This window comes from Desulfovibrio sp. (assembly GCA_016208105.1).
Classification (GTDB): Bacteria; Desulfobacterota; Desulfovibrionia; order Desulfovibrionales; family Desulfovibrionaceae; genus Fundidesulfovibrio.
The window spans coordinates 1-115343 of the sequence record JACQYS010000022.1 but is presented as its reverse complement, the minus strand read 5'-3'; the positions used below and the strand labels follow the sequence as shown (position 1 = coordinate 115343).

Annotated in this window: 99 protein-coding genes (1 of these 99 running past the window's edge); 32 read left to right on the top strand and 67 right to left on the bottom strand. The window is 59.5% G+C overall.

Features of this window, described 5'->3' with window-relative positions; all coding sequences use genetic code 11:
- On the bottom strand, positions 1-1342 hold the 5' portion of the coding sequence (locus HY795_13110) for an NAD-dependent malic enzyme (GenBank protein MBI4806168.1). The gene continues 287 nt to the left of window position 1, outside the view; only the first 1342 of its 1629 coding nucleotides appear in the window; its start codon is at positions 1340-1342; its stop codon lies beyond the left edge, outside the window.
- 395 nt (positions 1343-1737) lie between these two features.
- Here HY795_13110 and HY795_13105 point away from each other — a divergent pair, with 395 nt between their 5' ends.
- Complete coding sequence (locus HY795_13105; protein ID MBI4806167.1) at positions 1738-3093, top strand: FAD-dependent oxidoreductase; 1356 nt, start codon at positions 1738-1740, stop codon at positions 3091-3093.
- 117 nt (positions 3094-3210) lie between these two features.
- On the opposite strand, the gene HY795_13100 is transcribed toward HY795_13105, so the two are convergent.
- On the bottom strand, positions 3211-4473 hold the full coding sequence (locus HY795_13100; GenBank protein MBI4806166.1) for a serine hydroxymethyltransferase: 1263 nt from the start codon (positions 4471-4473) through the stop codon (positions 3211-3213).
- A 612-nt stretch (positions 4474-5085) separates the two neighbouring features.
- On the opposite strand from HY795_13100, the gene maf reads away from it, so the two are divergent.
- Genes maf through HY795_13085 form a run of 3 tightly spaced genes read left to right on the top strand, consistent with a single transcriptional unit; the run spans position 5086 to position 7396 of the window.
- A complete protein-coding gene (gene maf / locus HY795_13095; GenBank protein MBI4806165.1) occupies positions 5086-5706 on the top strand; it encodes a septum formation protein Maf in 621 nt (206 codons plus the stop codon).
- A gap of 7 nt (positions 5707-5713) precedes the next feature.
- On the top strand, positions 5714-6922 hold the full coding sequence (locus HY795_13090) for a glycosyltransferase family 92 protein (GenBank protein ID MBI4806164.1): 1209 nt from the start codon (positions 5714-5716) through the stop codon (positions 6920-6922).
- Positions 6923-6931: 9 nt separating this feature from the next.
- On the top strand, positions 6932-7396 hold the full coding sequence (locus tag HY795_13085) for a phosphatidylglycerophosphatase A (GenBank protein ID MBI4806163.1): 465 nt from the start codon (positions 6932-6934) through the stop codon (positions 7394-7396).
- Positions 7397-7514: 118 nt separating this feature from the next.
- Here the strand turns inward: HY795_13085 and HY795_13080 are convergent, their stop codons facing one another.
- The 5 genes from HY795_13080 to HY795_13060 all read right to left on the bottom strand — a co-directional run bounded on the left by HY795_13080 (position 7515) and on the right by HY795_13060 (position 12145).
- On the bottom strand, positions 7515-7664 hold the full coding sequence (locus HY795_13080) for a hypothetical protein (GenBank protein ID MBI4806162.1): 150 nt from the start codon (positions 7662-7664) through the stop codon (positions 7515-7517).
- A gap of 144 nt (positions 7665-7808) precedes the next feature.
- Complete coding sequence (locus tag HY795_13075; protein MBI4806161.1) at positions 7809-8759, bottom strand: tetratricopeptide repeat protein; 951 nt, start codon at positions 8757-8759, stop codon at positions 7809-7811.
- Between the two features lie 130 nt (positions 8760-8889).
- Positions 8890-9705, bottom strand: a complete 816-nt coding sequence (mutM, locus tag HY795_13070) for a bifunctional DNA-formamidopyrimidine glycosylase/DNA-(apurinic or apyrimidinic site) lyase (GenBank protein MBI4806160.1) — start codon at positions 9703-9705, stop codon at positions 8890-8892.
- A complete protein-coding gene (locus HY795_13065; protein MBI4806159.1) occupies positions 9705-10889 on the bottom strand; it encodes a ChaN family lipoprotein in 1185 nt (394 codons plus the stop codon). The genes mutM and HY795_13065 overlap by 1 nt, the downstream gene beginning before the upstream one ends.
- Positions 10880-12145, bottom strand: a complete 1266-nt coding sequence (locus tag HY795_13060; GenBank protein MBI4806158.1) for a phenylacetate--CoA ligase family protein — start codon at positions 12143-12145, stop codon at positions 10880-10882. The genes HY795_13065 and HY795_13060 overlap by 10 nt, the downstream gene beginning before the upstream one ends.
- A gap of 482 nt (positions 12146-12627) precedes the next feature.
- Here HY795_13060 and HY795_13055 point away from each other — a divergent pair, with 482 nt between their 5' ends.
- Both HY795_13055 and HY795_13050 read left to right on the top strand, forming a co-directional pair.
- Complete coding sequence (locus tag HY795_13055; protein MBI4806157.1) at positions 12628-13524, top strand: hypothetical protein; 897 nt, start codon at positions 12628-12630, stop codon at positions 13522-13524.
- Between the two features lie 3 nt (positions 13525-13527).
- Entirely contained in the window at positions 13528-16452 is a 2925-nt protein-coding gene (locus tag HY795_13050) for an EAL domain-containing protein (GenBank protein ID MBI4806156.1), read from the top strand.
- A gap of 83 nt (positions 16453-16535) precedes the next feature.
- On the opposite strand, the gene HY795_13045 is transcribed toward HY795_13050, so the two are convergent.
- The 3 genes from HY795_13045 to HY795_13035 all read right to left on the bottom strand — a co-directional run bounded on the left by HY795_13045 (position 16536) and on the right by HY795_13035 (position 20978).
- Positions 16536-16850 carry a cupin domain-containing protein gene (locus tag HY795_13045; GenBank protein MBI4806155.1) on the bottom strand — a complete coding sequence of 105 codons (315 nt, stop codon included), beginning with the start codon at positions 16848-16850 and terminating at the stop codon, positions 16536-16538.
- An 82-nt stretch (positions 16851-16932) separates the two neighbouring features.
- Positions 16933-18270 (bottom strand): MinD/ParA family protein, encoded by a 1338-nt coding sequence (locus HY795_13040; GenBank protein MBI4806154.1) that lies wholly within the window; start codon positions 18268-18270, stop codon positions 16933-16935.
- Positions 18267-20978 (bottom strand): HDOD domain-containing protein, encoded by a 2712-nt coding sequence (locus HY795_13035; GenBank protein MBI4806153.1) that lies wholly within the window; start codon positions 20976-20978, stop codon positions 18267-18269. The genes HY795_13040 and HY795_13035 overlap by 4 nt, the downstream gene beginning before the upstream one ends.
- A gap of 147 nt (positions 20979-21125) precedes the next feature.
- On the opposite strand from HY795_13035, the gene HY795_13030 reads away from it, so the two are divergent.
- Positions 21126-22586, top strand: a complete 1461-nt coding sequence (locus HY795_13030; protein MBI4806152.1) for a response regulator — start codon at positions 21126-21128, stop codon at positions 22584-22586.
- 69 nt (positions 22587-22655) lie between these two features.
- Here HY795_13030 and HY795_13025 read toward each other — a convergent pair whose 3' ends face one another.
- The 3 genes from HY795_13025 to HY795_13015 form a co-directional block, all read right to left on the bottom strand.
- Positions 22656-22817 carry a rubredoxin gene (locus tag HY795_13025; GenBank protein ID MBI4806151.1) on the bottom strand — a complete coding sequence of 54 codons (162 nt, stop codon included), beginning with the start codon at positions 22815-22817 and terminating at the stop codon, positions 22656-22658.
- An 8-nt stretch (positions 22818-22825) separates the two neighbouring features.
- Entirely contained in the window at positions 22826-23320 is a 495-nt protein-coding gene (locus HY795_13020) for a rubrerythrin family protein (protein ID MBI4806150.1), read from the bottom strand.
- Positions 23321-23412: 92 nt separating this feature from the next.
- A complete protein-coding gene (locus HY795_13015; protein ID MBI4806149.1) occupies positions 23413-23859 on the bottom strand; it encodes a transcriptional repressor in 447 nt (148 codons plus the stop codon).
- Positions 23860-24049: 190 nt separating this feature from the next.
- Between HY795_13015 and purD the strand changes: the two genes are divergently transcribed.
- From purD to HY795_13000, 3 genes are all read left to right on the top strand, one after another.
- Positions 24050-25330 (top strand): phosphoribosylamine--glycine ligase, encoded by a 1281-nt coding sequence (gene purD, locus HY795_13010; GenBank protein ID MBI4806148.1) that lies wholly within the window; start codon positions 24050-24052, stop codon positions 25328-25330.
- The gene (gene purE, locus HY795_13005; protein MBI4806147.1) at positions 25327-25818 is read left to right on the top strand and encodes a 5-(carboxyamino)imidazole ribonucleotide mutase; all 492 of its coding nucleotides are present in this window, start codon (positions 25327-25329) and stop codon (positions 25816-25818) included. The genes purD and purE overlap by 4 nt, the downstream gene beginning before the upstream one ends.
- A gap of 206 nt (positions 25819-26024) precedes the next feature.
- On the top strand, positions 26025-26828 hold the full coding sequence (locus HY795_13000; GenBank protein ID MBI4806146.1) for a transporter substrate-binding domain-containing protein: 804 nt from the start codon (positions 26025-26027) through the stop codon (positions 26826-26828).
- Here HY795_13000 and recJ read toward each other — a convergent pair.
- The 7 genes from recJ to HY795_12965 form a co-directional block, all read right to left on the bottom strand.
- The gene (recJ, locus tag HY795_12995) at positions 26825-28519 is read right to left on the bottom strand and encodes a single-stranded-DNA-specific exonuclease RecJ (GenBank protein ID MBI4806145.1); all 1695 of its coding nucleotides are present in this window, start codon (positions 28517-28519) and stop codon (positions 26825-26827) included. The genes HY795_13000 and recJ overlap by 4 nt on opposite strands.
- A gap of 50 nt (positions 28520-28569) precedes the next feature.
- Positions 28570-29433 carry an HDOD domain-containing protein gene (locus HY795_12990; GenBank protein ID MBI4806144.1) on the bottom strand — a complete coding sequence of 288 codons (864 nt, stop codon included), beginning with the start codon at positions 29431-29433 and terminating at the stop codon, positions 28570-28572.
- A gap of 8 nt (positions 29434-29441) precedes the next feature.
- Positions 29442-30311 carry a hypothetical protein gene (locus HY795_12985; protein MBI4806143.1) on the bottom strand — a complete coding sequence of 290 codons (870 nt, stop codon included), beginning with the start codon at positions 30309-30311 and terminating at the stop codon, positions 29442-29444.
- Positions 30312-30411: 100 nt separating this feature from the next.
- Entirely contained in the window at positions 30412-31038 is a 627-nt protein-coding gene (gmk, locus tag HY795_12980; GenBank protein MBI4806142.1) for a guanylate kinase, read from the bottom strand.
- A complete protein-coding gene (locus HY795_12975) occupies positions 31025-31288 on the bottom strand; it encodes a DUF370 domain-containing protein (protein MBI4806141.1) in 264 nt (87 codons plus the stop codon). The genes gmk and HY795_12975 overlap by 14 nt, the downstream gene beginning before the upstream one ends.
- A gap of 9 nt (positions 31289-31297) precedes the next feature.
- Positions 31298-32179 (bottom strand): YicC family protein, encoded by an 882-nt coding sequence (locus HY795_12970; protein ID MBI4806140.1) that lies wholly within the window; start codon positions 32177-32179, stop codon positions 31298-31300.
- Positions 32180-32288: 109 nt separating this feature from the next.
- Positions 32289-33560: a MiaB/RimO family radical SAM methylthiotransferase gene (locus tag HY795_12965; GenBank protein MBI4806139.1), complete on the bottom strand. Its 1272-nt coding sequence runs from the start codon at positions 33558-33560 to the stop codon at positions 32289-32291.
- 192 nt (positions 33561-33752) lie between these two features.
- On the opposite strand from HY795_12965, the gene HY795_12960 reads away from it, so the two are divergent.
- The 8 genes from HY795_12960 to HY795_12925 all read left to right on the top strand — a co-directional run bounded on the left by HY795_12960 (position 33753) and on the right by HY795_12925 (position 44168).
- Complete coding sequence (locus HY795_12960) at positions 33753-34430, top strand: EAL domain-containing protein (GenBank protein ID MBI4806138.1); 678 nt, start codon at positions 33753-33755, stop codon at positions 34428-34430.
- 162 nt (positions 34431-34592) lie between these two features.
- On the top strand, positions 34593-34997 hold the full coding sequence (locus HY795_12955) for a MucR family transcriptional regulator (GenBank protein ID MBI4806137.1): 405 nt from the start codon (positions 34593-34595) through the stop codon (positions 34995-34997).
- A gap of 206 nt (positions 34998-35203) precedes the next feature.
- A complete protein-coding gene (locus HY795_12950) occupies positions 35204-35443 on the top strand; it encodes a hypothetical protein (GenBank protein MBI4806136.1) in 240 nt (79 codons plus the stop codon).
- 729 nt (positions 35444-36172) lie between these two features.
- Positions 36173-37624, top strand: a complete 1452-nt coding sequence (locus HY795_12945; protein MBI4806135.1) for an outer membrane homotrimeric porin — start codon at positions 36173-36175, stop codon at positions 37622-37624.
- Between the two features lie 301 nt (positions 37625-37925).
- Positions 37926-39377: an outer membrane homotrimeric porin gene (locus HY795_12940; protein ID MBI4806134.1), complete on the top strand. Its 1452-nt coding sequence runs from the start codon at positions 37926-37928 to the stop codon at positions 39375-39377.
- Positions 39378-39565: 188 nt separating this feature from the next.
- A complete protein-coding gene (locus HY795_12935; protein ID MBI4806133.1) occupies positions 39566-40105 on the top strand; it encodes a hypothetical protein in 540 nt (179 codons plus the stop codon).
- A gap of 268 nt (positions 40106-40373) precedes the next feature.
- Positions 40374-42773 (top strand): glycosyltransferase, encoded by a 2400-nt coding sequence (locus tag HY795_12930; protein ID MBI4806132.1) that lies wholly within the window; start codon positions 40374-40376, stop codon positions 42771-42773.
- A gap of 237 nt (positions 42774-43010) precedes the next feature.
- Positions 43011-44168 (top strand): HD-GYP domain-containing protein, encoded by a 1158-nt coding sequence (locus HY795_12925; protein ID MBI4806131.1) that lies wholly within the window; start codon positions 43011-43013, stop codon positions 44166-44168.
- A gap of 108 nt (positions 44169-44276) precedes the next feature.
- Here the strand turns inward: HY795_12925 and HY795_12920 are convergent, their stop codons facing one another.
- A complete protein-coding gene (locus HY795_12920; GenBank protein MBI4806130.1) occupies positions 44277-45716 on the bottom strand; it encodes an SH3 domain-containing protein in 1440 nt (479 codons plus the stop codon).
- Positions 45717-46224: 508 nt separating this feature from the next.
- On the opposite strand from HY795_12920, the gene HY795_12915 reads away from it, so the two are divergent.
- A complete protein-coding gene (locus HY795_12915) occupies positions 46225-48297 on the top strand; it encodes a HAMP domain-containing protein (protein ID MBI4806129.1) in 2073 nt (690 codons plus the stop codon).
- Positions 48298-48695: 398 nt separating this feature from the next.
- Complete coding sequence (locus tag HY795_12910) at positions 48696-50768, top strand: Cache 3/Cache 2 fusion domain-containing protein (GenBank protein MBI4806128.1); 2073 nt, start codon at positions 48696-48698, stop codon at positions 50766-50768.
- Positions 50769-50848: 80 nt separating this feature from the next.
- On the opposite strand, the gene HY795_12905 is transcribed toward HY795_12910, so the two are convergent.
- From HY795_12905 to HY795_12895, 3 genes are all read right to left on the bottom strand, one after another.
- The gene (locus tag HY795_12905; protein ID MBI4806127.1) at positions 50849-53266 is read right to left on the bottom strand and encodes a PAS domain-containing protein; all 2418 of its coding nucleotides are present in this window, start codon (positions 53264-53266) and stop codon (positions 50849-50851) included.
- A 271-nt stretch (positions 53267-53537) separates the two neighbouring features.
- On the bottom strand, positions 53538-53954 hold the full coding sequence (locus HY795_12900) for a cupin domain-containing protein (GenBank protein MBI4806126.1): 417 nt from the start codon (positions 53952-53954) through the stop codon (positions 53538-53540).
- Positions 53947-54300 (bottom strand): hypothetical protein, encoded by a 354-nt coding sequence (locus HY795_12895; GenBank protein ID MBI4806125.1) that lies wholly within the window; start codon positions 54298-54300, stop codon positions 53947-53949. Before HY795_12895 ends, HY795_12900 begins: the two co-directional genes overlap by 8 nt.
- A 231-nt stretch (positions 54301-54531) precedes the next feature.
- On the opposite strand from HY795_12895, the gene HY795_12890 reads away from it, so the two are divergent.
- The 3 genes from HY795_12890 (at position 54532) to HY795_12880 (ending at position 59538) form a co-directional block, all read left to right on the top strand.
- A complete protein-coding gene (locus tag HY795_12890; protein MBI4806124.1) occupies positions 54532-55827 on the top strand; it encodes a diguanylate cyclase in 1296 nt (431 codons plus the stop codon).
- The gene (gene rnr / locus HY795_12885) at positions 55827-58043 is read left to right on the top strand and encodes a ribonuclease R (protein MBI4806123.1); all 2217 of its coding nucleotides are present in this window, start codon (positions 55827-55829) and stop codon (positions 58041-58043) included. Before HY795_12890 ends, rnr begins: the two co-directional genes overlap by 1 nt.
- Before the next feature lie 610 nt (positions 58044-58653).
- Positions 58654-59538, top strand: a complete 885-nt coding sequence (locus HY795_12880) for a HAMP domain-containing histidine kinase (GenBank protein ID MBI4806122.1) — start codon at positions 58654-58656, stop codon at positions 59536-59538.
- A 104-nt stretch (positions 59539-59642) separates the two neighbouring features.
- Here the strand turns inward: HY795_12880 and HY795_12875 are convergent, their stop codons facing one another.
- The 4 genes from HY795_12875 to HY795_12860 form a co-directional block, all read right to left on the bottom strand.
- Positions 59643-61181 (bottom strand): penicillin-binding protein activator, encoded by a 1539-nt coding sequence (locus tag HY795_12875; protein ID MBI4806121.1) that lies wholly within the window; start codon positions 61179-61181, stop codon positions 59643-59645.
- The gene (locus HY795_12870; protein ID MBI4806120.1) at positions 61181-61474 is read right to left on the bottom strand and encodes a hypothetical protein; all 294 of its coding nucleotides are present in this window, start codon (positions 61472-61474) and stop codon (positions 61181-61183) included. Before HY795_12870 ends, HY795_12875 begins: the two co-directional genes overlap by 1 nt.
- A gap of 68 nt (positions 61475-61542) precedes the next feature.
- Positions 61543-63063: a tRNA uridine-5-carboxymethylaminomethyl(34) synthesis GTPase MnmE gene (gene mnmE / locus HY795_12865; protein ID MBI4806119.1), complete on the bottom strand. Its 1521-nt coding sequence runs from the start codon at positions 63061-63063 to the stop codon at positions 61543-61545.
- Positions 63064-64037: 974 nt separating this feature from the next.
- Complete coding sequence (locus HY795_12860; protein ID MBI4806118.1) at positions 64038-66293, bottom strand: adenylate/guanylate cyclase domain-containing protein; 2256 nt, start codon at positions 66291-66293, stop codon at positions 64038-64040.
- A gap of 84 nt (positions 66294-66377) precedes the next feature.
- Here HY795_12860 and HY795_12855 point away from each other — a divergent pair, with 84 nt between their 5' ends.
- Positions 66378-67484, top strand: a complete 1107-nt coding sequence (locus tag HY795_12855) for a hypothetical protein (protein MBI4806117.1) — start codon at positions 66378-66380, stop codon at positions 67482-67484.
- On the opposite strand, the gene HY795_12850 is transcribed toward HY795_12855, so the two are convergent.
- Positions 67469-68233, bottom strand: coding sequence for an ATP-binding cassette domain-containing protein (locus HY795_12850; protein MBI4806116.1), 765 nt, complete (start codon positions 68231-68233; stop codon positions 67469-67471). The two genes, HY795_12855 and HY795_12850, sit on opposite strands and share 16 nt — an antisense overlap.
- 339 nt (positions 68234-68572) lie before the next feature.
- On the opposite strand from HY795_12850, the gene HY795_12845 reads away from it, so the two are divergent.
- Genes HY795_12845 through HY795_12830 form a run of 4 tightly spaced genes read left to right on the top strand, consistent with a single transcriptional unit; the run spans position 68573 to position 72016 of the window.
- A complete protein-coding gene (locus HY795_12845; GenBank protein MBI4806115.1) occupies positions 68573-69190 on the top strand; it encodes a winged helix-turn-helix transcriptional regulator in 618 nt (205 codons plus the stop codon).
- The gene (locus HY795_12840) at positions 69187-70299 is read left to right on the top strand and encodes an N-acetylneuraminate synthase family protein (protein MBI4806114.1); all 1113 of its coding nucleotides are present in this window, start codon (positions 69187-69189) and stop codon (positions 70297-70299) included. Before HY795_12845 ends, HY795_12840 begins: the two co-directional genes overlap by 4 nt.
- A 37-nt stretch (positions 70300-70336) precedes the next feature.
- Positions 70337-71440, top strand: coding sequence for a glycosyltransferase family 1 protein (locus HY795_12835; protein MBI4806113.1), 1104 nt, complete (start codon positions 70337-70339; stop codon positions 71438-71440).
- A gap of 24 nt (positions 71441-71464) precedes the next feature.
- On the top strand, positions 71465-72016 hold the full coding sequence (locus HY795_12830) for a C_GCAxxG_C_C family protein (GenBank protein ID MBI4806112.1): 552 nt from the start codon (positions 71465-71467) through the stop codon (positions 72014-72016).
- A 60-nt stretch (positions 72017-72076) separates the two neighbouring features.
- Here the strand turns inward: HY795_12830 and HY795_12825 are convergent, their stop codons facing one another.
- From HY795_12825 to HY795_12810, 4 genes are all read right to left on the bottom strand, one after another.
- Positions 72077-72730 carry a DedA family protein gene (locus HY795_12825; protein MBI4806111.1) on the bottom strand — a complete coding sequence of 218 codons (654 nt, stop codon included), beginning with the start codon at positions 72728-72730 and terminating at the stop codon, positions 72077-72079.
- 92 nt (positions 72731-72822) lie between these two features.
- Positions 72823-73689 carry an efflux RND transporter periplasmic adaptor subunit gene (locus HY795_12820; protein MBI4806110.1) on the bottom strand — a complete coding sequence of 289 codons (867 nt, stop codon included), beginning with the start codon at positions 73687-73689 and terminating at the stop codon, positions 72823-72825.
- A gap of 146 nt (positions 73690-73835) precedes the next feature.
- Positions 73836-74507: an ABC transporter ATP-binding protein gene (locus HY795_12815; protein ID MBI4806109.1), complete on the bottom strand. Its 672-nt coding sequence runs from the start codon at positions 74505-74507 to the stop codon at positions 73836-73838.
- Between the two features lie 31 nt (positions 74508-74538).
- Entirely contained in the window at positions 74539-75669 is a 1131-nt protein-coding gene (locus tag HY795_12810) for an FtsX-like permease family protein (GenBank protein ID MBI4806108.1), read from the bottom strand.
- 72 nt (positions 75670-75741) lie between these two features.
- Between HY795_12810 and HY795_12805 the strand changes: the two genes are divergently transcribed.
- Positions 75742-75963 carry a rubredoxin gene (locus HY795_12805; protein ID MBI4806107.1) on the top strand — a complete coding sequence of 74 codons (222 nt, stop codon included), beginning with the start codon at positions 75742-75744 and terminating at the stop codon, positions 75961-75963.
- A gap of 398 nt (positions 75964-76361) precedes the next feature.
- Here HY795_12805 and HY795_12800 read toward each other — a convergent pair whose 3' ends face one another.
- The 4 genes from HY795_12800 to tssH all read right to left on the bottom strand — a co-directional run bounded on the left by HY795_12800 (position 76362) and on the right by tssH (position 85726).
- A complete protein-coding gene (locus HY795_12800; protein MBI4806106.1) occupies positions 76362-77225 on the bottom strand; it encodes a hypothetical protein in 864 nt (287 codons plus the stop codon).
- A 203-nt stretch (positions 77226-77428) separates the two neighbouring features.
- Positions 77429-79951 carry a PAS domain-containing protein gene (locus HY795_12795; protein ID MBI4806105.1) on the bottom strand — a complete coding sequence of 841 codons (2523 nt, stop codon included), beginning with the start codon at positions 79949-79951 and terminating at the stop codon, positions 77429-77431.
- 315 nt (positions 79952-80266) lie between these two features.
- Positions 80267-82702, bottom strand: a complete 2436-nt coding sequence (locus HY795_12790; GenBank protein MBI4806104.1) for a PAS domain-containing protein — start codon at positions 82700-82702, stop codon at positions 80267-80269.
- Between the two features lie 399 nt (positions 82703-83101).
- Positions 83102-85726, bottom strand: coding sequence for a type VI secretion system ATPase TssH (tssH, locus tag HY795_12785; GenBank protein ID MBI4806103.1), 2625 nt, complete (start codon positions 85724-85726; stop codon positions 83102-83104).
- Between the two features lie 165 nt (positions 85727-85891).
- Here tssH and HY795_12780 point away from each other — a divergent pair, with 165 nt between their 5' ends.
- Together HY795_12780 and HY795_12775 are read left to right on the top strand one after the other, a co-directional pair.
- The gene (locus tag HY795_12780; GenBank protein ID MBI4806102.1) at positions 85892-86485 is read left to right on the top strand and encodes a CBS domain-containing protein; all 594 of its coding nucleotides are present in this window, start codon (positions 85892-85894) and stop codon (positions 86483-86485) included.
- Positions 86482-87021, top strand: a complete 540-nt coding sequence (locus tag HY795_12775; protein ID MBI4806101.1) for an HPP family protein — start codon at positions 86482-86484, stop codon at positions 87019-87021. The genes HY795_12780 and HY795_12775 overlap by 4 nt, the downstream gene beginning before the upstream one ends.
- A 1-nt stretch (position 87022) precedes the next feature.
- Here the strand turns inward: HY795_12775 and tssG are convergent, their stop codons facing one another.
- The 19 genes from tssG to rsmI form a co-directional block, all read right to left on the bottom strand.
- Entirely contained in the window at positions 87023-88057 is a 1035-nt protein-coding gene (gene tssG / locus HY795_12770) for a type VI secretion system baseplate subunit TssG (GenBank protein ID MBI4806100.1), read from the bottom strand.
- Positions 88021-89757: a type VI secretion system baseplate subunit TssF gene (gene tssF / locus HY795_12765; GenBank protein ID MBI4806099.1), complete on the bottom strand. Its 1737-nt coding sequence runs from the start codon at positions 89755-89757 to the stop codon at positions 88021-88023. Before tssF ends, tssG begins: the two co-directional genes overlap by 37 nt.
- A gap of 3 nt (positions 89758-89760) precedes the next feature.
- Positions 89761-90177: a type VI secretion system baseplate subunit TssE gene (tssE, locus tag HY795_12760; protein MBI4806098.1), complete on the bottom strand. Its 417-nt coding sequence runs from the start codon at positions 90175-90177 to the stop codon at positions 89761-89763.
- A gap of 69 nt (positions 90178-90246) precedes the next feature.
- Complete coding sequence (locus tag HY795_12755) at positions 90247-90465, bottom strand: hypothetical protein (GenBank protein MBI4806097.1); 219 nt, start codon at positions 90463-90465, stop codon at positions 90247-90249.
- 91 nt (positions 90466-90556) lie between these two features.
- Positions 90557-90748: a hypothetical protein gene (locus HY795_12750; GenBank protein ID MBI4806096.1), complete on the bottom strand. Its 192-nt coding sequence runs from the start codon at positions 90746-90748 to the stop codon at positions 90557-90559.
- Positions 90749-90788: 40 nt separating this feature from the next.
- Complete coding sequence (locus HY795_12745; GenBank protein MBI4806095.1) at positions 90789-90944, bottom strand: hypothetical protein; 156 nt, start codon at positions 90942-90944, stop codon at positions 90789-90791.
- 63 nt (positions 90945-91007) lie between these two features.
- Positions 91008-91493 carry a type VI secretion system tube protein Hcp gene (gene hcp, locus HY795_12740; GenBank protein MBI4806094.1) on the bottom strand — a complete coding sequence of 162 codons (486 nt, stop codon included), beginning with the start codon at positions 91491-91493 and terminating at the stop codon, positions 91008-91010.
- A gap of 24 nt (positions 91494-91517) precedes the next feature.
- The gene (gene tssC / locus HY795_12735) at positions 91518-93011 is read right to left on the bottom strand and encodes a type VI secretion system contractile sheath large subunit (protein ID MBI4806093.1); all 1494 of its coding nucleotides are present in this window, start codon (positions 93009-93011) and stop codon (positions 91518-91520) included.
- A 12-nt stretch (positions 93012-93023) separates the two neighbouring features.
- Entirely contained in the window at positions 93024-93509 is a 486-nt protein-coding gene (gene tssB, locus HY795_12730; GenBank protein MBI4806092.1) for a type VI secretion system contractile sheath small subunit, read from the bottom strand.
- 216 nt (positions 93510-93725) lie between these two features.
- On the bottom strand, positions 93726-94010 hold the full coding sequence (locus HY795_12725) for a late competence development ComFB family protein (GenBank protein MBI4806091.1): 285 nt from the start codon (positions 94008-94010) through the stop codon (positions 93726-93728).
- A 417-nt stretch (positions 94011-94427) separates the two neighbouring features.
- Positions 94428-95405 (bottom strand): UDP-glucose 4-epimerase GalE, encoded by a 978-nt coding sequence (galE, locus tag HY795_12720; protein MBI4806090.1) that lies wholly within the window; start codon positions 95403-95405, stop codon positions 94428-94430.
- The gene (locus tag HY795_12715; GenBank protein ID MBI4806089.1) at positions 95402-97201 is read right to left on the bottom strand and encodes a hypothetical protein; all 1800 of its coding nucleotides are present in this window, start codon (positions 97199-97201) and stop codon (positions 95402-95404) included. The genes galE and HY795_12715 overlap by 4 nt, the downstream gene beginning before the upstream one ends.
- 192 nt (positions 97202-97393) lie before the next feature.
- Complete coding sequence (locus HY795_12710) at positions 97394-98575, bottom strand: glycosyltransferase family 1 protein (protein MBI4806088.1); 1182 nt, start codon at positions 98573-98575, stop codon at positions 97394-97396.
- Positions 98576-98580: 5 nt separating this feature from the next.
- The gene (locus tag HY795_12705) at positions 98581-99279 is read right to left on the bottom strand and encodes a hypothetical protein (GenBank protein ID MBI4806087.1); all 699 of its coding nucleotides are present in this window, start codon (positions 99277-99279) and stop codon (positions 98581-98583) included.
- A 137-nt stretch (positions 99280-99416) separates the two neighbouring features.
- The gene (locus HY795_12700; protein MBI4806086.1) at positions 99417-101231 is read right to left on the bottom strand and encodes an ABC transporter ATP-binding protein; all 1815 of its coding nucleotides are present in this window, start codon (positions 101229-101231) and stop codon (positions 99417-99419) included.
- A gap of 100 nt (positions 101232-101331) precedes the next feature.
- Positions 101332-104109, bottom strand: coding sequence for a glycosyltransferase (locus HY795_12695; GenBank protein MBI4806085.1), 2778 nt, complete (start codon positions 104107-104109; stop codon positions 101332-101334).
- A gap of 255 nt (positions 104110-104364) precedes the next feature.
- A complete protein-coding gene (locus tag HY795_12690) occupies positions 104365-104712 on the bottom strand; it encodes an Hpt domain-containing protein (protein MBI4806084.1) in 348 nt (115 codons plus the stop codon).
- Positions 104713-104754: 42 nt separating this feature from the next.
- Entirely contained in the window at positions 104755-106254 is a 1500-nt protein-coding gene (locus HY795_12685) for a PAS domain-containing protein (GenBank protein MBI4806083.1), read from the bottom strand.
- Positions 106247-107095: a 16S rRNA (cytidine(1402)-2'-O)-methyltransferase gene (gene rsmI, locus HY795_12680; GenBank protein ID MBI4806082.1), complete on the bottom strand. Its 849-nt coding sequence runs from the start codon at positions 107093-107095 to the stop codon at positions 106247-106249. The genes HY795_12685 and rsmI overlap by 8 nt, the downstream gene beginning before the upstream one ends.
- A gap of 79 nt (positions 107096-107174) precedes the next feature.
- Between rsmI and HY795_12675 the strand changes: the two genes are divergently transcribed.
- Positions 107175-107378, top strand: coding sequence for a hypothetical protein (locus tag HY795_12675; GenBank protein ID MBI4806081.1), 204 nt, complete (start codon positions 107175-107177; stop codon positions 107376-107378).
- A gap of 9 nt (positions 107379-107387) precedes the next feature.
- Here the strand turns inward: HY795_12675 and HY795_12670 are convergent, their stop codons facing one another.
- The 11 genes from HY795_12670 to HY795_12620 form a co-directional block, all read right to left on the bottom strand.
- Positions 107388-107792, bottom strand: coding sequence for a YraN family protein (locus HY795_12670; GenBank protein ID MBI4806080.1), 405 nt, complete (start codon positions 107790-107792; stop codon positions 107388-107390).
- Between the two features lie 43 nt (positions 107793-107835).
- A complete protein-coding gene (locus HY795_12665; GenBank protein ID MBI4806079.1) occupies positions 107836-108444 on the bottom strand; it encodes a ribonuclease HII in 609 nt (202 codons plus the stop codon).
- A gap of 126 nt (positions 108445-108570) precedes the next feature.
- Positions 108571-108771 carry a hypothetical protein gene (locus HY795_12660; protein MBI4806078.1) on the bottom strand — a complete coding sequence of 67 codons (201 nt, stop codon included), beginning with the start codon at positions 108769-108771 and terminating at the stop codon, positions 108571-108573.
- A gap of 111 nt (positions 108772-108882) precedes the next feature.
- A complete protein-coding gene (gene rplS, locus HY795_12655) occupies positions 108883-109236 on the bottom strand; it encodes a 50S ribosomal protein L19 (protein MBI4806077.1) in 354 nt (117 codons plus the stop codon).
- A gap of 35 nt (positions 109237-109271) precedes the next feature.
- Positions 109272-110549 (bottom strand): tRNA (guanosine(37)-N1)-methyltransferase TrmD, encoded by a 1278-nt coding sequence (gene trmD, locus HY795_12650; protein MBI4806076.1) that lies wholly within the window; start codon positions 110547-110549, stop codon positions 109272-109274.
- A 3-nt stretch (positions 110550-110552) separates the two neighbouring features.
- Entirely contained in the window at positions 110553-111446 is an 894-nt protein-coding gene (locus HY795_12645) for a restriction endonuclease (GenBank protein ID MBI4806075.1), read from the bottom strand.
- A gap of 83 nt (positions 111447-111529) precedes the next feature.
- Complete coding sequence (rimM, locus tag HY795_12640) at positions 111530-112051, bottom strand: ribosome maturation factor RimM (GenBank protein ID MBI4806074.1); 522 nt, start codon at positions 112049-112051, stop codon at positions 111530-111532.
- A gap of 18 nt (positions 112052-112069) precedes the next feature.
- The gene (locus HY795_12635) at positions 112070-112303 is read right to left on the bottom strand and encodes a KH domain-containing protein (protein ID MBI4806073.1); all 234 of its coding nucleotides are present in this window, start codon (positions 112301-112303) and stop codon (positions 112070-112072) included.
- A 58-nt stretch (positions 112304-112361) separates the two neighbouring features.
- Entirely contained in the window at positions 112362-112607 is a 246-nt protein-coding gene (gene rpsP, locus HY795_12630) for a 30S ribosomal protein S16 (protein ID MBI4806072.1), read from the bottom strand.
- Between the two features lie 161 nt (positions 112608-112768).
- Positions 112769-114229 carry a signal recognition particle protein gene (gene ffh / locus HY795_12625; GenBank protein ID MBI4806071.1) on the bottom strand — a complete coding sequence of 487 codons (1461 nt, stop codon included), beginning with the start codon at positions 114227-114229 and terminating at the stop codon, positions 112769-112771.
- Between the two features lie 137 nt (positions 114230-114366).
- Positions 114367-115137 carry a hypothetical protein gene (locus HY795_12620; GenBank protein MBI4806070.1) on the bottom strand — a complete coding sequence of 257 codons (771 nt, stop codon included), beginning with the start codon at positions 115135-115137 and terminating at the stop codon, positions 114367-114369.
- Between the last annotated feature and the right edge of the window lie 206 nt (positions 115138-115343).

The following is a 115343-nucleotide window of genomic DNA, read 5'->3' as shown; positions in this document are numbered from 1 at the left end:
AGTTATTGGCCTGGCCTGGCAGGAAGGTCTTGCCTCCAACGGACACTGGCGCGAACGGCACGCCCGCGGCGTACAGGGCCTTGCCTCCGCTCCAGACATAAGCCTGCTCGGCGCTGCATTCCGCCTTTTCCGTGGGGTTGGACAGGGCCAGGATAACGGGCCGCTCGTTGACCCGGCACATGGCTTCCACCACGCTCCTGTTGAAGGCTCCACCCATGGTGCTTACGCCGATGATGGTGGTGGGTTTGAATTCCTCCACCGCCTTGGCGAATTCGCCCGGCTTCATGGGAGCATGCGGGTGGGCGTAGGGGCGTTGGAAATCTTCCAGGTCCGTACGGGAGGACTCGAGCAGACCGTTCACGTCGAACATATGCACGCGCGACCTGGCCTCTTCAAGGGTAAGCCCCTCCTCTACCAGAGCCGAGCACAGGAGATTGCTCAAGCCGATGCCCGCCGAACCAGCTCCCAGAAACAGATAGGACTCATCCTTCAGATTTGTTCCCTTGACCTTGCAGGCGTTGATCATGCCCGTCAGGGTGATGCCCGCCGTGCCCTGGACGTCGTCGTTGTAGCAGCAGCATGTGTTGCGGTAGCGCTCCAAAAGGCGAACCGCGTCCACACCGGTCCAGTCCTCGAAGTGGATGCAGCAGTCCGGGAACACCTCCTGCACCGCGGCCACGAACTCGTCCACGAAAGAGTAGAGATCATCGGTCTTGGGGCGAGGCCTGCGCAAGCCCAAGTAGAGGGGATCGTTCAGCAGGGACTGGTTGTTGGTCCCGGCGTCCAGGCACATGGGCAGGAGCCCCTGGGGCGGCACCCCGGCGGCAGCGGTGTAGAGCTGCAGCTTGCCGATGGGAATACCCATTCCGTTGGCGCCCAAGTCGCCCAGGCCCAAAATCCGCCCGCCGTCGGTCACGCAGATGACCCGCACATCCTTGACCGGCCAGTTTTTGAGTACCTCCCTGACCTTGCCCCTGCGGTCGATGGACAGGTAAAGGCCGCGCGGTTGGCGATATATATGGCCGAACTTCAAACAGGCCTCGCCGATGGTGGGGTCGTACACGATTGGCAGAAAGCGGGCCGGATCGGACATGATCGTCTTGTAGAAAAGCGTCTCGTTGTGATCGAGGAGATTGACCAGATAGATGTATCTGTCCAGGTCGGTGGCCTTGTGCCCGAGCTGCATGAGCACCCGGGTGAGCTGGCCGTCGATGGTTTCGACCACATCTGGCACTAGGCCGACGAGTCCGAGCGACTCTTTTTCCTCTTCGGTGAATGCAGTGGCTTTGTTCACTGCGGGATCGTAAAAAATGTCCCTTCCGCGCTTTGTTGTGTCCGACATGTACCGCCTCCCATCTTACAGCGTTTTCCTTCAGCCGTTTTAAAGACGCCCAGGCCGGATGAACCCTCTAAAGACCAACTTCAGGTGAGAAGCGCGAATCCACGCGGCGGACGGCACGGGCAAGGGGAATTAGATTATTGAATTACCCCTGCTGAGGCTTCGTCGCAAGAAAAGATTGCTTTTCACACGCCAAGGCGATGCGAACTCGACAGCATTACGACATTGGAGAGTGTGAGTGCACCCATGGCCACCTCCAGCCATTTCAAAAGCTTTGGAGGGCGAAGCCCCAAACCTCTTTCCCATGATTTTCTCTTGCCATCGTACCCGGCTCCAATTTATTAATTTGATCTTGGCAGTCTGCGTACACTCCCTCCAACATCCACCAAGCGAACATCATGGCATCTGACCTTCTCATCATCGGCGGCGGCCCGGCCGGCTACGACGCGGCCATGGCAGCAGCCAAGCGCGGCATCCAGACGACCCTCATCGAAAAGGAGCACCTGGGCGGCTCCTGCCTGAACTGGGGCTGCATCCCCACCAAGTTTTTGCTGGCTGCCGTTGCCTCCAAAGCGGAGCTGGAAGGCCAGGAAAAGATGAAGACCGGCTCGGGCCAGATCTTCGTTGATATGCCTGCCCTGGTGGACCGCAAGAAGCGCCACCTGGAAGCCACGCGCAAGGCCATGGCCGCCGAGCTTCAGAAGGCGAGCGTCACATTCATACACGGCGAACTCAAGATGGTCGGGGCAGTGAAATCCGTCATCGAGGTGGATGGCGAACCCCAGACCGTGCAATACAAGAAGTGCATCCTGGCCACGGGAAGCCGCCCGGCGTTTCATCCGGGGCTCAAGGCCGACCATGATGCAATACTGAACTCCGGCGACATGCTCGGCCTGCGGGAAATCCCCAAACACCTGCTGGTGGTGGGCGCGGGTTTCATAGGCCTGGAGCTGGCCCAGTTCTTTTCACGGGCAGGTTCCAAGATCACCCTTGTGGAGGTAGCCCCGCGTATCGCCCCCTCCGAGGACGAGGAGGTCAGCAAGACCCTGGCCCAGAGCTTCAAGCGCATGGGGTGGGACATCCACACCGGGGTGGCCATTTCCGGGCTGGAAACCGTGGACGGCATGGCCAAGCTTGTCCTGGGCGATGGCCGCGAGTTCACAGCGGACAAGTGCCTGCTGGCTGTTGGCAGGCTCCCCAACTCCCGCAACCTCATGCTCGAGATGCTCGGGGCCGAGATCAAGGGCGCGGGCTGGATCCATACTGACGAAAACCTCATGGCCACCCCCACCATCTACGCGGTGGGCGACGTGAACGGCAGAACGCTTTTGGCACACGCCGCCGCGAGCCAGGGCGAATGGGTGGTCAGTCATTTCGCTGGGGAAACTACCAAGGGGTACGATCCGGGCCCGATTCCCGGCTGCATGTACGGCGCGCCGGAAACCATGCGGGTGGGCATCATGGAAGCCGAGGCCAGAAAAAGAGGCATGGAAATAACCGTGAGCCGGGCCCAGTTGGTGGCCAACCCCATTGCCCAGGCGCACGGTGCCACCGGCGGACTGGTGAAGTGCGTGTGGAGCGAAGGAAAGCTTATCGGCGTAACCGCTGTGGGGCACGGCGTTTCCAGCCTGGCCACGCTGTCCACGGTGATGGTGGGCCAGGGTTGGACCAGAAAACAGTGCGCGGAGCTTATCTTCCCGCACCCGACCCTGGACGAGGCCTTGCGTTCCGCCCTTCTGGCCCCGGCGCAGTAGCCAAACATCAAGGGCGAGGTCCGGCTGGACCCCGCCCTTCTTTATTTCTTAGCTCAACAGAGTGGGGACAACATGTCCCGCACGCTCAGGCGCGATGCCTGCGGAGCCTGTATTCCCCTACTGGCCTATCCCTGGAACCGGGAATCCCATGCACATGGCCTCCACCTCCCGGCGGATGGCCCCCCGTTTGCCCGCATCGTCCGGCTTGGACAGCACGTCGCAAATCCACCCGGACAGGCGCTCCATCTCCTGCTCCTTCATGCCGCGCGTGGTGGCCGCCGGTGTCCCTATCCGGATGCCGCTCGGACGCAAGGGCGGATTGGGATCATCCGGCACGATCTGCTTGTTGGTGGTTATGCCCACCTCGTCCAGAAGCTCCTCCGCCACCTTGCCGTCCAGGCCGAAGCTCTCGCTGGTGTTCATAACCAGCATGTGGTTGTCCGTACCGCCGGTGACCAGGCTGGCCCCCCTGGTAATGAGCGCCGTCGCGAAGGCCTGGGCGTTCACCAGCACCTGCCTGGCGTAGTCCCTGAACTCCTGGGTCAGGGCCTTGCCCATGGTCACGGCGATGCCCGCGATCACGTTCATGTGCGGCCCGCCCTGCAAGCCCGGAAACACCGACTTGTCGATGCGCGCCGCCAGGTCCTTGCGGCACAGGATCATGCCGCCGCGCGGCCCGCGCAGGGACTTGTGCGAGGTGGTGGTCACCACGTCGAACCCGTGGTCGAAGGGATTTTTCATCACTTTGCCGGCCACCAGACCCGCATAGTGCGAGGCGTCGCACATGGTGTAGGCCCCCGCCTCGTCGGCCACGGCCTTGAAGGCCGCATAGTCCAGGTCGCGCGGGTACGACGTGTAGCCGCACAGCACCAGCTTGGGCTTGTGCTCCCGTGCCAGGGCGCGCACCGCGTCGAAATCGATGGCCCCGTCGCCAGGGTTGGTCTTGTAGCGCACGAAGTTGAAAAGCCGCCCCATGTGGGACACGGGCGCGCCGTGTGTCAGGTGTCCGCCGTGGGACAAATCCATGGCCAGGATGGTGTCCCCCGGCTCCAGAAGCCCCAGGTACACGGCCTGGTTCATGGGAGAGCCCGAAAGCGGCTGCACGTTGGCATGTTCGCAGCTAAACACCTTGCAGGCGCGCTCCCGGGCCAGAATCTCCACCCGGTCCGTGAATTCCTGGCCGCCGTAGTAGCGCCTGCCGGGGTAACCTTCGGAATACTTGTTGGTGAACACGCTCCCCAGAACGGCCAGCACCTCGGGATAGGTGTAGTTCTCGCTGGGAATGAGCTCAACGCCCAGGCGCTGGCGGTTCTCCTCGCCAGCTAGGGTGTCGAACACGTCGGGATCGTTTTCTTTGAGAATCTCGCGGCAGGATCGCATGGGCTCCTCCTTAGGTAGGAAGGTTGGCATCGCGCACGATGCAGCCCAGGCGAGCGGCTAAAGCTTGGTTTCGCGCTCCCCCGTGGTTGCCCACGTTTCTCGCCAGTCACGCGAAACGGATGTGGTAAGGCGTTTGGGAGATAGCCCGCCTCTGGGGAGGCGTCAAGATGGAAGCTTGCAGCCTGTTGTAAGAGTCAATCATCGCAGCCTGTTCCAAAGACCAGCTGGCAAGGCGCGGGAGAAAGTCAAGGCTGACCAAAACGCAGGACAGCGTTTTGAGGCAACGCCCAGGCGTTACCCGTAGGGGCAGCCCCCAGGACGGGGGCTGATCAAGCGTATTTGACATACGCGAAGGTTTGACTTTTGAGCGGCAACGCCGCCAGCGGGAGTTTTTGGGCAGGCTGCTAGGAAGTTGACCCCGGGGCGGGGCCGGGCTAGCTTTTTGAGTGGACGCGCCAGACGGCGGTGCCGGGGTGGAAAGGGAAGGCCTCCGGCGGCCAAAGGGACGAAGTCCCTTTGGAATCCCATATATTACGGGCTTAATGATCCTGGATGTGCCATCCGGGGAAATGAGCGCGCATAAGAATAGAGATCCGAGGAGCATTCGTGGGCATTGGAGCATTCAAGGAATCAGCGGACATCATCCTGGCCTCGGCTTCGCCCAGGCGCAGCGAACTGCTTGGCTCCACCGGCATATCGTTTCGCATCATCCCCTCCACAGTGGACGAACCCCCGGCCGACTCGGGCGAAACCCCGGGCGGCTACGCCCTGCGCATGGCCCGGCTGAAGGCCAGGGACGTGGCCTGGGGACACCCGGGATCGTTCGTCCTGGGAGCTGATACCGTAGTGGCTGTTGGCGAATTCATCCTGGGCAAACCCACGGATGTGGAAGACGCCAAACGCATGCTGGCCATGCTCTCCGGGCGCGAGCACACGGTGGTCACGGGCTGCGTGCTCATCGGGCCGGACGGGCAGACGATCTGGGAAGAGGCCGTGGCCTCCAAGGTAAGCTTCGCGAGGCTTTCGGAAGAAGCCATCGCCGCCTACGTGGCCACCGGCGAACCCATGGACAAGGCTGGCGGCTACGCCATCCAGGGGCTGGGAGCCTTCATGATCGCCAGGGTTGATGGGTCATACACGAATGTGGTTGGGCTGCCACTGGCGGAGACGGTTCGCACCTTCCAAACCAGAGCCATGATCAGACACCGGGACGTGGACGCCCCTCCAGCCTGAAGCCGCCATGCCACAACACTACTTTGCCCTCTGCGCCATTGCGAAAGACGAAGACAGGTACCTTCGCGAATGGATCGACTACCACACCATGATAGGGGTGGAACGCTTCATACTCTTCGACAACGAAAGTAGGATCCCCATCGCCGAAACCTTGAAAGACTACGACCTGGAAAGCTTCATCACCATCATCCCCGTGCAGGGGAAAGCGGCGCAAAAACCGGCATACAACCATTGCCTCCAAGAGTTCAGGGACGTCTCCAGATGGATGGGATTCATAGACCTCGATGAATTCATCTGCCTAAACGACGCGAGCGACATCCGCGCCCTTCTCGCCGAGTACGAGGAGTTCGGGGGCCTCGCGGCCAGCTGGGTCACCTTCGGATCATCAGGCCACATCGGCAGGCCCTCCGGGCTCCAGATCGAAAACTACACCCAGGCATTTGAAGATTTCGCGGACGTCAACACCCACGTCAAATCCTTCGTCCAGCCCGCCCGGACGCTCGAAGCGGTCAATCCCCACAAGTTCAAGTACGTGGAGCCCTATCATTGCGTGAACGAGGAGTTCACCCCGGTTCCGCTGTCGTTTAGCTACAACACCAGGAAGCGACTTCAGGTGAACCACTATCCCATCCGTTCCCAGCAGGACTTCGAGGAGAAGCTCGCCAGAGGCCGGGCCGACACGGACGTAAAAGAGTACGGCTACGCCCCCGACGCCTTCTATGCCCACCTGAAGGAGCCGACGCGCCCGGAGCGTAGCATCCTGCGCCTTGCCGACAGGCTTCGCACCCTGCGCCAAAGCCACGCGCCAGGCCGGTTCCACGAGGTCTCCAACAGATACCCGGCCGGAATGTCCCTGCAGGAGTTCGCGGACATCATCGTACGCCTCGTCGGCAAGGGCGAGCATGAGGAAGCCGAAGTGGCGCTCTGCCAGGCAGGGCTAGATCACGGCTCCAACCCGCAATACTTGATTCTGCGGGCCATGGTGGCGCGCCTTGGCGGAAAGCTGGAACTGGCTCTTACGTATCTTCGGCACTCGCTGGTCGAGGTGGCCGCGCCACAGGCCTACCATGAGATGCACCACGTGTTGAAACAGATGGGCAAGAACGCCGAGGCGAAGATGATGCTTCCGTTTACGCAGTTTCTCATCCGCCACCATGGAATTGAGGACAAGAATCTGGAAAACGTTCTCTCTCAAGATATAGATAAACTAGGATAGGAGAATCGGATGACCTTTATCGACCGCATCGCCACCAACTTCGCTTCCATAGGCCCCTTCGGCAAGCTCCCGATATCCGGCACCTGGGGCTCGGCCGTGGCCGCCGTGGCCGCGCCCTTCGTGTTCATGCCCGCCCCCATGCCCGTGCGCGTGCTCATTATCGCCCTGGTGTTCATCGGGGGCGGCCTGGCCTGCGACATCGTGGAAAAGAACCTCTGCCGCAAGGACCCGGGCCTGTGCGTCATCGACGAGGTTCTGGGGCAGTGGATCACCTACATGTTCTTTGGCACCCTCACGCCCTGGCAGCTTTTCTGGGGCTTCGTGCTGTTTCGGGTGTTCGACATCTTAAAGCCCCCGCCGGTGCGGGCCTCCGAGAACTGGATGCCGGGCGGTTTCGGCGTGATGCTCGACGACGCCCTGGCCGGGCTCTATTCGGCCATGGCTCTTGGCCTGCTGATGGCTCTTGGGCTGTAAACAACTTCGCGGATTTCACCGGTCATCCGGTGAAATCCGCGAATATCGAGGGGGTCCGGGGGAAATCATTTCCCCCGGCGGGTCCAGGGCAGAGCCCTGGCCTGGTCGCCCAAAATCGTCACCCTCTGCGCTTCTTCTCTTGGTTCTTGGCGTCCTCGAAGTTCAGGCGCAGCATGTTCTTCTTTTTTTCCCGGATCTGGAACGTCATCCTGGCCCCAAGGTAAAAACACGCCAGGATGATGCCCCCCCAGATGATGTACACATCCACTGATTGTCACTCCATAACCGGTTTAGCCCGGCACCGGCTGTATGTTCCTTTCGCCAAGCCCGGTCAAGCGGGCTTAAGAGCCAAAAAAGAAAAAGGCGCGGTGGAGTGCCCGCGCCCGCTTCATATTGCTCGCAGCCAGCAAGGCTATTCGCATATACCGCTCTTGCGGGCGTTTTCAGACATCTCGCAATCGCCCTTTTCGCATGCCGTCTTGAAATCCGCGCACATCTTCTGCGGCTGATTGATCTTCAAATACGCCGACCCGCGCCCCTTGAAGACCTCGGCATCGGCGTAGCCCATCTGAATGGCCTTGTCGTAGTCCTGGATGGCCTTGGTGTAGCTGCCGAGCTTGTAATAGGTGTGCCCGCGCATCACCACGGCAAGGGAATCCTGCGTATTGAGATTGATGGACTTGTTGTAGTCGTCCAGTGCCTTGTCGAGCTGGTTGAGCATGAAGTTGGCGTGCCCGCGCCCGGCGAAATAGCCCGCGTTCTTGGAGTCGAGCTTTATGGCCTGGTTGAACAGGTCCAGGGCCTGGGCGTAATTGTTCTGGCGCCCCAGGTCCATGCCTTTATCGAAAAGGTCCTGGGCTAGTCCGCCAGACTGCTCGCGCACCGGGGCAGAAGCAGAACCGCTGCCGGTTTGGGGCGGCTTGGGAGCTTCCGTCTTTCGCAGGGCTTCGTCCGCCTTGCGCTCGGCCTCGGCATTGGACTGCACCACGGCCGGATGCTTCGTGCGCTTCTTGGATTCCTTCTTGGACTTGCCGGACTTGCCGGACTTGCCCGTGTCGGCCGCCTTGGCCGAAGCCTTTGGGGCGTCCTTGCTCCCGGAAGCTTTGGGGGCATCCTTGGACGTCCCCGGTTTCGCGGCCCCCTTGGAAGAGGTGTCCTTGGCGGGCTTGGCGTCCTTTGATTTCTGAGTGGTATCTTGTTTCGAGGATTTGGCGTCGGGCTTGGTGGACTTGGTTCCAGGTTTCTCAGCCGGCTTGGCGGACTGCTGTTCTTTCTTGGCGGGTTCCGCCAAGGAGGCAGTGGAGCCGAGGCATAGCGGCAGGGCCGTAACGGCGGCGAAAAGAAGTAAGCATATTCGGCGCATGATAAAAATCCGCTGTGGGTTTACAGGCAGTTGGTCGTTTGACCGCGAGGGGGACAGTAGCCCCTTCAAAGGGGTGGAGCAAGGGGCGCAGCCGCCCCATATCATGAAGAAAAGTTCATGTTGCCCGGATTTAGGACTGGCAACGCACGCAGAAGGTGGAGGTCCTGCCGGCCACTTTTTCCGATGAAAGTTTCCTGCCGCATGCCGGGCAGGGTTGCCCGGCCCGGCCATAGACATTGAAGGTCCATTGGAAGGAACCTTCCACGCCTTCGGCGGTTCGGTAGTCACGGATGGTGCTTCCCCCGGATTCGATGGCCCGGCAGAGAACATCCTTAAGCGCGGCGAACAGGGCGTCCAGCTTCTCGGGAGGAACCAGGCTTGCTCGGGTGTCCGGGCGGATGCGGGCCAGGAACAGGGCTTCGTCGGCGTAGATGTTGCCTATTCCGGCGATGACTTCCTGGTTCAGAAGCAAAGCCTTTATCCGCCCGCTTCTCCCGGACAGGGCCTGGCGGAAGGCCGGCGCATCGATGCACAGGGGTTCCGGGCCGAGGCGGCGGTAGAAATCCCAGGTATGTATCTCGCCGGGAGCGAATCCCCGGCAGGAACCGAACCGGCGCATGTCGGTGAAATGCAGGGCACGGCCGTCGTCCAGACCGACAAGCACGCGAAGATGCGGTTCGGGCCGCTCGCCCGGCCTGGTGACGAAGAGCCGCCCGGTCATCTTGAGATGAAAGGCGATAAGGCCCCCGCCTTCGACCTCCACCAGACAGAGCTTGGCCCTGCGGTGAACCCCGGTGATGATCCGGCCCTCGAAAACACCTTGGAAGGCTTTGACATCCCCCGGAAAGACGCGCCGGTCCAGAACCGTAAGCCCGGTTATCCGCCTGCCCGTCAGAATCGGAGCAAGCCCCCGGGCTATGGTTTCGACTTCTGGCAGCTCGGGCATCAGGAGCCGGATTTGGGAGACGGCAGAGTGATGAAGAGTTCCTCGCTGCGGCCCTGGCGTATAATCTCCAGTCGCAGGGTCCCTTCTTCCTCAAAAGCGCGCATGGTCGCGTCGTGCAGGTCCGATAACTTGTGCAGCTCTATGCCCTGGGCCTTTGCAAGCAGGTCGCCTACCTTGATCCCGGCGGCCTCGGCCTTGGACCCCGGTTCTATCCCCACCACCGTAATGGTTGCGTCCTTGACCTCGAGGGCGATGCCAAGCCTTGGGCGCTTGGTTTCCGGACAGTAGAAGAAGAGGTCCGCCTCGGACTTGTCCGGGAGTTCGCCGCCGCGCCACGGCATGATGAGCAGGCGCTGCCCCTGCGGGTCGAACGTGGCCAGGCGCGAGGCGATGCCCCAGCCGTGCTCCACGTGTCCTCCCCCGGCGACGATAACCACCGGGCGGCGCATGGCCACCCGCGCCTCAACTGCCCGGCGGGCCATGGTGGTGTCCCACAGAGCCTGTACGGTAACGAAGCTCTTCCATGCGGCCTTGGCGTCCTTGGGCTTGCCAAAGGGATGGGCGTCGAACACCTGGCGGAGATATTCTTCCTGCTCAGGGGGCACCGGAATGATCTTCGCCGGGAGTTCAAGCCTGTCTTCCACCGCTAGGCTCTTAAGCCCGGATTTGCCGACCTTCTTGGCCACATCCCGGGGGGCGTTGAGAGCGAAAAGCGGAAGATTGTGCTTCTTGGCGGTTTCAAAGATGGGCCGGTAAATGGCGAACGGGTAGCCCCACGTCTGGCTCCATTTCAAGGAGGACTCCAGCTCGTCAATTCCGATGATGTCGTTGTTGAACATGTCCAGCACCGGCTGCATGTCCAGGCTGACCATCTCAAGGCCGACAACCGGAGGAGAACCCGCGTTGACCATCAGCTCGATGACGCGGGCCTGGGCCAGATGGTCGCAGGCTATGGGGTGCCCTTCGCCAACGAGAACGTACGCGGCCTGAGAGGCCATGGCGCCCACCCAGAGGCCGTCCACGGCCATTCCCTCTCCGTCGAGGAATTGGCCGGGAGCGAGGGGGGAAGCAGGCGCTCGCGCAGCTGCTTCTCCCGAGATGTCGCTATAACGCTTGCAGCCCTGCACCGTGATGAGCAAGGCCGCCCAGAGGGCGGCCAGCACGATGTTTCTTCCTAATCCCACTTGCGCTTGTCCTCGATGGGTCTGATCTGGGCAGGCAGAGTGCCCGGGGCCAGGACCTTGAGTTCAGGACGCAGTTTGATCTTCTCGCGGAACAGATGCAGCAGTTCGTCGTCGCGCTTGAAGTTGCTGGCTTCGATCAGAAGCGTCATCTCGTCGATTCCGCCCGGGTTGGTGACTTCGATCTGCCAGCGCTTGATCTCTTCGAAACGCGAGATGACCTGTTCCACCTGATGGGGGTAGACGAACATGCCCTTGATGCGGGCGGTGGTGTCCACGCGTCCCACTATGTTACCCAGGCGCGGCGAGGTGCGCCCGCAGGAACACGGGGCGCGGTCGATGTAGGAGAGATCGCCGGTGGCCAGTCGGATCAGGGGATAGGTTTTGTTGAAGGCCGTCACCACGATCTCGCCGACCTCGCCATCCTTCAAGGGGATGCCGGTGTCGGGATGGCAAATTTCCACAAACGCGCGGTTGGCTATGTGCAGACCGTTCTTCTGGAAGCACTCGTAACCGATGCACCCAACATCGGCCGTGCCGTAGCCCTGGCGCATGATGAGGTCGAATTTCTTCTCCAGGTTCGAGCGCATCTTCTCGGAGAACTTCTCGCCGGTGACGAAGGCGACCTCAAGAAACAGGTCCTTGCGCAGGTTGAGCCCGGCCTCCTCTCCCTTCTGGGACAGGTGCATCAGGTAGCTCGGCGTCCCCACGAATCCGGTGACCCTGAGCTTCTGCATCACTTCCAGTTGGGTGCCCGTGTTGCCGGGACCGGAAGGCATGACGGCGCAGCCCAGGTTGCGCAGGGGTTCCTCGAACATGAGGCCCGTGGGAGAGAGGTGGTAGTTGAAGGTGTTCTGCACCACGTCCCCGGAACGGAAACCCGTGGCGTAGAAGCCCTCGGTCCATCCCCAGTAGTCGTCCTCGCGGTCCTCGGGATCGAAAATCGGACCGGGTGAAAGGAATACGCGGCGCAGATCGCCAAGATCCTTGGTAAGAAGCCCTCCCAGCCGCGGCCCCATGGACTGCAGGAAGATGAGCTCTTTCTTTTTCAGTATGGGAATATGCTTAAGATCGGAGAGCTGCTTGAACTTGCCAACCTGGAATTGGGCACGGTCGAAGCGCTTTTTCACGTCCTCGGAGTAGCGGTAGGCGTAGGTGAGCAGGTCCTTCAACTGAATCTGATAATACTGGCGGCGTTCGGATTCATCGAGCACCTCACGGCGGGAATAAATGCCTTCGGTGCGGTCCTTGCGGGTCATGTACGGGCTCCTTGGTGACGGGCGGGGATGCCTCAGTCTAGCATAAAAAGAAGGTTTTTCTAATTCCCCTGATGAAGAAAATCAAGCCTTTCAAGTCCTTTTTCCCATCTGACCGGGGTAATTGGATTTTCCTCTACAATATTCAAAACAATCGTATCGTCGCCGTCCGTGAGAGGATCATATGCTTACGACTTCTTCGATATTAACATGTGCGCGCATTCTCCGCTTCAGGCATTGGCTCAGGACAAGAGGGGGGGCTTTGCCTCTGAGTACTTTCGGCCATGTGGCTTACGCGGCAAGAGCTTCTTCATTTTCCCTGTTATTTCAGAATGTAGCGTGCGGGCAGAAAACACCGGGGACTAAAAAAGTAGGGTATCCCCTGAAAGAATGCCCTATTTATAATGAGTGGAACACGAAGTTTTTCGGCGGTTCCGTATGGCCGCAACCACAATGTTATACTTATTGCCCCAACCAGAGGCGCCATGAGCACTTTTTTTGTTCGTTCCTTGTGCGGCGCGGCCGTTTTCGTACTCTTTCTGGGGGTGGTTTCTCCACTTTCACCAGCAGTCCCCAAACACAGGGAACTCCTCGCATCCAGGGCAGCATCCCCACCAGACGTACACAATCCGTCCGATCCGGCCTGGAACCCCATCCGGCCGGTTGCCGTCCTGGATGTGGTTGCCAACACCACGGTCGAGTTCAAGGCGCTCCACACTGGGGACCATGTCTTCATCCAGGCGTCCTTCCCGGATCCGACAGAAAACAGAATGCACCGCATGCTTCGTTGGGACCCGGCCAGCAAGAGCTATGTGGACGGCCCCGAACGAGAAGACGTCATCATTTTGAAATGGAGCATGGTATCCCACGAAACAGGGCTCACTCTCCACGAGGACTCCCCTTACGTTGCGGACGAATGGTTCTGGAAGGCCTACCGTTCCGATCACGCTGGATATGCCGACGACAAAATCCAGATCTATTCTACCAATCCGAGCCCCGAAGCTAAGCCCATGCTCTCAAAGAACGGAAAGGTATTCTACCTGACCCGCAAGGGAGACGAGGGCCAAGAGGCCGCGGACACAATCTTGTATCCTGACTACGCCGGGGACCGCGTACCCAAGTTCAAGCTGGTCCAGCCGAGCGGCTCCCGAGCCGATATCAGGGCCAAGGGCCATTGGCAAAACGGCAAATGGACGGTGACTTTCGCGCGCAAGCTCGTCACGGGACATGCCGACGATGTGGCCTTCTCCCTTGATAAAGCATACCCGTTCGGCATTTCCAGATTCGAAATCGCCGGGAGGGCCCCGGAACCCGGAACAGAGGAACCTCTCTACGGCTGCGGCGACGTCGGAGAAATTCTGGAATTGCGATTCGCGAAGTAATCCATGTCCTTTTCCACTCTCCAGCGCCTGACTCTTATTCTGGTCTTCTGTTTTTTTGCGTGCATGGCCTGGCTTAGCGTTCAGAACTCCCGCCAGTCCGGTGTTCTTCTCGACCACTTCGTCTCCCGCCACATCCAGGCGGGTGGGTTACTGCACGATATCGACAATTCACTCATTCAAGCCAGAAGGGTCTATGAAAACCTCCTTGCCGACCGTTCCGGCTCGGTCAATGACTGCGTATCCCTGGTGGACACCATCTCCAGCAGATTGAAGATGGACCCGGGCGTTTCCCAGGAGCTTGTAAGCGGCATAGCCTTGGACTTGGCCCGCATACGCTCGGGTCTTCTCCAGATAGACGAAATGCGCTCGCGCGGGGACTACTCCGATTCCATGTCCAAGGCCCGTACGGCGGTGGAGAACTATCTGACCGCTGCCCAGGCCAGCGCCGAGCAGTTGGCCTTTGCCCCCAGCCGCTCGGGAGACGCCGTATTTTTTCTCAACAACTCCCTGGAAGCGCTGAACCGGACAGTCACACGCTATCTTCAGGCCAAACCCGATCAGCTTCCAGTCCTCACCGGGCTGCTCGAAAGAACCCTGAAGAATATCGCGGCATTCCATACGCTTGAACACTACGATGGCGACATCGAAAACCTGCGGGAGCTTGAGAAACACATCCTGGTTTTAAAGACCAACGTACCGCGCATTCGCAGAAGTCTCCTCACCGACCCCAACTTCGCCCTGAACACCAACAGGGCTGAGCTCCAGGAGATCAACCGCCATTGGGACGATGTGGAGATATACCTGCAGGTTCTAAAGACCATTGAGGAGAACGATCTCATCGAAGACAGCACCGGCATACGTGACACTTTGGCCGAGTATGACAGAATGTTTTTGGCCGTCACCATGGGGTGTCTTGCTTTTACGGTTCTGGGCATGCTGATGATCCGCAAGCTGCTCGTTACCCGGATGAAGAATCTCAAAAACGGGACGGAGCTGGTTTCGAACGGTCAGTTGGACCACCGCCTCCCGGTTGGCCCCATGGATCACTTTGGCGAGCTGGCCACCGCGTTCAACACCATGGCCCGGCGTCTTCAGGAGGAACAGGCCGTTTCCGCCAAGGCCATGGAGGAACTGCGCAGCTCCCATGAGCTCCTAGACCAACGCGTTAGGGAACGCACCAACGCCTTAAGCGAAGCGCTGGAAAGCTTGCGGCTCAAGGAGTCGGTCTTCAGCCATTCCCTGGAAGGTTTCGTGATCTGCGACGAGTCCCTGCGTATCCTGGACGCAAACCCTGCCATGTCCCGCCTTACCGGATACACTCCAGCCAGCATACTTGGGCTGACCCCGGACTCTTTCTGCAGCCAGAGCGTGGCCGAGTCTTTCAGAACCCGCTTGCACAAGGACATCGAAAGGAGTGGCCGGTTCGACGGTGAAATCGACATCCTGACCCTCGACGGCCGCACCATCCCCCTGCAGATGATTTTCACCCGCTTAAGCGACGACGCTTCCCAGAACACCCACTATATCGGCATTTTGAGGAGCATGGCCGGGCAACGCCAGGCCGAGGAACAACTACAGATCCAGGCCTCGCAGGACCAGCTCACCGGGTTGCCCAACCGGTCCATGATGCTCTCCGAGCTTGCAAAGCGTCTCGACCAAGCCAGGCACGATGGGCACATGCTGGCAGTGTTCCTTCTGGACCTGGACAATTTCAGGAACCTAAACGACTGCTCCGGGCATCCCGAGGGTGACGCCCTGCTGCGGATGGTGGGGCAGAGGATCATGGCCCAGGTGCGCGCGGGAGACCTTGTGGCGCGTCTTGGCGGGGACGAATTCGCGGTGGTTGCCACGGAAATCACTACCGAAGGCCAAGCCTCCGCCCTCGCAAAAAGGGTGTTGGACTGTTTTCAGGAACCATTCGATGTTTCCGGTGGAACCTACAAAGCCAGCGCCAGCCTGGGCCTGACGCTTTTCCCGAGAGACGGTTCCGACCCGGACACCTTGCTTCGCAACGCGGACATGGCCCTGCACAGGGCCAAAGACCTCGGCAAAGGCAAGGTGGACGTCTACACCGAAGAACTGGACTCGCGCATCAGAACCCGGATAGCCATGGAGAAGGACCTCCGCGACGCGGTGGCGGAGCGTCGCTTCGAGGTGCACTACCAACCCATCGTGCGGGTGAACGCTCCAGAGATAGCCGGAGCTGAAGCTCTGCTCCGCTGGAACAGGGATGGAGAACCTGTGTCCCCGGCGATGTTCATCCCCCTTTGCGAAGAGTTCAACCTCATGCCCGAGATAACCGGCATGGTCTTGGAAAAAGTTCTGGAGGACATCGCCCAATGGGATACTCAGGGCGTACATACCTGGGTCAGCATAAATGTTTCCGCGATCAATCTGTCCGAACCGGGTTTCCCGCTCCGTCTTTCCGAAGCCATTGCCTCACGCGGACTGGAAAGCGCCAGAGTGGGCCTTGAGATCACCGAAACCGCCATCATGCGCAATCCCAGTTCGGCAGCGGAGGTTCTTAAGTCCATTCGCGATGCGGGGCATAGAGTCTCCATCGACGATTTCGGCACGGGGTATTCCTCCTTGCGCTACCTCCAGCAGTTTCCTCTCACCTCTCTCAAAATCGACCGGCAGTTCATAAAAGACATCGACACCGTCAAATCACGCGAGATCGTGAAGGCGACGTTGGCCATGGCCAAGAGCCTGGGCATCTCGGTGATCGCCGAAGGCGTGGAGACATCCGCGCAGCTTGATTTTCTGCGCTCCTATGGCTGCGACTACTACCAGGGATATCTGTGCAGCCCTGCTCTTCCCGCCGGGGAATTCGCCGCCTTCATCCGACGCCTCGCGCGTGATTTCGACAAAAACGATCTGGAGGGCGTAAACGGCCTGACAGTCCCCCCTCCTGGTCCCATTCACTAACCGCCGCCCGCCTGGAAAACAAAAAGCCCCCGTGACACGCGGGGGCTTCGTTTTTTCCAGGCTGGACTTAAGCCATGGTTTGTTCAAATCGGAGGCGCAATGGTGACCAGCACCCGCATGTCCGTAATGGCGCGAATCCCGTGGGGCTCGGAGATGTCGGAGATGAGCACATCCCCGGTCTTGGCCGGTATCTCGTCGTCTTCGGAGAGGAACTCCCCCTCGCCCGAAAGAACCACAATGGAAAGCTGGCCTTCGATCTCATGGGAATGGATGGGCATGCTCTGCCCGGCCTTGAAGTTGAAGTTGATGGCCTTGAAATGTTCCGAGTCATGGACAAGGAAACTGTGAAACGTGAGGTCGGTAAATTTGGCCTCGTCGAAAATCGAGACTTTCTTCATCATGGGGGCCTCCTCTCCCTTCACGGGATGGAGTAAGACCATAATACATCAAAGGCTTTTCGTCGAGGCCGCATCCGAAAAATCAGCGGGACCCGCCCGATTTTCCGGCGCATCTCCTGACGGCCACGGCCAGATCCTCCAGCTTGAAAGGCATGTCCATGATTTCCGTAGGGGCAATGCTGAATGTGGGCACGTCCTTGGATGCGACGCTGCGCACGTACACGTAGCCAACGTCGCCCAATTCCGCCAACCTGTGGCTTAACCCCGCCTGGTCCCCCCGCCAGTAGACCACCGCCGCGTCAGCCCGGCCGTCTCCCCGGGGATTCACCGCCAGGCCCGAGGAACCGAGGCTCTCGGACAATATCTCGCCAATGGAGTTGTCGGAGCTTATGACCGCCACCTGAACGGGGGGTGGCTGACTGACGGCGCTCCGGACGGAAGAACCACCCGTCTCCATGCAGCTCCTGACCTTGAGCAGGAGAGATTTGAGCTTTGCCACCGCCTGCGCATGGTCGGCCCCGCTGGCCCTGTCCAGGAAACCCGCCAGCTTGATCGCGGCGTCGAGGGATTGCAGGGCTCGCGCCGGTGGTTCCTTACGCCTGCCAAGCGGAGAAGATTCGCGCATCCGGATGACGGCACCCGCCATGAATGACGCGGGATCGGCCTGACCCGTCCCGTGGGGCAGCTTGGCCTCGTTAAGATTCTTGGCCAGCGTAAGGAGCGCGCGCCCGGCAGCGGATGCGGGATAAAGATCAACCAGAGGACGCTGCCTGGCTGCCGCGGCCGACATGTGTGCGTCCTGGGGAATATGCCCCAGATATCTTGCGTCCATTTTCAGGTATTTGGCCATGGCACCGCGCAATCTGGAGAATATCTCACCAGCGGCTTCCGCCGACTTGACCCGGTTGACCACCAGATAGGGGCTGCGCCGCAGGCCATTTTCAGAAAGTACCTTGAGCAGGGCGTAGGCGTCGGTGATGGAGGCCGGATCGGGGTTCACCACAACAAGAAGCTCGGGACAGGCCAGGCACAGGGATATCACCTGGCTCGATATGCCGGGGGAACCGTCCACAACCAGGAAGTCGTAGCCGGAAAGTTTTGCGAATTCCCCGGCCAAGGTCATGCGGGCGTCTCTGGAGAGATCCGCGAGCTTGGCCACGCCGGAGCCTCCTGGCACCACGTCCAGGCCCGGGGCCACAGGAAAGATGGCCTTTTCCATGGGCACGCCCTCGAACAGCACATGCTCGAGGGTGAGCTGCGGCGATATCCCCAAAAGAACATCCACGTTGGACAGCCCCAGGTCCGCGTCCAGCAGGCAGACCTTGCGCCCCATGCGCCCCAGGGCCAGGGAAAGGTTCACGGACACGCTTGTCTTGCCGGTCCCGCCCTTGCCGCTGGCTACCGACAAAATACGGCTCATGCCGTTGGCTCCGTGACCAGGAGTCTGGCCGCCTCGGCCAGCAGCGTCTCCACCTGGAAGGGCTTTCGCAGGCAGGCGGCAGCGCCCAGAGCCTTTGCCTGCTCTATTTCCTGCTCGCTGGCCAAACCGGTGAGCACGATCACCGGGGTGGCCGGTTCCACGAAACTGCCGGCCTCGCGCAGCAGGGCCAGCCCATCCCGGCTGGGCATGCGGATGTCCAAAATCATGAGCTGGTAGCGGTTCTTGCGTAAAAGGCCCAAGGCCTTCTCGCCATCCTCCGCCATCTCCACGCTGTATCCCTGGGATTCGAGCGATTCATGCAGGATATCCCGGATATGGCGTTCGTCGTCCACCACGAGCACGGCCCTGCGCTCGACCCGCCGGCCTTCCACTGGCGCAGCAGTCGGAGCTGGCCCGGACAGATCTCTCGGGAGAACAACGGTGAACACCGTGCCTTCTCCTGGAGTGCTTTCAACACTGATGCGGCCCTTATGGGCCTGCACGATGCCGTAGGCAGTGGAAAGCCCAAGCCCGGTGCCTTTTCCCTCCCCCTTGGTGGTGAAGAAGGGATCGAATATTTTCTCCAGATTCTCTTCTGGAATACCCTGGCCGGTATCAGCGCACGTGTACACCACGCAGTCGATTTCAGGCTTGTAGGCGAGCCCCACGGTCAGGGTTCCCGGCCTGCCTTCCATGGCGTGCTGGGCGTTGAGCACAAGGTTCAGAAGGACCTGCTCCACTTGCCGGCAATCCGCCCTGATATCCGGGACGGATGGGTCGTAGTGGCGAGCGACCGCAACCCCCTGGTTGCCGAGACTGCCTTCCATGAGCCCAAGCACCCTGTCCGCAATGTCCTTGGGGTTCATGGGCTCCATACGCGGAGCGGCTGGCCTGGCGAAATCCATGAGACTGCCCAGGATGGCGCTGATGCGCTCTATCTGCTCGACCATCTGGCGCAAGCCCTTTTTCTTGGATTCGTCCGTCTCGCGCATTTCCAGAAGCTGGGCGCGTGCGGAGATGATGGCCAGAGGATTGTTGATCTCGTGCGCCGCTCCGGCTGCCAGCTGCCCGACCGCAGCGAGACGCTGGGTTTTCAAGAGCTTGTCGTTCATCTCCTGCATGGAGCGCATCACCTGGGCCAGGCGCTCCGAGCGCAGCTCACAGCGCGCGACCAGCTCCAAACGGCGGAAGGCCTGCACCGCCAAATGGGCGAGCAGGCTCACGGCCGAGCGTTCCTCCGGTGCGACCGTCCGGTCGGCCGGAAGGTAAAAGAGCTCGCCAAAGGATGCGGCGCCTTCGGTAACACTCACCATGGCCAAGCCGTGCTGGAAATGAACGGGAGGTCCTTCCGGCCCTGCCAGCGCCGAAGCGCGTGTGCGGCAGCCGCTCAGGTGTGCGGCTATCTCTCGTGGCAATACCTGAATGAACTCCTTGGCCGGGGCCAGGCTCTCGTCCAGCAGGAGAGAAACGGGCCGCAGGCCCTCTCCAAAGCCCCAGAGAAATCCTTCCCCGTTCAGATGCTCCGGGTCCATGAGCAGAGCGGCGCCTCCGGGGGAGGCGAACCGGTCCTTGAGACAACCGGCCAGGGCAAACAGTATTCCCTGCACGGTATCCGCCTTGGTAATCTCCACACCGGCCAGGGCGACGCTGCGCAGGAACTCGGCATCGCGCTCAAGAACCGCGCTTTTCCCGGCTAACCCCACGTTAGCGGCGCCAAGACGCATGTTCGCCCGGCTTAACCCGTTGAAATAAAACGTTCCCGAGTCTTCGTGCAAATCAAACAGACCGGCGCGCTCGGCAAACATAGCGCCGATGCCGGCACGCACTTCCCCCAGGGCGGCCGGACTGTCAAAGCCAAGGCTGGCCGCTGCGCCAAGACAATCGGTATCCTGAGACATGCCGGGCAAGGTGCCCATGGCTTCGTGGGACAACCGGTCGGCCAGGTAAACGAGGAGGCTCACCATGGCCGGTTCGCCCGCTCCGAGCAGGGCGCTGGCGTGTTGATGATGCATCCAGGCGGCGTCGACCAGGGATTCGGGCAGCTTCCAGCGTTCAAGAAGCCATTTCCCGGCCAGGCAGTGGTCAGCCCCCAGGGCCTCCTGTTCAGCCTTGATGAGCCGCGGACCCACGAGGAATTCATCAGATAGGAGCTTGGCGTAGGCCTCGCCCTCAGCCGCGAGCAAGGCCAGCTTGCCGCAATCATGAATCAAGCCTGCCGTGAAAGCCGCCCCGGCGAGTTTCGGCCTGGATCGCTCGGCCAGTAATTTGGCCGCGCAGGCGCAGGCCAGGCTGTGCCGCCAGAATTCACGCACCACCGGGTCGCCGTTGTCGAATGTCTTGAAAAGCCCCTCGCGGACGCTCACGCACAAGGCCAACGTACAGACGGTTTCGGTGCCTAAAAGCATGGTCGCCTGGTGGATGTCGTCCACCTTTTCGGAACGGTTGAAACTGGCGGTGTTCGCCTGGCGAAGCACCCGCAGGGCGACGGCCGGGTCGGATTCGACGCACTCTATGAGTTCGTGCAGGTCGGGTGAGTCTTTGGTGGAAAGCGCCAGGATGCGTGAGGCTGACGCGGGAGCCGAAGGCAGATGCTCGATGCCTTCAACGAGCTTGCGCATCCTGTCCGCGGTTTTGTGTGGAAGGCCCTGGCGCATGGTCAGCCGGCTTACGTAAGCGGTTATTGGAAGAACATCCTGTTGGCCGGTCACTACATCATCCGAGGGCAAAAGCAAACCAACCCCGACAGGGAAGTACACCTATCACCCACTCTCCATTGACAAACTGGACAGATATGGTCGGAACGTATTACGTCATGTGCGCAAGGATTGGTTACATTCTTTAGCAGGGACGCATACATGACGGATCAGGTTAGACCTCGCATCATGCTGGTTGACGATGAACCTGACCTCCTCGACGTCTGTTCCGAAGCCCTGGCCGACCTTGCCTCCTCCATCGCCGTGGCGCGCAACGGGCTGGAAGCCATCTCCCTGCTTGAAAAATCCTCATTCGACCTGGTTGTAAGCGACCTGCGCATGCCCGGCGCCGGAGGCATGGATTTGCTCAAGGCCATGTCCACTATCGCTCCCGGCACGGACGTCATCGTCCTCACCGGTTACGGCACCATCGACAGCGCGGTGGAGTGCGTAAAGCTCGGGGCCGTGAACTATCTGCTCAAGCCCTTCAGGGTGGAGGATCTTCGGTCCGCGGTGACCAAGGCCATCGAGGAACGGGCCATGCGCCAGCATCAGAGCACAGCTTTCGGGCTCACCAGGATGCTGGCCTTAAATAACGCCATGACTTCGCAGCAGGACGCCCGGGCTCTTATCAAGGAATTCTTGACCCAGGTGAAGGCAGCCTTCTCACCGGACGGCATAGCCTTCTTCTTCAATGGGCCGAAAGATTTCGGCGCAGGCTCCCAGGCTCTCATCGGCCCTTACTTTCGCGAAAACCCCGGCGTCAGGACATGGTTTGAATCCCTGGCGGCGTCCCTGGCTGAGAAAGGCCGGCCCATGCTCTTGGAGGAACACCTCCTGCGCGAGGCGTTCGGGAAGAACGGCAATGGCGGGCACACCCCCTCTTCCGCCATCGGCGTGCCCATGAACGGTCCGGAAGGAACCCGCGGGGCTGTGGTGGCTTTGCGGGCCATCGGCAGCCAGCCCTACACCTTGAGCGAACTCAACCTGCTCACACTTTTTTCCGCCCACGCCTCCCTCTGCTTTGAAAGCCACCGGGCCTGCGCCCGCTTAAAATCAGTCAACGACGAGATCGTCTTCTCGCTGGTGCACGCAGTGGAGGCAAAGGACACGTACACCCGCGGCCATTCCGAACGGGTGAGCCGATTCGCTGCCAAGCTCGCCAAGGCGCTTGGGCTCAGCCAGAAAGAGATCGACCTCGTGCGTACCGCGGCCGTGCTTCACGATATCGGCAAGATCGGCGTTCCAGACAGCATCCTCAACAAGCCCGGCACACTAAGCCCCACTGAGCAACCCCTCATGCGCCAGCATCCCGCTATAGCGCGAACGATTCTCGGCAAGGTGGAAAGCTTAACGGACGCCCTCCCAATCGTGTACCACCATCATGAGCGCTTCGACGGTTCCGGCTACCCGGACAGGCTGGCAGGCGACAGGATACCGTTTCTGGCCAGGCTGGTGAGTGTGGTGGACGGATTCGAAGCCATGACCTCGGACCGCGCCTACCACAAGGCGAAAACCATTGGCACGGCCTCAGGCATTCTGGCCAACGGTGCAGGCACCCAGTGGGACCCGGACATCGTGGGCACGTGGCTCACCTTGGTGGAGAATCACGGCCCGCTTTGATACACATACAATGAAAAAAGCCCCAGGCTCTCGCCTGGGGCTTTTTTGTATCAGGGCCGACGAGTAACGTTACTCCCCAACCTTTTCGAAGTATTCCTTTTCAGCGGCGCACTTGGGGCAGAGCCAGTCGTCAGGCACCGCTTCCCAGGGCGTGCCGGGATTGACGCCGTGCTCAACGTCTCCCTCCGCCGGATCGTACACGTAGCCGCAAGGGCATTCCCATTTGTCCATGATATCTCCTAGCCTACACTATAAAAGGCTTTTGCCGCCGCCTGGCACACCGGGCACTTGTCCGGGGCGTGATCCTCACAGGTATAGCCGCACACCGAGCAGATGTAGTATTCGGTCGACTTGAGTCCGGCGGGATCCGCCAGGGCTTTCTCGTACAGGGCCGCGTGGATTTTTTCCACTTCGTTGGCAAAGCGGAAGGACCGTTCGGCCTGCTTGTCGCCTTCGGCCTGGGCCTCTTCGATCATCTTGGGATACATGTTCTTGAATTCGTGGGTTTCACCCTCGATGGCGGCCTTCAAGTTGTCCACCGTGCTGCCCACGCCTTTCAGCACATGCAGGTGGGTATGCGCATGAACAGTCTCGGCCTCGGCTGTGGCTCTGAAAAGCTTGGCCACCTGCTTCAAGCCTTCCTTGTCGGCCTGCTTGGCGAATGCCAGATATTTGCGGTTGGCCTGGGACTCCCCGGCAAAAGCTTCTTGCAGGTTCTCTTTAGATTTCGACATGATGCCTCCGTATCAGGATTAAAAATGATTTAAGAATTATTCTGAATATAAGTGTAAACCAAAACAACAGTTGTGGTCAAGGCTCATAAAAATCAGGAGATCTGTCTGCTGTCGTTCAAGCAGACGTGGCAAACACCCCGCACCACTACGCGCCTGTCCGCCACGTGCCCCAAGGACTCGGAATCGTCCGGAAGCACGAGCTGGTCGAATTCATCCCAGAGAAAATCGTAGATGGACCGGCACCGGGAACAAACGAAATGATGGTGCGGGCTGGTATCGGCATCGAAGCGCCCCTGGTCACCTGTAACCGGCACCCGCATGATGAGCCCCAGTTCGTCGAAGGTGGAGAGCGTGCGGTACACCGTATCCAGAGAAATGGTCGGCAACCTGCGGCGAACACGCCCGAACACCGTCTCGGCGCTGGGGTGGTCCTTCGCACCGACAAGTTCCCTCAGGATTTCGAGCCGCTGATGCGTGAGGCGCAGCCCCTTGTCTTGGGAAATGGTCTTGAACTTGTCCAGCGCGGAATCAAAGTCCATAACCATGGCTTGAGTCTGCAACATGCAAAACCTCGTTCTGGAACGGATGTTTTTCAGATAGCTCACTTGTTGTCTAAGTCAAGGGTAAATCGTAATGAGACGCATTAAATAAGCTACCCTGAAAAGGCCGAAGGTTTGATTTCAGGCTCCACTTGCGCTACCCCACGCCTGACCAAACCAAGGAGCGCACATGAATGTCCTGCTGGTTGGCTCTGGCGGCCGTGAGCACGCCCTTGCCTGGAAACTCTCCCAAAGCCCCCTCGTAACGAAACTCTATACGGCTCCCGGCAATGGTGGCACCGCCCTCGTTTGCGAGAACGTTCCCCTTGCCGACACCGACGTCCCCGGGCTGGTAGCCTTTGCCAAGGCCAATTCCATCGGCCTGGTGGTCGCCGGACCTGAGGCCCCTCTGGTGGCTGGCCTGACCGACGCCCTGACGGAAGCGGGCATCCACTGCTTCGGCCCTGATGCGTATTCGGCCCAGCTGGAGGGCTCCAAGGCGTTCGCCAAGGACATCATGCGCCTTTCAGGCGTTCCCACCGCGGACTATCAGGTGTTCACGGAGCACCAGGCCGCCAGGGAACATATCCTAGCGAGACCCGTGCCCATGGTGGTCAAGGCCGACGGCCTTGCCGCCGGCAAGGGCGTGGTGGTTGCCAAAACGCGGGAAGAGGCGCTCGAAGCCCTGGACGACATGATGGTTAGACGCGTGTTCGGCCCGGCCGGTGACAAGGTGGTGGTGGAGGACTGCGTTGTGGGTGAGGAGGCCTCCTTCCTGGCGTTTTGCGACGGTGAGACCGTAGTGCCCATGCCCTCCTGCCAGGACCATAAAGCCGTTGGCGAAGGCGACACCGGGCCCAACACCGGGGGAATGGGCGCCTACTGCCCGGCCCCTGTCCTGCCCGACACCGAATGGGAGCGCATGGCCGCACTCACCATCACCCCCATCGTGCGGACTCTGGCCGAAAAGGGTCACCCGTTCAAAGGCATCCTCTACGCCGGGCTCATGATGACCAAAGACGGCCCGAGTGTTCTGGAATACAACGTCCGCTTCGGCGACCCCGAATGCCAGCCCCTGCTCATGCGCCTGGACTCGGACATCGCCCAGGTCATGCTCGCCTGCGCCAAGGGAGAACTCAAGCCGTCCATGGTCTCCTGGAGCCAGCGGACCGCGCTGTGTGTGGTGGTTGCCGCCAAGGGATATCCCGGCACCTACCCCAAAGGCATGGTCATACAGGGATTGGACAAAGCGGAAGAGACCGAAGGGGTCAAGGTGTTCGTGGCCGGAGCCTCTTTGGACAACGGGGTTCTGAAAACCTCTGGCGGGCGCGTGCTCGGAGTCACGGCCTTGGGAGACTCCCTGGCCCAGGCCCAGGCCAACGCCTACGCGGCGGTGGACAAGGTCTTTTTCGAAAACGCCTACATCAGGCGCGACATAGGCGCGAAAGGCATCAAGAGGTCGCAACAATGAACAAAGTAGCCATCTTCATCGGTTCCATATCGGACAAGGACGTCATGCAGCCCTGCTCCGACGTTCTCACCGAGCTCGGCATCGCTCATCTCTACACGGTAACCAGCGCCCACCGCACCCCGGACCGCACCGAGAAGCTCATCCGCGAGCTGGAAGCCCAGGGTTGCCAGGTATTCATCTGCGCGGCCGGCATGGCGGCCCACCTGGCCGGAGCCGTGGCCGCCCGCACCGTGAAGCCCGTACTGGGTGTTCCCGTTACCGCTTCGGCCCTGGGCGGAATGGACGCCCTGCTTGCAACGGTTCAGATGCCGCCGGGCTTTCCTGTGGGCACTCTGGCCCTGGACAAGGCGGGGGCTCGAAATGCCGCCTGGATGGCCGCCCAGATCCTGGCCCTTGGCGACAAGGAGCTTGAAGGCAAGATCCGAAAGGCCAGGGAAGGATTCGTTGCCGGTGTGGAAAAAGCCGCCAGGGAACTGGAAGGCAAATAGCTATTCGCCGGGCCGGTGCGTGAACAGTGCCGGTCCGGCTTCTCCTCCTCACGAATACTCGCCCATCGTGTCCCCTCATCCGCTGAAAAGAGATTGCGGGCAACCCCGCTCGGACGTATTAGCTTGCACTAGTCGCTTAATGACTGATGAAAGCTGTACGCGGCATCCGGTTCGCCGCGCCCTGTATCGATTCCACGAGGTGGGTCATGGCACGTCCAACACGAGTGGTGACCTCGATCTTCATCCTCACCGCCTTGTTCTGGGCCACGGCTGAGGCGAAGACCTTCACTGTTCTCACCGGTGAATGGCTCCCCTACACCTCCGAGAGTCTGGAGTGCGGGGGCCCAATGGCGTGCGTTGTCAAAGAGGCCGTTGCAGTGTCCGGCCATACGGTACTACTGGAATTCGTCCCCTGGCGGCGAAACGAGCTTGAGGTGCTGAGCGGAGCGGCTCTCGCGACATTTCCCTGGTCGAGAACCAGCGCGTTCGAAAAGAACTGTTACGCATCCACCCCACTCGGCAACCACCAGATGGCTTTCTTCTATCTCGAGAAAAAACTGCCCGGATGGAATTTCACAACTCTGGAGGAACTGAAGAAACACCGCATCGGAGGATCAAGGGGCTACGCGTACGTGGAGATTTTCGAAGCGGCCGGTATCCAGGCGGATTACGCACAGGACGTGGAGAAATCGTTCGTCAAGCTCTTCACGGACCGGGTGGACCTTGTTGTTGAGAACGAAATAGTGGGATGGGCTGTTCTTGAAAAGAACCATCTGGAACTGCTCGACCAGATCGCTGTGGCCAAGACCCCTCTTTTCGTGAGACCGCTTCACGTCATGGTTTCGAAAACACACCCGGATGGGGTGGAATTCCTGGAAGTCCTCAACCGGGGGCTTGCCCTGCTCAAACAATCCGGTCGACTCGATGTAATTGGTGGGTACGGCGTTATGGCGCCCGCCGGAAAACCTCCGGTTCAAAAGAATACCGGAGAGAAACAGCAGGCGAACTAGCCGTTCGCCCAGTCTTTCACCCTGAGTTCCACGCTGGCTAGACCGTTGTAGGTGTCCAGACGCGGAGTGAAGGCCAGCCGCACCTTCTTTCCCTGCATTTCTGGGCCGATTTCTCCCGCCATGCGCCAGGCCTTGGCGCGCAACGTGACTTCCGCATCCTCGTCCCGGACGTCCAGCAGCACATGGTTGGCTCCGAAAACCCGCCTGGCTTTGACGTTTAATGACGCCGAGCTGAACACAGGCTCCGGGTTGCCGCAACCAAAGGGACCGAGCAGATCGAGTTCCTTCAAGAGCTCCTGATGGATCTCCTTGAAGGAGAGTTCTCCGTCCAGGCGAAGCGTCGGGGTTGGATTGGCCTGCCCCAACTGGACCTGCACCGCCTGGCGGAAAACCTCCCGCAGGCAGTCGAGGTTCTCCGGCGCCAGGCTCAAACCAGCGGCCTGATGGTGGCCGCCGTAGGCCAGCAGGAGATCCTGGCAGGAGACCAGCGCGGCGTGCAGGTCCACCTCCGGGATGGACCGGCCGGACCCCTTGAGCTTGCCGTTGTCGGCGGTGATTATAAGCGTCGGCCTGTAATGGGCGTCCACCACTCGCGACGCCACTATCCCGATGACGCCCTGATGCCAGTGCGGGGCATGCAGAACCATGGCGGGCTGGCCGGACTGGGCATTGGCCTGTTCCATGGCCTCGGAGGAAATGGCGTCTTCCTCCTGGCGGCGCTTGGCATTGAATTCGTCCAGGGTCTTGGCCAGCGGGCGGGCCGTCTCGAGATCAGGCGCCAGCAGAAGGGCCAGAGCCTCGCCAGCGTGGCCGAGCCGCCCTGCCGCATTAATGCGCGGAGCCATTCCAAAAGTGACCTGGCTGGCCTCGAGCGGCGCCCTGGGGTAGTAGCCGGAGGCCTCCTTGAGTGCGAACACGCCCGGGCGGCTGGCCTCGGACAAAAGCAGAAGACCGTTTTTCACCAGTATCCTGTTCTGCCCGGTAAGGCTCACCACGTCGGCCAGGGTTCCCATGGCCGCCAGGTCGAGGAATTGGCGGATGTCCACAGGATCGCCCGGCAACATCTTGTTGAGGGCCGCTGCCAGGAAAAAGGCCACGCCGACCCCGGCCAGGTCCCGCCCGGGACCGTCGGACAGCTTTGGGTTGGCCACTGCCGCGGCATTGGGCAACTGAGGTCCGGGCAAGTGGTGGTCCGTGATGACAAGTGTAAGCCCGAGCTCGCGGGCCCGTTCAGCTTCCTCCACGGCGCTGATGCCGCAATCCACGGTGAGCACGACCTCGGTGCCCGATGAAGAAAGCTTCTCCAACCCCCTGATGCTCAGTCCATAGCCATCCTCAAGCCGGGCCGGGATGTAATGCCCGGCCGGGAAGCCTCTGCGCCTGAGAAAATCAACCAGAAGGGCCGTGGCCGTGACTCCGTCCACATCGTAGTCGCCCCATATCGTGAGTTTCATCCCTGCCTCGAGAGCCTGGGCCAGAGCCCGGGCAGCGTCAGCCAGTCCGGGTATCGCCTCCGGAGGCATGAGGTGGCGAAGCCCCGGACTGAGAAACATGTCCATGTCCTCGACGGAAGTAAGCCCCCTGTCCCAGAGTAGTCCTGCCAGACGGGGAGAGACGCACAGCGACACCGCCCAGTCCCGCAGACATTCCGGGGGAGGGGAACTAGCGCGGGGACGCCACGTTTTACGCACGAATGACTCCTTGGCAGAGGGATGTTGGAGGGACTTGGTCCTCCGGGCGATCAGGCGGCCAGGCCGGAAGCGAAGATGCCGGGATCGAACTGTTGGAGCAAATCCTTGACCTGTTGGAGGATATCAGAATCGCTTAAATGAAATTTTGCAAGCACTTCCTGCCACGGGCAGCCGACGTAGCCTTTCGGATCGTTGACCACATGCGCCATGGCGTCCGCCACGCACAGGACCAAAGCCTGGCGGCGGTGGCCAGGTGAGTGCATGGGGGCGTGATGCCAGTTGACCGGTTCGATGAGATCGCCCGGGAGGTTCCAGGTTCCCATGACCATGGAGCCGATCATTCCATGCTCAATGCCCCAGTGTTCTTCCTCTGCCTCGGAATATGGGATGTGCTTGGCCAGGGTGAGGGCCTGGATGGCCCGCCAATCCTCGGCTGAGTGCAGAGCGGTGAGGAGCTTGCCCAGATCGTGCAGAATGCCCGCGGTGAACAGGTTGTCCCCGTCGAGGCCCCCCATGAGCGGGGCGAGATGCCGGGCGATGAGAGCCACGGAAAGCTGGTGCTCCCAATACTCGTCCACTTTGAATTCCTGGGGGAAGTGCTTGCTCTTGGTGAGAGCCTTCACTCCCACGGCAAGCACCAGGGCGCGCACTTCGTTGAGTCCCAGAACGGCAATGGCCCTGGACACTGTGGTCACTTCCTGTTGCAGCCCGTAGAAGGCCGAGTTGGCCATGGTCAGTATCTTGGCAGTGAGGCCCTGGTCACGGCTTAAGGTCTCGGCTATTTCGTCCAGCGGTGTCGAGGAGTTTTGCCCGGTCTGGCTGTAGAGCGTGGTGAGAAGCGCGGGCGAATAGGGCAACTCATGCCTGAACCCCGGCAGGTCGAGCAGGAATTGCTGGCCGCGCTCATCACTCATGGATCGGCTCAGACGTCGAAGGAGACCGTGGAAGAGGCGCCGGACGAAGGAGATTCTCCGGGCAGAAGTTCCCTGACGCCCGGGAGGTCGGCTGAGATCTTGTTCTGATCCACCAGATACTTGATGAAGCGTTTGGCCTCGGTCAGTTCGGGATTGAGCTGGAGCGCCTTTTTCAAATACTCCAGGCAATCCATGGAGCTTTCCTGGTCAAAAAAGACCCTGGCCATGTTGTAGTAGAGGTTTTCGTCCGAATCGGTGAGGCTTTCGGCCTTGCGGTAATAGTCGAGGGCCTGGTCGAGCATCTTGTTTTTACGCAGGCTGATTCCAAAATCGTTGAACAGGTGCTTGTGCTCGGATTCGAACGCGGCGTCCAGGCGGACCAGCCGCTCGAAAATGTCGTTGGCCTTGTGGGCCTCTCCCCGGTCCAGATAGGTGAGCCCCAGGCCGAAGTTGGCCTTCACGTTTTCTTCGTCCACTTTGAGGGCTTCGTTGAACTCAAGTTCCGCACTGAAGATTTCGCCTTTCTCGCGGTGGCGCTCTCCCTTCTGTATGGTGCGCGAAAGCTCCTGAAGTTTGGGGTAGACTGTTGAGACGTAAAACTCAGGTTCCGGAGCGAACTTGGCAAGAAGATCTTCTATGGTGATCTTTCGTTTGGGTCCGGACGGGATGTAATTCTTGTTGAGCGGCTGGATCTCCAGCAGATTCTCTTCGATTTCGTCCGCGAACCAATAGGTTTTCTGGATGGTTTTGCGCGTGGTGGTTCCTGTCCCCACCTTTTGAATGGATTGTGTGGAAAAGATACCCTTGATTTTCTCCCTGGGACGAAGAGGAGGTTTCGGGGCCTGGGAAGTGTCTTCAGTGTTCTCGAATTCGCTCATGGCCGAGCTCCAAAGGAGTACCCGCAATCGCAAGATGCACTACGCGTGTATTTAAAATAGCCTGAACCGCAACATTGCGCAAGAGCGGAGGAACCTTCCATTATGCCCCCCACGAATCAAGTATCGACCTCAGCACTCCCGGGTGAAGAACAGGCCTGGCTCTTTCGGCGAGATACACGGCCCGGAGCTCATCATAGGCCTTTTCCAACACGTCGTTGACGATGATGTGGTCGAACCATTCCGCTTGCTCGATCTCGGCTTTTGCATTGGCGATGCGTTTGGCGATGGTCTCAGGTGAATCGGAACCACGTCCAGTCAACCTCTTTTCCAAATCCTGGCGGGATGGCGGCAGTATGAACACCGTTCTCCCCATGTCCAGGTTGCCCCGCAAGGCCCTAGCGCCCTGAACGTCGATGTCGAAGAGAACATCCCGGCCGGCTTCGAGCATGTCCAGCACCCCTTGTTTGGGAGTGCCGTAGTAATTGCCGTGCACCTGCGCCCATTCCGCAAAAGCGTCCGCCTCGATTCGCTCCTTGAACTGCTCCACCGTAAGGAAATGATAGTCCTTGCCGTCGATTTCTCCCGGGCGGGGAGAGCGCGTCGTGCAGGATATGGAGAATCCGGCCTGTGGGAACTCGGCAAGCAACCGTTTGATCAGCGTGCTTTTTCCCGTGCCCGAGGGCGCGGTGATGATGAGCGCGAATCCAAGACGGTTACTTGACTTCATCGTCCTCGTCCTGGCTGAAGCGTTGCGAGATGGTTTCGGCCTGGATGGCGGACAGGATGACGTGCCCCGAATCGGTTATGATGATGGAACGGGTTTTTCGTCCCTGGGTGGCGTCCACCAGGCGCTGAGACTCCTTGGCGTCCTCGCGCAGACGGCGCATGGGTGAAGAGGACGGATTGAGGATGGCCACAACCCGGGAATTGATCACATAGTTGCCGAAACCGATGTTCAAAAGCCCTGTTTTCTGCACTGGAGCACCCTACTCGATGTTCTGAACCTGTTCGCGGCATTTTTCCAATTCCGACTTGAACTCCACCACAATCCGGCTGACCTCGATGGACTGGGCCTTGTTCCCGCAGGTGTTGATCTCCCTGAATGCTTCCTGAAGTAGAAAATCGAGCCGCTTGCCCACGTCCCCTTCCTGCCCCAAAAGCTCGCGAATCTGGTCCAAGTGGCAGCCGAGCCGGGTCAGTTCTTCTGTCACGTCGAGCTTGTCGCTCATGACCGCCACTTCCTGGAGGATGCGGTCCTCTGCGGTGTCTACCCCGAGCTTTTCAAGAACCGACGTCAGGCGGGTCCTAAGCGACTGGAATTTCTCTTCCTTCACCTTGGGAGCCAGGAGTTTTATGTCCGCATGCCAGGCAACGAGTTTGGTCAACCGCCCCAGTATATCCCCGGCCAGCAGGCCGCCTTCCCGCAATCTGGCAGCGCTCAAATCCTCAAGGGCCTGGGACAGCCCAGAGGTGAGCGCTTCCATCAACTCTTCGGGAGCGTCCTTCATTCCTTCCTGCCACAGGTGCGAGATGGTCAGCAGGCGGGTGTAGTCCGGCACGAATGAGTGCCCCATCTCTTGCGCCAGATCCGATACTGAACGCAGCATGGCCATGGCCATGGGCTTGTTCAGGGCGACGTCCAGGGCCTCCACCTTATGGGGCTGGAAGTTGCAGATAACCTCCAGACGGCCGCGTTCCACATAGCGGCGGACCACTTTTTCAAGATCGGACTCGCTGGCCCGCAAAAAAAGGGGCAGACGCCATTTGAGATCCAGATAGCGGCTGTTTACCGAACGGGCCTCCCAGACAACGCTGGCGTACGGGTTTTCCGTGATGGAACGGCCGAAGCCGGTCATGCTTTTGGGCATTGGTGTCTCGCAATCCGCACTCACCTAAGTGAGTGTGGCGGTTCAATGTTTCGTAAACATATTTAAATAGCCCCTCATACACCATTCGTAAAGGGCTCGGGGCCGGGATTCACATTCCGGAAGGCACGACCACGAGAGAATCCCTGTCCGTTTTCACAGGCCGCACCGCCATGAGCCCTCCCGGTCGCACTGGAGACGGGCCTTCCAATCTGCATTCGACATAATACTCGCTCACCCCGGTTCCCGGGTGTTCCCGCTCAACGGCCATGACCAGCCCGGGAAGGCGGGAGCACTCCTCAAGAAATCTCCGTTCCAGATCATCCGTGCGCGCGCGCAACCTGGCTGCCCTCTCCTTCTTCAACTCTTTTGGGAGCTGATTCTCATATTTTGCTGCGGGCGTGCCAGGGCGGCGGGAGAAGGGGAATACATGGGCGTAACTCAACCGGGCTTCTTCACAGAAATCCAGGGTGGCCTCGAACGCTTCCGCGGACTCCCCCGGAAAGCCGGTCAAGAGGTCTGCCCCTAAGGCGAAGATGGGCCATGAATTCCTGAGCGAACCCAGAAATTTCAGCACCGCATCCGGATCGTAATGGCTTCGCCCCATGGCCGCGAGCACCTCCGGCGACGCGCTCTGCATGGAAAGATGCAGATGCGGGCAAACCATTTTCGCACAAGAAAGCACGTCGAGAGCTTTGGGGCCCAGCATGCCCGGGTCCAGCGAAGAAAGCCGGAGCCTGGCTTTCCCTTCCCACGTCGGCGCCAGAGCGGATTCCAACCGGACGAGCATGTCCCAGAAATCTCCGACATCATTGCGGAACTGGCCGAGATTGATGCCAGAGAGAATCAACTCGCGATACCCGGCCTCAAGCAGCCTGGAAGCTTCCTCCGCGATATCCCTGAATGGCCTTGAACGGGCTGGCCCCCTGGCGCGGGGAACGATGCAGTAGGTGCAGCAGTGGGAGCAGCCGTCTTGAATCTTCAGTATCGGGCGCGCCCTGTTGAATCGCGATATCGAAAATCCCGGCCACCCCTGGGCATTCGTCCCCTCAGGGGACTTCGGCCAGCACAGGAGGTCCGATTTGCGCGGCTGGAGAATAACGGCTTCCACTCCGGGAAGATCCGCGAACGCGGAAGCATCGATTTGTGAAGCGCATCCGGCCACAAGAACGCGTGCCCCGGACGCCTCCCGACCCGCCCTGCGCACCGCCCCGCGGCTGTCGGCCACGGCTCCCGCGGTCACGGCGCAGGTATGCACAAGCACAACCTCCGCCTCCGCCTGCCTGGCCGTTTCCCGCCACCCTCTGGCTTGCCATGCCTCTCGTATGGATTGGGATTCGTATTGGTTGATTTTACATCCGAGGGTTTGAATAAAAAACCTCATGCGTTCTTCCTAGCGTATTCGTCCTTTGGGGTGAAGCGCCGCAGCAGTCCTGAATACAGGACTAAATCCCGCATGAAGGACCCCTAGACCCCATATACAGGATTTCAAGGAACAGAAATGGAGGATGCGAAACCTAACGCACTGACATAATACACTTTTAGCCGGGGGCACGCTTATTGATATATACTGGATATGGACTTAACCAAATATACACCGGCGACAGATATCGTGCACGATGGCCGCACCTTCCCGTTGCGACCTCTTTACGAACTTGAAAACGGAACCCTGGCGGCCGTTGAACTCGCTTTTGAGAACAGCTTCTCATCCGAAACGCAAAAGCTCGCGGCCATCAAAAAGGTCCTTCACAACAGGCGTGGCATTCTTCACCCAGGAGCGTTCCTTTGTGTTTCTTTAGGAGGAGAAGAACTTGCCGACCCCAAGTTCCCTTCGGATATATCCGGAATTTGTGATAAAATTGGAATTTCTCCAGCCAATCTGGGTCTCTTTTTCCCGGACGATTCCTGCCTGAAACTCGGGTTGCGAGCCTTGGACCAGTTTCTCACCCTGAAGCGGTTTGGTTTTCGCCTCGGGCTCGACATCGTCAGCCTGGAATCCCTGCCTGCGCTGTTCGTCGAGCGGCTTCCTGCCGATGTATTGCGTCTTGACCCCCTTGACTCCTTAGCTCTGGACGAAGACCCGCAATCCCAGCGCGACATCCTCGATTTCGTTGCATTCGCAGCAAATCTTCTCATGACTCCTGCCGCGCGCGGAGTGAGCAGCCATATGCAGCTCAGCAAGCTCAAAAGCATGGGCATACGTATTGGGCAAGGCCCTCTTTTCTCCGGTCAAACCGCACACACCCCATCATAGTTTCGGCCGTTCCTGAATGGCTGCACTTCTTCTCCGACTCCAAACCTAATACAGAATCGATTGCATTAGGTTCAACAAAACAATTTACAAATTAGAGTATTTCGCTATTGTCCCCTCCGCCTGCTTCGGCAGATATGTAGTACCCGGAATTAAGGAGAGCGCATGGACGACTATCTGAAGGAAGCCCTGGAGATTGTCAGGGCGCAAGCCAAAGTAAGGGTCATGACTGCACCTGAAATCGTGACCATGGTTCAGAACCTTGTGCGGGGCCTCAAGGCCGTCATGCAGGGAACAAGCATGGCTCCAACATCGGAAAGCAATGCCGCAAAGGCGGGTGACGCAAAGAAAGCCATCCGCGAGAAGACCATCATTTGCCTGGAAACCGGCAAGTCCATGAAGGTAATAACCAAACGCCACCTGGCAAAGCTTGGCCTTACCCCCGACGAATACCGCGCGAAATGGGGCTACGCCAAGGACACCCCGCTGGTATGCAAAGAATTGCAGCGGGCACGCCGAAACAAGATGCAGGACATGCGTCTCTGGGAGCGCAGGAAAAAGGCATCGTAAACACTTGCTGGTCTGCCCGGCCTAGCCTGGCACAACGGACGCAGCCGTGCGCCCCGGCGGGATCTCCCGTCCGGGGCTTTTCTTTTATGCGCCCCAGTCCGGGCGATTGCAGGAATCAATTCTTTCTTCTTTACATGTTCAACATGCTGTGAAACAAAATAGGAGATGAAAAAGTCGTTCTCCCGCGCCGGAGCTGGAGGTGGACCATGACCAGACGATTCGACCCATCGCTTCTCTATGCCGAATGCCGTTGCTGCAAAGCTCCCGTACTCAAGACATCAGACCCCAGGGAGGATTTGCTGTGGATGGGCATCCCCCCCGAAAGCCTTGGTGCCGACTGCCTGCTCCTCTATGAGTGCTGTCCGAACTGTTCGCCGGGGAAACAGGTCTATGAGCCGCGCTTCATTCGCCTTGGCAGGAAGGATCTCCATCGCGGGGCGCACTAGCGGGACACTGGGCCGTCAGTTTTCCGCACAACGCAGCCGGTTCATTGAGTGCGGTTATTAATTGTTTCCCTGCTCCTCCAACATATTCTGATCCGGCCTTGGAGCGTCAGGAAGGATTCAAAATACCGCCTGACCCTCAGTGAAGAACCCGTAGACCACTATCGGTTTCAGCAGCAGTGATTTTGTCCTCAATTTTATATCCAGTTTTTTTATCCAAAGTGGAGTGCCACTCCTGCGAAACCGTTGCGAAGACGGTTTCGGAGAAGACGTGCATCCGGCAGCTCCTTAGTAAACTCTGTAATAATTGATTAATAATTATTGTCTAGACATGGCGTGGAAATGATTGGAAAAAGCGGCAAGCCAATCGCCACTCTTTTTTAAAAAGAGACTGCGTGTCGATATCCAGCTACAATAACACACTTTCAGACAATACTCTGCGTTCCATTTCCCGCGCTTTATAACAAAAAAGTAAATTTATTTTGGCTTGCCTTGGAGAATGTTTCACTTTACACACATTTTGGCTGTGTTACGATTATAAGTTTCGGTCGGGGTGGGGCTTCGGCTCCCGGCGCTGCGCCAAGCGTCGATTCCAATCCCGGCACAGCCAGGGCATGGGGGGAGGCCCCTCGGTTCCGGTTCCGGATTTCCGCGGGTGGCGGCTTCCCTTCCTGTACCATGCCTACCGGCTAAGGTGGTTTTTATACAACTTGAGGAGGAGGAAATCCCATCATGAAACGCATTCTTGCATTGGTCATGCTTGTCAGCATGGCCTTCGGCGCGGTTGCCGCTTCGGCAGCCACCGAGATCAAGATGACGGGTGACGCCCGCATCTACGCGAACTACTGGTCCAAGTACAACTACACCGGCTGGAACTACAACGGCAGCCAGACCTACGACTCCCTTACCATCTGGGAGCGTTTCCGCCTGCGCACCGACTTCATCGCCAACGAGAACCTGAAGTTCCGTTTGGGCATCCGCGTGAACGACACCACCTGGGGCGGCGGCACCTTCACCGTTGACAACCCGGCCGTCTCCATCCAGGTCTACCAGGCCTACATGCAGTTCAAGTGGCCCAACACCCAGGTTGAGTTCCACATTGGCCTTCAGAACTTCGACCTGCCCCTCTCCGCCGAGTGGCTGGGCTCCAACCCCGTGTTCGGCGGCACCCGCGCCGCTGCGGCCATCGTGTCCATCCCCGTGGTGGAACAGCTGAAGATCGTGGCCGGCTTCGCCCGCTTCCTGGATAGCAACAAGGACTTCGACCCCACCACCACCCAGGTGCCCGACGAGTTCGACGGCTACTTCATTACCCTGCCCATCACCCTGGACGGCTTCAGCGCCACCCCCTGGGGCATGATCGCCGTGGCTGGCCGCAACGCCAACTACGGTGGAACCTGGGTCGGCAACGGCGGCCCCAACACCAACGAGACCCTGGCCACCAACCTGTTCTCCGCCGGCACCTACGCCGCTCCCACCGGCTTCAAGAACGGCCAGAACGTGTTCTGGTGGGTTGGTTCCTCCTTTGCCGTCACCGCGCTTGATCCCTTCAAGTTCTACGCCGACATCGTGTACGGCGAGGGCAATGGCTCCGACCGCGGCAAGAACAAGCGCGCCGGTCTGTTCTTCGACGTGGCCGCCGAGTACACCGGCTTCGACAAGGTGACCCCGCAGCTGACCTTCTGGTACTCCACCGGTGAAGACAGCTCCACCCGCAACGGCTCCGAGCGCCTGCCCGGCGTCGTCAACTACTGGGGCCCCTCCAACTCCTTCCTGTTCAACACCAACCAGGAGCTGAACTTCGGCCAGATGCCGACCAACTCCATCGGCAGCTGGGGCTTCGTGTTCGCCCTGGACAAGATCAGCTTCATCCAGGATCTGTCCCATCGTCTGACCTTCACCTACGCCCGCGGCACCAACTCCCCCCGTGCCCTGCGTACCGCCAACCTGCTGACCGGCACTGGCACCTACGTCATGATGGGCCGCGACCTGACCACCAACGAGTACGCGATGGGCATCAACTTTGACCATCAGTACAACATCTACGAGAACCTGGCCCTCATCCTCGAGACCGGCTGGGCTCACGGTGACTTCGAAAGGTCCGTCTGGGGCCGCCGCATGGTGAACGCCTCCCAGAACGGCGACGCCTGGAAGTTCGCTCTCGGCCTGAAGTACCGCTTCTAATAGTCCGAGCATCCGCATTGCATACGGCCGGGGTTCGCCCCGGCCGTTTTTTTTCAAAGCCGAGCCGTCCTGAAAGAAAACGCACTCCCTTTCTCGAAACATCGAGCCGACACTTGAGGCAAGTCTCTGGCTGAGCATCCTCATTCTAGAGCAATCAGGTTGGCCTCGCGTTACCGATAGTGTTCTCATCCAGTACTTTTTTTCTTCGCCCTCGTTTGACACTGAAAATCAATATCATTTAGTTCTCCGATCCGGGTGGCAGTACCTGCGCCCCGTGTGTTCACATAAAGGAGGAATTGATATGAAACGTCTTCTGGTTCTGGCATTGCTTGTCAGTGTCCTCTCGACGGCAGCTTTTGCGTACGCCGCCACAGAGGTGAAAATGACCGGCGATGTCCGCATCCACGCAAACTGGTTTCCCAAGCAGAACTACACCGGCTGGACCGGCGACGGCACCCAGACCGCCGATTCGTTTACCATCTGGGAGCGTTTCCGTCTCCGCACCGACTTCATGGCCAATGAAGATCTCAAATTCCGCCTGGGCATCCGCGTCAATGACGCCGCCTGGGGCCACGGCACCATGACCGTGGACAACCCGGCCGTTTCCATCGATGTCTATCAGGCCTTCCTTCAATTCAAATGGCCGGGCACTGACGTCGAATTCACCATAGGCAAGCAGCCCTTCACCGTAGCGCACAGCTCCTTCTTCGCCGGCAGCTCCATCATCCTGGACACTGAAGTTGCCGCGGCGGTTGTCAACATTCCCGTGGTGAAGGACGGTTTCGCCATTCAGGGGGCCTTCTTGCGGCTGCTCGATTCCAACAAGGACTTCGACACGACCACCCAGCAGGTTCCGGACGAGTTCGACGCCTACTACCTGAGCCTGCCCATAACCGTGGAAGGTTTCAGCGCAACCCCCTGGGCCATGCTGGCCGTGGCCGGACGCGCCGCGGACTATGCGGGCACCGAGGTGGGCGGAGCAGGTTCCTACAACAGCACGCTGGCCACCAACCTCTTTTCGGCCGGACAGTTCGCTCTCGATCCCGCCAGCAGCCGCAACGGCCAGAACGTGTTCTGGTGGGCTGGCGGCGCTTTCGAAGTGACCGCTCTCGATCCGCTGAAGTTCTTCGCCGACGTCATCTACGGCGAAGGCAACGGTGCTGATCGCGCCAAGAATCGCCGCAAAGGCCTTTTCGTGGACCTGGCCGCCGAGTACACCGGCTTCGACGCCCTTACCCCGCAAGTGGCCTTCTGGTGGTCAACCGGTGAGGACGATTCACTGCGCAACGGTTCCGAGCGTCTGCCGCAGCTCGTGCCCGCCTGGGGAACCAGCACTTCCATGCTGTTTGACTCCGACCAGGCTTTTGTCTCCAACTCCATGGGAGTCAACGCCGTGGGCAGTTGGGGCTTCTCCGCCTCGCTCAACAAGGTCAGTTTCATGAAGGATCTGACCCATCGCCTCACCGCCGCCTACGCACACGGAACCAACTCCAGCCGCGCGCTGCGCACCGCCAACGAAATCCTGGGAGTCGGCGGGTTCTACCAGATGGGTCGCGACCTGACCGTCAACGAGTACGTGATCGGCGTGAACCTGGACAACACCTACGCCATCTATGACAATCTGGCCCTCATGGCCAATTTCGGGTGGTCGCACGGCGAATTCGAGCGTTCTGTATGGGGGCGCCGTTTCGTGAACCAGGCCAACAGCGGCGACGCCTTCCTGGCCGTTTTGGGCCTGCAGTACAAGTTCTAGACTCTCTTTTCATTCATAGGTGGCGGCTGGAGAAAGCCTCTGGCCGCCATTTCATTCGACCTGCTGATCAATCCGCCGCGTGCAGCTCATTCAGCACCGGCGATATGGGCCTCAGCTCCGGGCTGCACATCCACAACCATCCCTGGCCGGGCTTGCCACTCCACTGTCTTTCGGAGTATCGGCCACGCATGTTCACAAGAAGCCTGAGTAAGACACGCCGGTCAGGGAGCATCCTTCTGCTGGCACTGTTCGCCGTCGCTCTCTCCGGGTGCGCCAAGCTCTCCGCCTCCCATTTGCAGATCAAGCCCTGGCAGGACGGCGGCAGTCAAAAGCTCTACGCGAAGTTCATGCACTTCGACTTCCAGACAGCTCCCCACGATGGGGCCTTCCAGGTAAAGGGTTCGGCCTGGCCGATTAAAGAAAACATACCCGTTTGGGCCGACTCCGTGGACAACCTTTCCCTGGCCGTCTACCTATGCGACGAACACGGGAACGTGCTGGCCACCAGTTCCAAAAACTACCCCACCCAAAAAATCACATCCGCTGGTTTTCCGTTCGATTTCACCCTGAAGCACGGCAATCCCCCCTCCGGCGGTTTTTTTGTGAGCTTCGGCTATGGAGCCATGTTCACTGCCTCCAAGCCGCCGGCAGCTGGGGGCCAGGGCAGCGGGCCCATTGCCAACAATTACGTGTTCTTCGCCAACGAACAGGCCGCCCTCAAGAAGTAACGCCACGGCTTCGTCACAACCCCGCCTTCATGCGTCACGCAATTTGTAGCGTGCCGTAACACCATCCGCGCCTCCAGCTGGTATTTCCCTCGAAACAACGGGGGTTGCCACGTAATGGACGAATCAAACACAAAAGCGCGGTATTTGGGATGAGGCAGAACTTCTGCCCCCTTGCCTTTGCCCTGCCGGGCCGCGTGCCACACCGCAGCCAGCAAATCGGCCTTCACCGGCCGATTTTTCTTTTTCCAAACAAGCCAGGAGACGCGTCATGAAGATCGACGTTCACGTCCATTCAAAATACTCCACCCGGCCCTCCCAGTGGTTTCTCCAGAAGCTGGGCTGCCCGGAAAGCTTCACCGAACCCAAGCGCCTCTACGAAATCGCCAAGCAGCGCGGCATGTCCATGGTCACCATCACGGACCACAACACCATCGCAGGCTCGCTTGAGATTGCCCATTTGCCGGGCGCTTTTGTAAGCGAAGAGATCACCAGCTATTTTCCGGAAGACGGATGCAAAGCGCACGTGCTGGCCTTGAACATCACGGAGGCACACCACACCGACATCCAAAAAATACGGGAAAACATCTACCACCTGGTCCCCTACCTGCGGGAACAAAAAATCACCCACGTCCTGGCCCATCCGCTTTTCGGGGTGAACGACAAGCTCACGCCCTGGCATTTCGAAAGAATGCTGCTTCTATTTTCGAATTTCGAGCTCAACGGCACACGCGACGCTTTCCAGAACAACATCCTCAAAGACATCCTGGATCACTTGTCCCCCAAGGTCATCGAAACTCTGGCCGATCGCCACGGCATCGAGCCCTTTGGGAAAACTCCCTGGATAAAAAGCATCACCGGGGGGTCGGACGACCACAGCTCCGTCAACATTGCCAGCATGTACACCCACGTGCCCGGCGCAACGGACCTGAAGGACTTCCTTGCCGGTGTCGACCACGGTGCATCAAGGCCCTGCGGCCGCCCCGCATCACCTAAAACCATGGCCCACAACCTCTACGCCATCGCCTACCAGTTCTATAAATCCAAGTTCGGCCTGGACCGTTACGTGGACAAGGACGTGTTCCTCACCTTCATGGACCGCTTCCTCTCAGGCGATCCCCACCGCAAATCCGGCATGATCTTCGCCCTGCAATCCCTGTGGTCCGGGATGAAGCGCAAAACGCGCAAGCCCGGCTCGGATTCCCTGCCGGAACTGTTGCGCCACGAAGCGGAAAACCTGATCCATGAAGACAAGGCGCTCTATTCCCTGGCCAAAAGCGGCTTGTCTTCCAACAAGCCGCTCGAGGAGGATTGGTTCAGGTTCGTGACCAGGGCATCCAACAAGGTCCTCGCCAGTTTCGGAGACAGGCTGATGAACCAGCTCTCGGGCGCCAACGTGTTCGACATCTTCAACGGACTGGGTGCGGCGGGCGCCCTCTACACCGTCCTGGCCCCCTACTTCGTGGCCTACACCGTCTTCACCAAGGACCGGGCACTCTGCCGTGACACCCGCTCCAAACTGCGCGGTGAAAGCGGAGACAGCCAGATCAGGGTGGGCCACTTCACCGACACTTTCCACGACGTCAACGGAGTGGCCTTGACTCTGAAAATGCACGTGAACATGGCCCACAAGCACGGCAAGGAGCTCAAGGTGGTCACCTGTTCCTGCGCAAACGGCGAAGAGATGCCCGGTGTGCGCCATTTCACGCCCATAGGCAGCTGTGAACTGCCCGAATACCCGGGCCAGACCTTCCACTACCCGCCTTTTTTGGAAATGCTCGAGTACGTGTACGAACAGGGATTCACGCACCTGCACTCCGCCACCCCAGGTCCCATAGGGCTTGCCGCCCTGGGCATCTCGCGCATTCTGAAGCTTCCCATCTACGGAACCTACCACACCGCGTTCCCGCAATACGCCAAGGTGCTCACCGGCGACGACGCCATGGAAGAGCTGATGTGGAAGTACATGCTCTGGTACTACAACCAGATGGACAAGGTGTTCGTGCCTTCCCAGGCCACTGGCGACGAACTGGCCGCCAAGGGGATCGCGCCCGAGAAGATAACCCTGTTCACCCGGGGCGTGGACATCGAGCGGTTCACGCCTGCCAAAAGAAACGGAACCCTCAAGCGCTACGGTTTGGAATCCGGCGTAACCCTGCTCTATGTCGGCCGCATCTCCCGGGAGAAGAACCTCCACCTGCTTGCGGACGCGTATCTCTCGTTGCGTAAGCAACATGCCAACGTGAACTTGGTCATTGCCGGAGACGGGCCCTACACAAAGGAAATGAAACGTTCCCTTGCCGGGCGAGGGGCAGTGTTCACCGGCTATATTCAGGGCGAGGAACTGGCCAGCCTCTACGCTTCCTGCGATCTCTTCGTGTTTCCCAGCACAACGGACACCTTCGGAAACGTCGTGCTGGAGGCCCAGGCATCGGGGCTGCCCGTTATCGTCACCGCCCAGGGCGGCCCCAGGGAGAACATTGAAGCTGGCCACACCGGCCTGGTGTTGGAGAGCGTAAGCCCGGAGAGCCTTGCCCAGTCCATGGGAGAGCTGGTGCGTGACGAACCGCGGCGCCTGCGCATGAGCAGGGCCGCGCGTGCTGCCATGGAAAAGCGTTCATTCGATCTGGCCTTCATGAAAACCTGGGATTTGTATCAATGCGCCTGCTGACGAGTCCGATTCGTGCTTCGTAGGGCAAGACAACTCGCACAATGGTCTCCGCCCTGATCGAGCTGAGCGTCTGAGAGCTGTGGTATACAGGGATCAACCCGCCAGCCGGCCGCCCCGGCAGGAACCTGCCGGCGCGCATATCAGTTTCCCAAACAAGCGCAGTGCCGCCTAATCCCTTTACCCGCAAACGGAATGCATGGTAGATTTTGTACGTGTCCGGATAAGGATACGTACAAAATGCTCAAGGAAATCCCTCTCAGCCAGCTCGCCGTGGGCATGTTCGTGGAGCGCTACGGCGACGGATCTTTTCAAAACCCGCTCCATAACCTGCGGGACTACATTCATTCACAGGCCCAGATTGATGTGCTTCGCGAGCAGGGCGTGGCGGAAGTCACCGTCGATCTCGCCAAATCGAAAACCAAAGCCGCCAAAAGCCAAACTGTCGGGGGGGCTCCGGAACACGCACACCAAGTTCCCGATGCAAGCCGCAAGCTCTATGCCCATTGCTTGAGCCATGTGACGGACGTGATGGAAAAAGTCCGCCAGGGCTTCACCGTGGATTTTGCGCAATCCTACGAGGCCGTGGACACCATTATGGGAGGAGTGGACGACAGCCCGGCCCACATGACGCTTTTGGCCAAGCTGCACCGCTACGACGACTATACCCTGCGCCACAGCCTGAACGTTTCCTTGTTGAGCATCATTTTCGGCCGGCACCTGGGTCTTGAGCGCGAGGAACAGCGCAGGCTGGCCTTTGCGGGTCTCTACCACGACGTGGGCAAATTCAAGATCCCGCTGGAGATACTCAACAAGCCGGGCAGGCTCTCGGAAAGAGAGTTCGAGGTGATGAAACACCACAGCAGGCTGGGATACGAACTCTTGAAGGCCCAGGAAGGAGTCACGGAGGATATTCTCCTTGGGATTCTCCATCATCACGAGCGATATGACGGAAAAGGCTACCCCAAACAGCTCAAGGCCGATGAAAAAGACCCCTTTTCCCGCATACTGACCATCGTCGACATCTTCGACGCCCTCACCAGCGACCGCTCCTACAAGAAGGCTTCCACGCCCCATGAATCGCTCAAGGCCATGTTCGCCTGGCGCAACGAGAGCTTTCATCCCGGCCTTCTGGAACAGTTCGTCACATGCTTCGGGGTCTACCCTCCCGGCTCGCTTGTTCGCCTGACGGACCAGACCTGCGGCGTGGTGGTGGAGTCACGCACGCAGAGCCCTTCCAGGCCCTTGGTGAAGGTCTGCTTCACCAAGAAGCTCGTTCCGCAGCTCCCGGTTTTTGTGGATCTCGCCACTCTTCCCAAGGCCTCCGAGGGCGGCCTGGACATCGAAGCATACCTGGCTCCCCGCGAGCACGGGCTAGAACTCGAACGGTTCATCTAAGAGCGAAGTCCGGCCCTCTTTAAGCCGTTGCGTTCTCCTTTCTCCCCAAGTGCCACAAAAAAAGGCCGCGAACTGTAGTTCGCGGCCCTGTGGATTTACAGTATTGGCCTACTGGGAATCATCAGGCGCTTCGGCCTCCGGCTCCGGCATGTCCTTGCCGTCAGCCGGGGCGACCAAGGTCAGCCCCTTTATCCGGTTGAGCATGATCCGCCCCGGACCCACTTCGGGGTAGATCTCTCCCAGCCTGAGCGTGGTGACCACGGCCTTTCCGACAACCTTGCGGCCGTCGGTGCCGTTCGGCTCCAGAGTGCGCATGCCCCACATGTTGTGGAAAGCCACCGGGTGCCCTTTGTACTGGCCGATATACAAAAGGATGTGCCCCGGCATCCAGAGAAGCGTTGAGTACGGGACACCGTATTTGAGTATGGCCTGTTCCTTGTCCTCTCCGGACATTCCCTCCAAAGAGATGTAGGAACCGGCCTTCGCCTGGTAAGAGGAATTCCTCGGCAGCCACAGGCCGAAAGGAGCCAGCACGTCCCTGGTGGCCGCGGAGCAGTCCCGCTTGCCGTCGAGGCCGCCCCATCCATACGCTTGGCCCATCATCTGGTTGGCCGCCCGCGCGATGTTGGCCGGGGTGGCGGGCATGGGCATGAGAGCTGCCTGACCCTGGGTGACCCAGACCGGCCGGGTTTCCGCGCGCCCTCCCGGTCCGGGAGCGGGAACCAATACCCTAAGCCGCACGCCATCTGTATCCTCAACCGGCAGCACCGCGCCCACTCCGGCCCGCACCTCCTTGCGCACTCCCGGCAGCAGAGGAACTTCCTCGGCGATGAATCCGGCAAAGGCCTTGGAAAGGTACTGGGACATGAACGGCTCGTCCACGTAGGCCAAATCTTCCGTGCGGACCCAGCCCGGGGCGATGGCCGTTTCCACCAGGGCCCACGCCCCGTCGCGGCTTATGTGGTCCACGAGCACGGGCGTGCCCACCCACAGGGCGGACATCTGGAGCATGTCGAAGGGATAGCCCTGTCCCGGACGCCCCGGAGTTCCATAACGCGGGTCCATGGTGGGCATGGCCCGCAGGTTGGTGTTGCTCACGGCGATTGCCGGCCTGCGCGCCGAGGAGAAGCCGCGCATGTTGGCATTCCAGTTGATGCGGTCGGTCCAGGGCCGCAAATGGGCCATGCCGTTTTCATCGTAGCCGGGCTTTTTGGTGTAGGAGGCGAGCATTTTGCTGGCCACCTTTCGCGCGTAGGCGGGATTGCCGCCCCGCCAAGGCCCGAAGAGACGCTCGATATAGATCTCCGAGCGCATCTTGGCCGCTTCCGGGGTCAGCATGGGCACTTCGGCCTTGCTCTTATCAAGGTAGGCCATCGTGTCCTGGGGAAGCTCACGCAGATCGTCCAGAGGCTTCTTGGTGGACCACTTTGGCTTCGGCTCGAAAGTGGTGCCGAATTCCGTTGCTGGCTGTCTGGCGCAGGCCCCGGCAAAAAGAACTAGGGCCAGCAGGAGAATCTTCGCGGAAAGTGTAGTCAGGCGTGCGTGCATGTAATTCCTCTTGGGCAATCCGTTCCGCACTGGGAGTGCCCCGCAATGGCGCACAGGTCAAGAGGAAAGCATCGGTGCATTCACCATGCGGAATCTGCAACCAATTATCCATACTAAATACTCCCTTTCGTGGCTCACAAGATTGGTTGGAATCATTGCACGCTTGCAACCTTCCGGACACTGCACATCGGGAATCGTCCAATGTATTCGCCCGTATCAGCTGTATTTAAGCAGGAATATTTTCTTGTTTCCCTCCCTTACAAAAGGTTCCCTCTTCTCTTTGAAATATGCTAATGACTTACTTCAAAGACTTATAGCGCTGTTAATTGCTTGCCGGATGATGCCGGCCACTTGGCGGATTCATGCTCTGCCAAGCCAAACGATGGCCTTCGCGTACGGATGAATATTCATATTTTGTTGTTCGTACTGGCTCAGTCCTTCGCTGATAGGATCGCGAAAATGGTGTCCACTCCCCGCCGGGATGAATTAAACCTCTGGAGGCTGTAACATGAAGCTGGGCTTGCAATCCAAACTCCTCGCGCCAACCCTGGCCGCCGTCATCCTCAGCATGGGGCTTTCAAGCTACTTCTCCTACCGCAAGGCCTCGGAGGAAATCTGGAACGAGCTGGTGAATTCCTCGCAGAACATAGCCAACTCCGTGAGCAAGGGGATGAGCATCTATGTCGAGGATATCAAAGCCATCACCCTTACCCAGAGCCGGACCGTCAGGGTCGGGGCCATGTATTCTACCCCTGATCCTTCGGAAGAGGTCAAGCAGGCAGCCTCCAAGTCCCTCGCCGAATTAAAGGCATTTGACTCTTCTGTCGGCGGTGCGGTCTTGCTCAATTCCAAGGGAGACACGATCCTCAGTACCGACACCCAGTTCGGCAGCAACGTTAGCGACAGGGACTATTTCAAACGCGCCATGAACGGGGAAGCCAGCATCTCCGAACCCCTCATGAGCCGGACCACCGGAAAGCCCGTGTTCATTGTGGCCACACCGGTGAAATCAGGTGATAAAGTAGTTGGAGTTCTCTATGTCAGGGTGGACCTGGCTAAATTCACGGAAGACATGATCCTTCCGGTCAGGGTCGGCCAGACCGGATACGCCTACATGGTGAACAAGGCGGGCATTATCTTCAGCCATCCGGACAATGAACGGATTCTCAAACAGAATATCTCCGAGCAGGACTGGGGCAAGAAGATGCTTTCCATGGACAAGGGAGCAATCACCTACGATTCTCAAGGGGTATTGAAAACCGCAATATTCACAAAGGAAAGGACCACGGGTTGGACTGTCGCAGTCACCGTGAACAGCGAAGACATCGCCCGGGCGTCGTCTTCCGTACGCAACACCACCCTGATCTTCGGTGGGGCGGGCATTCTTCTGGTCAGCCTTATTATCCTCTTTATCGTTCGCCAGGTGATCAAGGATCTGGCCGCCAACGTCGCTTTCGCGGGAGCCGTGGCCGAAGGCGACCTGGACCGCAATCTCACGGTCGACCGCCATGACGAACTGGGCAAGCTTTCGGACTCGCTCAAGATCATGGTTGGCAAGCTCAAGGAAATGATCGAGACCTCCAACCACAAAACCAAGGAAGCAGAACACCAGACCGAGCTGGCCCGCCAGGCCATGGCTCAGGCGGACGAGGCCAGGGCCAAGGCCGAGACGGCCAAACAGGAAGGCATGCTGGCCGCCGCGGACAAGCTGGAAGGAGTCGTGGCCATTGTATCCACTGCTTCCGAGGAACTCGCCGCCCAGGTGGATGAATCCAGCCGTGGCGCCGAAGAGCAGGCCAAGCGGACTGGTGAAACAGCCACGGCCATGGAGGAGATGAACGCCACTGTCCTGGAGGTGGCGCGAAACGCGGGTCAGGCCGCGGAAACATCCATGCAGGCCAAGCAAAAGGCCGAGGGCGGAGCCAGCGTGGTCGGGCAGGTGGTGGAAGGAATAGACCACGTGATGACCCAGGCCCAGGAATTAAAGACGGATATGAACACCCTGGGCAAACAGGCCGAAGGCATCAGCCAGATCATGACCGTGATCAACGATATTGCCGACCAGACCAACCTTCTGGCCCTGAACGCGGCCATCGAGGCGGCCAGGGCCGGAGAAGCGGGACGGGGGTTCGCTGTGGTGGCCGACGAAGTGCGAAAGCTCGCGGAAAAGACCATGTCCGCCACCAGGGAAGTCGGAGACGCCATTTCCGGAATCCAGCAGGGGACCAAGAAAAACGTTGGCAACGTGGAGAACATCGGCCGGCTGATCGAGGAAGCGACCTCCCTGGCCAACAAATCCGGGGAGGCATTGAAGGAGATCGTCGGCCTTGTGGACATGGCCTCGGACCAGGTGCGCTCCATCGCCACGGCAGCCGAAGAGCAATCCGCCGCAAGCGAAGAGATCAACAAAAGTATCGAGGACATCAACCGCATATCCTCGGAAGTCTCGGAAGCCATGCGCCAGTCGGCCCACGCGGTTGGGGAAATGGCCGAACAGGCCCAGGTGCTGAACAGTCTTATCGAAGAGCTGAAATCCGACGGGCAGGACAGAGGAGGCAGACAGCTCTCGCTCCCCGGCTAGATTTCAGAAACACAACCGCCAAGCTCCCCGCCGGCACTCAATAAGCCGGGACCGGCGGGGAGCACTTTCGCCTCCGCTTTTCCCACAAACCAAAAGCCTCCCGCAGCCTCTTCACGAGCTTTTTCCTGTTTCCCTTCCTTGCGGACTCTTCCCTTCATTCATAAATATATGTTAACAACTTATTATGGGTACGAAAGCATCTTGCTCAGTGCCTTCCTGATGGCGCCAACCCCATGGTGCACGCTGTATCCGCACTCGCCGTACGTTGGCAGTTTACAGGAATGATGGACGTCCTTGGAACCTGAGTATTTCACCAGCACGTTCCAACCCGAGATGATCGTATTTGTGGGTGCTCACTCCCCACCATCTAGGATCAACACCTTTTGGAGGTCGTAAAAATGAAAGTGGGCTTACAGACCAAACTCCTTGTGCCAACGCTGGTTACGGTCATCCTCACCATGGGGCTTTCGAGCTATTTCTCCTACCGCAAGGCCTCGGAAGAGATCTGGAACGAGCTGGTGAACTCCTCGCAGAATATCGTCAACTCCGTGAGCAAGGGGATGTCCATATATGCTGAGGACCTCCTGGCCATAACGCTCATCCAGAGCCGGACTGTCCGGATCGGGGCCATGTTCGCCTCTCCGGATCCCTCGGAGGAGGTCAAACAGGCGGCAATCAAGTCCCTTGGAGAGCTGAAGGGATTCGACTCGTCCATTCAGGCCGCCAACATCCTGAATGCCAAGGGCGACACCATCCTCAGCACCGATCCCCAGGCTTCCGGAAATTTCTCAGACAGGGAGTATTTCAAGCGTGCCATGAAGGGTGAGCAAAGCATCTCCGAGCCCCTTTTAAGCAGGGTAACCGGGAAGCCCGCCTTCATAGTGGCCGCGCCGGTCAAGTCTGGAGATAAAGTGGTAGGCGTTCTTTACGCCAGGGTGGATCTGGCCGGGTTCACGGACGACATGATCGCACCGGTCAAGGTGGGGCAGACCGGATACGCCTACATGGTCGACAAATCCGGCCTGATCTTCAGCCACCCGGACAAGGAGCGTATCCTCAAGCAGAACATCTCCGAGCAGGACTGGGGCAAGAAGATGCTGTCCCAGGGCAAGGGAGTGATCACCTACGACTCACAGGGAATCCAGAAGACTGCCATCTTCACCAAGGAAAAGACCACCGGCTGGACCGTGGCCGTTACCGTGAACGGCGAGGACATCGCCCACGCCTCGGCTTCCGTGCGCAACACCACATTGATTTTCGGTGGTGCGGGAATAATCCTGATCAGCCTGATAATTTATTTGATTCTGCATCAGGTGATCAAAGACCTGGCTGCCAACGTCGACTTCGCCGGAGCCGTGGCCGAAGGAGATCTTAACAGGGAACTTGCGATCACCCGCCAGGACGAATTGGGCAACCTCTCGAATTCGCTCAAGATCATGGTGGGCAAACTCAAGGAGATGATCGAAACCTCCAACCGCAAGACCAAGGAAGCCGAGGAGCAGACCGAACTGGCCCGCCAGGCCATGGCTCAGGCGGACGAAGCCAGGGCCATGGCGGAGACGGCCAAGCAGGAGGGCATGCTGGCCGCTGCGGGCAAGCTGGAAGGGGTTGTGGCCATCGTTTCTTCGGCCTCCGAGCAATTGTCCGCCCAGGTGGAAGAGTCGAGCCGCGGTTCGGAGGAACAGGCCAGGCGAACCGACGAAACTGCCACAGCCATGGAGGAGATGAACGCCACGGTCCTGGAGGTTGCGCGCAATGCCGGCCAGGCATCTGAAACCACCATGCAGGCCAAACACAAGGCCGAAGACGGAGCAGTAGTGGTCGGGAAGGTGGTGGCCGGAATCGGCAACGTGATGACCCAGGCCCAGGAACTAAAGACCGATATGAACATCCTGGGCAAGCAGGCCGAAGGAATCAGCCAGATCATGACCGTGATCAACGATATTGCCGATCAGACCAACCTCCTGGCCCTGAACGCGGCCATCGAGGCGGCCAGGGCAGGCGAAGCCGGGCGCGGGTTCGCCGTGGTGGCCGACGAGGTGCGCAAACTTGCGGAGAAGACCATGTCCGCCACCAAGGAAGTCGGAGACGCCATTTCCGGCATCCAGCAAGGGACCAAGAAAAATGTTGGCAACGTGGAGAACGCCGGCCGCCTGATCGAGGAAGCCACATCCCTGGCCAACATGTCCGGAGAAGCCTTGAAGGAGATCGTGGGGCTTGTGGAACTCGCCTCGGACCAGGTGCGCTCCATAGCCACTGCCGCCGAGGAACAGTCCGCCGCCAGCGAGGAGATCAACAAAAGCATCGAGGACATCAACCGCATCTCCTCGGATGTTTCCGACGCCATGCGCCAGTCCGCCCAGGCGGTTGGCGAATTGGCCGAACAGGCGCATGTGTTGAACAGCCTGATCGAGGAACTGAAATTCGAAGGCTGCGGGGGAGGTTGCGACCAAGCCGCCTTACCCAAATAGCTGTTCGCTATCACCCGAACCAATAAGGCCCGCCGGAACCAAACAGGTTCCAGCGGGCCTTTGCGTTTGCCTACTGACTGTTACTGGGCGTTGTTGGACACAGCCTTCAGCCTGTCCGCCAGCCCGCTTAACGCGGCGATGGAGCTGGCCGACTCGTCCATGCCCCTGGCCGTGCTTCGCGAGACCGCGTTCACGTCGTCCAGGGCCTTGCTGATGTGTTCGCTCACGGAAGACTGCTCCTCGGCCGCGGTGGCGATGGCGTGTACCTGGCCGGCCGTGTTGCTCACAAGCTCCACGATGCGGTCCAGAGTTTCGCCGGAACGCCCCGAGAGCTTTGTGGCCTCGTCCACGGTCTTGGAGGCCTGCTCCGTGACGCCAACGTTCTTCTGCGTCTCCTCCTGAATGGCTGAAATAACCTGGGTTACCTCGCCCGTGGCCTGCATGGTCTTTTCCGCAAGTTTTCGCACCTCGTCGGCCACCACGGCAAACCCGCGCCCGGCTTCACCGGCCCTGGCCGCCTCGATGGCCGCGTTCAAGGCCAGGAGGTTGGTCTGGTCGGCGATATCGGAGATCACGGTCAGAATCCGCCCGATGTCCTGGGCGCGCTGCCCCAGGCTGGACATGTTCGCCTTGAGAAGATCCGTCTGGGTTCTTACAGCGTTTATGACCTCTGTGGCCTGGCGCACCACGCTCTCGCCTTCCTGGGCGGTGGCCCTTGCTTCCTCGGCCTGAGTGGACGCCACCTGGGCGCTCTTGGCCACATCGTGGGAAGCCGCCGTCATCTGATTCATGGAGGCCATCGTCTCCTCCACCCTGCGCTGCTGGAGCCCCGCTCCGTCAGCGACCTCCTCCACCTGGGAGGAGATGGTGGTCAACGAACCGGTTATCTCTTCCGCCACCGCGGAAATCTCGGCGTTCACGTCCTTTAACTGATCGAGGTGCCGCTCGAGAGCGTCCTCCCGGTCGACCACGGCGGTGATGTTCTGGGCGAGTTCCAGATATCCCAGAGAATTGCCTTCCAAATCGGTAATGGCCTTGACGAAAGGCTTGATCACCAGCCGTTTCCCGTCCTTGTGGCACAGGATGCGGGTGTCCTCGGAAACAATCCCCCCGGTTTTGGTCAACTGGATGGGGCACTGCCCGGTGGAGCACGCTCCGGTCTGGAAAATGTCGGCGCACTGCATTCCAAGTATCTGGTTCTGAGGCTTTCCCGCATACTCGGCGGTGGCTTTGTTGGCCAGTACCAGACGCATGTCTTCCCCAACCACGAAAAGCGGATCGGGAACGGAATCCAGAACGGCCCGGTTCAAGGAGATCAGGCGGGAAAGCTTGAGCATGAGCTGGTTGAACCATTTGGCCAGGCTGGCCATCTCGTCCCGGGAATCTTCCGGAAGCTTGGCTGTGAGGTCCGCCTTGTCCTCGGTGATGTCCTTGATCTTCTGTATGATGAGGTCCACTGGCTTGCTCACATACCTGACGAAGGCAACACTGGCGATAATGGTCGGGAACACGAGCAGCATGGCCAAAAGGCCGGCCAGGATGTACTTGGCGGTGTCTATGAGCGCACCTTCCGCGGACGTGTCTATCACCGCCACCATGACTCCGGTCTGAGTTCCCTTGTAGTCCTTGATGGGAAATGCCCCGAGAGCCAGGTCGCCGTGCCGGGCTATAACCAGACTCTTCTGGCCGCTGGCGAGCAACTGCGATGTGACCAGCTTTTCCACACTCTTGTCCTTGGCGCCGGTCACCTGAACGAACTTTCCGTCCAGCAGGGGAAATTTCGAAGAATCCTTCAACGCAGCGGTTATATTGAGAAACTCGGCGTTCATATAGAGAAGGAGCTGTTGCCCGCTGTTGGAAGCGCCCTTAAGAACAGGCGCAAAGTCCGAGAGCACTTCCACGCTGCCCAGCTGCTTCCCCTGCGAGTTCTTCACTGGTGCGATGCCACGGATGGCAAAACCGCCTTCGCCCAGTTCAATGCCCATTATGGATTTGCCGGTGCGGATTACGTCGATAACCGTTGGGCGAAACGAGGAAAGATCGTCTGAGATGTCCATCTTCTGTCCGTTGCGGGTGACCTGCTTGTCGCGCCAGAGACGGACCAGGCTCCGGATGCTGGGGAGATGGTAGTGAAGCTGGAATTTCCGCCCGCCCATATTGTCGGAGAATCCCTTGAGAGCCCCGTCGAGTTCCCTGCGGATGCGCTCCCTGGCCCGTTGAGCCGCCGGATCATTCTCGTCGTTTATGTTGCCGGACAGCGCGTCCTCAAAGGACTCGACCACGGCCGGAACCTGAGAGAACAGAACCGCCTGCTCAAGGGTCATCCTGGAGACGTTTTCAATTGCGCTCTCCACTTCCCCCGCCTTGCCGGCCATGATCTTTCCGACGAACTTTTCCTCAAGGTCATCGAGCGATCTGTCCAGCACCCACAGGCAAACACCGCCCAGTACGATGATCGCAGCCACGAAAGGTAAAAACATCTTCTTCCGAATTCCCATAGAACACCTCTAACCTATAGGTATGGCCGATAAAGAATATCTTTCTATAACGAATGACGCCAGTTTGTCACGCGCACTCGGCCGAAGAAGCGTCCCATTTGCTTGCTCAACGGTCATTTCATTCACAAAATGAACTGCTGACCAACAAGGACAACACGCACTCCTCGCCCGGCATATGCCTCCCGGAACAAGCGAATCGCCTCTCAACAGCGTTGAATCGGGGAACGGTTTCTACGCTACCCTAAATAATTGAAAACGCCCAGCGTGGATTCTATTCGAAAGACAGATCGGGGATGTCGTCGGCGGGATCGTGGACGCCTGCGTAGTATTCCACGACAACAAGGTGCTCGATGGCTTCGAACCGATGGGCAAGCCCAGGCTGGATGGTTACTTTATCTCCCTGCGCAAGGATGACACTTCCCTTGCCACCGGTCTGCGCGTCCACCCACCTGAGCACTCCCTTGCCTGAAAGTATGTAGAAATGCTCCACCTTGGCCTGATGCACGTGCCCGCCCCGAAAAAGTCCGGGGCCTGGTTTCAGGGTAAAACAGGCCAGGTGGTTGAAAACTCCGCCGTCTTCAATCAAGGCCAACTCGCCCCGCTCCTGGATGATCCGCCTGAAGGGCAGGCGCTCCATTGTCACGGGAGCGTGCTCCACCGTGAGCTTGCTTGTTCCTGGCTTATCCATCGGCACTCAGGCAGGTCTCGTCCAGGCCGCGAGCTGAAAAGGACCACAAATGGACCGGTCCGAACCCTCCGGAAACGGCCACAAGCCTTCCCGTGGCTCCGGGGTCCATAACCAAGATGAGCTCCTGGCACATGCCTCGGAGTTCTTCGGCATCAAACTCACGCAGGGTGCTCAAGAACCCGAGATCGTCCCCCGAGGATCTGAAGTCGACATAAAGGGGGCCCAAGCCGGAAAGAAGCTCTTCGACCCGCTCCCGGAGGGTGGCCTCAACATCTCCCACATCCTCGAAGGAAAGATCACTCCCGTAACGAATCTCGCCGATGACGTCACAGTTCTGCAAAGCCATACCCTGCCCCTTCACCCGCTTTGCGGGGTCCTCATTTTCCTTGACCCATACACAAGATGTGGCACTTAGGAAAAGACGAAACTTCCCTGTCGGCCACTCCCGAAGAACGGGACAACGGCGCACATTGAGGGTAGACTCGTCTGCGGACCGGAAGCCGCGGACCTACGCACCGGGAACAAACCTCGGCACGGGCTCAAGCCGTACCCAGCTGGTGCCACAAGGACGACAGCCATGTCTCTCTCGCAGAAGGCCGCACCACCGGCACAGCCCCTCTCCAGGCTCTCTCTGCTCATAGTGGAGGACGACCCGGTCACCCAGTTCCAGCTCCAAAAACAGCTCAGCCCGCTCATGAAGGCGGTCTTATCCGCTGCGGACGGTTCCGAAGGCCTAAAAATATTCCGGGAAAGCCACCCGGACATGATCCTCGCGGACATCAACATGCCCGTGATGGACGGCCTCTCCATGGCCGCCATAATAAAGGCCGAAACACCTGACACACCCATCATCGCCCTGACCGCCCATAACGAGGAAAGCATCCTGCAAAAAGCCATCGAGGTGGGCATAGACGGCTATGTCGTAAAACCTGTCGACATCGATCTCCTCACACCCGTGCTTTTCAAGAACGCACGCCACGTGCTCCATCGCAAGCAGGAGGCAGCCCGCACGCAGCTCTTCTCCTATCTTTTGGACATCAATCCCCATTTCATTATCTCCGCTGTTTCGGGCACGGTCGATTACGCCAACAGCACATTCATGCAATTTCTCGGTTTTGAGGACCTGGAAAGCTTGCTTACCGGCAAGACATGTGCGCTCAGCGAAGTACACGTTGACGGCAACCGGCACAATCTGTGCGACTTCTCGTGGATTCCCAGGCTGCGGGACCAGCCGGGAATGCAGCACACCGCCTGCTTTTCCACCCCCGGGGCCGAATGCTCCGCGGAAAACTTCTTCTGGGTCACCTCCAGGTATTTCCCGGAACTGGACCGCGACATCGTGACTTTCACCGACATTACGGCCCTGGAGCGCGAGAGGGTGCAACTGCTCTACCGGGCCACCACGGACAGCCTCACCGGAGTCTCCAACCGCTCCAAACTGACCGACTACATCCATGCTGAACACGCCAGGTTCAAGCGATACAAGGTGCCCATGAGCCTCATCATGTTCGACATCGACCATTTCAAAACCATCAACGACACCCTGGGGCACGCCGTGGGCGACCAGGTGCTGGCCGCCCTGGCCGACGTGGTGCTCCACAGCACGCGGGACACGGACATGCTCGGACGCTGGGGTGGTGAAGAATTCATGATACTCGCCCCGCTCACTTCCCTGGAGGACGCCAGGGAGTTCTCCGAACGGCTGCGCGAAACCATCGCCGCAAGCCCGATGCCCGGGGTGCCTCAGCTTACATGCAGTTTCGGAGTCGCGGAAATCCGCAAAGGGGAAAGCTTGGACTCTCTTTTCAATAGAGTGGATGCCGCTCTGTACCGGGCGAAAAATAACGGGCGAAACCGCGTGGAGACAGCCTAGTGGCCAAACACGACAAAAAACGCCGCAACGACGCCGCCTTCGACGCCGCCAGCGTGCTCAGGCTATTCAAGCACAAAGGCAAGCCCCTGTCTCTTAAGGACGTGCTCTCTGGTCTCGGCGCGGCCAAGCTCCACAAGGCAAAACTTTTAAATATTCTGGGCACGCTGGCGGATTCCGGCAAGATAATCAAGCTCCAGGGGGCCTGGGGCCTGGCCGAGAGCATGAAGCTCTACACCGGCAAGCTCGAAATCCAGCGTTCAGGCGTCGGTTTCGTGCTCTGCGACGACAAAAGGCGAAAGGACATCTTCGTGAACCCGCGCGACTTCGGGGAAGCCTGGCACGGCGACCGCGTGGCCGTAGCCCTCACCAAACAGCGCGGCCTCAACTGCGAAGGCCGTGTGGTGCGCGTTCTCGAAAGGCAGGCCAAAACCCTGCCCTGCCGGGTGGAACGGCGCATCAGGCAGGGGCTCTACCTGTGCCGGCCCACCGAGCCGCGTTTCAAGCATGCCTTGCTCCTTGAGACAGCTGACTCCGTCACGCCACCAGCCCTGGGCGACGTGCTCACGCTCAATGCCGGAGACAGGCTCGACCATCAGCTGTACGCCGGCGAGTTGGTAGAATCGCTCGGAAACGAAAACGACGTGGCCGTCCAGGAACGTCTGGTGAAGCTCAACCACAACGTGCCAGGTCCTTTCCCTGCCCAATGCCTAGCCCAGGCGGCTCTCTTGCCTCCCGAGCCTGGAGAAGCGGATTTTACCGGACGAAAGGACATGCGGGACATGGGCTTCGTCACCATCGACGGAGACAAGGCCCGCGACTTCGACGACGCCATTCTCGTCAAGCAAAATGGACGCGGATTCACTCTCTGGGTGGCCATAGCCGACGTGTCGCACTATGTGCCCGAAGGGTCGCCCCTTGACCGCGAAGCCATTGAGCGGGGCAACTCCTACTATTTCCCCCAGTCCGTTGAACCAATGTTCCCAGAGGCCTTGTCCAACGGGCTGTGCAGTTTGAACCCCAAAGTGCCCCGCCTGGCCATGGTGGTGGAAACCGATTTTTCTTCCCAGGGCGTGCCTGGCGAGAGCCGGTTTTATCCCGCCGTGATCGAGAGCAAGGCCCGCCTGACCTACACGCAGGTGAACAAGGCGCTCTTTCTGGGCGATTCTCAAGAGCGCGAAGCAATTGCCCATGTGCTCCCCATGCTGGAAACGGCCGAGAAGCTGGCCAGAGCCATACGCGACAGGCGCATAGAGCGGGGCAGCCTGGATTTCGATCTGCCCGAACCTGAGATCCTCTTCAATCTGCAAGGCGAGACCGTGGACATCCGGCCCCGGGTGCGCCACTTCGGCAACCAGATCATCGAGGAGTTCATGATCGCCTCAAACGAGGCCGTGGCCCGTTTCCTGACGGAAAAAGGTGTTCCCGCAGCCTACCGTGTCCACCCCGAGCCCGATCCAGACAAATTGGAGAACCTGTTTTCCATGTTAAGGCGCACCGAGTTGGGTCTCTCCCTGCCGCCAAAACCCACTGCCAAGGGCATTCAGGCCATTCTGGCCCTGGCCGCCGGAACCGAAATGGAGTTTCTCACCAGCCGCCTCCTGCTGCGCTCCATGATGCAGGCCAAATACGGCACCCAGAACCTGGGGCACTACGGGCTGGCATCGGAATGCTATTGCCATTTCACATCCCCCATCCGCAGGTATGCCGACCTCATGGTCCACCGGGGGCTCAAGGCCGTGCTTGCCGGCAAGGAGCCGCCTGTCACCGCCAAAAAGATGCAGACCATCTGCGAGCATATCAGCCAGCGCGAACGGGTGGCCATGGAAGCCGAACGTGAAATCCTCAAACGCGTCACTGTTTTGTTCATGCAGGACAAGGTGGGGCAGGTCTTCGCGGGTGTCATCGCTTCGCTTTCGGATTTCGGCTTCTGGGTGGAGCTGACCGATGTCATGGCCGAAGGCCTGGTTCGCCTCTCCACCCTGACGGACGATTACTACGCCCTCTTCCCAGAACGCCAGGAACTCCTGGGACAGAGGACAGGAAGACGGTTCAGGCTGGGCCAGCACGTCCAGGTGGAACTCACCGACGTCCACTTGGACAGGCTTGAAGTGAATCTCAAGCTGGCCGGGGAGGAGCCGGAGCTCCCGCGCAGACAGCAAATGAAACTGGCAGGGAAAAACAAGAGACAGAAGGGACGCAAGAGTCGGGGCGTTTAGCCTTTTGAAATATCCGTTTGCCCAGGCGATTTGTGCGGCTGGCGAGACACTTTTCCCAGCCGCCCCATTCGTCAACAGTATATAAGCAACACGTTTTTACTCTTTTTCACTTTCCGCAACACTTTACTTCCAAGCCAGCGGTGTACCATTGGCAGTTACGCCGCACTTTGCTGTCAGGTACCGAACAGTATCCTGCTTTCACATTCCACATGTACCCTCTCTTCACGAATACTTTTCTCTTGCCTTGCATCTTTACCTATGGATAAAGTCCGCCATTCGTATTCGCATTCAAGCAGGAACATGCGACGAGATCGTTCATTCTGAGCATGGTGGTTTTTCCGTCAGAACATCAGGAGGAGTCCGATTGTCGTCTTCCTGTCCACGGAATGATGCCGTAGAATTGCAGCATGAACTGCCCTCTCGATTCTTGACCGAGGCAAGTGGGGAAAGCGTTTTCTCCGACAGCAACCTGTCTTACATCATTGAAAAGCACTCTTCCGGCGACCTGTCCTGGATGAAGCCTGAGTTTCAGTGGAAGTCCGTCGTCCACTGTGAGGACTGGCCCGCGTTTTATCATGCACTGCAAGAGTGCGTTGGTACAGGCGCACACTTGAGCATCTCCTGCCGTTTGGACAGTGGCAGATCGAAATCCGTCCCGGTCCTGGTTTCCGGCAAACTGATCCGCGACAACTCCGGCAATCCCTCCTGGATAGAGGGCACCATTGCCCCTCTGCCTGAGCAGCAGGGCTGCATCGGATGCCGAGAGGCCATTGTCGAGGGGGAGAAGCGGGCACGGGACTTCTGCAAGAACATTCTCGCGGTTTTAAGCCACGATATCCGTTCACCACTGATCGGGGTGATCGGCATGCTCCATCTTCTTCGCAAATCAGGATTGAACGAACGCCAGTCCGAATATGCCTCGTTGGCCTCCGAATCCTGCGAGCGCATTCTGGAATTCGCCAAGAACCTTCTTGATTTCGCCAGGATCGATGCGGGAAAGGACGAACTCAGTCTCCAAGAGGTGAACCTTCCGAGCGTGGTCGATTCCATCGCGAATCTTCATCTCGATCAAGCTATGCGCGGTTCGGTTTTCTTGGACCTGGAAACGGCGCCAGACTTCCCGGTTTACATCCTGTGCGACGAAATCAAGGTGCGACAGATTCTCTCCAATCTCGTTTCCAACGCCATCAAATTCACCCCGTCGGGAACTGTGCGGATGTCCTTGACTCATGCCCGGATGCCAGGCGGACAGGTCGCGGTCATTCTGGAAGTCTCGGACACCGGCATCGGTTTCGAACTCGCCAAGGCCAAGTTCATGTTCGACCAGTTTGCCCAGATGTGCCAGGAGGAATCCCTGCGGCGCCTGGGCGCGGGGTTGGGCTTGACCATCGTGAAGGGTCTTGTGGAACTCTTTGGAGGAACCATCTGCGTGGACTCCGCCGTGGGCGAAGGCTCCAGCTTCTACGTCAGCTTTCCGGCTGATGTGGCCAGATAGCGGCTTTGCGATCTTCATGTAATCCAGGCAGGCAAAGCGCCATGAAAAAGGCCCGGGGAGTGTTCTCTCCCGGGCCTTGTTTCGCTTAGCAGACAGCTTGGAGGCTAGTCTTTTTCAGGCGTATTGATGATGAGCTGCTTCACGCTCCCCGGATCGAACTGATAACGTGCCGTCTTTACCCAGTAGAACTTGCCGTCGATATTTTTGATGGTCCAGAAGTCGAAGTCATAGTCCTCGCGACGATCACCGTTTTCGTTGAGCGCCATCCACCCGCTTGCCCCGTAGAAGCGTTCGGCCGTGGCGGGAATGGCCTTTTTCAAGGCGGCCGCGTCCTCGCCCGAGGCCATGGCCGTGAACGCTCCCAGCCAGACGATGTCGTAGGCAACCACCGCCTGGGTATCCACGAAGGCCTGTATCCGGTCCTCGATGCGCTTCTCGAGTTCGGAATACACGGAGGTCCCTGTTTCGCCGTAGCGGGCAAAAGCCATGCGCACCTTGGCGGCGAATTTGGCCACTTCCTGGTCCTGAATAACCGAACCGCGCAAGGCCGAGTCGTCTCCGCCATACCATTTGGCTTCGTCCAGACCGGCCAGCTTGGCGGCTTCGCGCAGGATGCCCGCGGTTTGAGTTCCCCTGGCGGCCACCACCACGGCCAGTTTTTTCTTGTCCTTCACCTGTTTGTCTATCTGGGCCTTCAAGTCAGCAACGTAATTCGCGAACTGCGTCACTTCCGGGCGGAACCTGGTACCCGGGATCACTTGTCCGCCCAGGTTGTTGAACTGCCCCTTTATGTGGGTGACCAGCTCATCGCCGTACATGTCGCCTTCCCAAATGGTGACAAGCTGCGTGCACCCTTCCTGATTGGCCATGACAGCCAGCGCTTCGGCCTGCACGGCGTCGGAGGGGCTGAACCTAAAGAGGTTCCGGTTGGGTTTGGCCAGGTAAGGACCGGCGCTGCCCTGGGAGAGCAGGATCATGCCGTTCTTGGTGGCGAAATCGAGAACAGCGCTCACCTCGTTGTCGCTGTATGGCCCGATCACCAGCCGCACCCCGGCCACGGACAAAGCTTTCAGCTTCTCCAATGCCCTGGCGCCGTTGGATTCAGTATCCTCCACCTGGACTGACACCCGCTCGGCCGAGCCGTTTTCCGCGAGATAGGCGTTGATGTCTGAAACGGCCAATTCAATGGCTGCCCTGGAGCTCTGTCCCTGGGGCGCAAGCGGCCCGGTCAGGGGAAGCAGCGCGCCGATGGTCAGTTTGCCCCCGGCAAGTTTGGATTTGGCCGGAACGGGAGGAGCCTTTTGTGGACGGATCTGAGGCGGGCCGTCCTCGGGCTGTGCCGGAGCGGTTTTGGCGGCTGGTTTGGCCGGGGCCTTGGCGGCAGGCGTTGTTTGCGAACCGGCAGCTGCGGGCTCGGATGGACCAGCCTGATCCAGAGGAATAACCTCCCCAGGCTGTGGCGTGGGCTTGGGCGCGGGTCTGGCCGGTTTTTTCGCGGGTTTGGCGGGTTGCGCCGCTCCCGTGTCCGAAGGCTGCGCAGACGGATCAGCCGGAGTGTCCTGCGCCAAAGCCGTGAGCGCAAAACCAAAAACAAGGACGAGCAATACGATGAAGTGTTTCATCGCGGGACCAGCAAATCGCATCAACCGCCTCCGTGCGTTGGAACTACCCGGGCCCCCAAAAAGTCGAGCACTACAAAAAATATATCGAGGGGGCATACTTTTTCATCAACTTCCGCGCAGTGCGGCAACTCGGAATCCGCAGCCACGCAGAGGGCCTCATACACGCATACCAGCTTTTCCGGCCCGAAAAGGTCCGTGATGAGCCGGTCAAGTTCCTGCAGGTCTTCCGGTGCGGTCTCAGTCAGGCTGACCTGGACCTGGCTACCGAGGTCCACGACAAAGTGGCCCAGGTAATTCGCCGCGACTGCCTGCATGCCGGAACCTCCCTAGTAACCAATAGAACGAACCACGCCAAAAGTGAACGGCAAAACACGCGCGAGAATCACTTCCCGATGCAGAATCCGTCGAACACCGCGTCCAGGATTGCGCCGGATGTAATTTCTCCCGTGATGCCAGCAAGATGGTCGCAGGCCGTTTCCAGCCTCACACCTAAAAGATCGGGCGGGACGCCCTCTTTTAAATCCGAGGCGAGGGTCGCGAGTTCCAAACCTGCCGCAACCAACAGGGCGCATTCCCTGTCGTTCGGCACTGGTTCGGAATCGGAAGGGGCCTCGTTGCCAGCGAGCAGACGGGCGCGCAGCCGCGCGCACAACTCTTCGAGCCCCTCTCCCGTTCTGGCCGAAACGCTTATCACGTCAACACCCGCTTCGGCCAGCAGGACTCGCGGGTCCCGCTCCGCAGGGGGGAGGTCGGCCTTGTTGACCACCGCGAGCACCCGGGCCGGGTCCAAGGGCACAGAACCGCACTCGCCCTGAAAAATGGACGGGGAGTAGTCCACGGACCCGTCCACCACCAGCAGCACGGCCCGGCTCTCTTCCATCAGGCTCTGGCAACGCGCCACACCCTGGCGCTCAACCGGATCATCAGTGGAACGAAGCCCCGCCGTGTCCACCAGGCGAACGGGCAGGCCGTCCAGGTCGAGCTGTTCCTCGAGAAAATCCCTGGTGGTTCCCGGAACGTCGCAGACTATGGCCCGTTCCCGCCCGATGAGGGCGTTTAAAAGGCTCGACTTTCCGGCATTCACAGGCCCGGCCAGCACGGCCAGCTCTCCCTCCCGGAAGGGTTTTGCCCTCCCGTGCGCCGAAACCAGCAGGTGTATATGCTCCATTGTCTCTTCAAGCGCCGCCATGAACGCGTCCGGCTCCAGGCACTCCACCTCGTCTTCGGGAAAATCAACTGCCAGGCATATCTGCACTCGTAATGCTTCAAGCCGCGACCGTAGTTCCCTGACCCTGGCGGCCATGAGGCCTTCCAGCCTGCTCAAGGCCAGGCCGGCGCCTCGCAAGCTGTCCGCCGCCACCAGTTCGGCAACGGCCTGAGCCTGACTTAAGTCCATCCTTCCCGCCAGGAAGGCCCGCTTGGTGAATTCGCCGGGCAAGGCATGCCTGGCTCCAAGGTTCATGGCCGCCCCCACAGCCGCGCGCAGAATCACCGGGGAACCGTGGCAGTTGAACTCCACCACGTCCTCGCCTGTGTAGGAATTCGGGCCGGGCATGAAGGAACACAGGACATCATCCAAATGGCGGCCCCCGCAGTCCAGGAGCGTTCCGTGGTGCAGCCTGTGTGGTTTGAGGCCGGAAAAATCCGGCTTTGACGAATGAAAAAGCCGGGTTCCGATGTCCCTGGCCCCAGGCCCGCTCAAACGGACTATGCCCACCCCTCCCCTTCCCGGCGGGGTGACCACGGCCACGATGGTGTCATCAGCGCCTGCCACCGCCGCCCCCTTTGCCCTCGCCACTGCCGGGCTTGCCCATGGAGTCCAATTCGCGCCCGGAAGGCGAAAGCCTGCGTTCCCCGCGGCCCGGAACGCCTGGTTTGACAGTGCCGCCGGGTTCACCGCCATAGGAGGTCTTTCCGGGACCGCGAACCGCGTCCTGGGCCCCCTTGGCCGTGTTCTTCATCTTCTCGCCAGCTGTCTTGAACATATTGCCGCCGCTTTCGCCTTTGGCTCCCTTGGCCGGCTTTACGCCAGCCTTGGCTGCGTCCCTGGAACCCTTCATATCCGCCTGGCCAGCATCCTTGCCCGCCTTGATCCTCGAGGCCTTGAGAGCCGCTTCGGCCAGCCTCGGAGGTTTGGGCTTGCCACGGAACATGCCCGGCGGGACGAGCGGTCCGCCCGGGGCCATCCGCATGGGCACCCCGGCAAGCAGCGAGCGAAACCGCCCTGAAATGGCCCCGGCCTGGCCGAGGGCAACACCGCGCGCCTTGCCCAGCCCCTTACCGGCCGGCACCAAAACCGGCGCGCCGCCGTCCTTATCGGTAACCAACCCCGGACCGCCGGAAAAGACGGCAGTCTCCACGGTGTCGGCACCCACGCTCACGCCAAGCTCTGTGCCACGCACCCCGATCACAGCCAGGGGAGTCTCCAGCCGGAAACGGTCAGGGGCCTGAGCGGTTACCTCGCCGGTCAGGCAGCGAAAAACACCCTGGCTGAGCCTGCACACAGCGCTGGCAGCGTCAGGACGGGCCGGGTCGTAGGCTGCGTCCACTATTTCGATGCTGCTCTGCTCGCCCAGGGACAAAAGCGTGCCGTCGGCCAGGCGGACCTGGACCGAGGCTTTCTTGCCAGTGGCCACCGTTTCACCGTTGTAGACCACGTCCTTGACCGCGAGCTTGCGGGCCTGCGCTCCGGGTAAGCCCGCAGTGACTTCGCCCTGGACATCGTCAGCCATGCCTGCGGGAACCGGAGCCGGATTTTGGGCGGGAGCCTGCGCCTGAGGTTGGGGTTCGGCTCCGGTGGGCGCCTGGGCGAACGCCACGGCGCTCAGAAAAAGGACAAGCAGCCCTATTGCGGGCAATCGCTTAACCATACCATTCCTATTTCGTGGTGTGCTCGAACACGCCGTCCCACGAGGGGCCGGGAGGGGTTTTCTCCAAGGCCCGGCATCGGTCGGCGTACAGTGCATAGAGCCCGTTGTCCGTTTTGGACTGGAGATCCTCGAAGAGACTCCGGGCCTGGCTGAAATGCCCCTCCCGATAGAGTTCGAGGCCTTCGGACCACCTGGCCACTTCGTCAGGCTCGGCCTTGTCGTGAACCGCATAAATGGTGACGGGCTCGTGCTTGCCCTTCACGCGCACCCGGTCGATCTCCTGCCAGATGAAGCCTTCGCCAGCCCCGTCCCGCATGGCTTCTGTGAGGAGAATCCTCTGGTGATAATATTTGGTGAGTCCTTCCAGACGCGAACAGAGGTTCACGTTGTCGCCGATGATGGTGTAGTCGAAGAGGTCGGCCGAGCCGAAGTTGCCCACGCGCACGCCCCCTCTGTGAAGCCCGATGCCTATTTCAATCTCGAAGCCAAACCGGGCCTTGAACCCTACGTTCAGCCGGTCCAGCTCCCTCTGCATGGACAGGGCCGTTTCCACGGCCTGGCGCGGATGGTCCGCCACGTCCAAGGGGGCATTCCAAAAAGCCATGATGGCATCGCCGATGAACTTGTCCAGGGTGCCGAAACTGCCAGTGATGAGCCGGGTCATCGGGGTCAGGTATTCGTGGAGCAGGTCGACTACCTGAGTGGGAGTCAGTTTTTCGGAGATGGTGGTGAATCCGCGCACGTCCGAGAAGAGGATGCTGACGTCTTTCTCCTCACCGCTTAAGTTGAGCTTGCCCGGTTCATCCACGATCTGCTCCACCACCTGAGGGGAGAGATACTGTGAAAAGGCTGACTTGATGAAACGCTTCTGGCTCTCCTCGCGCAGGAACTTGATGAAGGTGAGCAGGGTGAAGTTGACGGCCAGGGCCATGAGCGGGGTCAGCGGGGACACGTAGAAGTCCATGCGGTTCATGCTGAACGCACAGAAAAACCATACGGCCAATCCGGCCAGCAGGCTCAAGCCTCCGGCCCAGAGCGACCGGGTGACCATGAGCTGCACGGTGACGCCAAGCCCGAAAACCGCCAGGAGAACAAGCTCGATGTACCAGGCATCCATGGGATGGCGAAGGAATCGGTCGGAGAGGATCATGTCCGCCACCGTGGCGTGGGCCTCAACCCCGGGGAAGGTCCTGTCCACCGGAGTGGCCCGGACATCCTCCAGGCCCCTGGCCGAAGTGCCGATGAACACGATCCTGCCTTCCAATTCCTCGCGGGAAGCTTTGCCCGACAGCACGTCCGCTGCCGACACGTAGGGGAACGTCCGGCCAGGCCCCCGAAAATCCAGAAGAATCCGTCCATTGCCGTCCAATGGCACGACCCTGCGGCCCAATGGCCCCAAGTCCAGCGAATAGGCCAGGTCCTGGCCGCCGTAAGGATTGGGTTCGATTGTAAGCAGGGCGGACTTGTCCCCAAAAGCGCGCATGACCGTTGCCACCGCCAGGCTCGGGTAGACCGTCCCGTTCCAGGTCATGGCCAGGGGCACCCAGCGCACCACGTTGTCCCTGTCCGGGAAGGAGTTGAAGAATCCGGCCCAGCCGCAGGTTTTGGCCAGCTCCGGCAGGGGGCACACCAACGAGGCGGCGCTGGGAATCATAACCGGGGCGTCCAGGACTCCGGGAGAACGTTTCAGAGCCACGCGGGCGGGAGGCAAAACGCATTGCCCCCCCAGGCGCCGGTTGTCCTCCTCGGTGAACGTGAAGAAGTAGCCCAGCACATAGGGGCCGCCGGCCAGGTTGTCTGCCAGGAGTTTGTCGTTGTCGCGCAGCCCTTCGGGCAGACCGGTGAAGTCCATGTTCACGCCAAGCCCTGCCAGATCGCGCCTGATGTGTTCCGGCGAGGTTTGGTCAGGCTCTGCGAAGACCACGTCCATGCCCACAGCCAGAACGCCGTACTGTTTCAGCCTGCCGAGCAGCAGGGCTATCCGGTAGCGCGGCCAGGGCCACTGGCCCACCTCGGACAGGCTCTTCTCGTCCAAGTCCACCACGGCCACCTGGCCTGTCTGGACCGGTTTGTCCCGCTGCGAGAGAAGGATGTCGTAGATCTTGTAGTCGAGGAATTGCAGCCAGTTAGGCTGGCTCCAGTGAACGGCCGACAAGGCAAACGTGACCGCCAGGCCGGGCAGAAAAAGCGCCAGCCACAGCTTGGGGTCGGCCATGCGCCTGAAAAAACCGTTTTTCACAGGACTTCTGGAGCTTCCGGGCACTTTCCACTCTCCACAAAATCGTATAACTGGCTCACCATGGCGGGCGCCCCTTAATGAAAACCATCGCCTGCCGATACAGTCGACGTGGATAGCCAGATAAAAAACATCGGCTTTGCAGGCCGCCTTTTCTCACGCCTGGACGCGGAGAGCAAACGCCTCCTGCTGGCCGGGTGTGTGGCGTATCTGCTGTGCATCTGGCAGGCCGTCTGCACGTCCCCGCCATGGCCCGCCCTGACGCCGCCGGTTCACCCCGACCTGGTGGACCTTGCCGGCCCGGCGCTTAATCCCGCCGTGGCCCGCAAGCTCACCTGGGACATGTTCTCCCAGGCCCTGCAACCGGGCGAACTGAGAGCCCGCATCGACCTGCAGTCGGTTCGCCAGCCCATCGATCCGGAGGGGCTAAGCCCCGACGATCCGGACGCCTGGGCCCGGCTTGCCGGGGCCACACTGTGGGGAAAATCCAACGCCGTTTTCAGGCCGACCCCCACGTACACCATGGCCTGCTTCATCCCCCAGCAGCAGCCGGGAGCCAAGCCATCTCATGCGGCTCCTCCCGGGCATCTGGCCGCCAAATACGAATCCGGTGACCAGGGGGCGGCTTCCGTGGGGCACACCCCTTCGGCCGGAACCAGCTACGGAACGTTCCAGATAGCCTCAGGTACCCCCACTTTTTCCAACTTCATCAGGTATTTGAAAGAACACGCTCCGGACCTCCACGCACGGCTCACCGCGCGCGGCCCGGCCAATACAGGCTCCACCAGCGGGTCGGTGCCGGAGGAATGGCGCAAGATCGCCTCCGAGCACTCCAAGCGCTTCGAGCGTCTGCAGTATGAATTCATTCTCGTCAGCCACTATCGCCCGGCGGTCGCCTACATTTTTTCCCAGACCGGGGTGGATGTCTCCGCCCTGTCCCCGGCCAGCCGGGAAGTCCTCTGGAGCGCCGCCGTGCAGCACGGGGTCGGCGGGGCTTCCGACATTTTCGTCACAGCCATAAAATCCATCAAGCCCCGCATCGTGGAAGAACGCCGGGTGGTTTACTTCGAAAAGGCCCTGATCGAGGAAGTGTACAAGGAGCGCCTGCGCTGCTTCGGACATGGCCCGTATATCGCCCGGGGAGCTATGCTGACCCGCTACGGCCGCGAAAAAAACCAAGCCCTGAACCTGCTCGACCGCCACTACTCCGGCACATAAGCCTGGGCGAGAGCGTCTTCGCCCGGCATAAATGCTCGCATCATGGGGTGCTGAGACTTTCTTGCCTCCTCGGAGCTGCCGGAAAACACAATTTTTCCTCCATCCAGCAAAGCCACCCTGTCTGCAATGGTGAACACGTCCGGGATGTCGTGGCTGACCATGACGGCCGTAAACCCGAAGGCCTTGCGCGACTCGTCGATGAGCTTGAACACTCCCCATTTCCTTAACGGGTCGAGCCCGGTGGTGGGTTCATCGAAAAGCACGATGCGCGGTTTCGTGACCAGGGCCCGGGCCAGGGCCACGCGCTTTTGCATTCCCCCTGAGAGCTGCGACGGAAATTTGCCGGGAACCTCGGCAAGTTCCAGCTCCCTGAGCTTTTGCTCCACCAGCTCACGGACCTCGGGTTCGGGAAGCCTCAGTTTTTCCCTGAGCGGAAGGGCTATGTTGTCAAAGACCGTCAAAGAATCGAACAGAGCCATGCCCTGAAACATATAGGACATGACCGATTTCAGCTCCCTGCGCTCCGCTCTGGACATTTGCCCCAGGGGTTTTCCCTCGAAGAAGACATCTCCGGAATCCGGGGTCATTAGCCCCATGATATGTTTGAGCAAAACGCTTTTGCCTTCGCCGCTTTTCCCGATCACCGCGGTCAAATCCCCCGCCGGGATGGCCAGGTTCACACCACTGAGCACCGTCCGCCCCTGGAAGGATTTCCCGAGATCCTTGATTTCTATGAGAGCTGTTGTCACGCGAGGCCTCCGGGCCGTTTCTTACCCCAGAGCCCGGGAAAAGCAACTCACCGCGACCGCCTCACCTCCGGAAGGACACTCTTTGCCTTTCGGCATGAAGATTGCTTAGTGGATTTCGCCCCCTCGTGGCTAAAGCGATGGGAAACTCCTGCCGATATACCATTTACGAGTCAAATGATCGGTACGGCAGGGGACGAGACATCACACTGAAATGACGGGAAAAATTGAAATGCGGCAAACTCTTGTTATCCTTTGCGAAAGCAAGTACCTTAACAAAGTCTGGGGCTTTATGGGCCTGCCGCATACATTCACCACATTAACGAACGACAGGGTCCGGCCATGCTGCTGGTGAACAAGACGTACTACCGCCCGAGCAAAGCGGCCAGATACCTGGCCATACTCGACACCCTGGCCCAGGACAACATGGTGAGCCAGAACGAACTTGGTCGCAGGGCCAATCTTTCAGGCGCCATGGTGAACCAGTACTTGAAGGAGATGGTGGACAACGAGCTCGTCGAGTACGAGAGAGTGAACGGCAAGAGTTTCCGTTACCTGCTCACCGACGAGGGCGAAGCCCGCAGGCAGGCCATGTTCTCCAATTTCTCCTCGGAGACGGTGCAGATTTATACCGCGCTCAAGACGACCATAGCCAGCAAGCTCAAGGTTCTTAAAGCCCGGGGCGTAATGAAGCTGGTTCTTTTCGGCGCTTCCGAAACCTGCGAGATCGTCCTCCAGGCGCTTCGCGCCGCTGGCGGGTTCGAGGTCATGGCGGTGGTCGACAACGACCCGGCCAAGGCTGGCAAGACGCTTGGCGGACACATCATATCACCTTCCGTGGTGCTCGGTTCCCTTCGGCCTCAGGCCGTGGTTATTACCTCCTTCGGCTGCCAGGAGGAAATTTTCAAGCAGCTCCGGGCCCTGTACGAGCAGCATAACGTGGAGATCATACGCTTATGAAGACCTACCCCTCCATCCGGCTCAATTCCGGAACCATCATCGGCCATGGCCGTCCCTGTTTTGTGGTCGCCGAAATCGGCAACAACCACCAGGGAGATCTGGCCATCGCCCGCCAGATGGTGGAAGAAGCCGCCCGGGCCGGGGTGCAGGCGGTCAAGTTCCAGAAGCGCGACATGAACGCCCTTTTCACGGACGAAGGGCTTCAGATGCCATATTCCGGCCCCAACAGCTTCGGCAGGACCTACGGCGAGCACCGCATCGCCCTGGAGCTCACCATCGAAGACATGGCTGAGCTCAAGGCGCTGGCCGAATCTCTCGGGCTCATCTTCTTCGCCTCAGCCTGGGATCAGGTGAGCCTGACCGAACTGCTCGACATGGGCGTGGATATCTTGAAAATCTGCTCTGCGGACCTGGTGAACGTCCCCCTTCTGCGCCAGGCCGGCGCCAGCGGGCTGCCCGTGATCCTTTCCACCGGCATGAGCAGCTTAGAAGAGATCGACCTGGCGGTTGCCGAACTGCGCAGGTTCCACCAGAACATCATCGTGCTGCACTGCAACTCCACCTACCCCTGCCCGGATGAATGCGTGGGCCTGCCCATCATGGCCGAGCTCTCCAAGCGCTACGGCCTGCCCGTGGGCTATTCCGGCCACGAGAAGGGCATCGGACCCAGCGTGGCTGCCGCCGCCCTGGGCGCGTGCGTTGTCGAACGCCATTTCACCCTGGACCGCACCCTGCGCGGCACAGACCATCAGGCCTCCCTTGACCCGGCCGGATTCACCCAGATGGTGGGCCTGATCCGGGAAGCCGAAGCGGCAATGACCGTGTGCCGCAAGGAAGTATTCGAAGCCGAACGCAAGGTGGCCGTGAAGCTGCGCAAGAGCATGGTATTCACCCGCGACCTGCCAGCGGGGCACATCCTCGGCGAGGCCGACCTCACCGTCAAATGCCCTGGCCACGGCGTAAGCCCCATCCACTGGGACGCGATACTGGGCAGGACCCTGGTGTCCGCCGTTCGCCACGAGGACCTTGTCCAGTGGGACCAGCTCGCCCCGGCCGTGCGCGCCGCCAGGAGCATCCGCGAGGAGATGCCCCTGGCCTTAAGCCGCTAGCAGGACTGAGGCCAAACGGCGTGAGGACCGGCACAGCATGAAGGTCCTGCACTTCTCCATCACCCCTCTGGCGGGCATGCCCATACGCCTGGTGCAGGCCCTGGGCCGGCACACCGGCGTTGACGCACGCCTGGTGGATCTCAAACGATTCGGCCTGTACGACCACGACCTGGTTTTCCAGGAATCGCCCGAAGAAGCCCTCGACCTGGCCTGGGAAGCGGACGTCATCCACCTCCACAACTACCTGGACTACGAGTCCAAGGCCTTTGGACGAATAGATTTCGGTGAGCTGGCCCAGGCGGGCAAGCACATTCTCCGGCAATTCCACTCCTCTCCCGATCTGGTGGCACAGGTAATGGGCATCACGCCCGAGGCGTTGCTGGCCCAGGACATCCCCTGCATCGCCATCGCCCAGTATCCGGAGCGGCTCTATACAAAGGCCATGGTGGTTCCGAATTTCGTTCCCGAAACCGACAGCGCCTACCAGCCTAGTTCCAAGCCCCCGAAGTGGGACATTTTCTACAGCCCCACCAAGGACATGAGCGCCTGGGCGGACCGGTGGAGCACCAAGGGGATGCCGGAGGCCACGGCCGTTATCGATTCCGTGGTCAAGAACACCGGATGCACGGCGCGCATCGTTACCGGCCTGCCCCTGGCCGAGGCGCTTGCAATCAAGCGCCAGAGCCGCATCGTGGTGGATGATCTGGTGACTGGCAGCTACCATCTTACCGGGCTGGAGGGTCTGGCCCAGGGCAAATGCGCCCTTTCCTACCTGGATGAGCGGTCGCTTATGCTGCTGCGCCATTTTTCCGGCGCCGACTCGCATCCTTTTGTGAACGTCCGCCTGGAAGATGCGGCGGAGGTTCTTGAACATCTTGTGGGCGAGCCGGCGCTGTGCAGGGAACTCGGAGCGAGGGGCCGGTCCTGGCTCACCAGCCGCTGGTCCGAGGAGCGGATGATCCGCTTCTACGAGCATGTGTACGAGCTCTTGCTGGAGGACCCGGCGCTGGTGCAGCGTCAGCCCGAGCTATCGCTTACGAGCGATGCCAAGTATTTCTTTTTCAGCACCCTTGCGGACCTGACCTATAGATCGCGGGCCAAGGCGTGGACCGATCCGTCTTCTTCGCCTAAAAAGGACTGATCCTTTTTACGACGGAGCAAGATCATGGACCTTACCCGCCGCGCCATTCTTGGCGGCGTCTGCTGCGCTGGCGTGGGATTCGCTTCCGGCCTGGCCCTGCCCGATATCGTCAGCACCCGGTCCGCACCCCTTCCTCCCGGATCCGATGCCCCGGCTTTGGCCGTGCAGCGCTTTTTGTCCCATTTGAATTGCACCCAGGCAGTCTTGGAGTCACTTGCAGGACAGACAGGCCTGTCTCCGGAAATGATCACCCAGATCACCACCCCGTTCGCGGCCGGGATGTGGAATGGCCTGACATGCGGCGCTGTCACCGGGGCCATGATGGCCATTGGCATGCGCCACGGCCGCACCCAGGACGGCGACTCCAAGGCTACCGATGGTACCAAGGTAATAATGCGCGAGTTTGTGAAGGCCATGACCGGCCAGTTCGGCGACCTGAACTGCTCGGCCTTGCTCGGCACGAACATGGCCACGGATGAAGGAATAAAGGAAGCGGCGGCCAAAGGACTTTTCAAATCAAAATGCCCCCTGCTGGTGGAAGCCGCCACCAGGGAGGCCGTCAGGTTGATGGCGTAGAACTAAAACGCAAAAGGCCGCCCCCGGGGGCGGCCTTCCATGTTGCGAACAGTGCGCCGGCTATTGCGCGACCCGGGCAGCGGCCCGCCTGGCCTTGATGAACTCGATAAGCCCGGGTGTGATCGAAAGCAGGATGATGCCATAGATCACCACGCTGAAATACTTCTTCACCCAAGGCATGTTGCCGATCAGGTATCCCAGCCCGATGAAGCCGCCGATCCAGAGAATACCCCCTCCGACCGAAAAGCTCACGAACTTGGAATAGGTCATCTTGCCTATGCCGGCCACGAAAGGAGCGAACGTCCTTACGATGGGCATGAACCGGGCGATGACCACTGTCTTTCCGCCGTGCTTCTCATAGAAGGCGTGGGTCTTGTCCAGGTGCTTCTTGTTGAGCAGTTTGCTGTTCTCGCGGCTAAACACCGCCGGGCCCACGAAGCGGCCGATCCAGTAGTTGGTGTTGTCTCCCAGCACCGCTGCGGCAATGAGCAGCCCGGCGGTGAGCATGGGGTCGAGAAAACCCGCTCCACACAAGGAGCCGACGATGAACAGCAGGGAATCGCCGGGCAGAAACGGAGTGACCACCAGGCCGGTCTCGCAGAAGATGATCAAAAACAGAACCAGATAGGTCCAGGAACCGTAGTCTTTGACGATCATGTTCAGAGCCTGGTCCACGTGGCCGAGCATCCAGATGAACTGGGAGATGATTTCCATTGAAGACCTCTAATGGGGTGAGCCGGAAAGATGCGCTCCGGCCGGGGTTACATACGGCCAGAACGTTTCGCAGGCAAGGACAAAACTAAACCCTAGCTTTCGTCCAAAAGAATAAAGACATCCATGCGCATGCCCACAGGTATGGACGTGCCTGGAGCGAATTCTATGAGCGTTTCCAGCACCTTGGTATCCAGACGTTCGGCCGGGTCGTCGGTGCGCACGTTCTTTCTTCCCAGCATCTTGGCGATGCGGATCACCCGCCCCTCAAAACGCTTGGCGCCGTAGGCGTCTGCCATGGCATAAGCCTTCTGCCCGACCTTCACCTTGGCCACGTCCTTTTCATCAACGTCGCCTCGAATCCGCAGAGTGCTCACGTCACCCACTGTGACCACCGGGGAATCGAAGTTGGTGGAGACCATCTCGCCTGCCCGGCGGTGCTTGCGCAGCACCACTCCGTCAATGGGCGAATGGATCAGAGCCTTGTCCTGATAGGCCAGAGCCTCGTCCAACTGCCCCTTGGCTTGGGCATGCTGTGCCTCGGCCCGGCGCACGTCCTCCTCGCGGGAGGGATCGTTAATCAGGTGAAAACGCTCCCGGGCCTGGCTCACCTTCTGGGAGGCCACCAGGTAGTCCTTCTCGGCGCGGTCCGCCTCTTCCTTGGCGATGACCCCCTGGGACACCAGCCTGACCCGCCGCTCGTTCTCGCGGCGGGCGTTGTCCCGAACGGATTCGGCTTCGCGCAGAATGGCAGCGGCCTCGATGCGCTCCATGGACCTGGCTCCGGCCACCACCTTGTCCAGGGCGGCTTTCGCGGCCCGCACATTGGCCTGGGCCTGAACCACCCGGGCCCTGATGTCGTCGTCCACCAGCCGGGCCAGGGGCTGGCCCTTGCGAACGGGGTCGCCCTCCTCAACGAGCACGTCCATAATCTTGCCCGGAATGTCGAATCCCAGGCGCATCTCCTCGCTGACCGGCTCCACGCGCCCCGCTGCCGCAACCCAGGCACCCGACTGCGGAAACCGGGTGACTACGGTCTCGCTGTTGGGCGCTGCCACCGGACCGATCAGGGTGCCCGCAACACAGGCCAGTACAGCAAAAATCCGGATCACTCCTGACCCTCCGAGACCTTGAGCCGGCCGTCTTCAATGCGCACGATGCGGTCGGCAAAGTCGAATATGCGGTTGTCATGGGTAACCACCACCACGCTGCGCCCCCTCTTGATAGCCAGCTCCCGCAGCAGGCCAATGACCATCCTGCCGTTGACCGAATCGAGCGCAGCGGTGGGTTCGTCCGCCAGGATGATCTCAGGGTCTCCGGCCAGGGCCCGGGCGATGGCCAGGCGCTGCTTCTGCCCGCCCGACAAATCCGCTGGCATACTCCCGACCTTGTCGCCAAGCCCGACGGACTCCATGACCTGCGCAGCCTGATGGCGGGCTTTTTTGGCCGGTACGCCTTTGAGGTCCAGGGCCACCATGATGTTCTCCTCGGCCCGCAGCGTGGGGAAGAGGTTGTAGTTCTGAAAAATGAACCCGATGCTTTGGAGCCGCACCCGGCATAACCCGGTTTCGGGCAGACCCACAATCTCCTGGCCCCGTATGACCACGCTGCCCGCGTCCGGACGCAGAATGCACCCCATGACGGACAGCAAGGTGGTTTTGCCGCTTCCCGACGGTCCCATGAGCAACACCAGTTCCCCTGGGTTCACGTCCAGTGACACCTGGTCCAAGGCCACGGTTCGGGCTTGGCCTGAACCAAAGGCTTTGGTCAGATTCCGCACCGAAACCGCCGGGGCGCCATTTGCCGCCACTTCAACGTCCCTTGAAAACCATCACCGGATCGATCCGGGTGACCTTGTTGATGGAGATGAGCGCCGCCCCCACGCACATGAACACCGTGACGAAAAAAAGCCCCACCGCGACCCCGAACGGCAGGATGATCGACGCCCCGCCCTTGTCCGCGAACTGCACGATCACGTAGCTGACCATGATGCCCAGGCTGTAGCCTGCCACGGCGCTGGCCAGGGCCTGGATGATAATGATTTTGTAGATGTACCAGTTCTCGGCCCCCATGGCCCGCAGGGTTCCGAATTCCGCCAGGTGGTCCATGGTGGTGGCGTAGAGGGTCTGGGCCACCACCACCACACCCACCACCAGCCCCAAGGCGGCGGCGATGAGCAGGGCCATGCCCGCGCCAGTGGTGAACATCCAATACTGCTGGGTTTTGCTCGAGAACTCCTTCCGGGTATAGACGTCGACGCCGTCCACATTGTCCAGAAGCGATCGGCGCACGCCTTCCGCGGATGCCCCCGGAGCGAGCGTGACCAGCACGTAGGTGAATTTGCCTTCGCGCATGTTGCACAGGGTCTGGGCAATGGGCAGCGAACAGAAGATATAGGGGGAGGTGGTGAAGGAGCGGATGCCGCTGGTGAAGGCGACCACCCTGGCCCTGTGTCCGTTGATCTCCACCTGGTCTCCAAGCTGGGCCACGCCGAGCTTGTGTTTGTATACTTGGTCGATAACAATAGTGTCGGTGAGGCTCAGCGCGCGGAGGTCACCTTCCACAACGTTCCAGGGTTTGCCCAAACCCGAAGGGAGTTCGTAGCCCACCACTTCAACGCTCTCGGTTCCGCCGTTGGGTTTTTTCCAGTTCGCGAACTGTACGACCAACCTCCGCGCCTCGGCGATCCCCGGCGTGGACAGCGCCTGGTAATAGGCTTTCTGCGGCAGCGGGGACGTGACGTCGAAGTTTCGCATGCCCCTGGCGCAGACCCAAATGTCCGCCTCGGTGTTGTCGATCACAGCGGACGTGGCCGAAGTGAACCCCACGAAAAGGCCCACCTGCACAGCAATGAGCACCACCGCGAAGACCACTCCGGTGAGGGTGACGACGAGGCGGACTTTGTCGTGCAGAAGGTTGCGAAGGGCGATGATGAGGGTCATGAGGCTAGGCTTTCTGCTCCAGGTGGGATAATGATGATTAAAACCCCGTTGCTATCGAGCAGGAGCAGGAATATGGCCAGACCCGAAGAGATGTGGCGTTGCCAAACCACCAACTGCGGTTATGTGTACGACCCCGACAGAGGCGACAAAAAAGGGAAGATCCCACCCGGCACCTCCTTCGACGAACTCCCTGAAACATGGAAATGCCCTGTATGCGGAGCCACAAAAAGGTGTTTCCGCCCTGTGGCCGGACCCGGCTCAACCGCTGAGGTAGTCTGCCCCGTACCGGACTAGCTCTCAGCCTTCTCCGGGAATCTTCTCGCAGTCGGAACGAAAACAGCAGTCTGGCTGTCCGCAGACTGCGAACAAACCCCGACCGAAACATGGCTCGTATCCTTCAGCGGTTTGGATCGCCCGGACAGCCGTTGTTTTGCTCCAGCCCACGGCAATCTTCAAGCCGACATCTTTGGCTTTGTCGCGAAGCTCTTTCATGTTCATGACGCGAAGCCCCCCTCGAAGAGTTCTTTCACCTACTGTTTAGACCATCTTGGGAGAGTGCGCAATGCGGAGAGGAAAAAATGCGAGTAATTCCAACATGCGGGAGAGCGCGCAGAGCAATGGAAGCATTTTTTGAATTCCAAGCCATACCGGCAAGTTAGCTTCCTGTTCTGGAAAAGACGTTCCCCATAGGGTTATTCGGCAATGCCGCTGCGCTCGCGAAAAAGGGTGGAATGCCATTCGAAGACACGCTCGATAAGTTCCTCCGCAACATTATCCTGAATGACCATCCATTGAATCTCGTCTGAATCCGGACCCTTGCGGCCGACGTGTTCAAACTCGACTCCCATTTGCAGATCTTTTGAAACAGGGTCCTCCACCAGGCGAACGGTCCTCCCCACCAGCCAGAGTTCCTTCGGTTGGTGGCGCACCTCATGGGCGAAATGCATATAGAGGGTGTACTCGTCTTTTACCGAAGGACAAAATTCGGACTGACGGCAGAATTCACGGTCGAAATAGAGCCCGATTCCCCCGGCGGACATGTTCTCCATTCTGCAGAGCTTCCCCTGCCTGAGCTCGCGCAATCCAAAGAGGATTTCATCATCCCCGGGATTTTTGAGCTTGCCCCCATTCCAGAAGAGAAGCTCATCAAACCAGCTGAGTTCGGGCCGCACCCGCATGCTGCGACGGCGCTGGGACCTTTCCACCCTGGCAGGCAAAGATGTAACGAAAACAATACCGCCATTCTTTGCTTGCCTGACATCGAGTATCTTGGCCCTGAAGCCGAAAAACCCCATACCGCTTTTCCCTTCACGGATGCGGAAATAGCAGCTGAAGTATTTTCCGACAAAAGAGTCGCCTTTTTGTATACCGTAAACGTCAAGGTAGAGTTTTTCACTGCCAAGGGTATTCAAAGAGCAACTGAGCCCCTTGAGCGTGGTCACGGAATCCTCGAAAACCAGATCCATCCGAGAACGCTGCACCAATGCCTGGTCCAGCAGCTCCCGAGAAGCCGTGACCAGAGTTTCATCTTTCTTTTTAAAGAGATCGATAATCATGCTTGTCCCATACACTCTATTTCAATGCGCCGCATCAGTACGTCGCGCTCTTGAATATATACAGCTTATAACAATACATCGTCTTTGTTAAATCACTCCGCAACGACTTGCAATTCCCATTCCGGATATTTCAAAACTGAAATGCGCCTGTTCGGTCGCACGATCGCACGAGCGGATGTCTACTTCAGAAAAACCTGAAAATATCAAACCAAGCAAGACTTGTCTTTCAACGGGAGTCTTATTGTGAACTTCGCCCCTGCTCCCGGCTGGGATTCCACAGTAAGTTCTCCCCCGTGATTCTCGCAAACGATGAAGTACGACACGGAGAGCCCCAGCCCCGTGCCGTGTCCAGGTTCCTTGGTGGTGAAGAAAGGCTCGAAGACTTTGCGCCTGGTGGCGTCGTCCATTCCTGGACCAGTATCCTCGACCTCGATGATCACAGCCTGAGCATCCCGCCGGGTGCGGACCGTGATGGACGGGGCTGGGGTCCCGGCAATGGCCATGGCCTGGGCCGCGTTCCGCAAAAGGTTGAAGACCACCTGCTGTATCTGCTGGGGCGAGCAGGGAACACAGGGGTTTTCCTGGTCGAACTCTCTCACTATCTTTGTTTTTTTGAAGTCGTAGTTTGAGGGCAGGCTGTAGTCCTGAAGGCAGAGGTCGAGTGCTTTGCCCACCAGCATGTTCACGTCCACCGGCAGCCAGGCCGAGGAGCTGCGCTTGCTGAACTCGAGCATGTTTGAAACGATGCCCGCTGCGCGCTTGGCTGAACCACGGATGCCTGCCAACAATTCCGGGATCTGTCTTTCATTCAGATATGCCAGGACATCCTCAAGCGAGCATCCCGCCTTTATTGCAGCCTGCTGGTTGGCCGGAGCATCCGGGCGCATCCGTGAGAGTATCACCTGGGCGCTCTGCATGATTCCGCCCAAGGGATTATTGATCTCATGGGCCATCCCGGCGGCCAGCCCTCCCACGGACATCATCTTTTCAGACTGCACCAGGAGCTCCTGCATGCGGTGCTGCTCCGTGGCTTCGTCAATCCGCACCACCGCCTCCCGCAGCCCGATCGTATGCAGCGGGTAGATTACCACGTCCTGGGCGTTGGTTGCGCCGTCCTTCACATACACCTGACGGGGCAGAACCAGCACAATGCCTTCTGATATGGAGCGGCGAACGTTCTCAAGAATATGGTCCGCCTGCGGCAGGGACGACTCGAGAACCGGCAGAGAGCACTCCCCGCAGGCTTGGCGGGCCACCATGTTGGCGTGAGTGACCTTTCCGGTCTCGTCCATGCAAAGGATGATAGAGGGGGAGGAGTCCAGTATGGCCTGCAGATAGGCCCGGGTCTTCTCCAGGTCGCCCTCGGCTTTTCGCAGATCGGTGATGTCCGCTATCACGCCAACCAGACCAGCCACTCCCCCCTCACCGTCGCGGTAGAGCGCCTTGTGGAACCTGACCTGTCTGGGACCTCTTGGGGACTCCTTCTCATATTCGTATACCTGAACCCCCTCCCTGGAGGAGAAGAGTTCATCGTCCTTGTTTTTGTACACTTGGGCTTCGTCAGGAGGATAGAGGTCAAGAACTGAGCGGCCCAGGAGCAACTCCCGCTTCACTCCCATGAGCTCGGAAAAGGCGGGGTTGCAGCCCTGGTAAATGCCCGAGGCGTCCTTGTAGAAGATCGGAGTGGGCATGGCCTCCATGAGCGATTGAACGAAATTCACTTGAGCGCCCAACTGTCTCTGAAGCCTGCGCCGGACGACCAGGTTGTAGGCCAGAATGATCGATATGGTGACCAGGAGCAATGTTACCAGACCGTAGCCCCATACGAGTTGCTTGTGCATCCCGTAGAAGGAGACGGGCTTGTTCAAAAAAATTCTGTCTTCAGGGAATTCGTCGGGATTGAGCCCAAAGCGCTGGACGGCGTTGTAATCGAACAGATTCTGCTCGCTGTTGTCCACCACCGGCGGCAACGGACTCCCGGGGCCATTGCGCAGGATGCCAGCCATCATGCGCCCGGCCGTGTCCCCCTGGGCTTCCATGGAAACCACCTTGCCGCCCAGGACGCCCTCCTTCACCCAATAGGACCAGCCGGTGAACACAGGAACCTTGCTCGCGGCGACAATCCTCCTGGCGGCTTCGTCAATTTGCATCAGCACGCCGTCATTGCGCGGGGTGACCATGGCGAAGACCACCCACTCTGGCCCAAGCTCCCGGAGTCTCCCTTCCATGGCGGATATTTCCCGCTCCTGAAAATAAACCGGTTCGATAGCGCCCTTAAGCTCACCGGTGGATCTTTCCATTTCAGCCACGTTAAGCACATTATTGGTTGTCGGGCCGGAAAGGACCAAGATTTTTTTTGTTGCAGGCAACAGCCTAAGAGCGAGTTGCAGAGTGTCTTGAAAGGCCGGCCCCTCAAAGACGCCCGTGATGCCGTCCTGGCCTTGGAGCATTTCCGGGCTGAAGGTGTTGATGCCGGCAAACACGACTGGAATATTCGGAGCAAGAGTTTGGCGGTGCTTGAGCCAGAAGTTCAGCGCCCTGAGCCCGTTGAGTATGACCGCATCGGCGGGCATTTTTTTCAGAAGGGCGGCCACGCTGTCCCGCTTTATCTTCAGGAACTCCGGATAGTCAGGGCTGTCGCGATAGCGTGCGGCTTCAAGGTACTCCACGACCTTTTCTATTTTCAGCCCGGATTTCTCGAAGGCCTTGTCGAGACCAAGACTCACTTGATCGGTCGCATCCAACCCCTGATGGGATGAATGCAGGATAAGGACGCGATAGTGCCTGGATGGGGGGGGATCACCGCCGGGTACAGCCCATGCTGGGTGGGACAAAACGACAAGAAGGAGCAGTAGAAGCACACGAACGAAAGATTCAAAGAGAGAAAGAAAAAACATGCTTACACCAAACATCGCATCACGGCTCGATGCCGTGTTTTCCGCTCCGTAGTATCATCAAGGAGATTCGTCAAAACAAAGCGTTGCGTGCACCATTCTGCCCGGCATGATCGTTTGGAGAGAAATCTGGTCCCATCGGAATGCTCAAAGAGCTTTCTTTGCTCTTAGTGGCAGTTTGACCACGAACTTCGCGCCCTTGCCCATCTCGGATTCGACCAGGATCTCCCCGCCGTGGTTTTCGCGAACGATAAAGTAGGTGATGGACAACCCGAGCCCCGTTCCGTGTCCGGGGGCCTTGGTCGTAAAAAACGGCTCAAAAACCTTGCGTCTGGTCTTCTCATCCATGCCAGGGCCGTTGTCCTCCACCTCAAGGGCAACCCACTCATCACGCACGCAGGTTCGCACGGTGATGGTCGGATGCGGCGTTCCGGCTTGGGCCATGGCCTGAGCGGCATTGCGCAGAAGATTGAAAACCACCTGCTGGATCTGCTGCGGAGAGCAGGGAACGCTGGGATTTTCCGGAGCATATTCCCTGACAACGCTTATTCTTTTGAAGTCGTAGTTCTCCGCGAGATTGTAATCCTGATGTATAAGCTCGAGCGACTTCTCAACCAGCGTATTCACTTCCACAGGCAACCATGCGGACGAACTGCGTTTGCTGAATTCGAGCATGTTTGCGACGATTGCCGCCGCGCGCTTTGCGGACACACGAAGCCCCTCAAGCAGACGCGGGATGTCTCTGTCTTGCAGGTAGGCCTGGATGCTCTCCATGGTGCAGCCGGCCTTTTGGGCAGATGCCAGGTTGGCCGGCATGTCCGAGCCCAAACGGGAGTGCATGACCTGGGCGCTCTGCATGATGCCTCCCAGGGGATTATTGATTTCATGCGCCATCCCGGCCGCCAGCCCACCCACGGACATCATCTTCTCGGTCTGCACCAGCAGCTCCTGCAAGCGGTGCTGTTCAGTGACGTCGTCGATGCGAACCACGGCCTCGCGAAGCCCCATGGCGTTCAACGGATAGATGACCACATCCTCTGCCTTGCTGATACCGTTCACCACTGAAATCTGTCTGGGAACAGCCACCACGCGTTCCTCAAGTATTGAGCCACGGACAGAATCGACCAGCTGAGGCATACGCGGCAATGCGGATTTCAGATCAGCCAGGGAACAATCGCCGCATATCTCCCGGGCCTTGGCATTGGTGTGTGTCACTATTCCGTTTTCATCCACGCAGAAAATCGCTGACGGCGACGCATCGAAGATGGCCTGCAGATATATGCGGTTTTTTTCGAGCTCGCGCTCAGCGTTATAGAGGTCGGTAAAGTCCGCCACCACCCCAACCAGACCGGCCACCCGCTGGGCTGCGTCGTAATAGAGCGCCTTATGGAACCTGATCTGCCTGGGGCCATCCGGGGTGGACTTTTCGAACTCATATATCTGCACCGGCCCGGATGAAAAAAGCGCATCATCCTGTTTTTTAAACACGTCCGCTTCTTTTTCCGGAAAGAGATCATGCACGGTCCGCCCTATGAGGCGATCCCGCCCTATCGCGAGGAAGGACTCAAAGGCCCGGTTGCATCCCTGGTACACTCCCCGGACATCCTTGAAAAACACCGGCGTGGGCATGGCCTCCATGAGCGACTGCACGAAGCTTACCTGCACCCCGAGCTGGTTCTTCAGCCTGTGCAGCGTGGCTGAATAGAATGCCAGTACGCACGACACCAAAATCAGAAAAAGGGTGACAACACTGTACACCCATACGAGCTGCTTGTTGGCCTCGTAAAACGACAGTTGCTTATGAATCACTTGGCTACCGGGAGGCAGCAAGTTTTCATCGAGCCCAAAGCGTTTGAGCGCCCTGTAGTCGAAGATGTACCGCCCGCGGGCCAGAACTTCCGGAGGCATCGTCCCGGGACTACTTCCCCTGATGACTTCAAGGGCCATTTGGGCAGCGGCCATACCCTGATCCTCCGGGACGATGATCTCCCCCCCCACCGGGCCATGGCCGGACCAGGAATTCCACGTTACGAAAACTGGCACCGGGCTCGCCTTCGTAACCCTCTCAGCCGCTTCCTGGCCGGTGAGAAGACGCCCTTCCTCACTGGGCCGTCCCACCGCCAGCACGATCCATTCAGGGCCAAGGCCCGCAAGACGCTGTTCGATGGATGCGATATCAATATCAGATAGGTATTCCACCGCGATCTTCGAAGACAGGGACGCGAGGTCGCTTTCGAGCATGGCCTTCACCACATCGAAGCCCAAGCTTCTTCCCCCAAGCACCAAAAGTTTGCTCGCACTTGGCACCAATTTGATTGCGGCCTCCACAGCAGCGCTGAACATTGGACGCTCAACCACACCGCTGACCAGCTTCTGCTCCCGCAAATTCCTGGGTATCGCATCCCGTATGCCGCAAAAGATCACCGGGACCGACGGTGCCAGTTCGTTACGGTTCTCCGCCCAGAATTCCATGGCCTGCTTGTCTGTCAGCAGCACCAAGGCTGGAGGAGTAGCCGCGATCATAGCTTTGAGGGATTCGCGCTTGCCTGCAAGGAACTGAGGATACTGTTGGGTAGAGCCCATTCTGAATGTGTCCAGGTATTCTACCATCTCCTGGATGTTCATTCCACTTTGAGAAAACACCTGGCTTATCCCGGCCCCAAGCCCATCTGTTCTGCTGAAACCGTGGTGGTAGGAATGGAGGATGAGTACTCTGGCTGCATGCGGAGCTTGTGCAGCATTGTTGGCATGGCATGCATCGGGGTTGGCGGAGCTTCCCAAGAAAACTAACGCCAGGAATAGCCATGGAAAGAAATTTATATAACTGCAGTTCATAGATATCTCATGAAACCTCGTACTTATCTCAACCAACGAGCCACGTACAGCGTATTGTATTTCAACTGAAGTAGCCATCTCTTACAAGAACGACAATGGGGGAAATCCGTACGGATTTCCCCCATTTTTCATTTATATAGATGGTAACTAAGCGAAATCGATCTTGAAAGAACCGTCCTCCGCCACATCCAACGCTACACTGCCAGGCAGGCCTCCGGTGGTCATATGCCCCAGTATTTCCTGGGACATTCGTGGCAGAATATTTCCGTTTAAAATATATTCGATGTTGCGCGCCCCGGTTTCCACTTCGGTGCACCGGGCGGCTATGGCGTCCACCACCTTGGGGGTGTAGGTCATCTTCATTTTGTTGTTGTCCAGAAGCATTTTCGCAAGCTTGTCGAGCTTCAACACCACAATGTTCTTCATGGCGTCGGGAGAAAGGGCCTCGTATGGCGCCACGGACATGCGCGCCAGCAGGGCCGGCTTGAAGTACTGGGAAAGCAGGGGCCTCACGGCGGCGAGCAGCGTGTCGTACGGAATCTGCGCCCCTTCCTTGGTCATCTCCTGGATCACGTCCGTGGCCAGGTTGGAGGTAAGGATGATGAGGGTGTTCTTGAAGTTGATCTCCTTACCCTCGCCATCGGAAAGCATGCCCTTGTCGAACACCTGGTAGAAGAGATTCAAAACATCCGGGTGGGCCTTTTCCACTTCGTCCAAGAGCACCACGGAATACGGATGCTGGCGCACGGCCTCGGTGAGCATGCCGCCCTCACCGTAACCAACATATCCCGGAGGCGAGCCGATCAGGCGCGAAACCGTGTGTTTTTCCTGGAATTCGCTCATGTTGACGCTCACCACGTTGCGCTCGTCCCCGAAGAGGATGTCGGCCAGGGTGAGCCCGGTTTCGGTTTTGCCAACACCCGAGGGCCCCACCAGCAAGAACACGCCCATGGGCTGGTCGGGGTTCTTGATGCCGGACTTGGCCGCCTTGATGACCTGGGCCACCACCTCGAGCGCCATGTCCTGGCCCTTGATGCGTTTTTTCAGGCGGTCCTCAAGGTTGGCGATCGTCGCGGCCTGGTCGCGGGCCACCTTGCCCACGGGAATGCCGGTCCAGTCCGCCACCACCTGGGCCACCAGATCCGGATTGACCTCGATCTGGATCATGGGGGCATCGCCCTGAAGATCCTTCAGGGCCTTGTCCGCCTTGTCCAATTCCTTTTCCAGCTTGGCCTTGTCCGCATCGGCAGCCTGGGCGATCTGCTCGCGAATCTCCAGCACCTTGTCCGCCGCCTGGCGCTCCTTCTCCCAAGCCGCCTGAAGCTCGGCCGCCTTCTTGGTGAGTTCCCCGATGGACTTGCCCACCTGCTTCAGGCGGTCCTCATCGACCGGAATTCTGTTGTCCTTGTCGCGCTCTATGGCCTTCTTCTCGCGCTCCAGTGCCTGTATGCCGCGCTCGGCGTCCTCCAGGGAAGCGGGCTTGGCCGAGAGGTTCACCTTCACCCTGGCGCAGGACGTGTCCAAAAGGTCGATAGCCTTGTCCGGAAGGAATCTGGCCGCGATGTAGCGGTCGGAGTATTCGGCGCAGATCTTGATGGCGTCGTCGCGGATGATGACCTTGTGGCTCTTCTCGTAGCTGTCGCGCAGGCCGCGCAGGATCAGGGTGGTGGACTCCACGCTGGGCTCGTCCAGCTTCACCATCTGGAACCGCCTGGCCAGGGCCGGGTCCTTCTCGAAGTATTTCTTGTACTCGCTCCAGGTGGTTGCGGCGCAGGTTTTGAGCTCGCCGCGCGCCAAAGCGGGCTTCAACAGGTTGGCGGCGTCCGAGCCTCCGGCCTGCCCTCCGGCTCCCACCAGGGTGTGGGCCTCGTCTATGAACATGATGATGGGCTTTTCGCTTGCCTTCACCTCGTTTATCACCCCGCGCAGCCTGTTCTCGAATTCGCCCTTCATGCCCGCACCGGCCTCCAGGAGGCCCATGTCCAGGTTGATGAGCGAGACGTTCTGGAGCGACTCGGGAACGTCGCCCAGGGCGATGCGCAGGGCCAGGCCTTCCATTACCGCTGTCTTGCCCACGCCGGGGTCCCCCACCAGGATGGGGTTGTTTTTGCGCCGCCTGGCCAGGATGTCCACGATCTGGCGGATTTCGTTGTCGCGCCCGAACACGGGGTCGATGCCCCCGGACTTGGCTTTGGCAGTAAAGTCCTGACAGAAGCGGGCGATGAAGCTGCCCTCCCCGCTCGCCGGTGCTCCCGGCGCGCCCGCCGGAGCGACTCCCCCGTCAGAAGCGGTCTTGGCCTCGGAGGAGGATTTGGTAAGATTCCAAAAATCCTTGAGCAGGCTCTCCCGGTTCACCGGGGCCAGAAGGTCCAGGTAGGGCCCTGAACCATAGAAGCTGGGCCTGGCCAGAAAGGCCAAAAGCACTGCACCGGAGCGGATGCGGCTGTCGCCCAAATCCACGGACCCCACCAGCCAGGCATCCTCGAAGAGTTCCACCAGGAGAGGAGAGAAGGTGGGTTTGCCCGAGTTGCCGGTTTTCAAGTCTTCCAGCGAGTCAGTGAGTCCGGCCACCAGCCTTCCGGCATCGACTCCGCTTGCCCTGAGCACGCCCGGAATGTCCGCACCGGTGTCTTCAAGGCACTTGAGCAGGAAATGCTCCACCGTGACCTCGTACTGCGTGCGCGAAACAGTGAGCCCGGCCGCATTGTGCAGGGTATTGGTGCAGAAGGTGTTGAGCTTGGCCAACAAGGACTTCATATTGACGTTGATCATACGGCACTCTCCAAGCAACGGATTACAATTTCGGCATTTCGCAAACCATACACCACATGACCTTAAAAAGAAAAGGATTCTCGCGTATTTTCAGGCGAAAAATGTGAACTGGATCACGGCGCGAAACGTTTTTTTCAGCTACGCTGGTCTTACCTGGAGGCACATATGCCGGTTTTCAAAAGCGATCCGTCCATTACGGACATCCTGGCCGCCATGGGCGAGCTGGAATCCTTCGTGGACATCACCCCGTCCGATGCAGAAGTTCTCTTCAGGGCCGCCCACGAGCAGGCCATGAAGAGGATACGGACATCCATACTGGTTCGCGACCTGATGACGACAGAGGTCCTGACCCTCTCCCCCGGAGACGAGGTCCGGGTGGCCGCCAAGCGCCTGGCCGAGGCCCGGGTGTCCGGCGCTCCGGTAACGGACAACGGGGCCCTTGTGGGCGTGGTGTCGGTAAAGGATTTCCTTCGCCTGCTGGGCCTCAATGCGGACTCACCGCCAATAGCCCTGGCTTCGGCCCTGCTCAGTGGCGAAACCTGCTCCGGTGCCGGACTGGAATCCACCACGGTGGGCGCCATAATGACGTCCACCGTACGCGCCATAGGCCCGGACACGCCCGCCTTCGAGGCCGCGCAAGCCATGTCCCGGTTCATGATCAACCGTATGCCCGTCATGGCTGGAGAGCGCCTGGCAGGAATAATCACCCGTTCCGACATCGTCAGGGCGTTCGGCGACTTGTTGGGAGACGCCGGATGAAAGACTACCTGGCCAAGATGCGCGGCAACGGGCAAAGCCCGCCCCGCGCCTCCGCCCGCGAAATAGGCTGGTCGTGGTTGGGGGCGGTTCTGGGCATCGCCCTGGTGGGGTACCTTGATTCGCTCCTGGTGCAGAGCACGGAGGCGATTCTTCTCATAGGCTCTTTCGGAGCCTCGGCAGTGCTCCTCTTCGGCGCTCCCAGGAGCCCGCTGGCCCAGCCCCGCAACGTGATCGGCGGGCACATGCTCTCGGCCCTGGTGGGAGTGAGCATGCGGCTTGTGCTGCCGGACCCTGCCTGGGCCTGCGCGGCGCTGACCGTGGCCACGGCCATTGCGCTGATGCACGCCACCGGCACCCTGCACCCTCCCGGAGGAGCCACTGCCCTCATCGCAGCCGCTGGCGGGGGCAAGATAGCTGCCCTGGGGTATGTGTTCGTACTTGTTCCGGCCGGAACAGGCGCGATGGTCCTGGTGGCCGTGGCGCTGGTGGTGAACAATCTGGCCAAGGCCAGGAAGTATCCCGATTATTGGTGGTAATTCAGGCCGGAACCCCGTCAAAACCCTTGAAGGTCACCTCGGCCTCGCCGGAATAGCCCTGGGTCAGTATCCAGGTGTCGTATCCAAGGCGCGACCAGAGCGGTTGCCCCGGCCTGGCCGGCTGCACCTCACCCGGTTCGAGCTTCAAGCGCAGGTCGTGTTCCACCGGCTCCACCAGGTACATGCCGATCAGGCTCTCCACATGGTAGTTGAGTTCCTTCCCGGGCAGCAACTCGTGGAACTGCGGGGCCTTCAGGCCCCCGAACTCCACGGTGATCTTGCCCATGCGGTCTTCAACCAACGACCCCACCCAGCAGTCCTCTCCAAGCGAACACCCGGCTGTTCCCAGGCAGTTTCGTTGGTCATCGGGAATGGGCACCCAGCGGTGCACGCACTGCTCCACATCAACCTTTGCCTCGTCCACGGCATCGGCCAGCATGGTCTTGAGCCCCAGGGCCGAGCGCGGATACTGGGTGAAAAGCCCGATGTAGCGAAGCGCCGCCGAGGGGCGCGACAGCTTGGTGCGAAGCTCTTCGTGCCCCAGCCCCAGCAGGCAGTAGAGGCGGTCCAGGTAATCCCGGTCCTCCTCGTCCAAGGCCTTGACCATGAGCCGGTATTTGGCCCAGGCCCGGTAGAAATGGATGTAGGTCCTGTTGCCCAGGATATCCAGGAAGTCGCGGGAAACGCTTTTGTCGTCGGAACGCTCCTCCAAAAGCTCTTCGGTGTAGAAAGTGGGCAGGGGCGAACCGGTGCCGTAGATTCCAAGGAACGTAGCTTCGAGCCCAATTCGCGCCTGATCCCCCTCCTCCACGGGAGGAAGGATTTCGATTTCGGTGATGTCCGAGCCGGGGAAGGAAAGGGAAAGATGCGGACGCACCCGGAGGATGTCGTCGTAGAAGACCTGGGCGTCGGGCTCGGTGGTCTTGCCGGTCCAGAGCTTGAGCAGGCGGATGGCCTGGAAGAACGAATAGCTCTGGGGCTTGGCGACCAGCCCCTCAATTACAAGAGGAAGCGTTCCCCGATCCTGGCCGGCCATTCAAAGCGCTCCTTCTTGTAGACGTCCTCGACGCCCAAACGGGTGAAGCAGTTTACCGCCGCGTAGCCCCCAAGAAAACCGTCCAGCACGGAACCGAACAGATACATGTCGCCCATGCTCGCAAACCCCGTGGGGTCGAGCTTCATTTCAATGAGCTGGCCTCGCATCATCACACCGCCGACCAGCCGGTTGGTGGTCTCGACGTTCATCTCGGAGATGGCCTCGGCCCGCTTGATGCCCGCCAGAACCCCGGCCCGGTCCTTGGTTTCCGGGAAGATGTAGAGCTTCACCAGAGCCTTCAGGTTCTCCGTGTCCGCCATGGGAAGATAGTTCAGGTAGAGGTGCGACAAAAGCCGCCACAGGCTCTCCTTGCCGATGGGCGGCTGGCGCGTGGCCGTGGGTGGCCGCAAGTTGGAGAAATCCGCCAGAACTGGCGAGGTCTCCGTGGGTTTTGAGATGTCGCCGATCTGGAGGTTCTCGGGCAGGGTGGAGTTGGTGCAACGGATGGTGAGCGAGAGGGTTTCAGTCTGGGGTTCGGTGGTTCCCTTGGGATAGGCCACCGAAAGATAGAGATCCGTCTTCTCCTCCAGCGCGCTCTGGCGATGGTTCAGGGAGTAGACCGGCCTGGCCTCGCTCATGGGGTTGAACATCTCGAAGGGGTAGTACTCGCGTTGCCCCACCGAGCCCTGCTGGAATCCGATCACCTTGTCCACCGAGTACACCTGGTAGTGCCCAGTCGCCCCGCCGCTCGCGAAGACCTTGTATTCGGGCATCCTGTGGTCGAGCAGGATGGGGTCGGCCTCATGCGGGAACAGATTGATGGCCGGAGTGGCGAAAAGGGCCACCGAATCCCGTGGGAAAGCGGGAGGATCGTTCACCGGGGCCATGAATTCAAAGAGCATCTCGAAGGAGCGCCCCTGGCCACGGTCCAGCCACTGGTCCAGGCCCTTCACGTCAAGAAACAGGAACTTCTCTGGGAGTGTGAAATATTCCTGGAGGATGCGGTATCCGGGATAGGACTGTTTGGGATAGGGGATTGCCGCTTCATCTTCGCCGAACCCCACCGGTACAAGGCTCGACTTGGGCAGCACCGCGGGTGTTCCCCCGCCATCCGTTGCCCGCAGGGTTATGCGCGCTGTGTGGCGCATGAGAGCCAGGTATCTGTCGGCAGCGTGACCGTAATCTCCCGCCAAGTGGAGACGAAGTTTTTTTGACGTCCATTTGTCCAACTGCATGCCGGTGAGTTCGAAGGAGAGCTTCAAGGCTGATGCCCGCCCGCCTGTCTGCAGCAGGGAGACGTCCGTAAGCGCCAGCGGCAGAAGCTCCACCCCGTAGCAGGTGGTGAACGTGCAGCCGGTCCCCTCCACGGGGATTGATGAGGTCTGCGTCCCTGCCGGAACCTGAAGAGCCTCCAAAAGGGAACGCTTTGGCGTGAACTTCAGAATGGTCATGGACGGCACCGGGCTCAGGTAATGCGGAAAGACAAGTCGCATGAGCCCGTGAATGATCTCGGGGAATTCATCGTCGAGCTTCTGGGCCAGAAGCCCGGAGAGAAAAGCCGTGCCTTCGAGCAGGCGCTCCACGTCCGGGTCTTGGCTGGGGCCCGAAAGCATGGGGGCCAGGGCCGGGTGTTTCTTGGAGAACTCCGCGGCCAGGTCGCGCAGATTGGCCAGTTCGCGCTGGTAGTAGCGATTGATCACGGCCTACTCCTTCACGCTGACCTTGCCGTCCGGGTCGATGATGGTTTCAAACACCACGGGGACCTCGCGGGACTCGGCCTGAACCGTGGCCTCAAGCTTGAAAGCCACCTGGAGCACATCCTCGCTTTGGGGAATGTAGGTGACGTTCACGCCCTTGAGGCGCGGCTCGTATTTGCGGACCACGTCCGAGATGGACCGCTGGATGTCGGGGATGGTGTCCTGGCCGAAGGTGGAGCCCAGGTTGGTGAAATCGGGGACGCCGAAGTCGTCGTCGATGGGGGCTGTGCCCTGCTTGGTGTTGAGGATCATGCGCAGATGCCGCATCACCGATTCAACCACGACCGCCGGGTCGGGGTTGCCGCGCAGTTCCGGGTGTTTCTCCACCTCGCGGATGCGTTCGAGCAGGCGTTGCTGGTACATGGACGGTCCTTAATCCTTACAGGGTGTTAGAATGAACCGTCCCTTCGAGTCAATGCGATCCTCCCGCGTTCAGTCCCCGCTGCCGTCCTGTCCGCCACGTTTCTTGCTGCCTTGTCCGGCGGAGGAGGCCTCGTTCTTCCAGTCGTCGCCGGGTTTCATGCCAATGGACTCCCAGAACATCTGGATGTTGTCCCGGCCGGTGGGGGGCGTAAGATCAGGGCTGGTGCGCTCCTCGGCTGAAGCGTCGTCCTCGCCCACGAAACCTCGTTTGAAATCGTCCCCGCGCATGGATGATTCTCCTTGATGCGTCCGAGGCTTCGTTCGCGCTTCATCCGGGTCAACCAAAAGCGGCACGGTCTGAGCCTGTGCCTCGCTCGGTCTACCCGGCCTTCTGCGCTGCCGCGGTTTTCTCTCCGCTTTTTGCTTCTGCGTCCGAAGCTCCTTGGATCGATTCGCCACCAGCCTCAATGCCGCCCGGATCGAAAATGGGGTCGCTTAGATAGTCTAAGGCTGGTGAATACAAAAACTCGCCCGGATCTTTTTCGCAAAAAAAGGAAATCACTTCAGGCATACACACCTCGGCAGGTTCACATCGCCGGCTTCAAACCTGGCTATTGCCAGCAGCTCGTGCAGACGTCCGCGGAAGTATCCGGCTTGGTGGCCGGAACATCCTGCGGGGCAAGGCCGGTGATCGGGTCCACGATGGGATCCTGCACCGGATCGACTATTGGGTTGGCCAAGCCTTCGACCATTCCGGTCTTGTACATACGCCCTCCTGGTCTGAATCCGGCCCCCGCCATGGCGGTCGGGGGCCGGATGCGTGGTGCGGATTAAGCGCCCTTCCAGTCGTCGGTGTATTCGATGTTGCCTTCGTTATACGTCCAGGTGATCTTGGAATAGGTGAAGCTTATCTCTTCCATGTCGTGGAAGGGCTTGTTGTCGGGCAGGAAGGTCATGGGGGTGTATTCGCGCATCATGACGATGATGGCGTCCTCCATCTTCACCGTATAGTAGTTGTCTTCCTTTCCGTCAGGTTTGATGCGGAAGTAGTTGATCTCAACAGTGCATTGCTCGCCCTTGCAGCATGCCTGGGACATCTTGGGCGAGCCGGGGTTCTTGTGCACCGTCACGGTGAAGGGATGATGGATGCGCTGACCGGTGGGCAGACCGGTATGGGTGTCCTTGGGAATCTCCACATAGTGATTGGACTGGTAGACCAGCATGGTGTCCTTCTTCTTGGAGTCGGACTGGTCGCAATCGCCCTTGATCTGCCCCTGGGTCTTGCCGGTAATCTTCATGTACGCAGTTAAAGCCATGACACTACCTCCATGGTTTTTAGACTATTTCTTGTCCAGCTTGCCGACCAAGGACAGGGTGAACGAAGCGCCCATGTACTTGAAGTGCGGCCTGGCCAAAAGCGTGACCGAATAAAACCCGGGATCGCCCTCCACGTCCTGCACCTCGATCTTGGCCATGCGCAGGGGACGGCGGGAACGTACGCTGGGCGCCGGGTTGTCCATCTCGGTAACGTATTGGCTGATCCACTTGTTCAGTTCGTCTTCCAAGTCCGCCCGTTCCTTCCAGGTGCCGATGTTCTCGCGCTGGATCACTTTTATGTAGTGCGCCAGGCGGTTCATGATGAACATGTAGGGCAGCTGGGTGGAGAGCTTGTAGTTGAGTTCTGCCTCCTTGCCTTCCTTGGAGATGCCGAAATACTTGGGCTTCTGCACGGAGTTGGCGGAGAAGAAGGCCGCGTTGTCGGAGTTCTTGCGCATGGTGAGCGCAATGAAACCCTGTTCGGCCAGTTCGAACTCCCGGCGCTCGCTGATGAGCACCTGGGTGGGAATCTTGGTCTGGATCTCGCCCATGGCCTCGTACTGGTACAGGGGCAGGTCTTCCACAGCACCGCCGCCCTGGGGGCCGATGATGTTGGCGCACCAGCGATACTTGGCGAAGGAGTCGGTCAAACGCGAAGCGAAGGCGAAGGCCGCGTTGCCCCAGCAGAAGTCCTCGTCGCCGCCGGAAACGTCTTCCTTGAAATTAAACGTCTTGGCCGGCGCCGTGTCCTGGCTGAAAGGCAGGCGCAACAGGAACCTGGGCAGGGTGAGCCCAAGGTAGCGTGCGTCCTCGGATTCGCGTAGGGAGGTCCATTTTGTGTACTGCGGCATCTCGAAAATGGACTGGAGGTCCTTCAGATTCGGCAGGTCTTCCCACTTCTCTATGCCGAACATCTGCGGCCCCACGGCCGAGATGAACGGAGCGTGGGCCATGGCCGCCACCGAGGCGCAGTATTGCAGGAGCTTCACGTCCTGGGGCCCGGGCCCGAATTCGTAGTTGGCCACCATGGCCCCGAAGGGCTGGCCGCCGAACTGGCCGTATTCCGACGTGTATACCTGCTTGTAGAGGCCGGATTTGACCACTTCGGGGGCATCCTCGAAGTCGGAAAGCAGGTCTTCCTTGGTGACGTTGACGAACTGGAGCCGGATGTTCTCCCTAAAATCCGTGTGCATCACCAGGTATTTGAGCGAGCGCCAGCTGGACTCGACTTTCCTGAATTCCTGGTTGTGCATGATCTCATTGACCTGAGAGGAGAGCTTCTGGTCCAGCTGGGAGATCATGTCGTCAACCAGCGCACCCGAGATGCGCGCACCTGCCCGCTCAGGTTTGACCAACTCCTCAAGGAAGGCCTGGAGGCCCTGCTTGGTCGTAGAGAATGCATCGTCAGAAGGCTTTAATTTGGTAGCCTCGACGATGTCGTCCAGAAGCGATGCGTCCGCTGCCTGGGCTTGCGCCTGCTGCGGTGCTTTCTGGGTTTCGGTCGCGTCGTCAGCCATCTGAAATCCTCCTTAGGAACCTATACCCAGTTCTTTGAGCAACCGGTCGCGCAGACCGGGATCCTGAACCATGTCCTGCACTTTCTTGCGGAACTCCGGCACGTTGGACAGAGGACCCTTCAGGGCCTTCAGGGCCTCGCGCAGTTCCATGAGCTTCTGCAGTTCCGGCACCTTGGCCACGATGGCGTCAGGCTCAAAGTCTTTGAGGGTGTCGAACTTGAGATGCACGCCCATCTCATCGCCATCCTTCCCGGAAACGCGGTTGGGAACGGCCATGTTGAGTTCGATGTTCTGGGCCTTGAGCACGTCGTCAAAGTTGTCCTTGTCGACGCTTATGGGCTCGCGGTTCTCCAGCGTGCGGTCGTCGGGACGATTGGTGAAATCGCCCAGCACGAGGAGCTTCAACGGCAGTTCCACCTCTTCCTTGGCGTCGCCCGTGGCAGGCTTGTAAACAATGTTTACGCGTTCCTTGGGGGCGACGGACGCTTCCTGAGCCATGATTTCCTCCTGAACTGTATTGGAGTTTCACCATTTTGTTTATCAAATACCAGCTAGATGGAAAGCTTTTTTTTCCCGGCCCTGGTAGAGGGCATCCACAAACCCATAAGGCATACTAATAAGGACTTATTCCTGGAAGGCTAGTCCAAAGCGGCATTTCTTTGGAAAGATAATCAGAAGCAGGATCTACACCCGCAGAAGCAGCACGGAAACAGCTTACCGATTAGGCCGTTCGCGAACAGTGCGCATTGCCCGGCGGATGGCGGACTCTATGTGGGCGTCCTTCACGGGCTCTGAAAGCACAATGGACCCCAGTTGGCGATAACGTGAAGGAAGCAGGTTGAGGGTAAGGGCGTAAATGTCTTGTATGTCGAGCGGATCAGGCGTGAACTCCTTGTCCTCATCCAGCGTTTTTTGCAAAAGTCTGCAAACTCGGACCTCGTTCTTGTTGCGGATTTTGGTCAGGTCCACTCCGTTCACGAGAAGCTTTTCTTCCTTCATGGCTCACCGCCTCCGAATGGCCGGTTGTCGGTTAGCTGGAGACATAGCAGAGTCGCCATGTCTTTGAACACCAAAAAGAGCTTACTTTGCGAATATGCCTCTCGAATCGCCACACAGCGCCACGGAGGGTTACGTTTTTTGATACCCCTAAATACCAATATCCAGCTAGATTCACAACTCAGTTCAATAAGAGCGGCATTTGAAGCCCTTTCTTGTTTCACAGCCATCCCCATGAGGAACAAGATACCCGAGAGGGCGCCGCCCTCTCGGACTCTCCCGCCAGGGGAAATGATTTCCCCTGGACCCCTCTATTACGTTCGCGCCCGCTTATCCGGCATGCCGGAAAAGCGGGCGCGAACAATATGGGATTCCAAAGGGACACTGTCCCTTTGGCCGCCGGAGGCTCTTCCCCGGCTTCTATTTATTCTTCTCGTGCCATTTCCAGGCCGTGCCCACGATGGTCTCGATGTCTCCGTACTGCGGCTTCCAGCCGAGCAGTTTGTAGGCCTTGTCCGCATAGGCGTAGAGGCCCGGCGGGTCGCCAGGGCGGCGCGGGCCTTCCTTCACCGGCGTCACCTTGCCGGAAACCTTTTCCACCGCGCGGATCACCTCGCGCACGGTCTGGCCGTTGCCGGTACCCAGGTTCACCACCAGGCTCTGGTCCTTGCTCTGCAGGTATTCCAGGGCCTGAATGTGGGCCACGGCCAAGTCGGCCACGTGGATATAATCCCGGATGCAGGTGCCGTCCGGGGTGTCGTAATCGGTTCCGAAGATCTCCACATGCCCGCGTCTGCCCTGGGTGGCCTTGATGACCAGCGGGATCAGGTGCGTCTCGGGATCGTGCTCCTCGCCGATCTCGCAGTCCGGGTCGGCCCCGGCCGCGTTGAAGTACCGGAGCGCGGCGTAGCGGACCCCGTAGGCCGTATCGAAATCGCTCAAGGTCTGCTCCATCATGAGCTTGGTCCAGCCGTAGGGGTTGATGGGCTTCTGCGGATGGTCCTCGCGAAGCGGCAACTCGTTCGGCACGCCGTAGGTGGCGCAGGTGCTGGAAAACACGATGTTCTTGCACTTGGCCCGGCGCATGGCCGAAAGCAGCGAGAGCGTGCCCATGACGTTGTTGCGATAGTACTTCTCGGGGTCGGCCACGGATTCACCCACATAGGCGAAGGCTGCAAAATGCAGCACGGCCTGGGGCTCGTACTTCTTGAACACCGTGTCCAGCATCTCGCCGTCCAGGATGTCGCCCTTAATGAGCGGCCCCCATTTCACGGCCCATTCGTGGCCGTAGACCATATTGTCGAACGTGATGGGCTGATACCCGGCCTGCTTCAGGGCCTTGCAGGTGTGCGAGCCTATGTAGCCCGCTCCGCCCGTCACCAGGATATTGCCTTTCATTGCGCTGCTCCCGCGTTGTCCACGGCCTGCCCGAGCACAACGGTGCGCGGTCCCAGGGCCATGGTCAGTTCACGATAGAAGTTGGTCACCTCGATGCTTAGCCGAATGTCCTGCCCGGGCTTGAGTTCCGTCACTCCCATGAGCCCAGCCGGGATGAGCCCCTCCACCTGGATATGCGGCAGGGGTTTGTCCAGGGCCTGCACCAAGCCTTTGTCCTCGATGCGCTCCACTGGCGCGCCGTTCTCGTAGCGCCAGATCTGGGGACGGAGTTCAAAGCGTCCAGGCCATACAGAATGCGGCCCAGGGGTTAGGTGCACCCCGAAGGTGCGCGGGCCTGCCCCGGCATCAAGGGTTATACGTATCTGGTAGGTCTCGGACAAGGGATACTCTCCGGAATAGTCCAGCAGGGCCAGATCCACATAGTTACCCGCGATGTTAAAGAAAGAAAGCCCTTCCGGCCCCCAGGCCAGATGCACGTCCCCGAAGGGGACGTAGGGTTTGGGCGTGCTGAAGCCCGTAAGCCGGGTGGACGCCTTGTCCGGCCAGTCCGTCAGGGTGCCGTCCGCCAGGTCTTTGGAAGCGGCAGTTCTCAGGATGACGGTTTGGATGTCTCCGTTGGACTTCTGGGTCCAGCGGCTGGCAGCGTGGATGGCTGGAATGCGGGGGTTGAGTTCCGAGAACGCCGAGGTGAGGAGTTCGTAGGGTTTGTTGTGGATGTCCACCAGGCCCATATTGAAGTCCTCGCCGTCGCTGCGCCCGCCCGTGGGTTCGTCGGTGTACTGGAACCAGTGCACGCCGGCCACGTTGGGAAAGGAAGCGAAGTTTCGCATGGCGGCCACGGCCCCCTTGGCGCGCTGTTCCTGAGTCTTCACATGCATCAGGTGGCCGTTGTTCACGTTGCCGCTGCGGTTCTCGTCAGCCGCGAAGAAATATTCCGAGATGAGCACGGGCGCATCGGACAGATCGCGCAGGCCCTCGAAGTAATACGGGGCTACCCAGCCGTCCTCTCCGTCCACGTTGTAGTTGGTGGAGAGCACGTCCACGAATCCCTTCTGGGCCAGCACCGCGTCCTGGTTGTAGTAAAGGGGCAGCCTGTCCCCCACCACCAGGGCCTTGGGGTCGGCCTTGCGCATGGCGTTGAAGGCCAGCTCATAGTAGCGCTTGGCGATCTGGTAGGTGTACTTGCCGATCACCCTGATGCCCTGGCCACCCGGGCGCAATTTGAGCGCGGCTCCGGTTTCCTTGAGCTTCTCGAAGGAGTCCAGCTCGCCTGCGGGGACGAAATCCTTGAGCAGCCGGTCCCACTTGCCTTCGTAGTGGTCGTAGAGCAGCTGCCAGAGCACCCGTTTGGAGGAAAACGCCCACCCCCGCTCCAAGTGCCACAAAAAGAGCGGAGAGTTCCACCAGCCCACTTCGTTGTCCGTGAAATAGCCCAGGATGCGCGGGTTGGCCTTGTATTTGGCCGTTATCGTACGCGCGATCTCGTCGGCAGCGTCCTGCATGGAGGGATCGAATATGTCGTACCAATGGAGCTTGGAATTGCGACCCAGGTCGATCTCCGGAATCACCGGGAAACTCATGACAGGCGAAACGTCGGACCAGCCGCCGGCGGTGTTGAACCCCCAGGTTGTGAGCCTGGACTGGGTGTCCTGGCCCCAGGCATCCAGATTGGGGTAGAAGCGCCCCCAGTAGTAGGCATGGGCCTTTTGCGCCTTCTCGTCATTGGTGGAGCCGCTGGTGTTGTTCACGCCGAGCGAGAAGAACTTGGTACCATCGGGCGTGATGAGCCAGCGCACGCCGTTCTGCTCAGCGGTGGACCAGCCCCGGGCCATGGCTAGCGACGGGAGAAATGAAAGAAGTAAGACGAGGGGGAGGAGAAGCCTCCGGCGGCCAGAAAAGGCTCCGCCCTCTCTGGACTCTCCCGACAGGGGGATGATCCCCCTGGACCCTACAAATATTGCTAAAGCCGTCACTGCGGAACCAATCCTTTATTCAGTGGCCTCTTTGAGAAGCTTCGAAAGCACCTTGTCCGAATCGAACCACTCCTTGGCAAAGGCTTTCGCGGCCTTGGAATGCTTCTGCCAATCCGAACGGACCGACTCGATCCCGGCCAAAGCCTCGTCCTCGGTAGTGAAGGCCAGAACCCCTTCGCCCACGGGCATGAACTCCGAAAAACCGGTGTCCTGCACCACACAGGGCCGCCCCGCCGCCAGGTAACAGCTGCTCCGGCAGGAGAACCAGCCGCTGCGCGAAGCCACATAGGCGTTCTTGGCCATGGAGAACTCGGCGAAGCTGTCCCAGATGTAGTCGCGGTAGAGCCACGGCGTGGTGGACTTGGCGAAGCCGTCTTCAAGCTTCCAGCCCTTGGCGGAAAGCTCCTCGCGCGGCGGCCTGCCCTGGCCCAGGGCCAGCTCCAGGGTGGCGCTGGTCTTTTGCGGCAAGTCGATGAACCGCATGAACTCCATGTTCTTGCCGCCGTACTGCACGCCCTCTATCACCGGTCCGGATTCCTTGGGCTGCCAGGAGAGCACGGTGGTGAAGGCCTCGCCCGCTGGTTTTCTCGGCGTGTCCCAGCTTTCGAGCACCATGGGCTGGCGCGTGGAGCGCCAATCGAAAACGCCCTTGGGGATGCGGCAGCCCGGTTTGCCGAAGTTCTCGGCAAAGCTGAAGAAGCGGTTGTGCATCTTCATGTGCTCGATGTTCTTGACGTCCTTTTCCGAAGCCGTGCCAGCCAGGTAATCCGGAATGCCCGCCTGGGTGTACATGGGGTCGGAATCGATGAGCACCTTCACCGGGATGGACTGGTATTCCTCGCGCAGCCACAGCGTGGTGGAGATGTTGAACACCACGTCGGCACGGCGGACAACGTCCGCCAGTTGTTCCTTGCTCAGCCCGTGAAAATGGTCTCCGGGATCACGCACGCAGAAGCGTTTGGCTAAACCGGGGTCGAGCGCCGTGAGGTACTCCGTCAGGTACTTGATGTGGTATGAGTAGTCTTCCGTGAAGGTGACGTTGAACGGGTCGTAGGCCCACCCGCCCGTGTCCTCCAGGTAGTAGACGTCGTGCCCCAGCTTGTAGAAGCCGTGCAGGTACTGGATGTAGTCCCAGGCCACCCCGCCCAGAGGGTAGGTGCAGGCCAGACCAGAGACGATGATGGTGCGTTTCTTCATTGTGCTTACGGCCTCCGGTGGGGCTTGGCTGGCTTGAATGGCTTAATGTTGAAGTCGGAGTCCACTTCCAGATACAATTCTGAGCTTGTACCCATATACTGGGCCACTGCAGCGGCGATGTAGGGCATGGCCTTTCCCATGTCGCTGGTGGGCCCTTTGCTGGCTACCCGGATAGTCCACACCGTGCTCTTGGAGCCTCCCGCCTTGTAGCGGGCCATGTCCACCGCCTCCACCAGCACTTCCCGGGTGTACTCCGAAAGGAACAGTTGCTGCGGGGCTATGCCGGGCGTTCTGGGGCGGAAGTTGTCGAAGGGGGCGCGGCTGTCTTCCACCACGCGGTAGGCCAGATAGATGCCCAGGTCGGCCTGATCGAGCCCGGCGGCACGGACGTAGCCCTTGGCTTCCAGGGCCTTGGCCAGTACTTCGGCCGCACTGTTGAACTGCTCAGTTTCCTTCGGTTTGACCTCCATGATGCCCTGGAGCACCACGAAGCGTTTTTCGTAGGGAACATGCTCGGCATAGGCGTCCAGGTGCATGGTGTACTTGGCCCCGCCCGCCGTTCCGCAGCCGGTAAGCACTGCCGACAAGCAGGCAAGAAGCAGAACCAACCCTGTCCTGGCAGCAAAGCCACCCATGCCGGTTGGAGAGTTCCAACCGCGCGGCAGAGTCCTGCTGATCGAGGTATGGCTAATGGAGTGGTTCATGGCGCTCCCCTGGTTGCAGGCGGGCCGTCTGCCTGCTGGCAGACGAATACGGGAAGGATCTCGCCTCGCATCCCCGCAGGCCACCGGCATCAGAACCGGAGTATTCCAGAGTGTGGAGGGTGTTCACCACGGCTGGGTTACGGAGCTTCCTCGGTGGGCACCAAGGGCTTTTTCCCACGTTCCTTGAGCGGTGCGAACTGGAGCGAGTGCAGCCTGGCGAATTCGCCTCCCCGGTCCAGAAGTTCCTGGAAGGTGCCCATCTCCTGGATGGTTTTGTCCTTGACCACCAGGATCAGGTCGGCCCGGCGCATCATGGACAGGCGGTGCGCGATGACAAAGGTGGTCCGGTTCTGCATGAGCCGGTCCAGGCTCTCCATGATGAGCGCCTCGGTCCCGGCATCCAGAGCGGAGGTGGGTTCGTCCAGAATGAGCAGCGGCGCGTTCTTGAGAAGAGCCCTGGCAATGGCCAGGCGCTGGCGCTGCCCGCCGGACAGGTTGGAGCCGCGCTCGTCAAGCTTGGTATCGTAGCCTTCGGGCATGGCCGTGATGAACTCGTCGGCATTGGCCATTTTGGCCGCCTGGATCACTTCCTCGCGGGTGGCGGTCTTTTTGCCGTAGGAGATGTTGTCGTGCACGCTCATGGGGAAGAGGTGCGTATCCTGAAGCACTATGGCCACCTGCTGGCGCAGGCTTTTGAGCTGAACGGTCTTCAGGTCCTGGCCGTCGATGGTGATGGAGCCCTTCTGCGGATCGTAGAAACGCAAGAGAAGGCTTATGAGCGAGGTCTTGCCCGCGCCGGTCTGCCCAACCACGGCAACGGTGGAGCCGCCGGGGCAGGAGAACGTGACGTTGTTGAGCACCGGACGCTCGGGGTCGTAGCCGAACGTCACGCCCTCAAAGGACACGGCCCCCTTGGCAATGGCCAGGGGCTTGGCGTCCGGCGCCTCAGGCACGGACTTGTCCTCGGCCAGGACGTCCAGGACGCGCCTGGCCTGGGCCAAGGAGCCCCGGATCGCGCCCATGGTGTTGGCGATGTTGTTCAGGGGAGTGTACAGCGAGGCCAGATATCCCAGGAAGATAAGAAGCTCGCCCGTGGTCAGGTCGCCTTCCAGCACGTGCAGCGCGCCAACGTAGAGCACGTAGGCGGTTCCGGCGGCGGTGATAGCCCCCACCACCCAGCCGTAGGCGGTCTGGAGCGAATAGAGCGAGAGTTTCCTGTCGAAGCTGTGCTGGCTCTCGGACACGAAGCGTTTGCGTTCCTCGTCCTCGCGGGCAAAGGCCTGCACCAGGGAGATGGAGTTGAAGATGTTCTCCACCGTGGAATAGACCTGCGATTCCTTCATGTGGGTTTCGTAGGTCAGGTTGCCGATCTTCTTGGTGACGGCCGAAATGGCCAGGATAAGAAGCGGCACCACGGCCATGGCGTAGAGCGTGAGCTCCCAGTCGATTCCAAGGAGCACCACGAACATACCGGCCAAGAGAACCACGCTGGTCAGGGTGGTGAACACCCCGTTCATGAGAAGCGTCTGCACCGAGTAGGTGTCGCCCATGAGCCTGTAGAGCAGGTCGCCGGTGGGGCGGGTCTGGTGGAACAAGAGGGACTGGCGCTGCAGATGGTCGAAGAGCTCGCAGCGGAAATCCTGGACCATGTCCTGGCCCATCTTGATGGTCAGGTAGTTGTTGGTCAGCTGCACGAAGCCGGTAAGGAAGTGGATGGCCACCAGAGAGCCCGCCACTATGGCCAGCTGCACCGCGGAGGACACGGCGTCCGTGGAGATCGTGAAGCCCCAGAACTGCAGTGGCTGGTGCGCGATGACCTGGTCCACGGCAAGTTTGAGCGGCCACGGCTTAAGCAGCTCCAGAGCGCTCTGCACGCCCACCAGGGCCAGGCAGAACAGGAACAGCGCCATGTAGGGCCGCAGGTATCCAAGCAATTTCAGGAAAACGGCCATGTTCGTATGGGGATGAAGGTGTTCGACCGCGTTCGGGCCGAAGAGGCACATACCTCTTCGGCCCGGGCAGGGTCATACGCGAGTGCGTTTATGATGTCATCTACTGAAGCGGAGCTTCCAGGCTCACTCTGGAGGTTTTGCCCTCCTCGCGCTCCATGGCGGTTTCTTCCACGGTAAGGGTCTCGGCAACCACCAGTTCCTTCACGGCCACGGCTTCATCCTTGGGGTCAACCTGAGCTGCGGCTTCGGCCTTCTTGGGGCTTTCTGGTTCGCTGAGCGAGCAGCCGCGCTTGCAGGTCATCAGATGCTGGGAGAGCTTGGTGACCATGGACGCCGCGCTGGACATGCCCTTGGCGGTCCAGAGCATGGAGATCAGGGCCAGGCCGCCGCAGACCGCCGCCGGGATCATGGCCTTGAAGGCCAGGCAGCCAAGTCCGGCCACAAGGCAGATTCCGGTCAGGGCGTAGGCGAAGCCTGTGGGGGCGATGGACCCGGCCAGGCGCACGAAGCGCTTTTCCCCGCCGTGGTGTTCCACGGTGGCGCGAAGCTTCATGGCGGTCATGATCCCGGGCTGCACGAGCAGGTCCCACGGGGTGGAGTTGGACGCGGCATAGCCCGAGTCGGTGGAATGGCCGACGTTCAAGGTGCGCAGCACGCGCAGGATGTGGTCCAGCACGTCCTCGCGCTCGAGCGAGGCGTTGTTCCAGAAGAAGCGGTGGAACTTGAGACCGCGGCGGAAGATGGACGCGGTGTCCTTCACCTTCTGCCAGATGGTGTACTTGGGCAGGTTAGCCTCTTCGGGCAGCCCCAGAACAGCCATGCTCCGGCGTCCCAAGCCCTTGCGGCTGGCGCGGCGCAGGTCCATGAGCGTCTGGTAGCGGGCCTTGCCGCGAATCCAGGGCTGGGCCAGGGTCAACAGGGCGATGATCAGCCTTGAGAGGAAGTTGTCGTGCCCCTTGGGCAGCTTGGCCTGGGCGGCGCGGTAGCCCACGAAGGTGAATGTGGTGAGCATCATGACCGCGCCCACGGCGAACAGGGGCGCGAAGGCGAAGCCAGCGCCCAGGGCCGCGAATGCGGCCAGCATCCACTCGAAGCTTAGCGGCAGATAGGCGGTCAGGCTGCCCTTGGGCTCGTACAGGGTCTGGAACAGGCCGGAACCGAACACGCCGTGGTAGATCACCGGGCGGGTGGAGAGAAGCGCTCCGGAGATGTCGCCGTAGATGCGGCCGGCCCAGCGGGAGTTGCCCAGCACGTTGAAGCGCTGGGGATGCTTGGGCATCAGCAGCGCTTCGGCGCGGCCGTAGCCCTTCTGCTGCTTCAAATAGGCCTTCACGGTGTTGCGGCGGTGGTGCCAGACCATCATGCCAGCATGGAAGCCGATGGTGTGGCCCATGTCCATGAGCCTCCAGCAGAGGTCCACGTCGTCGCCCGCGGCGCGGTAGGTGGCATCGAAGCCGCCGGTGGCCAGGAGGTGTTCCTTGCGGTAGGCCATGTTGCAGCCCGGGATGTGCTCGGCGATCTCGTCGGTGATGAGCACATGGGTGGGCGCGCCAGGGGACACGGCCACGCAGGCGGCGGTGCGGTTGTCCTCGGGCGGGGGCAGGTTGGGGCCGCCGATGGCCGCGAAGCGGTTGTCCTGGAAGGCCCAGGCCATGTAGGTCAGCCAGTGGGGATCCACGTAGCAGTCGGAGTCGGTATAGGCCACGATCTCGCCCTTGGCCGCGTACATGCCCACGTTGCGGGCGGCGCTAAGGCCCAGGTTGGGCTGGTGGATCACGTGGATGAAGGGGAACTTGGCGGCGTACTTGTCGCTTATCTCGCCGGTCTTGTCCGTGGAGCCGTCGTCCACCACGATCACTTCAAAATTGGGGTATTCCACGTGCTGGAAGCTGGCCAGGCAGCCTTCCATGGTGGAGTCGGCGTTGTAGGCGCAGACCACCACGGAGATCATGGGCTGATGGGCCGGCAGCGGGGGCAGCGGGTTGGCGTAGGCGCGGCCAACGGCCTCGAAGGCGGCCTTGGGTTTGCGATCGGCGTCGACGATGCCGAACTTCCAGTCCTCGATCAGGTTGCCGCCGGTGAACCACTCGTCGGTCCAGGCGAAGACCATGGTGCCGGACACGCCTTCCTCGAAGGAGGCGCGCACCTGCCAATCAAGGAAGTCCGCCTGGGCGGCCTCGCCGTGACGCAGGCTGTCCATGCCGAACTCGGAGAGCACCAGCGGGATGTCACAGGCCACGTTCTGCAGGCGCTTCACGTAGGCGCGGAAGCTCTTTTCCTCGTGCAGGTACACGTTGAAGCACAAAAAATCGAGGAAGGGCAGCTTCAGGTATTCAGTGGACGGATAGTTGGCGTAGGTCACCAGGCCCGAAGGGTCTTCCTGGCGCACGATGGAAGCGAGCTTGGCCAAGAACTTCTCCACCTTCTTGGCTCCGCTCCAGCGCACGATGTGGCTGGGGATCTCGTTGCCGATAAGGTAGGCCAAAAGAGCCGGGTGCCCGGCGCAGGCGCGGGCGGCCTGGCGCATGGTGTCCTTGATGGATTCCTTCACTTCCCACTGGTCCAGAAAGCACAGGTGCTGGGGCCAGGGAATGCCTACCATCACGTGGATGCCGCAGCGGGCCGCAGTGTCCAGGAACCACTTGGGCGGGACGTAGTACACGCGGATGGTGTTCACGCCGATGGAGCGCATCAGGCGGAAATCCTCAGCCACGCGCTCGGGCTCGGGCAGGGGCTCCCCGTTCTCGTTCTCGGGGAACGGACCGTAGGTTACGCCCTTGATGAAGAATTTCTTGTCGCCAAGAAACAGGAAGCGTCCATGCACGCGAGGACGTTCGAAGATGCTTTGACCGGCAGCGCCGCCTTCCAACTGGAACATGGTATCCTCACCCTTTCCGGCGTTATTTCGCCGGGATATCGCGGAATTGGCCTCCCGGGGCCGGACGCGGCCGGTTTACCGGGGTTGGCGCATCTGCATGCGCGAGGAGCCGAAAGCAAAGGGTATGCCAGGGGGCGAGGAGTCTGGGAGGCCAAGCCAGGGGGGATTGTGAAATTTAAAACACGAGGCGGTTACGAAAATTGCGCACGAACCGGTTACGATAATTTCCCTTGACGGATCCGAGCTTACCGGCACCTAAACACTCGGCAACAATTTTACCATATATTCTGAAGTATTATCCAGCAGCCCGAGGACCTGGGGGACAAGAACACGGACTTTGTCCGCATCGTTGTCCCGGGCGGCATGTTCGAGGTCGTAGCAAGCCTGGCGAAGGGGTTCCGCCAGGAGGGTGCCGCTGGCCCCCTTCAGAGCGTGCGCCAACATGACTAAAGCGTCTCTGTTTTCCGTAATCAGGGCTTTTTCGAACTTCACCCGCCGGACAGGGGCTTCCTCCACGAAAATGGAAAAAACCTCTTTGATAAGATCCCTGTCCCCTTCCATACGTTCCAGAAGCTTATTCAAATCCACGAGAAGTTGTTCCATGATCAATCATGTACATACTCCCCTGCGCAAAAGCAATGCGTTTCACGCTCCGGGAACAGCCAGAGCAGGCGGAAGCCGCAAAGTGACCTGAGTCCCCTGCCCTTCCCGGCTGGCGATCTCCACCTGCCCTCCCCAATCCTCCACTGCCTTGCGGATAAGGGCCAGCGCCAGGCCGTACCCTTTACCCTTGGTCGTGGAAAATGGGCTGAAGGCTCTCTCCATCACCTCTTTGGACATCCCCTTGCCCGTATCGCGCACGCTCAGGGCAATCATGGGGGCAGCCATCTTCACGCTCACCTCCACGAGCCCCAGGCCCTCCGTGGCTTCCACGGAGTTGGTTATAAGATGTATCAGGGCTCTTCGCAGAGTCTCCTCATGCGCCACTATCTTTGGGATTTCCTTATCGATGTCCATGGATATGCGTACGCCCTTGGGCATGAAACCCGACTCCATGACCGCCACGGCATCACGCACCACCGCCACGGCGTCCACCTCGCCGGGGTTTTCCGAGCCAGGCCGCGAAAAGCCGATCATCTCTTTGAGGATGGTGTCCAGCTTGGCGGTTTCCTCCAGGATGATACGGACCTTTTCCCGTTCGCGATCCGTAAGGTTCGGGGATTTGAGCAGGGAGTTGGTGAAGCCTCCGATGGCGAAAAGGGGGTTTCGGATTTCATGGGCCATGTAGGCGCTCAAACGTTCGACAACTCCGATCTTCTCGCTCTGCTGGGCACGTTTCTCGCTCTCGGTGCGCGACGTGATGTCGCGGCGCATGATCATGACGTGGCTGATTTTCCTGTCAGCATTGAAAATGGGGTAAGCGTATTCCCGAAAATACAACAGACGCCCTTCCTTGCTGACGCGGGTTTCCAGGGACTCGGCCTTGTTCCCGGTTCTAAGCGCGGTGTAAAAGGGACAATCGCGGGTTTCGGGATGGCAAAAGGGCATGTCGTCCCGGATGGCCTGCACTTCCCAGCATGGTCTTCCCACCAGGTCGTCCTTCCCCTTTTGCCAGCGCAGGGCCACATTGCGGTTGCAATCCTCCACTTTGCCGAACTTGTCCAAAAGCAGGATGTCCTCAGGCACCTCGTCGATGATGGCCTGCAGGAGCACCCTCTGGTTGTCCAGGTTCACCTGGCAGCGGGCGGTGATGGTGGCGAATTTATTGAGGGCGCACAGGAAAAAGGAGGCGGTGTGGTCGATAAAGCTGACCTGGTCCGGAAGCGATGCGACTATCTGCTTTATTTTGTAACGCTTTCCGGCCAGTTCGATGAGCAGATTGATCTCGGGATGGGCGGCGAGCATCTCCAGGTAGCTGCCGTAGACCGGCATGCCGGCCACCCTGGGGTCCTTAAGCTTTTCCCTTTCCGGGCCGGGTTCGCAAACCGCCACCAGGGCCATGGGAGGGAGGAAGTCCCCTATGGCCGGATTGTGGATGATATCCAAAATGGAGAGAAAGCCCGGCCCGGTGCCCATGAGCCCCACCCGGAACTGCGTGTCTTCCATCTCCCAGAGGCAATACCCCTCGGGAAGTTGATCAGCCATGGCCCCCTCCCTGCCCCTTGAGAATCAAGTCGTAGAGTTCCTTGACCGAAACACCGCTCAGCTTGGCCGCCGCCCTGCGGGCCACATCCTTGGGTTTGCCGCCCGCGGCCAGTTCCTGGGCGAGCATCTGGGACACGTCGTCGTGGCCGGATACAGATTTTTCAAACGAGGGCCCCACAACCACGGTTATCTCACCCAGGAGTTCCATCTCGCTGCCCGCGAAATCCGAAAGCCGTCCCGGGATGAACTCTTCGTGGGTCTTGGTCAGTTCGCGGGCGACGGTGCATTCCCTGTCTCCCAGCACGTCCAGGGCAACAGCGAGGGATTTGCCGAGCCGGTCCTTTCGTTCGAAAAAAACCAGGGTGCAGCCCGCCAAAGCGAAGCGCGAGAACACCTGGCGGATATCACCGGATTTACGCGGAAGAAACCCCAGGAAGACGAACGGTTGGGGGGCAAGGCCGGAAGCGGACAGGGCGGCCATGATCGCCGATGGCCCAGGCACGGGCCGCACCTGATGCCCCGCCTCGCGGCAGGCCCGGATGAGAAGATAGCCGGGGTCGGAAAGAACGGGAGTGCCCGCGTCGGATATGAGCGCCGCCTCGCCGCCTTGGCCCAAATGCTCGAGCACCTGGGGGATACGCCCCTGCTCGTTATGGTCGTACAGGGACAGGAATCTGCCGGGGGCAAGGCCTTGCTGGGAAAAAAGCCTGGCGGCGCGCCGTGTATCCTCGCACAGGACCATGCCGGAGCTGGCAAGGACGTCTCGGGCCCTGGGGGAAAGGTCCCCGGGGTTGCCCAGTGGAGTGGCCACCACCCACAAGATGCCCGTGGCGTCGCTCATGGAAGCCCTATTCCATGACAGCCGGGCGAAAGCAAGGCCGGGCATTGACACACAATGTTCACGGGACTAGATGAAATATATGGCTGATCCAAGTTACAATGTCGGCACCAACGGCCCCATCTCCATGGCCAGGTCCCAAAGCCTGATCACCTTCGACACGCAGCAGGCGGCCATGGTCAATTTCGCCCAGAGCCCCGCTCCGCCCCCGGTCTCGGTGAACGCCTGGACCGGGCTCTACGATCAGTTCGAGAAGGGCCGGATCATCGGAAACGTGGTGATTTAGCCAAGCCCGTCACCAGGGCTGCCAGCCTTTGGCTCCCTTCCCCGCCTCGAATTCCACCTGAAACCCATCGGGATAGTGCTCGGCCAAGAGTCTTTCGCCTTGGCGGACCACGCTCACCACATCGAACCGGCACGGTTTGTCCCACAACCCATTCGCGGAAAGATAGTCCGCGCAGGCCTTGACGATGCGCGAGCGTTTTCGCCTGTCCACGGCCTCCGCTCCGCTTCCCAGGCTGTCCTGGGCGCGGGTCTTCACCTCAACGAACACGATCACGCCCTCATGGCGGCAGACAATGTCCACCTCCCCCAGGCGGCAGCGGTGGTTGCGGGCAAGGATGGTGTACCCCAGGGAGGAGAGGAGCTTAACGGCCTCGTCCTCGCCCTGGCGGCCAAGCGCAAGATGTTCGGCGGGCATGGGCGTTTTCTCCGGTTCTTCAGACGATTTGCCTGAATGCCCGTCAGATGCCAAGCAGGCTGCCCTGAACCTGGGCCTTGGATGGCTTTTCCGGCAGCACGCCCCTGAAGCTCAGTCGGTGCTGGCGGCAGGGCCCAAGCCGGATGATGGCGGCCAGGTGGTCGGCCGTGCCGTAACCCTTGTGCTCGCGCAGGCCGTAGCCCAAGTAACGCTTGTCCAGGCTCTCCATGAGCCGGTCGCGAAAGGTCTTGGCCAGGATGGAGGCCGCCGAGATTGCCGGAACCAGCGCATCCCCGCCCACCACGGCCTTCTGGGCCAGGGAGCCGGTTTGCAGAAGATGCGAGGGAATGATCTTGTCGCCGTCAATTTCAAGCGAGAGCGGATGAACCTTGAGCACGGCAACTGCCCTGGCCATGGCCCGGAAAGTGGCCTGAAGGATGTTGATGCGGTCGATGGTGGCGGGCCAGATTACGCCCAGGCCCCAGGCCACGGCCTGGCTTTTGATGGCGGGTTCGAGAACGGCGCGGCGCGGCGCTGTGAGCTTCTTGGAATCCGTGAGTCCGGGCAGGTCAAAAGAATCCGGCAGGATGACGGCTCCGGCCACCACAGGCCCGGCCAGGCAGCCACGCCCCGCCTCGTCCACTCCGGCCATCATGCCGGCCGTCCTGGCGGATGAGCGCCTGTTCCGCGGGAACTGCTCGCACGAATGTGCAAAGCGGCAGCAAGAAAGAGCGAATTCGATTTTGAAAACATCTTCATGGTTTTCAAAATCGCGAGCTTAGCCGTCCAGGCCGGGATCGAAAGCCAGGGAGAGTTCCGGCGCGCCCGAAGCCACCTCGCAATTCGGAGCTCCCACGCACTGCGGTTCACGCACGGCCTGGAGCTCTGCCCTGTAGGTCAAGGCTTCGCCATAGACAGGGTCCTTCAAGGGATCGGCAATGGGGTCGGAAACCGGCGGAGTGATTCCATAGGCGAACATGTTCGGCTCCTCGAAAAAGACCGGGGGAAAGCTTCGCCCATAAGCGCGCTCCCCCCCGGCCCCCCTGTGGAAATGCGTCCGGCCGGGGGCTGGCCGTAAAACAGGAAAACCTTAGTTGTTCCAGTCGTTCTTGGCCTTGATGCGCGAGGCCTTGCCCTTGAGCTTGCGCAGGTAATACAGGCGCGAACGGCGGACCTTGCCCTCGATGAGGACTTCGACGCGCTCGATGAAGGGCGAAAACATGGGGAAAATGCGCTCCACGCCAACGCCATCGGACACCTTGCGCACCGTGAAAGTGCTGTCGGTGCGGCCCTTGCGCAGCCTGAGCACCGCGCCCTGGAACACCTGGATGCGCTCCTTCTCGCCCTCGAGAATGCGGAAGTGCACCTTGACGGTGTCGCCGGGCTTGAACTTGGGCATATCCAGGCGGATGTGCTCGGATTCGATCTGACGGATGATGTCCATGGCCTATCTCCTTATGACTGGCTTCGCTGGGAAGCTCAAAAAATGTCTCCAAGTATGCGGTCCGTGAGGATCGCGGCGGCCGAACGCACCGAAAGGTGGTTGTAGCCGCCATAGGGCCTGACCGGGGCCACCTGGGCGTTCGTCAGGGCCAGAGCCTCTGGCGCGAGTCCTGATCCTGTTCCCAGAACCAGGATGGCCGGGCGTTCCCGCAGGGCTTCGCGAATCCGGGCCGGGGTCACGGCTCCGTCCGGTCTGGCGCTTGTTGCCAGAACCCAGGGGTCCTGTCCGGCTTCCTGCCTCACTCGGGCTATGGCGTCCTCAAGGGTCGCTTCCACCCGGACCTTCCCGAGAGCCTCGGCTCTGTCGGGATTGGCCTGCCCGCCCGCCCCCCCGGTCCAGTGACCGGTGAGCGTCGCGGCCAACGCGCGCTGGTCCTCCAGAGGAGTGACCACCGTGAATCCCGAGAGTCCATATGTTCGGGAAATGCGGGCTATATCGTGCAGGTCAAGGTTGGTCAAGGACACAGTGACGGTCTGGCCGAATTTATTGAGCACCGGTCCGTGAACAAGGGCTATGTGCAGGTTCCTGGCCAGGAGCGTGCGCGATTTTAAGGCCAGAAATTCGCGGTCTTTGGCGGTAAGCGGAGCCTCCGCGAGGAGTTCGGGGCGCCGGGCCAGGGTCTGGACCAGGGACTGCTCGCGCCTCCAGGTTCGGACCTTGGCGTGGTCTCCCCCCAGAAGAACGTCCGGAACGGCGAGCCCTTCGTAGACTTCTGGCCGTGTGTAGTGCGGGTATTCCAGGAGCCCGGCCGAAAAGCTCTCCTCGTCTCCCGATTCTTCCTTGCCCATGAAGCCGGGCAGCAGCCTGGCCACGGATTCGATCAAACACAGGGACGCGGATTCTCCGCCGGACAGAACGAAGTCCCCGGCGGAAACCAGTTCGATAGGGAAGAGGTCCAGGAGGCGTTCGTCTATTCCCTCGTACCGACCGCACAGGATGGTGAGCGACGGCTCGGCCGAGAGCTCGCGGGCGAAATTTTGGTCGAGCCTGCGGCCGCGCGGTGAGAGAAGAAGCATGCGCCCGGGGTTCTCGATGGAACGCAGGGCCTTGGCCAGCGGGTCCAGGGCCATGACCATGCCCGGCCCGCCGCCGTAGGGGCGGTCGTCCACGGATTTGTGTTTGTTGTCGGCAAAGTCCCGGGGGTTCACCAGCGCGAATTCGACCACGCCCTGCTGCCGGGCCTTGCCCAGAAGGCCGCAGTTCAGCGGTGAATCGAAGAATTCCGGAAAGAGAGAGAGAATGGTGAAGCGCATTGATTAAAAATTAAGCTGCAACAAGGTTAGCATCCGGTCACGCTCTCTCTTAGTTGTAACCCTGAGAACACGTTGAGCTACAGCAATCAAAATATCCCTATGCTCCTTCCATGCAGAATCCGTGTACTTATCATAGCCATCTCGCATCTCATTCATCACACCCAAGATATGCTGTAAAAACCTTCCGGGGATAAACAGATCCTGTAAGTCTATCCATCGTGTCATCAGTCCTTTTTCGAACAATTGATTTTCAAGATATGAATCACATGCCCTTCCTTTACAAGCGCAATAAACTTTTTCAATTATTTCACTATCTCTATTATATGCAAAAACTACATTTGCTGAGTATTCATTGTGAACTGACTTTTTTAATAAATCTTCTCCACAAATTTCACATAGCGCTGGAACATACTCATCAACAATATTATGAATAGGCTTAATAACACTGTATGACTCCGGGAAATACCTAAGTAACAACTTGCTATTACTATCCTCTATCAATTCTTTTTCAATCAACCTATGGTCATAAACTTTAAAAGACTTAATTTGGCCACTGTCGACCAACCGCTGGAGCCTTGTGTTTAACGCTGCACTTGGCAGTGTAGAATACATTCCTATAAAACAGTCTGCTCTAAAGGCCTTCATCCTCTCAAGGATGTTTTGCTCATCAGATTCTTTCACAGACTTACCTGAAAAAATATTGTGCTTGCAGCTGACCATAGTTAGCAACCTATGTACTGACGCCAAGCCAACAACTCTTTCAGATACGATAAAATCTTTCCCCCCATCAGCCCCGCGATCAGGAGAAGAAACAATATCAAAGCCCATGTCTGCCAGAAAATCTCTGGTAAACAATTCCCAAACTTCTGGAGAAGAAATTTCTTTGAAGTCAATCATGACCACTCCATCTGAAACAAGATTGGAGCACACGCGGGAAACAAAAGCTCGAAAGAGGGCAATCGAGACGAGTAAAGAGTATTTTACAGTTCCAGAAGCCCCGGAGGCGGCGCAATGACCACGCGCCGTAAGTCCATGTCTATCTCCGGCACAGTCTCCTCGTGGGCGGGCAGGAGTATCTCCTTGCCCTCGGGGGAGCGGATCACCCACAGGTCCTGGCCCGGTACGTCCAGGAATCCCTCCAGCACGCCTACCTTGGCTCCGTCCTCCAGCACCACGTCGAACCCGACGATCTCGTGCAGGTAGACCTCGCCTTCCGACAGTTCCGGCAGATCGTCAGCTGGCATCACCACTTCCATCCCTCTCAGGGCGTCGGCGGCGTCCCTGTCCGTCACGCCCTTGATGGTGAGAAGAAGCCTTCCCTGATGGGGACGGCAGGTCAGCACCTCCACGTAGCGTTCCGGCTTGCCGGGCGCACGAATTCCCAGACGCCTGCCCGGCGAATACAACGCAGGGGAGTCAGCATGGTTGACCACGCTGAACTCCCCCCGGATACCGTGGGGCTTCACCACCCCACCGATGACCACCAGCTTGGTTTGAGTCAATCCCAGGGCCTCCAGGCCCTATTCCAGGATTTCCAGCACCGAGCGCTTGCGCGCCTTGGTGGACGCCGCTCCCAGGATGGTGCGCATGGCCCTGGCCGTGCGCCCCTGCTTGCCGATCACCTTGCCCAGGTCCTCTTTGGCGACCTTGAGCTCGATAACCGACGTCTGCTCGCCCTCGATCTCCTTCACCTGCACGGCGTCGGGGTTATCGACAAGCGACCTGGCGACGTATTCTATCAGGTCTTTCAACATGTGGCGCCTCCGTGTGGTTCTCACGCTTCCCGGCGCCGCATCTGGCGAGACGCGGGAACTACTGCTTCACGCCGGCCTTGCGCAGCAGCGCCGCCACCGTATCGGTGGGCTTTGCGCCGCGCTCGATCCACTTGGCAACCTTTTCGGCGTCCACAGTGATCTCGGCAGGCTCGACCATCGGGTTGTAGTGCCCGACGTAGTCCAGCGCACGGCCATCGCGCCTGGTGGCGCTGTCCATGGCGACGATGCGGTAAAAGGGACGCTTCTTGGAACCCATTCTGGTAAGTCTCAGTTTCATAGCCATACTCAATTCACCCCCGATGAGGATATGTAACGTGTTTTCGTGTTCTGGCAAGTCCGCCCCTGTCCGGTCGGGACGATAGCGGACGCCGCCGTTAGCAGCCCATTGTAAAAGCCGATCTTGACAGCCTGTTCAAAAATCCAGCTGGCGCTTTTGAACGGCTGTTAGCGCTTCTTCTTTTTCTTGCGCTTGTCCTTTTTCTTCTTGGTGGGGCTGCCCTTGCCGGACATGGCGCCGGCCATTCCAGCCATTCCGCCCATGCCGGCCATCCCGGGCATTCCGCCCGGCATGCGCCCGCCCGGCATTCCGCCCATCTTGGGCATCTTGCCGCCACCCATCATGCGCTGCATCATCATGCGCATCTGCTCGAAATTCTTCAACAGAGCCGTCACGTCGCCCACCTGGGTGCCGGACCCCTTGGCGATGCGTTCCTTGCGGCTCTGGTTTATCACCTTGGGCTCAAGGCGCTCCTTCTTGGTCATGGAGCTTATTATGGCTTCCAGGCGGGCCATCTCTTTCTCAGGCATCTGGATTTCGCCCAGCTGCTTGGTGAGCTTGCCCATGCCCGGGATCATCTTCATGATGGACTCGATGGACCCAAGCTTCTTCACCCGGCGCATCTGGGTGCGGAAGTCGTCCAAGGTGAACTGGGCCTGGCGGAGCTTGCGCTCCATCTCCTGGGCCTCGCCCACGTCGAATTCTTCCTGGGCTTTTTCGATGAGCGAAAGGATGTCGCCCATGCCCAGAATGCGCGACGCGGCGCGGTCCGGGTGGAAGATCTCCAGGTCCGAGGCCTTTTCGCCAACGCCCACGAACTTGATGGGCTTGCCCGTGACTTCCTTGATGGAAAGGGCCGCGCCGCCACGGGCGTCACCGTCCATCTTGGTGAGTACGACGCCGGAAATATCCAACCGCGCGTTGAAGCTGTCGGCCACGGTCACGGCGTCCTGGCCGGTCATGGCGTCGGCCACGAAGAGGATTTCGTGGGGTCCCACGGCATCCTTGATGGCCTTGAGCTCCTCCATGAGGGGCTCGTCGATGTGCAGACGCCCGGCGGTGTCCAGGATGACCACATCGTGTCCGGCCTGGGCGGCCTTGTCCACCGCGTCGCGGCAGATGTCCACGGGCTTCATTTCCGTGGTGGACGGATAGGCCGGGAAATCGAGCTGCGCGGCCAGCTTGTGCAACTGGTCGATGGCCGCGGGACGGTACACGTCGGCAGGGACCAGATAGGGTTTGCGCTTGTGGTTGCGCCGCAGCCACAGGGCCAGCTTGGAGGTGGTGGTCGTCTTGCCCGAGCCCTGCAGGCCGACCATCATGATGATGAGCGGCTTGTGGCGGAAGTCCACGGTCTGGGCCTCGCCGCCCAGAAGCGCCAAGATCTCGTCGTGGACGATCTTGACCACCATCTGCCCGGGCGTGAGGGACTTCATCACGTCCTGGCCCAGGGCGCGTTCCTTCACGCGCTCGGTGAAGGCCTTGACCACCTTGAAGTTTACGTCAGCTTCCAGGAGGGCTAGGCGCACCTCGCGCAGGGCCTCCTGGATGTTGTCCTCATCCAGGCGGGCGTGGCCGCGTATCTTTTTGAATACCGACTCGAGGCGGTCTTGCAGGCTTTCGAACATGGTCCCTTCTTCAGGCTTTCTGGAAAAATAAAGCCCTCCCCCTTAGCCAGGGAGGGCTGTCAAGTCAAGGGGCAATGCCCCATCAAGCTCGAACGAGCATCGCCAATATAAACGGAGTATGCTCTTAGCCGCAAACTCTATCTCTTAAAGAAACCTTTCCTGAAGTATCCAAGATAGTTCTTGCTATCTAGTTGTGATATTCTCTCCTTCTCAATGTCTGGCGTAGTTTCGCCTTTTTTTAAAATAAAGTTCCTTTCACAGTTGACCAATTTGTTCAATATTGCGTCGAGAGACTTATTCTCACTGAAGATACATGCCGCATGCAACGCTATATATTTTTGTTCAATGTTTGTAATTTCGTTCACAATATATTTTATATCACTCATTAATGACCTATAAATTTTCATGAAAATAAACGTAGTAAACTGAGCAAACCCAAGCAATATTATTCTTGAATATATCTGCTGTGAAGACAAATCACCATCTTTAAAACTAACCATCGTCAAATACACCAACAAAAACAAGGTAACAAATATTACAAACACAGCCAACACAAGATTGACTACAGCATGCATAGTCAATGTTTTAAGATTATTTCTCAGCCTTGTCCTTGAAAACCGTACGCGGTCATACAACTCTTCGAATAGTAATACCGATCTTGATATTTTTTTCTTTTCTGTAGTATCGATAGAAAGTTCTTTGTAGCTTTTCAGCAGTCTTTCAAAGTATTTTGCATTTGATTCAGATGCTGAACTATCAGCATTTGAATCGTCACCCTTATTAATACTTTTTTGAATTCCCATTAAATATCGTAGCATAATTGCCGATACAGCGCTAATAGTTATCGCCAGCGCTGTGGCTTCAACAAATGCAGATTTTGAAATAAATTCTGAAATAGCATTCACCATCGGTAACCCCCTTAAAACTAAGGAGCTGAAATAATATCTATTTCTAGTATATATTGCCACATATATAAACGTGGCTATTGCCTTCGCTCCGCAATTTCCATACTTTATAGAAAGAATCTAGACTGTTGAGGAGGCTCGCCATGGCCAAACCTTACCACGATATGGACCTGATTACATTCCAGCGCCGGTTCGGAACCGAAAAGGCC

Excerpts from the sequence above, each read along its gene's own strand:
- HY795_12825 (MBI4806111.1), bottom strand. The coding sequence starts at position 72,730 with ATGGAAATCATCTCCCAGTTCATCTGGATGCTCGGCCACGTGGACCAG.
- HY795_12925 (MBI4806131.1), top strand. The coding sequence starts at position 43,011 with ATGCTCAAGGAAATCCCTCTCAGCCAGCTCGCCGTGGGCATGTTCGTG.
- HY795_12875 (MBI4806121.1), bottom strand. The coding sequence starts at position 61,181 with ATGCGATTTGCTGGTCCCGCGATGAAACACTTCATCGTATTGCTCGTC.
- HY795_12940 (MBI4806134.1), top strand. The coding sequence starts at position 37,926 with ATGAAACGTCTTCTGGTTCTGGCATTGCTTGTCAGTGTCCTCTCGACG.
- HY795_12820 (MBI4806110.1), bottom strand. The coding sequence starts at position 73,689 with ATGCGCCTGGGATTCGACATTCCGGGCAAGATTATGGACGTGCTCGTT.
- tssC (MBI4806093.1), bottom strand. The coding sequence starts at position 93,011 with ATGGCTGACGACGCGACCGAAACCCAGAAAGCACCGCAGCAGGCGCAA.
- HY795_12775 (MBI4806101.1), top strand. The coding sequence starts at position 86,482 with ATGAAAGACTACCTGGCCAAGATGCGCGGCAACGGGCAAAGCCCGCCC.
- HY795_12990 (MBI4806144.1), bottom strand. The coding sequence starts at position 29,433 with ATGAGTGATGAGCGCGGCCAGCAATTCCTGCTCGACCTGCCGGGGTTC.
- HY795_13030 (MBI4806152.1), top strand. The coding sequence starts at position 21,126 with ATGACGGATCAGGTTAGACCTCGCATCATGCTGGTTGACGATGAACCT.
- HY795_12635 (MBI4806073.1), bottom strand. The coding sequence starts at position 112,303 with ATGTTGAAAGACCTGATAGAATACGTCGCCAGGTCGCTTGTCGATAAC.
- HY795_12675 (MBI4806081.1), top strand. The coding sequence starts at position 107,175 with ATGGCTGATCCAAGTTACAATGTCGGCACCAACGGCCCCATCTCCATG.
- HY795_12670 (MBI4806080.1), bottom strand. The coding sequence starts at position 107,792 with ATGCCCGCCGAACATCTTGCGCTTGGCCGCCAGGGCGAGGACGAGGCC.
- tssG (MBI4806100.1), bottom strand. The coding sequence starts at position 88,057 with ATGGCCGGCCAGGATCGGGGAACGCTTCCTCTTGTAATTGAGGGGCTG.
- mnmE (MBI4806119.1), bottom strand. The coding sequence starts at position 63,063 with ATGGCGGTGAACCCGGCGGCACTGTCAAACCAGGCGTTCCGGGCCGCG.
- HY795_12660 (MBI4806078.1), bottom strand. The coding sequence starts at position 108,771 with ATGTTCGCCTATGGAATCACTCCGCCGGTTTCCGACCCCATTGCCGAT.
- HY795_12835 (MBI4806113.1), top strand. The coding sequence starts at position 70,337 with ATGAAGGTCCTGCACTTCTCCATCACCCCTCTGGCGGGCATGCCCATA.
- tssE (MBI4806098.1), bottom strand. The coding sequence starts at position 90,177 with ATGTACCAGCAACGCCTGCTCGAACGCATCCGCGAGGTGGAGAAACAC.
- HY795_12870 (MBI4806120.1), bottom strand. The coding sequence starts at position 61,474 with ATGCAGGCAGTCGCGGCGAATTACCTGGGCCACTTTGTCGTGGACCTC.
- HY795_12890 (MBI4806124.1), top strand. The coding sequence starts at position 54,532 with ATGTCTCTCTCGCAGAAGGCCGCACCACCGGCACAGCCCCTCTCCAGG.
- purD (MBI4806148.1), top strand. The coding sequence starts at position 24,050 with ATGAATGTCCTGCTGGTTGGCTCTGGCGGCCGTGAGCACGCCCTTGCC.
- HY795_12790 (MBI4806104.1), bottom strand. The coding sequence starts at position 82,702 with ATGGGCTCTACCCAACAGTATCCTCAGTTCCTTGCAGGCAAGCGCGAA.
- HY795_12665 (MBI4806079.1), bottom strand. The coding sequence starts at position 108,444 with ATGGCCGGAGTGGACGAGGCGGGGCGTGGCTGCCTGGCCGGGCCTGTG.
- HY795_13000 (MBI4806146.1), top strand. The coding sequence starts at position 26,025 with ATGGCACGTCCAACACGAGTGGTGACCTCGATCTTCATCCTCACCGCC.
- HY795_12810 (MBI4806108.1), bottom strand. The coding sequence starts at position 75,669 with ATGACCCTCATCATCGCCCTTCGCAACCTTCTGCACGACAAAGTCCGC.
- galE (MBI4806090.1), bottom strand. The coding sequence starts at position 95,405 with ATGAAAGGCAATATCCTGGTGACGGGCGGAGCGGGCTACATAGGCTCG.
- HY795_13025 (MBI4806151.1), bottom strand. The coding sequence starts at position 22,817 with ATGGACAAATGGGAATGCCCTTGCGGCTACGTGTACGATCCGGCGGAG.
- HY795_12690 (MBI4806084.1), bottom strand. The coding sequence starts at position 104,712 with ATGGAACAACTTCTCGTGGATTTGAATAAGCTTCTGGAACGTATGGAA.
- HY795_12685 (MBI4806083.1), bottom strand. The coding sequence starts at position 106,254 with ATGGCTGATCAACTTCCCGAGGGGTATTGCCTCTGGGAGATGGAAGAC.
- rsmI (MBI4806082.1), bottom strand. The coding sequence starts at position 107,095 with ATGAGCGACGCCACGGGCATCTTGTGGGTGGTGGCCACTCCACTGGGC.
- HY795_12695 (MBI4806085.1), bottom strand. The coding sequence starts at position 104,109 with ATGTTCCAGTTGGAAGGCGGCGCTGCCGGTCAAAGCATCTTCGAACGT.
- HY795_12805 (MBI4806107.1), top strand. The coding sequence starts at position 75,742 with ATGGCCAGACCCGAAGAGATGTGGCGTTGCCAAACCACCAACTGCGGT.
- HY795_13085 (MBI4806163.1), top strand. The coding sequence starts at position 6,932 with ATGACCTTTATCGACCGCATCGCCACCAACTTCGCTTCCATAGGCCCC.
- HY795_13040 (MBI4806154.1), bottom strand. The coding sequence starts at position 18,270 with ATGAGCCGTATTTTGTCGGTAGCCAGCGGCAAGGGCGGGACCGGCAAG.
- HY795_12930 (MBI4806132.1), top strand. The coding sequence starts at position 40,374 with ATGAAGATCGACGTTCACGTCCATTCAAAATACTCCACCCGGCCCTCC.
- HY795_12950 (MBI4806136.1), top strand. The coding sequence starts at position 35,204 with ATGACCAGACGATTCGACCCATCGCTTCTCTATGCCGAATGCCGTTGC.
- hcp (MBI4806094.1), bottom strand. The coding sequence starts at position 91,493 with ATGGCTTTAACTGCGTACATGAAGATTACCGGCAAGACCCAGGGGCAG.
- HY795_12710 (MBI4806088.1), bottom strand. The coding sequence starts at position 98,575 with ATGAAGAAACGCACCATCATCGTCTCTGGTCTGGCCTGCACCTACCCT.
- HY795_13100 (MBI4806166.1), bottom strand. The coding sequence starts at position 4,473 with ATGCGATCCTGCCGCGAGATTCTCAAAGAAAACGATCCCGACGTGTTC.
- rpsP (MBI4806072.1), bottom strand. The coding sequence starts at position 112,607 with ATGGCTATGAAACTGAGACTTACCAGAATGGGTTCCAAGAAGCGTCCC.
- HY795_12960 (MBI4806138.1), top strand. The coding sequence starts at position 33,753 with ATGGACTTAACCAAATATACACCGGCGACAGATATCGTGCACGATGGC.
- HY795_13015 (MBI4806149.1), bottom strand. The coding sequence starts at position 23,859 with ATGGACTTTGATTCCGCGCTGGACAAGTTCAAGACCATTTCCCAAGAC.
- HY795_12780 (MBI4806102.1), top strand. The coding sequence starts at position 85,892 with ATGCCGGTTTTCAAAAGCGATCCGTCCATTACGGACATCCTGGCCGCC.
- trmD (MBI4806076.1), bottom strand. The coding sequence starts at position 110,549 with ATGCGCTTCACCATTCTCTCTCTCTTTCCGGAATTCTTCGATTCACCG.
- HY795_12915 (MBI4806129.1), top strand. The coding sequence starts at position 46,225 with ATGAAGCTGGGCTTGCAATCCAAACTCCTCGCGCCAACCCTGGCCGCC.
- HY795_12705 (MBI4806087.1), bottom strand. The coding sequence starts at position 99,279 with ATGAACCACTCCATTAGCCATACCTCGATCAGCAGGACTCTGCCGCGC.
- HY795_12645 (MBI4806075.1), bottom strand. The coding sequence starts at position 111,446 with ATGATTGACTTCAAAGAAATTTCTTCTCCAGAAGTTTGGGAATTGTTT.
- HY795_12970 (MBI4806140.1), bottom strand. The coding sequence starts at position 32,179 with ATGCCCAAAAGCATGACCGGCTTCGGCCGTTCCATCACGGAAAACCCG.
- HY795_12985 (MBI4806143.1), bottom strand. The coding sequence starts at position 30,311 with ATGAGCGAATTCGAGAACACTGAAGACACTTCCCAGGCCCCGAAACCT.
- gmk (MBI4806142.1), bottom strand. The coding sequence starts at position 31,038 with ATGAAGTCAAGTAACCGTCTTGGATTCGCGCTCATCATCACCGCGCCC.
- HY795_12745 (MBI4806095.1), bottom strand. The coding sequence starts at position 90,944 with ATGTACAAGACCGGAATGGTCGAAGGCTTGGCCAACCCAATAGTCGAT.
- purE (MBI4806147.1), top strand. The coding sequence starts at position 25,327 with ATGAACAAAGTAGCCATCTTCATCGGTTCCATATCGGACAAGGACGTC.
- rplS (MBI4806077.1), bottom strand. The coding sequence starts at position 109,236 with ATGGACATCATCCGTCAGATCGAATCCGAGCACATCCGCCTGGATATG.
- HY795_12620 (MBI4806070.1), bottom strand. The coding sequence starts at position 115,137 with ATGGTGAATGCTATTTCAGAATTTATTTCAAAATCTGCATTTGTTGAA.
- HY795_12920 (MBI4806130.1), bottom strand. The coding sequence starts at position 45,716 with ATGCACGCACGCCTGACTACACTTTCCGCGAAGATTCTCCTGCTGGCC.
- HY795_12755 (MBI4806097.1), bottom strand. The coding sequence starts at position 90,465 with ATGCGCGGGGACGATTTCAAACGAGGTTTCGTGGGCGAGGACGACGCT.
- ffh (MBI4806071.1), bottom strand. The coding sequence starts at position 114,229 with ATGTTCGAAAGCCTGCAAGACCGCCTCGAGTCGGTATTCAAAAAGATA.
- HY795_12700 (MBI4806086.1), bottom strand. The coding sequence starts at position 101,231 with ATGGCCGTTTTCCTGAAATTGCTTGGATACCTGCGGCCCTACATGGCG.
- HY795_12840 (MBI4806114.1), top strand. The coding sequence starts at position 69,187 with ATGAAGACCTACCCCTCCATCCGGCTCAATTCCGGAACCATCATCGGC.
- HY795_12905 (MBI4806127.1), bottom strand. The coding sequence starts at position 53,266 with ATGGGAATTCGGAAGAAGATGTTTTTACCTTTCGTGGCTGCGATCATC.
- HY795_12945 (MBI4806135.1), top strand. The coding sequence starts at position 36,173 with ATGAAACGCATTCTTGCATTGGTCATGCTTGTCAGCATGGCCTTCGGC.
- HY795_13060 (MBI4806158.1), bottom strand. The coding sequence starts at position 12,145 with ATGACCCGCAAGGACCGCACCGAAGGCATTTATTCCCGCCGTGAGGTG.
- HY795_12800 (MBI4806106.1), bottom strand. The coding sequence starts at position 77,225 with ATGATTATCGATCTCTTTAAAAAGAAAGATGAAACTCTGGTCACGGCT.
- HY795_12965 (MBI4806139.1), bottom strand. The coding sequence starts at position 33,560 with ATGAGGTTTTTTATTCAAACCCTCGGATGTAAAATCAACCAATACGAA.
- HY795_12725 (MBI4806091.1), bottom strand. The coding sequence starts at position 94,010 with ATGAAGGAAGAAAAGCTTCTCGTGAACGGAGTGGACCTGACCAAAATC.
- HY795_12910 (MBI4806128.1), top strand. The coding sequence starts at position 48,696 with ATGAAAGTGGGCTTACAGACCAAACTCCTTGTGCCAACGCTGGTTACG.
- tssH (MBI4806103.1), bottom strand. The coding sequence starts at position 85,726 with ATGATCAACGTCAATATGAAGTCCTTGTTGGCCAAGCTCAACACCTTC.
- HY795_12935 (MBI4806133.1), top strand. The coding sequence starts at position 39,566 with ATGTTCACAAGAAGCCTGAGTAAGACACGCCGGTCAGGGAGCATCCTT.
- HY795_13045 (MBI4806155.1), bottom strand. The coding sequence starts at position 16,850 with ATGAAGAAAGTCTCGATTTTCGACGAGGCCAAATTTACCGACCTCACG.
- HY795_13055 (MBI4806157.1), top strand. The coding sequence starts at position 12,628 with ATGAGCACTTTTTTTGTTCGTTCCTTGTGCGGCGCGGCCGTTTTCGTA.
- HY795_12895 (MBI4806125.1), bottom strand. The coding sequence starts at position 54,300 with ATGGCTTTGCAGAACTGTGACGTCATCGGCGAGATTCGTTACGGGAGT.
- HY795_12830 (MBI4806112.1), top strand. The coding sequence starts at position 71,465 with ATGGACCTTACCCGCCGCGCCATTCTTGGCGGCGTCTGCTGCGCTGGC.
- HY795_12750 (MBI4806096.1), bottom strand. The coding sequence starts at position 90,748 with ATGCCTGAAGTGATTTCCTTTTTTTGCGAAAAAGATCCGGGCGAGTTT.
- HY795_13105 (MBI4806167.1), top strand. The coding sequence starts at position 1,738 with ATGGCATCTGACCTTCTCATCATCGGCGGCGGCCCGGCCGGCTACGAC.
- HY795_13020 (MBI4806150.1), bottom strand. The coding sequence starts at position 23,320 with ATGTCGAAATCTAAAGAGAACCTGCAAGAAGCTTTTGCCGGGGAGTCC.
- HY795_12900 (MBI4806126.1), bottom strand. The coding sequence starts at position 53,954 with ATGGATAAGCCAGGAACAAGCAAGCTCACGGTGGAGCACGCTCCCGTG.
- HY795_12955 (MBI4806137.1), top strand. The coding sequence starts at position 34,593 with ATGGACGACTATCTGAAGGAAGCCCTGGAGATTGTCAGGGCGCAAGCC.
- HY795_13050 (MBI4806156.1), top strand. The coding sequence starts at position 13,528 with ATGTCCTTTTCCACTCTCCAGCGCCTGACTCTTATTCTGGTCTTCTGT.
- HY795_13090 (MBI4806164.1), top strand. The coding sequence starts at position 5,714 with ATGCCACAACACTACTTTGCCCTCTGCGCCATTGCGAAAGACGAAGAC.
- HY795_13075 (MBI4806161.1), bottom strand. The coding sequence starts at position 8,759 with ATGCGCCGAATATGCTTACTTCTTTTCGCCGCCGTTACGGCCCTGCCG.
- mutM (MBI4806160.1), bottom strand. The coding sequence starts at position 9,705 with ATGCCCGAGCTGCCAGAAGTCGAAACCATAGCCCGGGGGCTTGCTCCG.
- HY795_12845 (MBI4806115.1), top strand. The coding sequence starts at position 68,573 with ATGCTGCTGGTGAACAAGACGTACTACCGCCCGAGCAAAGCGGCCAGA.
- tssB (MBI4806092.1), bottom strand. The coding sequence starts at position 93,509 with ATGGCTCAGGAAGCGTCCGTCGCCCCCAAGGAACGCGTAAACATTGTT.